71 protein-coding genes, 2 tRNA genes, 1 pseudogene and 1 riboswitch are annotated in these 83,723 nt (G+C 41.5%); of the genes and pseudogenes, 20 read left to right on the plus strand and 54 right to left on the minus strand.

Annotation, left to right across the window (positions count from 1 at the left end; genetic code table 11):
* Window positions 1-207: 207 nt before the first annotated feature.
* The 4 genes from cysS to C7384_RS04180 all read right to left on the minus strand — a co-directional run bounded on the left by cysS (window position 208) and on the right by C7384_RS04180 (window position 5,182).
* Window positions 208-1,623: a cysteine--tRNA ligase gene (cysS, locus tag C7384_RS04165; protein WP_089939032.1), complete on the minus strand. Its 1,416-nt coding sequence runs from the start codon at window positions 1,621-1,623 to the stop codon at window positions 208-210.
* A gap of 77 nt (window positions 1,624-1,700) precedes the next feature.
* Window positions 1,701-3,197 (minus strand): glutamate--tRNA ligase, encoded by a 1,497-nt coding sequence (gene gltX, locus C7384_RS04170; RefSeq protein ID WP_089939034.1) that lies wholly within the window; start codon window positions 3,195-3,197, stop codon window positions 1,701-1,703.
* Between the two features lie 72 nt (window positions 3,198-3,269).
* A complete protein-coding gene (gene radA, locus C7384_RS04175; protein WP_089939036.1) occupies window positions 3,270-4,637 on the minus strand; it encodes a DNA repair protein RadA in 1,368 nt (455 codons plus the stop codon).
* The gene (locus C7384_RS04180; RefSeq protein WP_089939038.1) at window positions 4,637-5,182 is read right to left on the minus strand and encodes a dCTP deaminase/dUTPase family protein; all 546 of its coding nucleotides are present in this window, start codon (window positions 5,180-5,182) and stop codon (window positions 4,637-4,639) included. Before C7384_RS04180 ends, radA begins: the two co-directional genes overlap by 1 nt.
* Before the next feature lie 103 nt (window positions 5,183-5,285).
* On the opposite strand from C7384_RS04180, the gene C7384_RS04185 reads away from it, so the two are divergent.
* On the plus strand, window positions 5,286-5,561 hold the full coding sequence (locus C7384_RS04185) for a GNAT family N-acetyltransferase (protein WP_089939040.1): 276 nt from the start codon (window positions 5,286-5,288) through the stop codon (window positions 5,559-5,561).
* Window positions 5,562-5,611: 50 nt separating this feature from the next.
* On the opposite strand, the gene C7384_RS04190 is transcribed toward C7384_RS04185, so the two are convergent.
* Entirely contained in the window at window positions 5,612-7,750 is a 2,139-nt protein-coding gene (locus C7384_RS04190; protein WP_089939043.1) for an ATP-dependent Clp protease ATP-binding subunit, read from the minus strand.
* Between the two features lie 54 nt (window positions 7,751-7,804).
* A complete protein-coding gene (locus C7384_RS04195) occupies window positions 7,805-8,056 on the minus strand; it encodes a transcriptional regulator (RefSeq protein WP_089939153.1) in 252 nt (83 codons plus the stop codon).
* Window positions 8,057-8,214: 158 nt separating this feature from the next.
* On the opposite strand from C7384_RS04195, the gene C7384_RS04200 reads away from it, so the two are divergent.
* Window positions 8,215-9,378, plus strand: a complete 1,164-nt coding sequence (locus tag C7384_RS04200) for an AbrB/MazE/SpoVT family DNA-binding domain-containing protein (RefSeq protein WP_089939045.1) — start codon at window positions 8,215-8,217, stop codon at window positions 9,376-9,378.
* A gap of 21 nt (window positions 9,379-9,399) precedes the next feature.
* Complete coding sequence (gene rlmD, locus C7384_RS04205) at window positions 9,400-10,827, plus strand: 23S rRNA (uracil(1939)-C(5))-methyltransferase RlmD (protein WP_089939047.1); 1,428 nt, start codon at window positions 9,400-9,402, stop codon at window positions 10,825-10,827.
* 47 nt (window positions 10,828-10,874) lie between these two features.
* On the opposite strand, the gene essC is transcribed toward rlmD, so the two are convergent.
* The 5 genes from essC to adhE form a co-directional block, all read right to left on the minus strand.
* Window positions 10,875-15,305, minus strand: a complete 4,431-nt coding sequence (essC, locus tag C7384_RS04210; protein ID WP_165806774.1) for a type VII secretion protein EssC — start codon at window positions 15,303-15,305, stop codon at window positions 10,875-10,877.
* Window positions 15,289-16,473: a type VII secretion protein EssB/YukC gene (locus C7384_RS04215; RefSeq protein ID WP_089939051.1), complete on the minus strand. Its 1,185-nt coding sequence runs from the start codon at window positions 16,471-16,473 to the stop codon at window positions 15,289-15,291. The genes essC and C7384_RS04215 overlap by 17 nt, the downstream gene beginning before the upstream one ends.
* A 1-nt stretch (window position 16,474) precedes the next feature.
* The gene (locus C7384_RS04220; RefSeq protein ID WP_089939053.1) at window positions 16,475-16,726 is read right to left on the minus strand and encodes a hypothetical protein; all 252 of its coding nucleotides are present in this window, start codon (window positions 16,724-16,726) and stop codon (window positions 16,475-16,477) included.
* Between the two features lie 244 nt (window positions 16,727-16,970).
* Window positions 16,971-17,267, minus strand: coding sequence for a WXG100 family type VII secretion target (locus C7384_RS04225; RefSeq protein WP_089939055.1), 297 nt, complete (start codon window positions 17,265-17,267; stop codon window positions 16,971-16,973).
* Window positions 17,268-17,542: 275 nt separating this feature from the next.
* Window positions 17,543-20,245 carry a bifunctional acetaldehyde-CoA/alcohol dehydrogenase gene (gene adhE, locus C7384_RS04230; RefSeq protein WP_089939057.1) on the minus strand — a complete coding sequence of 901 codons (2,703 nt, stop codon included), beginning with the start codon at window positions 20,243-20,245 and terminating at the stop codon, window positions 17,543-17,545.
* A 274-nt stretch (window positions 20,246-20,519) separates the two neighbouring features.
* Here adhE and C7384_RS04235 point away from each other — a divergent pair, with 274 nt between their 5' ends.
* Complete coding sequence (locus C7384_RS04235) at window positions 20,520-21,224, plus strand: YczE/YyaS/YitT family protein (protein WP_089939058.1); 705 nt, start codon at window positions 20,520-20,522, stop codon at window positions 21,222-21,224.
* Window positions 21,225-21,240: 16 nt separating this feature from the next.
* On the opposite strand, the gene thiD is transcribed toward C7384_RS04235, so the two are convergent.
* From thiD to C7384_RS04300, 13 genes are all read right to left on the minus strand, one after another.
* Window positions 21,241-22,053: a bifunctional hydroxymethylpyrimidine kinase/phosphomethylpyrimidine kinase gene (gene thiD / locus C7384_RS04240; protein ID WP_165806775.1), complete on the minus strand. Its 813-nt coding sequence runs from the start codon at window positions 22,051-22,053 to the stop codon at window positions 21,241-21,243.
* Complete coding sequence (locus C7384_RS04245) at window positions 22,043-22,630, minus strand: folate family ECF transporter S component (RefSeq protein WP_089939060.1); 588 nt, start codon at window positions 22,628-22,630, stop codon at window positions 22,043-22,045. Before C7384_RS04245 ends, thiD begins: the two co-directional genes overlap by 11 nt.
* Before the next feature lie 36 nt (window positions 22,631-22,666).
* Window positions 22,667-22,759: riboswitch (THF riboswitch) on the minus strand.
* Window positions 22,760-22,831: 72 nt separating this feature from the next.
* Window positions 22,832-24,343, minus strand: coding sequence for a peptide chain release factor 3 (prfC, locus tag C7384_RS04250; protein ID WP_089939062.1), 1,512 nt, complete (start codon window positions 24,341-24,343; stop codon window positions 22,832-22,834).
* Between the two features lie 56 nt (window positions 24,344-24,399).
* Window positions 24,400-25,335, minus strand: a complete 936-nt coding sequence (locus tag C7384_RS04255; protein WP_089939064.1) for an ABC transporter ATP-binding protein — start codon at window positions 25,333-25,335, stop codon at window positions 24,400-24,402.
* 2 nt (window positions 25,336-25,337) lie between these two features.
* Window positions 25,338-26,390, minus strand: coding sequence for an ABC transporter ATP-binding protein (locus C7384_RS04260; RefSeq protein ID WP_089939066.1), 1,053 nt, complete (start codon window positions 26,388-26,390; stop codon window positions 25,338-25,340).
* Window positions 26,391-26,397: 7 nt separating this feature from the next.
* Entirely contained in the window at window positions 26,398-27,423 is a 1,026-nt protein-coding gene (locus C7384_RS04265) for an ABC transporter permease (RefSeq protein WP_089939068.1), read from the minus strand.
* Between the two features lie 9 nt (window positions 27,424-27,432).
* Window positions 27,433-28,350: an ABC transporter permease gene (locus C7384_RS04270; RefSeq protein ID WP_089939070.1), complete on the minus strand. Its 918-nt coding sequence runs from the start codon at window positions 28,348-28,350 to the stop codon at window positions 27,433-27,435.
* A gap of 62 nt (window positions 28,351-28,412) precedes the next feature.
* Entirely contained in the window at window positions 28,413-30,059 is a 1,647-nt protein-coding gene (locus C7384_RS04275) for a peptide ABC transporter substrate-binding protein (RefSeq protein ID WP_089939072.1), read from the minus strand.
* Window positions 30,060-30,170: 111 nt separating this feature from the next.
* Entirely contained in the window at window positions 30,171-30,830 is a 660-nt protein-coding gene (locus C7384_RS04280; protein WP_089939074.1) for an amino acid ABC transporter permease, read from the minus strand.
* A 10-nt stretch (window positions 30,831-30,840) separates the two neighbouring features.
* Window positions 30,841-31,482 (minus strand): amino acid ABC transporter permease, encoded by a 642-nt coding sequence (locus C7384_RS04285; RefSeq protein WP_089939076.1) that lies wholly within the window; start codon window positions 31,480-31,482, stop codon window positions 30,841-30,843.
* Between the two features lie 2 nt (window positions 31,483-31,484).
* Entirely contained in the window at window positions 31,485-32,348 is an 864-nt protein-coding gene (locus C7384_RS04290) for a transporter substrate-binding domain-containing protein (RefSeq protein ID WP_089939078.1), read from the minus strand.
* Between the two features lie 48 nt (window positions 32,349-32,396).
* Window positions 32,397-33,134 (minus strand): amino acid ABC transporter ATP-binding protein, encoded by a 738-nt coding sequence (locus tag C7384_RS04295; RefSeq protein ID WP_089939080.1) that lies wholly within the window; start codon window positions 33,132-33,134, stop codon window positions 32,397-32,399.
* Between the two features lie 210 nt (window positions 33,135-33,344).
* Window positions 33,345-34,901 carry an ABC-F family ATP-binding cassette domain-containing protein gene (locus C7384_RS04300; protein WP_089939082.1) on the minus strand — a complete coding sequence of 519 codons (1,557 nt, stop codon included), beginning with the start codon at window positions 34,899-34,901 and terminating at the stop codon, window positions 33,345-33,347.
* 89 nt (window positions 34,902-34,990) lie between these two features.
* Between C7384_RS04300 and C7384_RS04305 the strand changes: the two genes are divergently transcribed.
* Window positions 34,991-35,320, plus strand: coding sequence for a VOC family protein (locus tag C7384_RS04305; protein WP_089939084.1), 330 nt, complete (start codon window positions 34,991-34,993; stop codon window positions 35,318-35,320).
* 67 nt (window positions 35,321-35,387) lie between these two features.
* Window positions 35,388-35,460, plus strand: a tRNA-Lys gene (locus C7384_RS04310).
* Window positions 35,461-35,545: 85 nt separating this feature from the next.
* Here C7384_RS04310 and C7384_RS04315 read toward each other — a convergent pair.
* Together C7384_RS04315 and rbsK are read right to left on the minus strand one after the other, a co-directional pair.
* Window positions 35,546-36,142: a helix-turn-helix domain-containing protein gene (locus C7384_RS04315; RefSeq protein ID WP_165806776.1), complete on the minus strand. Its 597-nt coding sequence runs from the start codon at window positions 36,140-36,142 to the stop codon at window positions 35,546-35,548.
* Window positions 36,143-36,282: 140 nt separating this feature from the next.
* Complete coding sequence (gene rbsK, locus C7384_RS04320) at window positions 36,283-37,221, minus strand: ribokinase (RefSeq protein ID WP_089939087.1); 939 nt, start codon at window positions 37,219-37,221, stop codon at window positions 36,283-36,285.
* A gap of 182 nt (window positions 37,222-37,403) precedes the next feature.
* On the opposite strand from rbsK, the gene rpiA reads away from it, so the two are divergent.
* Together rpiA and C7384_RS04330 are read left to right on the plus strand one after the other, a co-directional pair.
* Window positions 37,404-38,051, plus strand: a complete 648-nt coding sequence (gene rpiA, locus C7384_RS04325; RefSeq protein ID WP_089939089.1) for a ribose-5-phosphate isomerase RpiA — start codon at window positions 37,404-37,406, stop codon at window positions 38,049-38,051.
* A 60-nt stretch (window positions 38,052-38,111) separates the two neighbouring features.
* Window positions 38,112-38,597, plus strand: coding sequence for a DUF805 domain-containing protein (locus C7384_RS04330; RefSeq protein ID WP_207771556.1), 486 nt, complete (start codon window positions 38,112-38,114; stop codon window positions 38,595-38,597).
* A 73-nt stretch (window positions 38,598-38,670) separates the two neighbouring features.
* Here C7384_RS04330 and C7384_RS08120 read toward each other — a convergent pair whose 3' ends face one another.
* Entirely contained in the window at window positions 38,671-38,823 is a 153-nt protein-coding gene (locus tag C7384_RS08120) for a hypothetical protein (protein WP_165806773.1), read from the minus strand.
* A gap of 89 nt (window positions 38,824-38,912) precedes the next feature.
* Here C7384_RS08120 and C7384_RS04335 point away from each other — a divergent pair, with 89 nt between their 5' ends.
* Entirely contained in the window at window positions 38,913-40,463 is a 1,551-nt protein-coding gene (locus tag C7384_RS04335) for a multicopper oxidase family protein (protein ID WP_089939092.1), read from the plus strand.
* Window positions 40,464-40,530: 67 nt separating this feature from the next.
* Here the strand turns inward: C7384_RS04335 and C7384_RS08205 are convergent, their stop codons facing one another.
* The 4 genes and pseudogenes from C7384_RS08205 to C7384_RS04350 form a co-directional block, all read right to left on the minus strand.
* Window positions 40,531-40,887 (minus strand): DUF1304 domain-containing protein, encoded by a 357-nt coding sequence (locus C7384_RS08205; protein WP_207771557.1) that lies wholly within the window; start codon window positions 40,885-40,887, stop codon window positions 40,531-40,533.
* 135 nt (window positions 40,888-41,022) lie between these two features.
* Window positions 41,023-41,460 (minus strand): annotated as a pseudogene (locus tag C7384_RS08210) (restriction endonuclease subunit S); the annotation flags it as partial.
* A 171-nt stretch (window positions 41,461-41,631) separates the two neighbouring features.
* Window positions 41,632-42,819 carry a restriction endonuclease subunit S gene (locus C7384_RS04345; protein WP_089939095.1) on the minus strand — a complete coding sequence of 396 codons (1,188 nt, stop codon included), beginning with the start codon at window positions 42,817-42,819 and terminating at the stop codon, window positions 41,632-41,634.
* Window positions 42,816-44,429, minus strand: coding sequence for a type I restriction-modification system subunit M (locus C7384_RS04350; protein WP_089939097.1), 1,614 nt, complete (start codon window positions 44,427-44,429; stop codon window positions 42,816-42,818). The genes C7384_RS04345 and C7384_RS04350 overlap by 4 nt, the downstream gene beginning before the upstream one ends.
* A gap of 77 nt (window positions 44,430-44,506) precedes the next feature.
* Between C7384_RS04350 and C7384_RS04355 the strand changes: the two genes are divergently transcribed.
* From C7384_RS04355 to C7384_RS04365, 3 genes are all read left to right on the plus strand, one after another.
* A complete protein-coding gene (locus C7384_RS04355) occupies window positions 44,507-45,052 on the plus strand; it encodes a restriction endonuclease subunit S (RefSeq protein ID WP_276329406.1) in 546 nt (181 codons plus the stop codon).
* Window positions 45,053-45,129: 77 nt separating this feature from the next.
* The gene (locus C7384_RS04360) at window positions 45,130-48,117 is read left to right on the plus strand and encodes a type I restriction endonuclease subunit R (RefSeq protein WP_089939101.1); all 2,988 of its coding nucleotides are present in this window, start codon (window positions 45,130-45,132) and stop codon (window positions 48,115-48,117) included.
* A 66-nt stretch (window positions 48,118-48,183) separates the two neighbouring features.
* Entirely contained in the window at window positions 48,184-49,113 is a 930-nt protein-coding gene (locus tag C7384_RS04365; protein WP_089939103.1) for a site-specific integrase, read from the plus strand.
* A gap of 104 nt (window positions 49,114-49,217) precedes the next feature.
* Here the strand turns inward: C7384_RS04365 and C7384_RS04370 are convergent.
* Together C7384_RS04370 and C7384_RS04375 are read right to left on the minus strand one after the other, a co-directional pair.
* A tRNA-Ser gene (locus C7384_RS04370) sits at window positions 49,218-49,305 on the minus strand.
* A gap of 45 nt (window positions 49,306-49,350) precedes the next feature.
* A complete protein-coding gene (locus C7384_RS04375; RefSeq protein WP_089939105.1) occupies window positions 49,351-49,683 on the minus strand; it encodes a hypothetical protein in 333 nt (110 codons plus the stop codon).
* Between the two features lie 88 nt (window positions 49,684-49,771).
* Between C7384_RS04375 and C7384_RS04380 the strand changes: the two genes are divergently transcribed.
* Genes C7384_RS04380 through C7384_RS04395 form a run of 4 tightly spaced genes read left to right on the plus strand, consistent with a single transcriptional unit; the run spans window position 49,772 to window position 53,302 of the window.
* Window positions 49,772-50,416: an NAD(P)H-hydrate epimerase gene (locus tag C7384_RS04380; protein WP_089939107.1), complete on the plus strand. Its 645-nt coding sequence runs from the start codon at window positions 49,772-49,774 to the stop codon at window positions 50,414-50,416.
* A gap of 32 nt (window positions 50,417-50,448) precedes the next feature.
* Complete coding sequence (proC, locus tag C7384_RS04385) at window positions 50,449-51,228, plus strand: pyrroline-5-carboxylate reductase (protein ID WP_089939109.1); 780 nt, start codon at window positions 50,449-50,451, stop codon at window positions 51,226-51,228.
* The gene (gene proB, locus C7384_RS04390; RefSeq protein ID WP_089939111.1) at window positions 51,191-52,030 is read left to right on the plus strand and encodes a glutamate 5-kinase; all 840 of its coding nucleotides are present in this window, start codon (window positions 51,191-51,193) and stop codon (window positions 52,028-52,030) included. Before proC ends, proB begins: the two co-directional genes overlap by 38 nt.
* Window positions 52,031-53,302, plus strand: coding sequence for a glutamate-5-semialdehyde dehydrogenase (locus C7384_RS04395; protein ID WP_243400714.1), 1,272 nt, complete (start codon window positions 52,031-52,033; stop codon window positions 53,300-53,302). It begins immediately after the preceding gene.
* A gap of 42 nt (window positions 53,303-53,344) precedes the next feature.
* Here the strand turns inward: C7384_RS04395 and gtfA are convergent, their stop codons facing one another.
* From gtfA to C7384_RS04445, 10 genes are all read right to left on the minus strand, one after another.
* Window positions 53,345-54,799, minus strand: coding sequence for a sucrose phosphorylase (gene gtfA / locus C7384_RS04400; protein WP_089939112.1), 1,455 nt, complete (start codon window positions 54,797-54,799; stop codon window positions 53,345-53,347).
* Window positions 54,800-54,961: 162 nt separating this feature from the next.
* Complete coding sequence (gene rlmH, locus C7384_RS04405; RefSeq protein ID WP_089939114.1) at window positions 54,962-55,441, minus strand: 23S rRNA (pseudouridine(1915)-N(3))-methyltransferase RlmH; 480 nt, start codon at window positions 55,439-55,441, stop codon at window positions 54,962-54,964.
* 510 nt (window positions 55,442-55,951) lie between these two features.
* Window positions 55,952-57,085 (minus strand): S1C family serine protease, encoded by a 1,134-nt coding sequence (locus C7384_RS04410; RefSeq protein ID WP_089939115.1) that lies wholly within the window; start codon window positions 57,083-57,085, stop codon window positions 55,952-55,954.
* A 57-nt stretch (window positions 57,086-57,142) separates the two neighbouring features.
* Window positions 57,143-58,315 (minus strand): sensor histidine kinase, encoded by a 1,173-nt coding sequence (locus tag C7384_RS04415; protein ID WP_089939117.1) that lies wholly within the window; start codon window positions 58,313-58,315, stop codon window positions 57,143-57,145.
* Between the two features lie 30 nt (window positions 58,316-58,345).
* The gene (yycF, locus tag C7384_RS04420) at window positions 58,346-59,062 is read right to left on the minus strand and encodes a response regulator YycF (protein WP_089939119.1); all 717 of its coding nucleotides are present in this window, start codon (window positions 59,060-59,062) and stop codon (window positions 58,346-58,348) included.
* 123 nt (window positions 59,063-59,185) lie between these two features.
* A complete protein-coding gene (locus C7384_RS04425; protein ID WP_089939121.1) occupies window positions 59,186-60,166 on the minus strand; it encodes a ribose-phosphate diphosphokinase in 981 nt (326 codons plus the stop codon).
* A gap of 90 nt (window positions 60,167-60,256) precedes the next feature.
* Window positions 60,257-61,900: an ABC transporter ATP-binding protein gene (locus tag C7384_RS04430; protein ID WP_089939123.1), complete on the minus strand. Its 1,644-nt coding sequence runs from the start codon at window positions 61,898-61,900 to the stop codon at window positions 60,257-60,259.
* 701 nt (window positions 61,901-62,601) lie between these two features.
* Window positions 62,602-63,420, minus strand: a complete 819-nt coding sequence (locus tag C7384_RS04435) for a Cof-type HAD-IIB family hydrolase (protein WP_089939125.1) — start codon at window positions 63,418-63,420, stop codon at window positions 62,602-62,604.
* Between the two features lie 70 nt (window positions 63,421-63,490).
* On the minus strand, window positions 63,491-65,938 hold the full coding sequence (locus tag C7384_RS04440) for a phosphoketolase family protein (RefSeq protein WP_089939127.1): 2,448 nt from the start codon (window positions 65,936-65,938) through the stop codon (window positions 63,491-63,493).
* 175 nt (window positions 65,939-66,113) lie between these two features.
* Window positions 66,114-66,842 (minus strand): GntR family transcriptional regulator, encoded by a 729-nt coding sequence (locus tag C7384_RS04445; protein ID WP_089939159.1) that lies wholly within the window; start codon window positions 66,840-66,842, stop codon window positions 66,114-66,116.
* A 68-nt stretch (window positions 66,843-66,910) separates the two neighbouring features.
* Between C7384_RS04445 and C7384_RS04450 the strand changes: the two genes are divergently transcribed.
* Window positions 66,911-67,405 (plus strand): aminoacyl-tRNA deacylase, encoded by a 495-nt coding sequence (locus tag C7384_RS04450; RefSeq protein ID WP_089939128.1) that lies wholly within the window; start codon window positions 66,911-66,913, stop codon window positions 67,403-67,405.
* Between the two features lie 26 nt (window positions 67,406-67,431).
* Here the strand turns inward: C7384_RS04450 and dnaB are convergent, their stop codons facing one another.
* From dnaB to C7384_RS04485, 7 genes are all read right to left on the minus strand, one after another.
* Window positions 67,432-68,910 carry a replicative DNA helicase gene (gene dnaB / locus C7384_RS04455; protein ID WP_089939129.1) on the minus strand — a complete coding sequence of 493 codons (1,479 nt, stop codon included), beginning with the start codon at window positions 68,908-68,910 and terminating at the stop codon, window positions 67,432-67,434.
* Between the two features lie 5 nt (window positions 68,911-68,915).
* A complete protein-coding gene (gene rplI / locus C7384_RS04460; protein WP_089939130.1) occupies window positions 68,916-69,368 on the minus strand; it encodes a 50S ribosomal protein L9 in 453 nt (150 codons plus the stop codon).
* A gap of 15 nt (window positions 69,369-69,383) precedes the next feature.
* Window positions 69,384-71,417, minus strand: coding sequence for a DHH family phosphoesterase (locus tag C7384_RS04465; protein ID WP_089939132.1), 2,034 nt, complete (start codon window positions 71,415-71,417; stop codon window positions 69,384-69,386).
* A gap of 99 nt (window positions 71,418-71,516) precedes the next feature.
* On the minus strand, window positions 71,517-71,783 hold the full coding sequence (gene rpsR, locus C7384_RS04470) for a 30S ribosomal protein S18 (RefSeq protein ID WP_089939133.1): 267 nt from the start codon (window positions 71,781-71,783) through the stop codon (window positions 71,517-71,519).
* Between the two features lie 29 nt (window positions 71,784-71,812).
* Window positions 71,813-72,373, minus strand: coding sequence for a single-stranded DNA-binding protein (gene ssb / locus C7384_RS04475; protein WP_089939135.1), 561 nt, complete (start codon window positions 72,371-72,373; stop codon window positions 71,813-71,815).
* Between the two features lie 33 nt (window positions 72,374-72,406).
* The gene (gene rpsF, locus C7384_RS04480; protein ID WP_089939137.1) at window positions 72,407-72,703 is read right to left on the minus strand and encodes a 30S ribosomal protein S6; all 297 of its coding nucleotides are present in this window, start codon (window positions 72,701-72,703) and stop codon (window positions 72,407-72,409) included.
* 168 nt (window positions 72,704-72,871) lie between these two features.
* The gene (locus C7384_RS04485) at window positions 72,872-74,071 is read right to left on the minus strand and encodes an MDR family MFS transporter (RefSeq protein ID WP_089939139.1); all 1,200 of its coding nucleotides are present in this window, start codon (window positions 74,069-74,071) and stop codon (window positions 72,872-72,874) included.
* 191 nt (window positions 74,072-74,262) lie between these two features.
* On the opposite strand from C7384_RS04485, the gene zwf reads away from it, so the two are divergent.
* On the plus strand, window positions 74,263-75,714 hold the full coding sequence (gene zwf / locus C7384_RS04490; protein WP_089939142.1) for a glucose-6-phosphate dehydrogenase: 1,452 nt from the start codon (window positions 74,263-74,265) through the stop codon (window positions 75,712-75,714).
* Between the two features lie 45 nt (window positions 75,715-75,759).
* On the opposite strand, the gene C7384_RS04495 is transcribed toward zwf, so the two are convergent.
* Window positions 75,760-76,257: a DUF1440 domain-containing protein gene (locus C7384_RS04495; protein ID WP_089939143.1), complete on the minus strand. Its 498-nt coding sequence runs from the start codon at window positions 76,255-76,257 to the stop codon at window positions 75,760-75,762.
* Window positions 76,258-76,375: 118 nt separating this feature from the next.
* On the opposite strand from C7384_RS04495, the gene C7384_RS04500 reads away from it, so the two are divergent.
* Together C7384_RS04500 and C7384_RS04505 are read left to right on the plus strand one after the other, a co-directional pair.
* Window positions 76,376-76,897 carry a YbhB/YbcL family Raf kinase inhibitor-like protein gene (locus C7384_RS04500; protein ID WP_243400715.1) on the plus strand — a complete coding sequence of 174 codons (522 nt, stop codon included), beginning with the start codon at window positions 76,376-76,378 and terminating at the stop codon, window positions 76,895-76,897.
* A gap of 157 nt (window positions 76,898-77,054) precedes the next feature.
* The gene (locus tag C7384_RS04505) at window positions 77,055-77,576 is read left to right on the plus strand and encodes a hypothetical protein (protein ID WP_089939145.1); all 522 of its coding nucleotides are present in this window, start codon (window positions 77,055-77,057) and stop codon (window positions 77,574-77,576) included.
* A 41-nt stretch (window positions 77,577-77,617) separates the two neighbouring features.
* On the opposite strand, the gene lepB (C7384_RS04510) is transcribed toward C7384_RS04505, so the two are convergent.
* The 3 genes from lepB (C7384_RS04510) to C7384_RS08125 all read right to left on the minus strand — a co-directional run.
* On the minus strand, window positions 77,618-78,247 hold the full coding sequence (gene lepB, locus C7384_RS04510) for a signal peptidase I (protein WP_089939147.1): 630 nt from the start codon (window positions 78,245-78,247) through the stop codon (window positions 77,618-77,620).
* 81 nt (window positions 78,248-78,328) lie between these two features.
* Entirely contained in the window at window positions 78,329-78,952 is a 624-nt protein-coding gene (gene lepB, locus C7384_RS04515) for a signal peptidase I (RefSeq protein ID WP_089939149.1), read from the minus strand.
* A gap of 165 nt (window positions 78,953-79,117) precedes the next feature.
* Window positions 79,118-83,723: DUF1542 domain-containing protein (locus tag C7384_RS08125; protein ID WP_116585376.1), on the minus strand; the 4,606-nt coding region annotated here is incomplete at its 5' end.

An 83,723-nucleotide genomic window follows, 5' to 3' on the forward strand; every position in this document is an offset into this window, starting at 1 on the left:
TACAGATTTGTTTGTTCAAAGTTTTGTTCAGTTTTCAATGTGCTACTGCGTTGCTCCCTTACGAAACAACTTAATTAGTCTATCACGCTGCTTGCCGCTTGTCAACAACAATTTTTTCAAGTTGTTGTTGACAGCTGCTCGCCTCGCAACAGAACTTTATTACTATACCAAGTTATTTTATACTTAGCAAGCATTTTTTTGATTTTTTTATTTTTTCTCCCACTCTTGACCTTGCGCAGTATCCCGCACCACTACTCCTAGAGCCAGTAATTCATCCCGTAGTTGGTCCGAAGCAGCAAAATCTTTTACCAAACGTGCCTGAGCACGGGCATCCAATAGTTCTTGTTCTTCCTGATTTAAGGATTCTTTTTGCCCCAGGTTATCAATGCCAAAAATACTCATCAAAGTTTTGAGAGCATCTAATAGATGCTGAGCAGTTGCTAGTTGTAATGAGCCTTGATCAGCGTACTGATTAATTAACGTAACTAACTCAAAAACTACTGCTAACCCGTTCTCAGTATTGAAATCATCATCCATTGCGTTAATAAAATTAGCTTTAATTGATTTTAACTGTTCTTCAACAGTTGCATCAGCTTCATCTTTGACTGATTCTACGGCTACACGTTTAGCCAATCGGCGATAAGCCCGACGAATACGATCAAGTTCTATTTGAGCTTGGTCCAGCGTAGTGTCACTGTAATTAATTGGCCGACGGTAGTGCGTTTTGGTCAACAAAAAGCGTAATGCTTGAGCATCGGAATACTGAGCCAATAATTCGTGTACCGTCGTAAAATTTCCTAACGACTTAGACATTTTTTCTTGATTGACGTTTACAAACCCATTATGTAACCAATACCTTACAAACTCTTCACCACTATGGGTTTCTGATTGAGCAATTTCATTCGTGTGGTGTGGAAAAGCCAGGTCAATCCCACCTCCATGAATATCAATGGCTGAACCAAGATACTTATCAATCATGACCGAGCATTCAATGTGCCAGCCGGGCCGACCAGGTCCCCATGGTGAAGGCCAAGCTTGGACTCCTGGACGATGCTCCCCCTTCCATAGGGCAAAATCAATTGGGTCTTCTTTGCGCAGCGCCTCTTGATCATCTAAACGGCCAGCTGCGTTTTCTTCCATTTCGTTTAAATCCTGGTGGGATAAAATACCGTAATTAGGGAATTTTTGAGCGCGAAAATAAACATCCCCCTCAACCGCGTAAGCGTAACCTTTTTCCAACAAATCAGCTACAAAGCTAATGATTTCAGGCATTACCTCAGTTGCCTTGGAACGGACAGTGGCCGGCAAAATATTTAATTTCGCCGTATCTTGGTCAAAAGCAGCTTCATATTTATGTGCCAGTTGAGCTTCAGTCAACCCTTCTTTTTGAGCTTGCTGAATAACCTTATCACCCAAATCAGTGAAATTAGAAACGTAGTCCACCTGATAACCACGGTATATTAAGTAACGACGAATTGTATCAAAGGCAATCGCTGACCGGGCATTGCCCAAATGAATATAGTTATAGACCGTTGGCCCACAGACATACATTTTAATGTGACCTGAAGTTATTGGATTAAAGGTTTCTTTAGTTAGCGTATAAGTATTATAGACTTTTAACATGATTGCTCTCCGTAAGTAGTTCCCTTAATTATAACAAATAAAAAAAGATGCCTAAGCAGCTCGCATCTTTTCAATCATTAACTTAAATATTTCTTAGCCACGGCGTCCATGGTTGCCAAAACCTTATTTTTATCCAGCAACACTAACATCTCTGGTAAATTAGGCCCTTGAATCTGGTGCGTAGTAGCAATTCGGATTGGATTCCACAAATTACGGCCCTTAATCTCTAGCTCATTTTGAATTGAACGAATAGTAGCCATATATTGTTCAGCGTTAGCATCCACGGGCAAGGCCTGATAGGCTTTGTACCAAGCCTGGTAGACTTTACGGCCATCTTCAGAAGTGAGATATGATAACATTTCATCAGAAATTTCACCCAATTCAAAGAAAGGTTCCCGTACTAAGTCAACAATTTGACGGGTATATGAAATACCATCCACACCAGCTACTTCAATCACATTAGCTAGCCAATCTTTTTGTGTCTGGGCCTGTTCTGCTGTGATTAAGCCAGCATTAACTAGTTCTTGAATTAACTGTGGCATTACCTTTTCTTTATCACGGCGCATCCACTGGTTATTAATCCATTCTAACTTCTTTTGATCAAACTTAGCATTGGCCTTCGTCAAACGCTTTTCATCAAACATTTGTATGAATTGATCAAGACTGAAAATCTCATCTTCACCCTTTGGTGACCAACCCAATAAACCAATGAAATTATCCATAGCCTGGGGCTGATAACCCAATTCACGATATTGTTCGACAAATTGCAAAACATCGTTATCACGTTTGGATAGTTTTTTACCAGTAGCGGCATTAATAATCAAAGCCATGTGACCAAAGGCAGGTACGGACCAACCCAAAGCCTCGTAAATCATCATTTGCTTAGGTGTGTTAGAAACATGATCATCCCCACGCAAAACATGGGTAATTTTCATAAGATGGTCATCAACTACTACCGCAAAATTATAAGTTGGCATACCATCAGCTTTTTGGATGACCCAGTCACCACCAACTTCTTTGGCACCAATTTCAATATGCCCCTTAACGATATCATCCCAGGCGTAAACTTTATCTTCTGGCACACGGAAACGAACTACGGGTTTCAATCCTTGTGCCTCAAATTCAGCATATTTTGCTTCCCGTTGGCTATCAGACAAACCTTCATATTCATAAACATAATGAGGAGCCTGTTTTGCTGCTTGTTGGGCTTCTCGCTCTTGAGCCAACTCTTCCGATGTCTTATAAGACTTATAAGCCAACCCTTTTTTCAATAAATCATCGATATAGGCTTGATAAATACCATCAGCATTTCGCTCTGATTGGCGGTAGGGACCAAACTCACCACCCTTGTCAGGAGATTCATCCCAATCTAAGCCTAGCCAAGCCAAATTTTCGAGCTGAGATTGTTCTCCATTAGCAATATTACGATTAGCATCAGTATCTTCAATTCGAATAATAAAGGTACCGTTGTAATGACGGGCAAACAACCAGTTAAATAGGGCAGTTCGAGCATTTCCGATGTGTAAATATCCAGTGGGTGATGGTGCATAACGAACGCGAACGTCGTCAGTCATTGTATTTCTCCTATCTACTTCAATTTAATTAAAAAGTTCAAAAACTAGTATACAACAGATTCCGTCTAAAATTTACCCTAGTGCAATATGCAGCGCTTCTTTTAGGGTAGTCACACCAAGGACTTGCAAACCTTCTGGCAACTCAGCACCGGACAAATTATTTTTAGGGACAATCGCGCGTTGAAAGCCTAATTTTCGAGCTTCTTTTAGACGACTTTCAATATCAGCGACACTTCGAATTTCCCCAGTCAAGCCGATTTCGCCAATAAAAACATCACTGGGTCGTGACTCTTTATCACGGTATGAGCTAGCAATTGCGACCGCCACGGCTAAATCAATGGCTGGCTCGTCTAATTTAACACCACCAGCCGCCTTCAAATAGGCATCTTGATTTTGTAGTAGTAGTCCGGCTCTTTTTTCAAGGACAGCCATGATTAATGAAACTCGATTACGATCTAAGCCACTAGCCGTTCGTTGCGCATTCCCAAAAACCGAGGGCGTAACTAAAGCCTGTAATTCTACTAAAATCGGACGAGAACCTTCCAAAGCCACGACAATAGCCGACCCAGTAGCCCCGGCTAATCGTTCTTCTAAGAAAATTTCGGATGGATTGGCCACTTCTACTAAGCCACGATCGCGCATTTCAAAAATTCCCAACTCATTAGTCGCACCAAAACGATTTTTAACGGCACGTAAAATACGGTATTTATAGTGGCGATCCCCTTCAAAATAAAGAACCGTATCAACCATATGCTCTAAAATTTTTGGACCAGCAATGGCGCCATCTTTCGTAACATGCCCCACAATAAAAATCGATATATTGTTAGTTTTAGCCAATTGAAGTAGATCAGCAGTCACTTCCCGAATTTGAGAAACTGAACCAATAGCCGAACTCAGGTCTGGTTCTTGCATTGTTTGTACGGAATCAATCACCAAAAAATCCGGTTTTAGTTCTTCCACCTGCTTTTTAATCGCAGTCATATCAGTTTCTGGATAAAGGTAAAAATCTTCACCCCCAACGTGAAGCCGATCTGCCCGCAATTTAATCTGACTGGCACTTTCTTCACCGGTCACATACAAAACTTTGCCGGCATGAGCTAATTGACCAGATACTTGAAGCAACAAGGTGGATTTCCCAATTCCAGGATCCCCACCAATTAAAATCAAAGTCCCCGCGACAACGCCGCCTCCCAAAACACGATTTAACTCTTGCAGCTGAGTCGCCACCTTGGGCGTATTTTCTAAACTAATCTCATTGATTTTTTCAACTTTAGCAGCCCGGCCATCGAGACCAACTCGCGCTTTACGATTGGTATTTTCGGGTTGAATTTTTTCTTCAACAAAAGTACCCCACTGTCCACAATTAGGACAGCGTCCCAAATAACGAGCGGAATTGAATCCACACTGAGAACAAATAAATTGTGTTCTTGCTTTAGCCATTAATGTTCCCCGGTGGAGCCAAAGCCACCTTGACGTTGGGCTTTTTGGGTCGTTTGATCGTTATCAGCTAATAAATAAGGTAGGAAAATTCCCTGGCCTATCCGCTCCCCTTTTTTGATGTGCACGTCTTGCAAGCCAAAATTAATGTATTGAAAGAAAATTTCGCCTTCGTTGCTGGCATTATCATAATAATCAGCATCAACAACCCCCACACCATTAGGCATCATCATCCGCTTTTTAATCGGCGCACTGGAACGGGCTACTAATTGCAAATACTCACCGGCCCCCATGTAAGCCTTAATCCCCGTGGGAATTAATACTGGTTTAAGTACCTCTTGCCAACTAGGATCGGCTAATACCTTATCAAGGCGCGTCAAAGCTAATGGATTAAGTTTACGAAATGCTTCTTGATGAATAATGCTAGGAATTACGATATCTTGAGCCGCTTCAAAATCATATCCGGCTGCTTGAAAGGTACTGCGTTGCGGCAGTGTTAAATTCTCGTCTTGATATTTACTAACAATTTCAAAACCCCGTGTTGTCATGTGTACCACCTCTTAATTTTTATCCTTTCTATTATACGGCATTAAGTCATCTTCCTGACAGTCCGATTTATCGTATAATGAAACCATCTAGGAGGAAGAAACTATGGAATTCCAACATGAACAAGGCCGCTATTATTATCTAGCTGCCAATACTTTATTAGCAGAAATAACTTACCAGACCAACTCTGACAACACAATCTTAGCAATTGATCATACTTTTGTTGATCCAAGTTTACGTGGTCAGGGTGTCGCTCAGCAGTTAGTTCAAGCCGTAGTTAGCTTAGCCCGGGAAAATCATCAAAAAATCCAACCGCTTTGTTCCTACGCCATCGCTTTCTTTGAACGCTATCATGATGATTATCAAGATGTTTTAATTTAAAAAATCAGCACAAACAAAAAGAACCAAACCTAGGTTTGGTTCTTTTTCTATTACTTCTCATTTGTAATAACAGCTGAAATCACTACTTTACCATCAACCAAGTTAGCAGCTAATTGCTTTTCACCTGGATTATCAAGATAGAAATCCGTTACTTGATCACGAATTTGTTGTTCAATTACTCGACGAAGTGGACGAGCACCTAAGGCTTCATCATAACCTTCTTCAATCAAGTGATTCTTAACATCATCAGAAACCTCTAACGTTAAGTCCTTCTTGGCCAAGGTCTTATTAACATCATCTAACATCAAATCAACAATTTGCTTTAAGTCTTCTTTAGTTAAAGCACTAAACTCAACTACGCCATTGAACCGGTTTAAGAACTCTGGGCGGAAGTATGGTGCCAAACGATCCATTAACTTCTTGTCACTTTCTTCATTACCGTTACCAAAACCAGCGTTAGAAGTAGCGATAATAACCGTGTTTTTAAAGTTAACAACGTTTCCTTGACCATCTGTCAAACGACCATCGTCCATAACCTGCAAAAGCAAAGTCAATACTTGAGGGTTTGCCTTTTCAATTTCATCAAGAAGCACGATTGAATAAGGATTACGACGAACCTTTTCAGTCAAAGTATTACTGTTATCTTCGTAACCTACATAACCAGCAGTAGCACCAATCAACTTTGAAACAGCAGTCAAGTCAGAATACTCACTCATATCTAAACGAATGATATTTTCCTTGCTACCAAACATATCAAGGGCCAATTGCTTAGCTAACTCAGTTTTACCAACCCCGGTAGGACCAACGAAGAGGAAGGAACCGATTGGACGATTACCTTCATCAAAACCAGCACGGTTACGACGGATTGCCCGGGCAACCATTTGAACAGCTTCATCTTGACCAATTACCTTACCAGCCAAACGCTCATCAATCTTCTTTAAGCGTTCAATATCTGAAGCACCCATCTGAGCAACTGGAATACCAGTCAAACGCTCAACTGACTCAGCCACATCATTTGGTGTGGCAGTAACCTTCTGATCCTTTTCAGCTTCAGCAATTTTCTTTTGCACGTCAGCAATTTCATTTTTAACTTGCAAAGCCTTTTCGTAGTCTTCACCATTAACCGCATGATCACGTTGATTTTCTAACTCAGTCAAGCGATTTTCCAAGCTAACCTTACTAGTTACTGGGTTTTTAGCACTCAAGTGAGCGGCAGTCATATCAATTAAATCAATGGCCTTGTCTGGCAAACTACGTTGTGGGATATATTGTACTGAATAATCCACCGCAGCCTTAAGCACAGATTCTGGCAAAGAAACATTGTGGTGCTTCTCATAAAGTGGGGCAATTCCCTGCAAAATCTTCAAAGTGTCAGCTGGACTTGGCGCATTAACTGTTACTTCGTTGAAACGACGAGCCAAAGCAGCATTCTTCAAAATGGTATTGCGGTATTCATCTTGAGTTGTTGCACCAATCAAGGACAACTCCCCACGACTCAAGGCGGGCTTCAAAATATCAGCCAAACCTTTACCACCATCTTCACCACCGGTACTTCCCGCACCAAGAATTTGATGAATTTCATCAAAGAACAACACCACATTCCCAGCAGCCTTAACTTCTTCGACTAACTTTTGAACATTTTCTTCAAAAGCACCACGGAACTGAGTTCCGGCTTCAATTGAAGAAATATCAATGGAATAAATTTCTTTGCCCTTAATTGGCGCAGGAACATCCCCATTTACAATCGCCTGAGCTAATCCTTCGACAACCGCAGTCTTACCAACACCGGCATCACCGACTAAAACAGGATTGTTCTTAGTCCGCCGACTCAAAATTTCGGCAGTCTCTTGAATTTCGCGGTTACGACCAATGACAGGATCTAACAAACCGTCACGCGCTTCTTGAGTTAAGTTACGACCCAACTTAGCTAACATGCCCCCATCTTTAACCTGACCAGGCTGTTGTGCGGCTGGCCGACCGTTGCCGGCTACATTAGCACCAGCAGCTGGGCCTTGAGGTAATTTACCAGTTTGACGATATTGTGCGAACTCTTCTGGTGTTACTTCGCGACCATTAATCAGGTAGCGACGGTTTTCTGAGTTCATGCCGTTCATACCACCCATCATGCTATTAAAAATACTATTCATGTCGGATCCAAATGGATCGTACATTCCGTTGTTGTTTGCCATAGTATATATCTACCTTCCTTGTTAAATTCTTATACTAATATTTATCAAATCGAATTAATTATTCTGTTCGGATTCATCTTCGTCATTAAGATAATGATGTTCCAGCTCACGAAGCACCTGCCACATTTCCATGTGTTGCGCTCTTGCTAGGGCATCTAAATCACGAAGATTAAGACTTGTAGCAGTCGTTTGAACCTTATTAAAAGAACGATGAATCGTTGTGTAGCCATAACCCGAGACTTTAGAGACTCGGTAAATAGTTAACGCTCGATCATCTAAATACGCTTTGATGTTAAAGCGTACCATCATTTTCACCTTCTTTCATCTCTGCCCTTGCTCTCCTTACATTTATTATTATAGCACATATTTGGTATAACACAAGTGTGCTATATCTATTTTTCACTTTTTTTTATAAAATTAGGAAGCATTTAAACTTAAAGTACTGTATTTGGCCGGAGGCCTTCATGTCAAAAGACTATTATCAGATCAATGTCCCAAAATCACTCCTGGAGAAGCTAGGCATTACCCAGGGGGAAGAGGTTGAAATCACCCTTAAAAACAAAGCCGTTAGTATTACCCGTCCAAATCAAGAAAATCAATCAGAAGATATTTCAATTCGGTGGTTCTTGTTTCCTTCATTAATTAGTACGACAATTTTTCTCCTAGTAGCCTACTATCAACAGCGGAGTATCATCCCCTTGACGGGCAGTAATTCAATTGCCACTTCCGTGTTTTTACTGGGTGAAATCAGTGGAATGGTTGGTTTTATTTGGACCCATGTACAACAAACCCGCCAGCTATCTAGCCCCGAAGACCGACGTGTGGCCTGGCGCTTAACACCAACGCTCATCATCGCCTTTGCTACTATGCAGGCCTTTATTACCATTGGTACCTTCTGGGCCATCGGTTATCTTTTTCAAAATGCAAGTTTTGATTTAATTACTGCCACCATCTTATTTTTTATGTTCATTAGTATCAGTAACTTTTTAATGATTTATTCAGCGTTACTAGCCTCTACCACATACATAACAGCCTTGTTGGTGCTAACTATCGTTGGTGGTGTACTGGTTTCGATGGTGACCAATAGCCAGTTGTTATGGTGGCAGCACAACTTTAGTTTCTTAGGTACAAATCAAGCCCAATTTTCTTGGACATTTAATGCCACGCTCATGATCTCGGGATTAATTTGGATTACTTTAATTGACTATTTATTTGTCCCCATTCAACAGCACTTCCCTAAAAATTGGCGATTGATTACACTACGAGCCCTTTTAACTTTAGATGCGCTGAGCTTGGCCTGCATCGGCGCTATTCCAAACAATCAGGGGCTTTTTCATATCTTGCACGATTCGATTGCCAATTGTCTGATTCTTTTTACTGCCATTCCAATGATTGGTTTAAAAGTCCTGTTACCCAATGCCACTAAAGAATTTGTCACTTTTTCTTATTTAACTGCCGGTGGTATGGCAATTGCCATGACCTTGTTTTACATCATCCGCTACCTATCACTAACTGCTTTTGAAATTATTGCCCTTGCATTAGCCATTAGTTGGTTGTTATTGTTGATGCAACACATCCATAAACTATTTCAAACCGATATTCATTCTTACTTTGTTCGCATTGAATAATAGCCACCATAAAGGAAAAATATGTCTTCAAATTATAAGCAAGATACCCATACAAAGCGTGCCAACCGAAATCAAGTTATGGTTAAAGTTGGTCAAAAGTTCCCCCTCACCATTAAACGTTTAGGAATAAATGGGGAAGGAATCGGCTATTTCAAGCACAAGATTGTTTTTATTCCTGGAGCCTTACCCGGTGAAGTCGTAACCGCCAAAGTCACCGAAGTACAAGAAAAATATCTTCAGGCCCGCGTAGTAACAATTCGTACCGCCAGTCCAGATCGAGTAACCCCGGTCGATGAATTTGCTGATCAGGTCGGTGGTTTTGAACTTGAGCACCTAGCCTATCCAGCCCAACTCAAATATAAAGAAGATTTAATTCGCCAGGCGCTAGAAAAATTCCAACCCAAGGGCTGGCAAGACTATACTATTAAGCCAACCTTGGGCATGGAAGATCCCTACTATTATCGTAATAAAGTTCAGTTTCCAGTCCGGAAATATCATGGCGATATTATTGTCGGTATGTTCCAGCGTGGTAGTCATGATTTAGTTGACCTTCCCGAGGTACACACCCAAGATCGTTTAACGATGAAAATCGTTCGTCAAGTTGCTAAAATTTTAGCTGAATTATCAGTTTCAATTTATAACGAAGACAAGAATAAAGGGGTGGTTAAAACTATTGTGGTTCGTTCTTCAGCAACCACTAATCAGGCACAACTAACTTTCATTACTAATCAAGTTGATTTCCCCGGATTACCAGCGCTGTTAGAAAAAATTCAGAATAGTATGCCAGAAATTAATGGTATCTTTCAGAATGTTAACCCTGGCCGTCAAAGTTTAATTTGGGGTGAAGAGACCTTTAAACTCTGGGGAGCTGATTATTTAGAGGAAGAAATTCTAGGACAAAGTTTTGATTTGTCGCCACGAGCCTTCTTGCAACTAAATTACGAACAGATGTTAGTTGCCTATGAGGAAGCTTTAACTGCCTTGCATCCCCAGGCAACTGACCGATTAGTTGATGCTTATGCTGGGGTAGGAACCTTGGGACTGTCGATTGCACGACAGGTCAAAGAGGTGCGCGGTATGGAAATTATTCCTGAAGCGGTCGCAGATGCTAATCACAACGCTGAAATAAATGACATTCAAAATGCCAGCTATGAGGTCGGAACAGCTGAGCAAATTTTACCTAAATGGCAGGATGAGGGTTGGCTACCAACGGCTTTAATTGTTGATCCACCCCGTTTAGGCTTAGATAGTAAGTTAAAAAGAGCGATTTTAAAATCTCAGCCCAATAAAATGGTTTACCTGTCATGTAATCCTTCTACGCTAGCTCGTGATTTAGTTGATTTAAGTAAAATTTATCGAGTCGACTATATCCAACCCATTGATATGTTCCCACAAACACCACGCTGGGAAGGCGTCGTCAAGCTCAGCAAACGTTCAACATCAAAATAAAACAAAAGGCTCTTCTAATCGACATTAGAAGGGCCTTTTTCATATAGTTAAGTTGCTAATTTAATCCGTTGAACCTGGCGATGATTAATAGCATACATTTCATCGTCGGCCAGCTGAATTGGCTTTCCGCGAAATGGTACAGATAGATAATTCTGATTAGCCAGATTACCACCATATAAGCCGACTGTGAAATTACTTTTGACCAACCTGCTAATGGGGTCATAATTCGTATTTAGATAAGTACTATCCACCATTAAAAGGAAATGAATTCCGAATCTTTTACCTTGTTGAAAAAGTAATTCTAATTGTTTAGCTGAAATGCCCAACTGAATTAACCCTCGTAAATCTGTAATGTAAACAATTTTGTAACGGTCAAAATCATTTTCAACTAAACCTTGTTTTACGATTGCGACTAGGTCTTGCATTTTAGCTGCAATTGTTTGCCGAGCAATTCGTTGCTTTACATAGCAATCATGGAGCTCATCATTCACATCTAAAACAAGCCCTTGCCACTTCTTAGGAAGACTGGTTAATGTTCGTAAAATGATTTGATGTAAACCATCTCGCTGAACTAGGCCATCATAAATTAATGGATACACCCCGTGTTGAGTTAGGGAGAATGAGCAGATTTTAGCTTCCTCTACTTCTAAACCAAATGGTAACCGTCCCTTTTTTAACATTGATTGGACAGCTGATTGTGTCCAAAACTTTTTAAAATTAAGCTGTGGAGGCACCATGGGAATCGCTGCTGGAACAGGTCCAGGCCATGCATGAGCTAGCGATTTAACCATTGTCTGTAGCGTTGATAAGCGATTTTTTGTATTAGCTACTAGTCCCGTTTGAGCAGTTACTACCTGTCCTTTATGTTTAAATTGCAGGCGGCCTGGTATATTTTCAACTGGTAAGCGCTCTCCTCCCAGTAAATGATAGACACTATGCTCATCATTTAAATAATAAATTAATTTATGGGAAACTAGGCTACTCAGTGCGAGACGTAAGCTATTTTCACGCAAACCAGTTAACAGAAGATACATGCCTAATCGACTGCCAGCTTTTAATAATTGGATTAAACCTTGCTCAAATTCCTGTTCAAAATCAGCATCATGCAAATTATCATAACCATCAAGTACAATCACTTGAATTGCTTCGGGCTCTTTGACTTGCTGACAGTACTGTTGCCAATTAGTTACCTGATATTGCTGTAGTAACGTTTGACGGCTCTTTACTTCCTGACATAAATAGCGCATCAATTTCAAGCATTTTTCAGGATTTTCCAAAGAACAGACATCTCGTACATGCGGTAATGAATTAAAAAGATCTAGCCCATTGTGACTAAAATCAAATAAATTAAACTGCAGCTGCTGAGGATTATTTTGTTGCGCTAAAGTCATAATTAGGGTCTGTAAGAAGGTACTTTTACCGGTGCCAACGCTCCCCAAAATGATTGTATGTTCGGCTTGTTGTATATCAAAATACCAGATAATTTGCTCTTGTTGCGCTGGTAAATCAATCCAGCCCATCGGAACCTTTAAATTAAGATTTTTTTGCCAATTTTGCTCATAATCGATACTATCCAAGTTAATTTTTCGTGGCAAAGGTGGTAACCACGGTTTATCAGGTAGCTGGTACTGACTTTGGGCCTGTACTCGCTGAATTTCTCCTAAAATAGCATGCAATTGGGTACTGCTAGCTTCCTCCCGCAACTGAGTGGCATTTTCCAAAGGCTTAATTGCTTGAGTTTGACCAAAACAGTTAATCAACCAAATATCATCAGCTGTTGACATTGACTTCAATTTTTTTGGCCTGTATTGAGCGCCACTCCAAGCTGATTGGAACAATTCATAGCGCTCATTATTTCCGATTTGAAGATAAGCTCGACCAGTTTCTACAATATCGGCTGCATCCGGCGTTTTTAATATTTCATTAGAATCGGCTTGATTTTGGACCTTTAAAGCGAGTTTACAATTCATATTAGACCAAATTTGTTCGTCCACAATCCCACTAGGCTTTTGAGTCGCTAACACTAAATGAATGCCCAAAGAACGCCCGATACGAGCTACCGAAATTAATTTCTGCATAAATTCCGGTTTTTGAGCCTTCAATTCCGCAAATTCATCGGCCACTAAAAATAAATGCGGTAGTGGTTTTTTAGGCGCTTCTAAAAGCACTGAATTAGTCCCTCGCCGCCCGGATCGATAGGCCACCATGTAATCATTAATGTTATTCACATGGTACTTTTTAAACAACTGCTGACGTTTATGTAATTCAGCCTGAATACTTAATAAAGTCCGATTTAAAAGGGAACCATCTAAATTGGTAATACTGTCCAGTAAGTGGGGACACTCAGACAACAGATTAGCCAAACCGCCCCCTTTAAAATCAATCGTAATAAAACCAACATCCTCAGGACTAAAATTCACCGCCAACGATAGTAGATAACTTTGCAGTAACTCAGATTTACCCGACCCGGTCGTCCCAGCAACGAGGCTATGGGGTCCGTGTTGACTTTCATGCAAATCTAGTTCGAGAACTTGATTGGTCCGTCCCAATCCCAACGGGACTGCTAAGCTCTGACTTGGATCGGCTTTTTGCCAGCGTTGGGCAATTTTTAATTCTTTTACCCAATTTACCTGATACATATCCAAGAAAGAAATCATTAGCGGTAGATCCTGTTGCTCTAGTTGGGGATGGATTAGATTTGCCAAATTCCGAATAAATCGTCGTTGGCAAAAACTACTACTTAGTGGTAAAGCAGCAAAGGACTGCTGACAAGCATCCCCCTTTGTCAGCATTTCCCCTACAAGGGTATTGTTATAGGTTAAAAGGGTATCAAGTTCAGCCGGCAGCTGTTCCCGATTAGCTTGTACCCAAACAATGCTAACACCTAAGAATCTTAAATCTGACAATAACAAGGGATAAATTGGATGCTGTAATAGCCATTTATCTTCCAAAACCACCAATAAATAATGGATGGCAAACTCAACTTGACGACCTTTAGCGGCTTTAACCTGCGCTTGCCTTTGATTTAGTACTTGTTGAAAAGCATTTAAAATCAGCTGTTGGCTCCGCTCATCATAAACAAATCCACGTAAGTTGATTTCTGACAAGTCAAACTGTTTTAACCAGCGTAATGGCCACCAGAATTTTTGTTCTTTATAGGGTAGAAAAATTAAAAATTGGACATGTTGATAACTATGAAAAAAAGCTAGTTGTAATAACCAATTTTTAACAATGTAACGAGCAATTGGATACTCAGCGGCTAAACCGACATTGGTTTGCAGATTTAATGTAATTGGCGCATGGGCTAAATATTGATGAGGTTTCAACACCGCTTTACGTATCTTTACCCAAATACCGGTCGTTTTCAAGTCATCATCTTGATATTGAAAGTGACACTGGCTTACAACCCTTCCCGTCCCCACACGAATTGTTAAAAAATCTTCCCTATTCGGTAGCCGTTCATAAATACGACTATCGTAAGTATCCGCCATTATCATTAGTTGCCTAAATTCTGGATAACGATCAGCCAAACGATTCTTTTCCTGGTGCTGTAAATGACTTAAGCGAGCACACTGACGATACAGATATTGCCAGTAATTTTTGTCATCAGCTTGTCTTTGGCGTTTCTGTTGGCGCTTATTTTTAAAATATTCCGTCAAGCTCAAGCCAATCGTCACTACGGCCATGATAATCATGGTGATCATCATAATAGGATTTTGGTGGGATACGAGTACCAACACGCCACTCGCCAAAAGCATCCCCAGGGCTGGAATAATGGTTCGCCACAATCCAGTATTAGATCTAGTTGTCATTGGTTGGGGCGTCTTTAACTCAATATCATCACTGGGCGGAGCCAATAACAAACGAGGCCTGGGATAATGATACGGAAAGTTCTTTGGTGGCCATTGTCTTCTTTGTTGGGGGATTAAGCGCTTAGAATCATAACGACAACGACCACACACTATCGCAACCAACCATTGTGAGCCCTCATTGGTGATTAAAAGCTCATTACAAAAAAGCATATCCCCTGGTTCAAAATCGATTTTATCACGTCCAACTGATATGACTGACCCATTTAAATAAATCTGTTGATTCGCTGCTATTTCAGGAATTTGTAAGTGATAAGTACCCGCTTTGAGAGCTGGACTGACATAGATAATCTGATTAAAGTATTCATTAATGCCCACTAAATGGCCGAAAGCATCTTTCCCACTGATTAGTAATCGTTGATCAGACGGTTGAACAAAGGATAATATCATTTGCTCAGTAGCCACTAATACTACTAAATAACCAATCGACAAGGGAATAACTTGTCCAAATTTAATTGGCTCACCTTCATCTAGTCGGACTTGCCCCTGTTTCAGCCATACCCGCTGGCCAGTGGGTAATTTTCGTTCCGATTGTGCTACTGATAGCTCCCCTTGCCAAAAAACAGTATCCCAGTAGTAAATTTTAAAAAGGTTAACTGCTTTTTGCACGACCATCTTCTCCTAATTTTTTGTTATATAGATCAATTTCTCTTTGATAAATATTTAATTGTTTTTCCTTTTCCTCACCGTCTAATTCTTCATTGCGCTCCGTTGCCTTGATTAATTGCTGATAAGCCTTAACAATCAAAGCCGAATTTCCCAGCCCTTTGGCTATCGAAATAGCTCGCTGTGATTGAGACCGCCCTAAATAAACCCAATACAATAAATAATTACGTGGTGATTGCGGCACAATATTTAAGCTCATCGGCTGCCGCGGATTATCCTTGATATCTAATTTAGCGTATGCCAGGGCAGTCATATACAAAAGTTGTTGATCAAAGCGTTGCGGGTCATCCTGTTTTAAGGTGGTCACGGTCACTTGATAGTGCCCTTGTTGAAACTGGGCTTGAGCCTTAATCACTCGCTGGTGAAATAAGCTTTCTTGATAGCCATATCCTAAAACAGTCAGCAACGTAATGACTAAGACCAGCAATCCCCCAAGTCCCCATTGATAAAAGCGATGCTTAACTTTACTAATCCGTTGATATCGCTGGCTATTTTCTGAGATTTGCTCAGCCAAACTATGATTTAAGTATGTTGATAAGTCTTGTAAATTTTCAGCTTTTTCCAGTGCTGATATGAGCCCAGCCTTGGGCTCATATTCATACCGCAATAAGCCGGCATTAGCACTTAGGAGCTCATAATCTAACTGGGGCATCATCAAATAAGTGACCATCGCTTTTACCTGTTGAAACTGATTATCGCTGCGCCAATCGCGCCACTCAATTAGACCGGCAACCCCTCGATGAGCTACCTGTAAATAATTATCACCGGCCCACAACAAGTTATCTGGATGCCAAAAAACTTGGTTTTGTCCTTGTTGATTTAAAGCCAAAGTTACTATAGCAATAGCGATTTGTAGCCGTTGAGCTAGATTCTTTTGAAAAATAATTTGCGATAAAGTCGGCCAATGGTGGGGATTATCATAGGAAAGCTGGAGCTCAGTCGCTTTTAAACTAACTCGTCCCTTTAAAAATGTTGTAGAGTCATCCGTTAAAAGCGCCTCCAAAAGCGCCATATCAGTCACTGATAAGGTAACTAATGGTAAGTTAACCTGAAAACCAGTCTCCACTGGTTTAAATTGGATTTTGCTGTCCCCATTACTTATTTCAGTCATATTAGTTTGCCACCAATTCCACGATTAACCGTTCCCCATCGCCAATTGCTAAGTCTCCTATTGATCCTTCAAACTTTTGGCTCCTTTGCCAAAGTCGTAACTGAAAGGCCGTTTGAATCCCAAACTGCTGTCGTAACAATGGTTTTAGGCGTTGGTCCAACTGAGCTACCGTCATTTGGCGCCTAATTTTTAAATCCAGAGATTGCTTTTGATATATTAATTCTAATCTTATCCACCGTTCTTCAACTATCATCGCTCATAACCCAGCGATCCTAAAAATCCCCCTCCCCCTTTAGGCCATAGTCCCTTCAATACCAGCCATATCGGTCCCCAGGTCAGTGATTGACTGCTAGTGACTTGTTGATAAGTCAATAAAAAGTCCAGCATTATCCCAGCTATTACCCTTATCTTTACTCGCATAAATATGCTCCTCTTCCCTAGTTAACATAAAAAACGATAGCAATGTGCTATCGTTTGGCATTTAATGAGTGTGCTAATTATTGCAAGCCAAAACGTTGCGCATCTTCTTGATCACGCTGTTCTACCGTGGTTGCATATTGCTTCAATTGGTTATTAATTGAAACTAGCAACTCATTAAATTGATTTACTTGGCCCTTTAACTGGTTATATTGCTCCAAATAGGCCCGAAAGGCAGCACCATTCCACTCTTGTTCAATGGCGCCATTGGTTTGTTCTACCTGGTTAATCGCATCTTGTACCATATCACGGGCAGTGATATAAGTTTGCGCTTGGGCCTGTAATTCTTCGGGGGTAACGGAAATTCTTCCAGCCATATTCATGTTCTCCATTCTAATTGTCTGATTCAATTGACTACTACACTACTGCTGATGTTGAGTTGACCAGCTAGCTTTAAAAAGCTGAACTACCTTTCTCCATCAACAGCACAACAATTTATAAGAAGGCATCAATCTCTAGTTGACGTCCTCAAAATAATTGTACGAACTGGCCTTAAAATTTTTATATCAAATAAAAACACCAGCTAGTTTTACCTAACTGGTGCCTAAATTCTACTTATTATCTTTTGGTTATTTGAGTAACCATCACTTAATTAGAATTGTTCTTCTAACAAAGCTTCAATTTCAGCCAAGCTTGGTTGGCGTGGGTTACCAGGCGTGCACTGATCGTTATAAACCAAATCAACTAACTTAGACAAACTATCTTCAAAGTGCTTGCGATCAACACCGTTAGCCGACAAGCTAGGGACAACATCCAAATCCTTGAAGAGCTGATCAATCTTAGCCAACAAAGCCTTAACTAATTCAACATCATCCTTACCCTCCAAGCACAAGTGGCGTGCAATATTTGCGTAGTCGTGTTGAGCAGTGTAAGTCTCATAACGTGGGAATGGCGTCCGCTTTACGTTACCAGTAACAGCGTTAAAGGCAATCGTCTTTGGCATCGCAATCGCAATCGCCAAACCGTGTGGCAAACCAAATTCTCCACCAGTCTTATGGGCAAGTGAATGGTTCATACCTAAGAAGGCATTGGCAAAGGACATTCCAGCCAAAGTAGCCGCATAATGCATCTTAATTCGAGCTTCCCGACCAGCATTAGTTGGGTGCTGTGGGTCATAGTGATAGGATTCAACCAAGTTATTAAAGATTAACTTAATGGCTTGCAAAGCCCAAGGACGAGTCATTTCAGAAGACATAACTGAAACATAAGACTCCAAGGCGTGTGACAAAGTATCAATTCCAGACAAAGCCACTGTGTGCTTTGGCACTGTCATAACAAATTCTGGATCAACAATGGCAACTTCAGGAGTTAACTCATAGTCAGCTAAAGGATACTTAACATGGGTTTCATCATCAGTAATAACCGCAAATGGTGTTACTTCTGAACCAGTACCTGAGGTAGTTGGAATAGCTACCATTTGAGTGGCCTTAGCATGGTTGAACTTGACAATCCGCTTACGGATATCCATAAACTTCTGTGACAACTTTGCAAAGAGATTCTTAACTGCATCAGGATCTTCTAAGATGCCTGGGTTTGACAAAGAATACTCATACATGAAACGGGCAATCTTACCAGCATCAAGGGCTGATCCACCACCTAGCAAAATCACTGTATCAGGCTTAAATTCAGCCATCCGCTGTGCAATTTCAGTGGTTTGTGAGAGCGTTGGGTCAGGGCGTACAGTGCCATAAATGCTCGTTTGGATTTGGTCTTCGTGTAATTCTAACTGACTCAAAACCTTATCAACAAAGCCAAACTGCAACATACCAGGATCAGCGACGATAAAGACCCGCTTAACATCTGGCAAATCTTGCAAATAGCTAATTGAGTTAGATTCGTAGTAGATTTCCTTAGGCAAACGAATCCATTGTGGCCGGCTACGACGGCGAGCCACTGTTTTAACGTTAAGCAAATCGTATGTTGACAAGTTGTGAGACAATGAATTCTTCCCCCATGATCCAGTTCCAAGTGTCAATGATGGCCGCATGGCGTCGGTATAGATATCCCCAACACCACCAATTGAATCAGGTTGGTTGACTAAGATACGCGAAGCGCGGATTGCATCGGCATATTCCTTAACAAATGGATCATCTTGGGCACCAATTTGAATGGCGGCATTGTGTCCAGCCCCTTGATAGTCAAGCAAAGCACGAACAATATCGATTCCTTGCTGACGATCCTTAGCCTTATAAACTGAAAGCAAGGGTGACAACTTTTCAGAAGATAGGGCTTCGCCAATATTTTTAGGATCTAGCTCAAAAAGCAAAACATCTTTACCGGCTGGTAACTTTACGCCAGCCTGTTCAGCAATCCAACGGCCACTCATACCGGCAACTGGTCCAGCAACGCCATAGCCTTCCGCGTTCTTTTTGAACACAAAGTCCGCAATCTTTTGGGCGTCTTTCTTAGGTACAACGTAGCCACCATCAATTTGCATCCGCTCCATAAACTCGTCATAAATGCTAGCATCCACAACTGCTGAGTTTTCAGTGGCACAAATCATACCGTTATCAAAACGCTTTGAAAGCATCAAATCAGACACAGCCCGGTGAACGTTAGCAGTCTTATCAATATAAACCGCTCCGTTACCAGCCCCAACACCCATTGAAGGGTTACCAGAAGTCAAAGCCGCATGAACCATGGCTGGTCCACCAGTAGCTAAGATTGAAGCAATATGTGGATTTTGAATTAAAGCAGTGGTTCCTTCCAAAGAAGGCTTCTCCACCCATTGAATAAAGTTTTCAGGAGCCCCGGCCTTAACGGCTGCATCATAAACAATCTTAGCAGCATGGGCTGATGACTTTTGGGCCTGAGGGTGGAAGGCGAAAATAATTACGTTACGTGTCTTGGCTGCCAACATTGACTTGAAAATAGTCGTTGATGTTGGGTTAGTAGTAGGCACAATCCCAGCCAAAATACCAAGAGGCGCAGCTACTTCAACCTTACCCAAAATCTTATCTTCAGAAATAACACCCACGGTCTTATCGTGACGGATTGCGTTATAAACTGATTCTGAAGCAAAGCGATTCTTAGTATCCTTATCTTCCACGATACCTCGACCAGTCTCGTCGTGGGCTTCGTGAGCTAACTCCAAAGAATGTTCAGATCCAGCTAATGCCATCGCCGCCACAATATTATCAACTTGTTCTTGCGAATAGTTCAAAAATTCCTCAGCTGCCTTTTGAGCTTTGGTAATTAGTCCGGCCACCATGGTTTCAGCCGCTTGCTTACGGGCGGCTTTTTCTTCCGGTGTCAAAACTTTTTTAGCTGTCTTCTTTTCAGTATCTTTTGCCATTTATTAAAGTTCCTTTCGGTTAATACCTTTTCGATGGTCTAAGTGTACAACAGTCAATAATGAAAATCAAGAGATTTTGTGATTTATTTATCAAATAGAATCACCACCATTATTAAAATAATAAAGCCTTTTTATCGGGTTATAACATATAAAACGTAAAATTTAATTATAGTGTATTATCATTTATAATTTTACTATGTGATTTTAATAACATTAATTATCACCCTAAATATTTGGTATAATGGGAGGGTGAGTTTATCAATTGGAGGGTAATATGTATTATCGTGATGGAGAGTACTACGAACTAAAACCCTCCCAAACTTTTTTCTACTTTATCGTAGCCTTAATTCTTAATGCTTTTGGAAACGGCTTGAGTGTAGCTAGTAATATGGGTTCAGCCCCTTGGACAGCCGGAGCGGCTAATTTAGCTCATCTTACTGGCTGGCCAATCAGCCTTTTTCTAATGTTAATTAGTACTACCGTGGCTGTTGCTAATCTTTTCTTTGCCGATGATTTTGATTTACGACGGCTAATAGGTAACGTTTTCTTCGGAGTGGCTTTTTCCTTTTTAGTCGGATTTTTTACCAGCTTCTTTACCCATTTAGGAGTAACGACCTTACCACTAGCTTGGCGCATTCCAATTGATTTATTTGCCGTAATGAATGTTGGGATTGGTATTTCAATCTATCAACGAGTCAATCTGATTATGCATCCGATTGATGACCTAACCAATATTTTACGGTTTAAGTATTTTCGTGGAAATGCCAGCAAGGCTCAAATGAGTAACTTTGTAGTCGCCATTGCCATTTCATTAACTTGTTTTTTATTTAGCCATCAACTCGTGGCCCTCAACATCGGAACGGCCTTTTCCTTTTTCTTCCAGGGAAAAATTATTGCCATTGCCGATCGCCGAATGTTCCCCCACCTAGTTCATGGGGATCTTAATCGAATTCATCGTATTAGAAAAACCAACGCTTAAAACGTTGGTTTTTTACTTAAATATTTAAATCTTGACTAGCCCAATGATTAATCGGCCCAAATTTATGACCAACTTCAATTGGCTTAGAAATAGCAGCAACCGTAACATCATGGGCGGTCTTAATCGCCTGCTTTAAAGATTGTCCCTTAGCCAGTTCAGCAGCAATCGTGGCCGAGAAGGTATCCCCAGTTCCATTAATATGCTCCGTATCATAATAAGGATGGACTAACCATTCCTCACTCCCGTCAGCATAGACGACATAGTCATAGACTTGCTCTTGACCAGGACGATGCCAACCTTTCACTACCACATTATCCACCCCTAAGGCCTGAATCGCCAAGGCGGCCGCCTTTTGATCATCTCGATCCTTAATGGCTAGACCAGTTAACAATTGGGCTTCAAAGAAGTTCGGGGTTGCCACCGTAGCCAAAGGTAAAAGTTCTTGCTTTAAGCTGGTAAAAGCCTCATCTTCTAACAATTGCGCCCCGTGTTTGGTCGTAATAACTGGATCAACAACTAAGGGGCCAAAATCATAATTTTGATAGGCTGTCACCACGGTTTTAATTAAGTCAGCCGTTCCTAACATACCAGTTTTAGCGGCTCTAATTTTAAAATCAGCTGCTAAAACTTCAAACTGCTTAGCTACAAAATCCAAGGGTAAATTCTCAGCAGCCTGGATACCGTAGGAATTACCAGCCACTGCAGCAACTAAGACCGACATGCCATACGTCTGACGCATAAAAAAAGTATGTAAATCAGCCTGCATACCGGCCGAGCCATCACAGTCCGAACCAGCGATTGTTAATACCTGTGGAAAATCATTGATCATTGTTCCCTCTTTTCTCACTGAAAAACTGTTGCGTAACTCGTTTGACCAAGTCATTGTTCAGTAAATAATAGGTCATAGCTACTTGAACTGGCAAAAACAGGACATTTTTTACTAATCGTGGCGTGATAAAACTAACAAAAGTTTGCCAACTATGAATCCGACTGTACATCATGTTTAACCACAAAGAATTCAGCCCGACATTGACAATGAAAATGACCAAACTAACAGTAATAATCACTCTTAGCCAACTAACATGGTCCTGCTGATAGTAACCATTAGCGTATATCAGTGCCGCTAGAATGGCTGATACAGTGAATCCCAGGAAAAAGCCAGCCCCCGTGGGAAACAAAAAAAACTTTAAAACATCCATCACTGCGGCGATTAGCATTGACCATAGCGGGCCATACCATTTAGCAATTAAAGACGTTGCTATGAAGGTAAAACCAATTTGCAAGAGTGGCAAACTAAAGGATAGTCTCCCTAAGACAATGCTTAGGGCCATTAACAAGGCCAATACCACTAACTGCCGTGTGTTAAGCAGTGGTAACTTCCACTTACTTCGTGTTAAATGTTCCATATTCTGAACCTCCGATTGGAGTGTTCACCGTTATACTGGTGAATGCGATACCTGCATCGCACATAATTGTTTCGTCAGTGGCCCACATTCCGTTTCCACTGCACTTAACGCACAGGTATCTACCCCTCATTTTATTTTGTCCGAAGACAAATCCATTGTAACAAAAAAACCATCCATGATTGGATGGTTTGACAGTAAAACTTACATTTTTTCTTCTAAATCAATATCAGGGTACTTATCTTTAAACCAATTCAAGGCAAACTTATTTTCAAATAAGAAGACCGGTTGATCATAGCGATCACGAACCAACAAGTTACGGGAAGAAGCCATCTTTTCATCCAACTGGTCGGGATTAATCCAACGGGCAACTTTTGACCCAATCGGTTCAAAGGCAATTTCGACGTTATATTCATTTTCCATCCGGAACTTGAATACTTCAAACTGCAACTGTCCGACCGCACCAATGATGTATTCCGTGCCACTCCAAGATTGATACAGCTGAATCGTCCCCTCTTGAACCAGCTGAGCAATTCCTTTGTGATAGGATTTTTGCTTCATGACATCCTTGGCGATTACCTTGTTAAAGTATTCCGGCGTAAATGTTGGTAAGTCAGGGAATTCGACTGACTTTTTACCAGAATAAATCGTATCACCAATCTGGAAATTACCGGTATCATAGATACCAATAATATCTCCCGGTACCGCAGTTTGTACGTTTTCACGTTCCTCGGCCATAAACTGGGTCACATTGGATAAACGCATCTTTTTACCAGTCCGTTGCAAGGTCACGTCCATCCCGCGATCAAATTCACCGCTAACAATTCGTAAAAAGGCGATTCGATCACGATGACGGGGATCCATGTTGGCCTGAATTTTAAAGACAAAACCAGTAAATTGAGAATCACTTGGTTCAACTAAGCTACCATCAACCGTGGCTACTGGTACTGGCGCTGGTGCATACTTTAGGTACTCCCGCAAAAATTCAGTGACCCCAAAATTAGCTAAGGCTGAACCAAAGAAGACTGGGGTTAACTTCCCATGCGCAATTGCGTCCTCGTCAAATTCGTTTCCAGCATCCTTGACCAATTCAACTTCGTCTTCACCTTCAGCCACCACTTCGGGATGGTTGCTAGCGTTCTTAAAGGAAATTAGTTCATCTTTTTGTAAGTCATAAATCCCCTGCAAAATCTGACCAGAACCAATCGGCCAATTCATCGGATAAGCCTGAATACCCAAAACTGTCTCCAATTCATCGACCAAATCCAAAGGAGAACGAGCATCACGATCGATTTTGTTAAAGAAGGTAAAGACTGGAATCCCGCGTTGCGAGACAATCTCAAATAATTTTTTAGTCTGTGGCTCAATTCCCTTGGCCGCATCCACGACCATGACGACTGAATCCACGGCCATCAAAGTTCGATAGGTATCTTCTGAAAAATCCTCGTGCCCAGGGGTATCCAAAATGTTAATTCGCTTACCATCATAGTCAAATTGCAAAACTGATGAAGTAACCGAAATTCCACGCTGCTGTTCAATGGCCATCCAGTCCGATGAAGCTAATTTTTTAGCGCCACGTCCTTTAACAGTACCGGCCTCACGAATAACGCCCCCATGAAGCAATAACTGCTCCGTTAAGGTTGTTTTACCCGCATCGGGATGAGAAATAATGGCGAATGTTCGCCGATTTTTTAGTTGCTCTTGAAAATTATCCATAGTGCCTTTATTCTACCTGAAAAAAGCCTTAACTGCTAGCAGTTAAAGCTTTTTCTTTATTTTTGAGCTTTCCTATATTCTTCAGCTTCGGCCGGGGTGGCCAAAACAAAGTGACCATCGCCAACTTCAACCATGCCACGTTCCTGCCCATCGCTTTCACGACTAGGATCATAGGTGATAGCCCGACGCTGGCGCTCAGCTTCAGGATCAGGGACCGGAATGGCTGATAGCAAACTTTTGGTATAAGGATGCAAGGGATGATTATAAACAGCATCGGCTGGGCCAATTTCCAACAACTTTCCCCAGTGCATTACCCCAATCCGATCTGAAATATATTTCACCATCGAAAGATCATGGGCAATAAAAAGGTAAGTCAAGGAATGCTTCTTTTGCAAATCCTTCATCAAATTGACAACTTGGGCTTGCACTGATACGTCCAAAGCTGAGATAGGTTCGTCAGCAATAATAAATTTTGGATCAACGGCTAGTGCCCGGGCAATCCCGATTCTCTGCCGCTGTCCTCCAGAAAATTCGTGGGGATAACGACTAGCGTGATCTTTATTTAAGCCGACTAAATCTAATAAATGTAAAACCTGAGCATCTCGGTCGGCTTTAGACTTGGCCAAATGATGGATATCAATTCCCTCAGCAATGATATCTTCAACCTTCATCCGACTGTTTAAGCTAGCATGCGGGTCTTGGAAAATCATTTGACTATCCTTACGAAAATCAGACAAGGCCCGTCCTTTTAACTTAGTAACGTCTTGCCCATCAAAGAGAATCTGCCCGTCACTGGCTTGGTAAAGTTTAAGAATGGTACGTCCCAAGGTCGTTTTACCAGAACCAGATTCACCCACGAGGCCAAACACTTCACCCTCATAAATATCAAAGCTAATGTTTTCTAGCGCATGCACAGCGTTTGAACGCCCTTTATTAAAGGTTAAATCAAGATTTTTTATTTCAACTAGTTTAGAAGTTTTATCGGTTGTCATTATTAAACTCCTTGAGCCTGCATATCATGCCAATGTTGCCAACGTTGCACAATTGGTGCGGGTGGGGTCACCTTGGGTGCGCGTTCATCAAGTAACCAAGTGGCTGCATAATGAGTATCACTGACCTTAAAGAACGGTGGCTGCTCTTCATGGTCAATCGCTAAGGCAAATTGATTCCGGTTGGCAAAGGCATCCCCCTTAGGTGGATATAACAAATCCGGCGGAGTTCCTGGAATAGCTTCCAAACTCCCCTGCTTGGTATCAGTAGTCGGCATGGAATCTAACAAGCCCCAAGTATAGGGATGTTGTGGGTTAAAATAAATCTCATCCACAGTCCCATATTCAACAATTTTACCGGCATACATTACGGCCACACGATCGGCAATCCCCGCTACAACACCTAAGTCGTGGGTAATAAAAATAATTGAGGAATGGTACTTGGCCTGTTGGTCCTTCATCATTCGCAGAATTTGCGCCTGAATAGTAACATCCAAGGCCGTTGTCGGTTCATCAGCAATCAAAATATCTGGATTAGCTGCTAGAGCAATCGCAATCACAGCTCGCTGCCGCATCCCCCCTGACCATTGATGAGGATAATCATTGATATGCTCTTTGGGCTCAGGAATACCAACCCCGACCATCAGCTTTAAGGCCTGTTCCATGGCTTCAGCTTTACTAACCTTTTGGTGCTTTAAAATTGGTTCGGCAATTTGCTGGCCAATCTTCATGGTGGGATCCAAGCTAGTCATCGGGTCTTGGAAAACCATGGCAATTTCATTCCCACGAATTTTTTGCCAACCTTTAGCATCCAGCTTAGACAAATCATTGCCCTTAAAGATTAATTGACTATCTTCAGAGATACGAGCATTTTCAGCATTCAAACCCATTAAGGTTTTAGTAGTGACCGACTTACCCGAACCAGATTCACCAACGATTGCTAAGGTTTCACCCTTTTTTAAATCAAAGGAAATATCACGAATAGCTTGGACTTTCCCAGCGTAGGTGTTGAAATCAACTACTAAATCTTTTACTTGTAAAATTGTATCATTCATCATCGTCGCTTTACTCCTCACTCGATCGTGGATCAAATGCATCCCGCAACCCATCACCTAATAAGATAAAGGCTAATGAAACAATCACCAAAATTGCCGATGGAATCAAGATTTGGTAGGGATAGAATTGCAGCATATTTTGGGCATCCGAAATTAATGATCCCAATGAAGCGGTTGGTGGCTTAACGCCCAAACCAATGGCTGACAAAACTGCTTCAAAGATAATGGCACTGGGCACGGTCATCATAATTTGAACAATAATTGTTCCTGTCATATTAGGAATTAAGTGTTTCAAGGCAATTTTAACAGGACTTTCCCCTAAGTTTTGGGCGGCCAGGACAAAGTCTTGTTCCTTCAGGGATAGGGTCATACTCCGAACTAACCGAGCCATGTTCACCCAGTTCGTCAAAGCAATGGCAATAATAATAGAAGTAACCCCACTTCCCAAAACCAAGGCTAACATGGTCACAACAACCAAGTTGGGGATAGAAGAGATGATTTCAATGATTCGTTGCATGACCATATCAACCCAACCACCGCGCCAGGCCGAAAAGACACCATAGGAAACACCGATTAACAAATCAATAAAGGTGGCTGCAATCGCAACCAACAAGGAAATTCGTAAACCAACGATTACTCGTTTAGCAATCGAACGACCCAAAGTGTCAGTTCCAAAGAGATAGTGCTGACTCACGTCATTTTGCTCGTAAGGATTAGTGGTATCACTAGAGACCGGTTGCTTACTTTGACCGTTCCAACCCGGAATTGGCAATCCAATATTAGGAGGCAGATTCTTATAACGTGTGACTTCATTGGTATTAAAGGCATTAGCTTGATTTTGGCTCACAAAGAAGCTGGAAACCATGGCAAAGAGCAACATACCAATCAACAGCCACATCGAAACTACGGCAACTTTATTCTTTTTCAAACGCCGCCAAGCATCCTGCCAAAAGGAAAGGGTGGGCTTATTAATGTTTTCTCCGGCATGCTGGTTCAGGATACCAACAACGGCAAATGCTTCATTCATTTTTGTCATGTTGGCCTCCTATTGCAAACGAACGCGCGGATCAACAACCGCCGTCAAAACATCAGTAACTAAAATCATAAACATCAACATCGCCGCATAGACAATCGTAGTACCCATAATAACTGGGAAATCCTTGGTCGGAATCGAACTCACAAATTGCTGACCAATTCCCGGAATAGAAAAGATATTTTCAACCAAGACCGATCCGGTCAATAAGTTAGCTGCCATGGGCCCAATCAAAGTCAAAACTGGGATCAAAGAATTGCGATAAGCATGGTGATTGACTAATTCCTTATCGCTTAAACCTTTAGCTCGAGCGAGCTCAATATAATCAGAATGAAGTGCTTCAATCATTTCTGATCGTACAAATCGGGCCGTGACCGCTGCAGGTGCTGCCGCTAAAGCTAAAGTAGGCAAAACTGTTTCTGAAAAAGAATCTCCCCAACCAGAAACGGGGAACAACTGCCATTCGTAACCAAATAAGTATAGTAAAGCAATGGCAATAATAAAACTTGGCATTGCAATTCCTAAGGTTGAAAAAATACCTAAGGTGCCATCTAACTTACTATTTTGATGGCGGGCCGATACTGATCCTAGCCACAATCCTAGAACCAAACCAACAACCAAAGCCTGCAAGCCCAACTGGGCTGAGATTGGCAAACGCTGGCCAATCAACATACTAACGGATTGGTTTTGATATTGGAAAGAGGTCCCCAAATCACCATGAAGCGCATTGACCAAATAAGTTAGATACTGTTGCCATAAGGGCTTATCCAAACCATAGGTTTCATTCATCTGAGCAATTGCTTGGGCGGATAGATGCGGATTATTAAAGGGGGTTCCTGGCATAATCTGCATCAGGAAGAAGGTTAATGTGATAACAATCCACAAGGTAAATAGTAAGATTATTAATCGTTTTAAAATATATTTAGCCATTGATTAAGTCCCTAATTGAAATAAGAATTGACGGACGTCAATTCTTATTTCACTATTTATAATTACTTGTCACTACGGTAAGCATGCGTCAAATCAATTGGAAGACCAGTTGAATTCATAACCACATTCTTAACGTTTGGACGAACTAGATAATAAGCATTCCATGAACCCAACGGATTAATGTTGGCTTGATCCTTCAAAGCGGCTTCGGCAGTTTTGAAATCATTACTACGAGCTGCGGGATCATTGGCATCGCTACCATCCGCTTTGGTAATCGCATCAATGTAAGTTTGGTTCTTAAATTGACCATCATTGTTTCCAGCAGTAGGTGACTTAAAGAGATCATAGAAGGTTGAGCCATCAGGATAATCCCCGTTCCAATTGTTCAATACAATATCAAAGTTTTGATTCTGTTGATCTTGTATACGTTGCTTAAATGGAACGAACTTTTCGGTCACGCTAATACCCTTCAAGTTCGATTCCCAAGCCTGCTTTAGATAATCAACGTAATTCTTAGTGATTGGTGTATCGGCATCACCCAACAGCGTTACATCCATCTTAGTTTCGCCGACTTCCTTCAAACCTTCAGCAAAGAGTTGACTAGCCTTATCCTTATCATACTCGTAACCTGGATTCACAAAGGCAGCCAAATCTTGACCGTTAGCGGCCTTAGTCAAGTTATTTGATACTAATCCCGTGGCCGTGTCAAAGATTCCACCGGAAGCCTGCTTAGTAGCTTCTGCCCGATTAGTAGCCATATTCAAAGCCTGACGAATTTTGTCATTAGCCAAGAACTTATTTTTACCAGTTTGGTTGTATTCAAGGTAAGTACTGGCAGCTTGAGGCACCTTGGTTACATCCTTGTTATTTTTGTTGGCCTTATAAATTTCTGGCGAAGTATAAACACCAGCCCGGTCAATTTCACCCTTCTTATAAAGTTCAACCATCGTTTCCGGCTTCTTAACTACCTGCCAGTTAACTGTCTTAGTCTTAACATTTTTGGCATCCCAGTAGTTATCATTTTTAACCATCTTGAACTTATTGTTAGTACCATTCCAGCCTTCCAACTTATAGGGACCAGAATAAAGTTGCTTTTCAGCAGTGGTCCCATACTTAGAACCCTGCTTTTCCACAAAGCTTTGCTTTTGCGGCATAAAGTTAGCAAAAGTTAAGAGAGATTCAAACTGTGGCATAGGATTATCTAACTTAAAGGTAATCGTATCCCCATCGGCACTGACCCCCAAGTCACTGACTGGCTTTTTACCGGCCATAATGTCATCGGCATTTTGAACACCCGAAGCTAGATAAGCATATTGAGAGGCGGTCTTAGGATCGACAATCCGTTGCCAGGAATAAACAAAGTCCTTAGCCGTCAGACTGGAACCATCAGACCATTTTAGACCACTACGCAAATGGGCCGTGTAGGTTTTTCCGTCTTCAGAAACATCAATTGACTTAGCTAAATCCGGAGCCGGTTTCCCATTGGCATCCATACGTAACAGATTAGAGCCAGTATTTCCAGCAATTGTATTGGAATATTGATCTGTTCCTTTAGATAAATCCAAAGTTTGAATTTCCGATTGTAAACCATAATTCAAAGTGGTCTTATCTTTACTTTTATCAACGCCCCACCAGCCGGCGGCTCGCGTTCCCCCAGCCACAACTAATACTGCTGCTGCAGCCAAGGTCCATTTCTTCCATGTTTCCATTGCGAATCCCCCTCGCTTATCTTTTCATGCTTACAACTCTATCACATTATTTTACCATTTTCAAATTTTTCTATAATAAAAAAGCGATAGATGTTATTCTAACGCCCTTTCTTATGCTAATTTTTTATCGAACCACTTGGCAATTAAAGATAGACCATAATTCAACAAAAAGTAGACAACAGTCAACATAACCAAGACCGGTACGATATAAGTTGAATTTTGGGCATAAACGATTTGTCCTCGATAAGTCATTTCGGCTAAGACAATTCCAGATGCCAAACTCGTATCCTTAACCAAAGAAATTAACTGAGAAATAATCGGTGGAATCATTTTTTTATAGGCCTGGGGCAAAATGATATACCACATCGTTTCCATGTTATTTAAGCCATTAGCCCGAGCTCCTTCAAATTGCCCAATATCAATCGATGCTAAACCACCTCGGACAATTTCAGCCAGCATAGCCGACTCAAAAGTACTCATGGCAATCACCGTTGCCAAGAAGATTGGTAGGTGAACACCAATTCGTGGCAAGGCAAAGTAAACAAAGAAGATAATCAACAACAGTGGGAGGTTACGAATAATATTGTTAATCGTACCCACAAAACTCGAAAAGTATGGCATCTCTTCAAATTGAATAATCCCAATCACTGATCCGACAATTAAGCTAATAATGACCGAAATCACGGAAACACCAACAGTAATTGCTAATCCGCCCAGGAGATAATTAATGTTATCACCAGAAAAGGCACTTAAAATTCCTAATGTTACCATCATATCCTCCTTAAGCCTTCGCCTTTAGGCGTTTTTCCAGATACTGCATGTAATAACTTAATGGCAAGGTCAATATCAGGTAGAAAATTCCAACGATGATATAGGCAGTGAAGGTATCAAAAGAGTTAGCAGCAACCATATTTCCTTGATACATCAAATCCAAACCGCCCACAAAAGCCAAAATAGATGAGTTTTTAACTAAGTTAATAAACTGATTACCCAATGAAGGCAGCGCCACTCGAAAGGCTTGCGGCAAAACGATATAGCGCATGGCCTGGCCAAATTTAAGCCCATTAGCCCGTGCCCCCTCCATTTGTCCAGCCTCAATTGACAAAATTCCGGCTCGAACAGTTTCAGCAATAAAGGCTGAGGTATAAAGGGTTAAGGCGATTGTCCCAGCGGTAAAGCCATTCATCTTGACTACCTTGGCCACGGCCAAGTATAAGAAGAGCGTGATAATCAAAAGCGGAATATTCCGGAAAACCTGGACATAGATGTTGCCGACAATCTGCATCCAACGTTGCGGCATCACCTGCATAATGGCAAAAAGGGTTCCCAATACCATCGAGCCTATGAGGGCAAAAATACTTGATAACAGCGTATAGCCAAATCCCTGGCAAAAGGTTGAAAAATAATTTTGTAATAATGCCATGCTTAGACCTCCAAATCATGCCAGTCTAAACCGGGTACCTGGCTAAACCACTTCTCAATCAACTGGTTATAAATTCCATTTTGCTTAATCGTTGCTAAAGCACGGTTGGCTTGATCAACCATCGGCTTTTGATCCTTATCAAAGGCAATGCCGTAAGGGCCGTTGGTGAAGTTTCCACCAACAATTTGATAATCAGGATTTTCGTTCGCAAAACCATACAAAATGGCATTATCAGTTGACATTGCCTGTCCCTGTCCAGCCTTTAAGGCTTGCATAGCTGAGGCATAGTCTTGCAGGGCGACAATATTAGCCTTAGGTGCAAATTTCTTGGTTTCCTTAGCCGCTGTAGTACCAACAACAACCAAAATCGTGTACTTGGCATCATTCATATCAGCGATGCTGTGGATACCTGATCCTTTTTGAACCAAAATCGACTGACCAGCATTAAAGTAAGAATCCGTATAATCAACCACCTTAGCTCTTTCCGGCGTAATGGTCATGGTCGAAACCGTACCATCAATATTAGTATTCTTTAAAAGTTGAATTTTAGAGGCCGTTGAAACCGGTACATACTCAGCTGACATTGGTACGCCAGTTTGCTTAGACATTTGCACCGTTAATGCCTTAGCAATATCGACATCAAATCCAACCGGGGTAGCGGTTTTAGTATCCATCAAACCAAACAACTTCGTATCAGCCTTGACACCCCAAATGATTTTCCCTTGTTTTTCAACACGGGTTAAAGTGTCCTGGTGTTTTGCATTTTTTTCAGCGGTGGCAGTGGCCCACATGAGACCCAAAATCAAGGCCGCCGCTAAAATAATTGTGGCGATAATCCCAAATCGCCTTTTTTTAGCTTTTTCCATTTTACCTTCCCTCAGACACATCCATTACTGCAACGACAATTTCAGCAATTAGTGATTAGCCACTTGACTTAAGAACTTCTGGGCCCGTGGCTCACTTGGCTTTTCAAAGAACGAAGCCGTTGAACTGTCTTCTAGAATTTGACCATCGGCCATAAAAATCACGCGATCAGCAACGGCCTTAGCAAAGCTCATTTCGTGAGTCACAACCAACATGGTCATGGAAGAATCAGCCGCAATATCACGCATAACATCCAACACATCACCAATCATTTCTGGGTCAAGGGCTGAAGTTGGCTCATCAAACAACAGGGCCTTAGGCTTCATGGCTAGTGAACGAGCAATTGCAATTCGTTGTTTTTGTCCACCAGATAATTCGCTAGGCATATTAGTGGCCTTATCAGCCAAACCAACCTTTTCCAACAACTCCATGGCAATCTTTTTGTTTTCCGCTTCATCTCGCTTTAAGACTAAGCGCGGAGCCAGCATGATGTTTTCAATCGCCGATTTGTTGTTGTAAAGATTAAAGTGCTGGAAAACCATCCCCACGTTCTTACGAATTTTATTCATATCCGTTTTAGGATCATGTAAATCAAAACCATCGACCAAAAGCTGACCTTGTTGAATCTCTTCCAAACCGTTAACCGTTCGGATTAAGGTTGACTTTCCTGATCCAGAGGGGCCAATCAAAACAACCGTTTCACCGGCATCAATTTCCAAGTTGACGTTCTTTAAAGCGTGAAAATCACCGTAGTACTTTTCCACGTCCTTGAATTCAATCATTGACATATGTATTCTCCTCAATATTCCATTAATAACAGCAGAATCTTTTCGTACCATTCTACTGAAGCATGCCAAATCGCATAGATTATAGGTCATGTTTTATGACATGATACCACTAAAATGCCCATTAAAATTTAATCTAACCCTAATTTTATAATTCTAAAGAAAAAACCGCCAACAAGGATGGCGGTTAAAATCAAAGAAATATCACATTAATTAGTCATCTTCTTTTTGATGGCTGAGCGCAGCCACATCTAAGGTTTTATCAGCCAAATCAGCCGTAAAACTACTTTCGTGGGAAACAATAATTGCATTCCCAGGGAAAGCGGTAATCGCCCGGTGGAGGGCTTGTTTAGTGGTTTCATCCAAATGGTTAGTCGGCTCATCAAGAATCAAGAAATTACTAGGCTTCATTTCCATAATTGCTAACTTAACCTTGGTTTGTTCTCCTCCAGATAACTGGAACAGCGGTTTTTGAGCATTTTCAGCATTAATACCAGCACCAGCCAAGCGCGTCCGCAGTTCTTTGGGTTGAATGGTTGGAAAGAGATCTTGCATCACTTGCAAAGGCGTTTGCTGATCATTTTCCCATTCCAAATCCTGATCAAAATAGTTCACCACAGCCGAAGGTGAAAATTCAGCCCGACCATTCAAAGCCGGAATTAACCCTAAAATAGACTTAATCAAGGTTGACTTACCAGCCCCGTTAAAGCCACGGAAGACTAACTTTTCCTCAGTCGTAATGGAAAAAGTTACCGGCTCCAAAATTGGTTGTTCATACCCCACCGACAAATCCGTCACCGTCAAAGCATTGGCCGACTGTGTTTCAATATAAGGGAAGCTAAACTTAGCCACCGGATTCCCAGATGGTGGATCAACTCGGTCCATTCGGGCCAGCATCTTCTCACGCGACTTAGCCTGCTTCGAGGTTGAAGCACGGGCCTTATTTTTAGCAATAAATTTCTCGGCCTTTTCAATCTCAACCTGCTGCTTTTCATATTGACGCAGCTGTTGTTCCGCCCGCTCTTCCTTTTGGTGCATGGCCTTTTTAAAGGAACCACGATATTTAGTGATTTTACCAAAGGAAACGTCGATAATCGCATTGGTAACCCGGTCGAGGAAATCAAAATCATGCGAAATAATCATGGCAGCGCCAGGAAAATCTTGCAAAAAGTCCTGCAACCATTCAATATGAGCCACATCCAAATAGTTGGTTGGCTCATCTAAAATGATTACATCATCGTTTTCCAACAAAAGTTTAGCCAAGATAACTTTGGCACGCTGGCCACCCGACATTTGCTCAAGTTCACAGTCACGGCCGATTGCCTCTAGACCCAAACCAGTAATGACCCGTTCAATCTCGGTATCTAAGCCGTAAAAGTCAGCCGCATCCAATTCTTCTTGCATGCGTCCAGCTCTTTCCAGCAACTTATCATCCATGGTTTCAGCGTACTGCTCATATAACTGTGTCGCCCGCTTTTGCTTGTCATATAGGTCCTGATAGGCGGTATGCAAAAAATCAACCAGGGTCATACCCTCTGGAATTTCGGCATACTGGTCCAAATAACCAATCTTAAGCCCTTTCGCCCAATCAATCCGGCCAGCTAAGGGCAAGACCTGTTGGGTCAAAATCTTAATCAGAGTTGATTTACCGGCCCCGTTTTGGCCGACAATCCCCATATGCTCACCGACTTGGAGTTCAAAATCAGCGTCTTCGTATAAAGTTTTTTCTGCGTAGGCCATTGTGAGCCCACTTACCTCTAATAATGCCATAAGTACTAGTCTATCACAGTTTTTTGAAAGTCACATGCCAAGCCGGTACAATAGAAGTAATCGCATATTAAATATCAAAGGTATAATCCATGAAACCACGTAAATTAAATCATAAAACCATTCCAACCCAAGACCCTGATCGAGCTTATCGTTTTTGGCGCGATGTCTTTGATATTCCCCAAGCTGGGCCTAGCAATCAACGCCACTTACGCTTGGATCAGGAGGATTTAACTTTTGTAGTTGGTCCGGCTCAAAATCATTTTGAATTATTAGCCCGTGATCATCAAGCTAGTCTCCGTCAGCATTTGGCCAATAATTTTGTGCCAATTCTAAAAACCGAGGAGCGTTATGGTAACAAAATCGCCTTGGTAGTCAATGATTCAGAGGGCAATCAAATTACCATTGAAGTTAATCAATAAGAATTTTAATAAAAAGTTATTGCATGTAGGTGATTTGCATGGTACAATACTCTTTGTTGTAAAAGCTGGTCAGCTAGCTCAGTTGGTAGAGCAACGGACTCTTAATCCGTGGGTCCAGGGTTCGAGCCCCTGGCTGACCACTAATAAAAGGACATCGCAAGGATGTCCTTTTTTGCTGTCTTATTTTTGAATGCCAACTCCCTTAAATTCGGGAAGTTTTTTATTTTACCAAGGCAATAGCCAAACTAATAATAGTATCAGCGTGTACTGCAATAGGTATAAACCTAAACCACCAATATTACGCGGGTTCAAATTAACCCCAAAGCGCATGACACTGCCCTTATGACTTGGCACTCGCTGTAACCACAACGGTTCGGGATATTGGGGCCGAATTAATAGATAGTTATTAACCATCGGTACAAAAGCCATTAATAGGAACAAAAAGCTCAGTAGACAACGCATCCACAAGGGTCCTTGCCACTTGCATATGAAATCGGCAACTATGACGCCGATTAAGCTCGCCAGTATCACCAAGCTGATAGCCTGCATAACATTGCTAATGCGCTGTTTGCTAGCCTGCAAATCTTGTGCCTCCTGATTACATTCTTCCAAAATACGTGGCTCCTGTTTTAATAGGTTATCCAATGAAAGCTGATACATTTCACTTATTTTAATGATGCTCACTAAGTCCGGCATCCGCTGATTATTTTCCCAGTAGGATATAGCCTGGCGACTCAGATGTAATTGTTGCGCCAAATCTTCCTGGGTCATCCCCCGCTCTACTCGCTGGTTCTTAATAATTTCGCCAATTGATTGTGCCATATTGGTCACTCCTTTCATAAGTTCATTTTTATTATGATAATTAGCACCAAATTTTGCTGTCACAATCCGTTGCAACGGTGATATTCTACCCTTTTCCAATAAAAAAAGTCCGTAACCGGACTTAAATCAAATTCAGTAAATTAATCTTGATGTGCCTCTAAAACAACTCGGACTTCATCTTCAACTGGGATACTGTCCTGGGCACCCGGACGACTGACCGTTACTGAAGAGGCCGCAGCACCATAAGTCATGGCTTCAACCAAATTATCTAAGGTCGGATTGAGACGGGTTACCAAGGCCCCGATGAAGGTATCACCGGCTGCAGTTGTATCAACAGCATGGGTTTTAAAGGCAGGTACGATGTCACAGTGACCATCTTTATTCATATAGAAGGAACCCTGCGAGCCCAAAGTAATAATCACTGTTTTTAGACCAAGCTCGGCGTAATATTTAGCATTGGCTTCCATTGAGGCACGGTCACTAATTTCAATACCGGTCAATAGGTAACTTTCATGCTCGTTAGGGGCAATGATATCAGTTAGCGCCAGCAACTCTTCGGGCAAACCACCCTTTTCTGGCATTGGAGCAGGGTTCAAAACTGTCGTCACCCCATGCTGACGGGCAATCTTAAAGGCTTCGATTGTGGTGGCAATCGGTGTTTCCAACTGGGCAACCACAAAGGCTGATTCAGTAATCGCTGATACTTGGGCGTGGACATCTTCCACTGATAGTTCTGCATTAGCCCCAGCGTAAATATAAATAATATTATCACCAGTTTCTTCTGAAACCGTGATATAAGCTTGCCCGGTTTGACTTTCTTCAGAAATCACCACACAACTGGTGTCCAAATTAGAGCTTTTCATATTTTTTTCAATATCAAATTCAGGTCCGACCTTAGTAATCATGTGGGTCGTTGCACCGGAACGTGCTGCGGCCACCCCTTGATTTAATCCCTTACCACCCATCATGGTGACCACGTGTTGGTCAGTTGTTAAGGTTTCCCCGCTGGTCGCAAAACGCGGTACTTTTACAACTCGATCAATATTAGTTGATCCTAAAATGGTTACTATCTTAGGCATGAAATTGCCTCCTTGATTAATTTTTGCTTGTGAAAAATAATTTTAACAGCTTTATTATATCAAATTAGCGATTATCCAGCTATCAGCCAGCCGTGACTTGTACAGCTAGTATAGTCATGTTTTTGCTTAATTTCTGCTATACTGTCAAAGTAAACTAGCATTAATGGGGGGACTTTTTAAAAATGGATAATGGCAAATTAGCAGCGGCCAAACAAGCATTGGATTATATGCCAAATCAAGGTGTCATCGGACTCGGATCAGGATCAACTGCTTCAATATTTATTGAATTATTATCGCAAAAGGTTCAAGCCGAACAACTAGATATCATGTGTGTAGCAACTTCAACTCAATCACAAAAACTAGGGGCCCAATTAGGGCTCAACGTGGTTGATATTGATGAAGTTGATCGGATTGATATTACGGTTGACGGGGCCGATGAAGTTGATCCTGACTTAAACGGCATCAAGGGGGGCGGAGCTGCATTATTATTTGAAAAAATTGTGGCCTTAAACTCTAATCGAAACATTTGGGTCGTTGATCCCAGCAAAGAACACAAGCGCTTAGGTCAATTCAAACTCCCCATCGAAGTCATTAAGTTTGGTTCCCACCACCTCTATCGCCACTTTGAAAAGCTGGGTCTATCGCCAAGCTATCGCCAGACCAACGGAGAATACCTACTAACCGATTCCAACAACTACATCATCGATGTTGATGTTAGTGGAGTTGACGATTTAACAGCGCTAGCCACTCAATTAGACCAATTAACTGGCGTGGTTGAACACGGTCTCTTCTTAAACATTTGCGATGAACTAATCGTAGGTGGTCAATAAACCGTCTAACATTTTAGGCCTATATTTTAAAAAATAAGATTGGATTATCTCATGATTTCAATGACAAAAGCATTTAAAAACTATTGGAGAAACTACTTTAATTTCAGTGGGGATGCCACTCGGGCTGAATATTGGTGGATGGTGATTTGGAGTTTCCTCTTTACCATCTTATGGTCAGCAGCCGGCACCGCCGTGGCCTATTATCATACCAGTGCCGTTAAAAAATTGATTGCTGCCACCGACTATACCCGACTCAACTTACCCCCAGCTGTCATGGCTTGGATGGGCATCACCGTCTTTGTTGGCTTACTACTGGTCATTCCTTCCTTAAGCTTGGAAGTTCGGCGCTTACACAACACTGGCCTAGCTTCATTTTGGGTTTGGCTATTAGTTTTAGCTGATTTATCAACTAAAATTGCGACTGAATTTGTCAACAGCATGCCTTTAACCATTGCAACAACCATTTTGTCACTAATCATTTTCATTTTGATTTTGATACCATCTAATTTCTTTGAATACGCCCACATCATTGGCCGTGATCGATAATAAAAACCAAAAATGCTATGAACCCCGAGATTTAATTCCAACAAGCTTCGGCGTTCATAGCATTTTTAGTAACTTAATTTTTTGAAAATAGACAGTAGACCGATTCCACTAACATTCCAATGGACATCAGGTACATGGCATTCATTCCTTGATTATTTATCAACAAATATAAGGTATACACCCACAGCAAGGCCAAAATGGCATGTAAAATTTTATTAAATTTCATCATTTCCTCCTCTCACTAAGATAGATGATAGCACAAGCATTTATTCAACCCAAACTGTTGTATACTACAGGCGTAGAAGGAGGAGAATTATGTCAACAAAATCTACACCAATTTATGATAAGTACTTTTTCAATGAGAGTGCCTACGACTATCACGATGGTGGCTATGTACCCCTGGAAGTTTACGATTCACCGGCAGTGCCCCTGAATATTCCAGCGCTACTCAAGCCAGATAGAGAGACCGATACTGACGTCTGGATGACGGTCCACGCTCAACCGGGCGAGACCCAAATTTTGCCGGGTGAAAAGACCAAAACCTGGGGGTATAACCAGAGTTTATTGGGGCAAACTGTTGTCTTTCGTAGCGGAAAAACCTACCACGTTACGCTAAAGAACAGTCTACCTGAATTGACTACCTTCCATTGGCATGGTTTGGATGTCCCCGGTCCCTTTATTGATGGCGGCTGTCATGCCCCAATTTATCCTGGTCAACCCAAAGAAATCACTTTTAAAGTTGATCAACCAGCTGCAACAACCTGGTTGCACGCCCATCCTTGTCCTTTAACCGGCTGGGATGTTTGGCATGGTTTGGCTGCCATGGTTTATATCAAAGATGCCCATGAGGACAGTCTGCCATTACCTCGTAATTATGGTGTCGATGACATTCCCGTTGTTTTGCAGGATCGTCGTTTCCACGAGGATAACCAGTGGGATTATGACGCTGATTATGACCCTGATGGTACCGCTGGGCCAACCGCACTGATTAATGGAACTGTTAATCCAGTCTTTGATGTTACTACGCAAAAACTACGGTTACGTTTCTTAGACGGAGCCAACCGGCGTGAATGGCGCTTACACCTTTCAGATGATTTGGTCATGACCCAAATTGCTTCGGACGGTGGTTTATTACCTGAACCAGTTAAATTAACCAAATTAATGATTACCTGTGCTGAACGAGCTGAAGTTCTTTTAGACTTTAAAGATTATAAAGCCGGTGACCAAGTTATCCTTTACTCGGATGACACACCAATTCTAACCTTTAATATTAAGGACTTTGCTCCCGATAATACCGTTTTACCGGATCAATTAGCTGAAATTACCTATCCAGATGTTGAGCCAAATGCCAATATTCACCAAGTAGTTCTGGCTGGAACCGATGAAGAAATCACCATTAACGGTCGTAAATTTGGCATGATGCGGATTGATGACCGCCAGCAATTAGGCGTCACTGAGTACTGGGATATCACCAATACCAATGACTGTTGCGGTGGTATGTTGCACCCTTACCACATGCACGGTGGCTCCTTCCAGATTGTTTCTCGTAATGGTCAAGCGCCTTATCCCAACGAAATGGGTTATAAGGATACGGTCAGTGTCAATCCTGGTGAAACTGTCCGAATTAAAATGCGCTTCAATTACGCTGGGGTCTTTATGTATCACTGCCACATCATTGAACACGAAGATGGCGGTATGATGGCTCAAATGCAGGTTTGGACACCAGATGATCCCCATAAGAAGTATGATTTGATGGAGATGGATACTTTAATGAACGCCTTAGCCGAAGAACGAGGCTGCAAGGTAGATGAATTAGTGATTAAGAGCCTAGATTCCTACAAGAAGATGGGCATGGATATGTGTTAAAAAATTAATTAGTTTTTTTAATCTTACAAAAAAGCACCCCAGCTAAGCTGGTGGTGCCTTTTTATGTTCAATGTAATAGCAATAATAACGTCACGACCATGGCTAGTCCGGCTTGTTTAAATACAATGCTCTTATTACCACTTGAAAAGCTACCATACAATGCCACGGCAATAATATAAATCATGATGGGTAATAACATACTAGGTAAAAGAAACACACTATAAATAATCCCGATACCTAACAATCCATTGTAAATCCCTTGATTTTTGAATAACGTTTGAATATTCTTATCTGCCAATTTCTCAGATGACATGCCAAAAACGCGGCCAGTCGTTTTTGATTGAGTCGCAAAAGTTTCCAGATACATAATATAAAAAAATTCAATCGCAACTAATATACTCAAAATATTTATCAAATAGGTCATATTTAACATCCTTTTTAAATTAAAAAATTTAACACTAATTATACAAGTTCCCGGGTTCAATAATCTACGCAACATTTTTAGTTCACGCTGATTGACTGTGATGAGGTTGTCAGTTAATTCTAGAATGTTTGATATTTGTGTTTGTTCTTCTAATTTAGGAATATATATTTTTTGATTCTGTACTATGTCTGTATTTAAATTTATCTGACTACCCGGCTGTCCATAACGATTCCAGTAGGGCCGAAACAATTCCAACCATTGGAACATAAAATTGAGATCAAATTTTGGATCTAAGAAAATTAAAAATCCATCATGAACACCTATTTTCACATAATTTATAACTGGTTTTCCTACGGTTGCGGCAATGCTTAGGAGTAGATGTTTTGTCTTCAAAACTCTTGTTTTAGACTGACCTTCCTTTGATAATCGCTGTCTTAAAAAATAAATTTTTCCGTCCTGTTTGGTCACATCAGCAATTCTTAACCAACCAATATCAGACTTACTATCAAACCATTTGGGATCTTTTATGGGTCGTGGGCTGGATCCTCTTACTATGTTTGATAAATCACCCAACTTACGCTTTTGCCAAGCTGCTATATTTTTAGCTTTCTTTATGTTTTTCTTTTGATTTTAGAGAGAAAAACATAAAGAAAACGATAATCTTTATAAAAATAAAAAGAAAAAATAAGAAAAAGGATATATTTTTTAGAATATATCCTTAATTAAGTTGAAATATAGAATTTTTTATACGAACATTTGTTGTAAAAGTGCTTTTTTAAGTTCTTTGTACGTTTCAACCTTACGCTGATTGACTGTGATTAGATTGTCGAGGGATTGGAAGAGGGTGCCGATTTGGGTTTGTTCTGTAATAGAAGGAACGTGCAATGGCATTTTAGCCATTTGCTTTCCTGATACCTCAACAAATGTTGAACCCGCACCGTTTATCTCTCCATAGTGCTTTAATTTATATGTTTGTGAAAAAATAAAATAATTATTTAATTGATTGAGTGTCGGAATGATAGATTGAAAGCCCTGATTAGTTGTTCCTTCCCTCGATAATATAGCTGTTTTACCAATACCTGCACGGGAAGTGAATAAGACAGTGCCCTTTGGTAATAATTGGGCTGAACTTTTCTTTAATCCTAGTTCAGTAATTGTTTTTTGGCTTTTATTTACATAAATTTGTGTATTAATTTCTGCTGGAGAATACCAATCGATATCTCCGTTCCAAAATTCTTGATTTTTAGTGCTCGGTGTTCCACCGCCAACTATTCTTGCCACTTCACCCAATTTACGCTTTTGCCAAGCTTCACTATAGCCATTGAACCGAATCTGGGGGATATCACTACCACCTGACACGAACATTCTCTGTAAAAGTGCTTTTTTCAAAGTTTGATACTTTTCAACCTTACGCTGATTGACAGTGGTAAGTACCTCTAAATTCGATAACAACCTTGCTATTTTTTGTTGCTCACTTATTTCTGGAAGAGTTACGGGAAAATTACTTATCACAGGTAGTCGAAGCGAGTCTACCGTAGCTTTTACTGTAAACTTCAAAGCATGTCTCTTAAAGCCATATTTTAACTGAAAATAAATGAATTTTCCGCAAACTGCATAAGTTACAAAACCACTTATTTTATAGACTCTTTGATGGTAATCGAATTTCCCATTAACATAATGAAAAATCTCACCTAAACGTCCTTCACCAGGAATTAATATTGCTTCTCCATCAAATAAATATTTACTACTTCGTTGGATATTTTGAGAACGTACAAAAAAAGGATATTTTCCGTTTTCATCAGCATCCTGTAAATCACTGCTACCGGTCTTTATATCAGAAACATCACCCAGCTTACGCTTTTGCCAAGCATCGCTATACCCATTGAATCGAATTCGGGGATATGACCTATCTGAATCACGAACATTCGTCATTTTAGAACCCCCTTGAGGAATTCTAGGTACTTTTGGCTCTCTTCGTCGGTACCAGTTAGATCAGCCATCATGGTTTTCAGGTCATTTTCAAGTTTTTCTTCCTCAGCATTTAATTCCTGCATATCTTTGAAAAGCTGTTCGGCATCAACTGGTGCTTCCTCTTCAAAAGTATCGACATAGCGAGGAATGTTTAAATTAAAATCGTTTTCCTTAATTTCATCCATTGAGGCAACGTGGGCATACTTGTCCACGTCTCCCATGGTTGTAGCAGTGGCTACAGCTTCTTTATAGTTTTTAAAGGTTGATACAATTTTTTCAATATCTTCTGGTCGTAATTTGTTACTGTTTTTCTGCTTTTCAAAGCCCTTTGAAGCATCGATGAAGAGCACATCATCATTTTCACGATTTTTTTCTAGCACCATAATGATGGTTGGAATACCGGTGTTAGTAAAAATCTTCTCTGGTAAACCAATAACCGCCGTGATATTTCGATTGGTTAGTAAGTTTTTGCGAATTTTTCCTTCAGCTGCTCCGCGGAATAGCACGCCGTGAGGTAACACAATCGCCATTCGGCCGTCTTGTTTTAAGTGGTATAAGGAGTGGAGGAGGAAGGCATAATCTGCTTTTGAAGCTGGGGCAACACCATCACGGAAGCGAGGGTCATCTTCGCGATCCTTATTGTTCCATTTCAAAGAGTAGGGAGGGTTAGCCATAACGGCGTCAAACATTCGCGGATTATCACTACCATCTACAATTCCATCGGGCCAGTCAGCATTTAAAGTATCAGCGTTTCGGAGATTAATATCATTATATTCAACGCCATGCATCATTAAGTTCATTCGGGCCAAATTAAAGGTTGTTGTGATTAATTCTTGGCCATAATATTTAATAGCACCACGAATATGGTCATTTTTCATGTACGAAGCAGTGGTTAATAGCAAGGAACCGGACCCCATGGCTGGATCATAAAGGCTATAGTTCTTCATGTCCTCGCGACCATAGGTCAAAATTTGAGCCATGATATCGGAAACTTGGTGGGGCGTATAGAATTCACCGGCCTTGGCGCCTGAATTAGCTGCAAACATACCAATCAGGTACTCGTATAAGTCACCCAGTACATCAGCATCGTCTTTAAGTTCGATCTGTGACATGAGGCTAATCATATCAATCATCGTGGCAGTTCGCATCTGGTCGTTGTTGCCTAGTCGACTAGAAGTGAGATCCATGTCGTCAAAAATACCCTCAAACTCAATTTTGGCATCCGGACTAATTCGTTGCTTAAAGTGCGCCAACGAGTCTGAGATATTAGAAATATTAAAATTACCCGTATTAATATCGGATTCCCAGTCAGAGAACATTTCTCCGGGTTGGATAGTATAACCAATTTTTGACTGCATAAATTGAGAAGCTCTTTGAGGATTTTGTGCCCAAATGTCAGACCATTCCTGATTACCAGGAATACTGTTTAACCAGGCTTGTGCCTTTTCAGAAAGGAACTTGTAGAACATAATACCGAAAATATAGTTTTTGTATTCGGCCGGTTCAATTTTGCCACGTGTATCATTTAATGTCTTCCAGATCATTGCTTGTTCAGTTGCTTTTAACGCCATGATTAATCATCCCCTATTTTTAAATCCATTTAGATTTAATTATACAGAGATAGAGCGTAAAGAACCTAGAAAATCTGATAGCTTGGCAAAAGCGTAAGTTAGGGAACATCTCTCCTTTAAGAGGGGGATTTGCCTTTCAAAGTAGTCAATTTGTTCCTAATGGAATACCTGTTGTAAGAATTTCAAATATTTTATCAGAAGGTAAAGTGGGAGGTGATTATTTATTTTATTCTGAACATCAACGGGATGAAAAATATCGCTTACCTAATGGATCTTGGCTATTAGCCATGTCTGGTGCGACCACGGGAAAGGTTGCCAAATTAACATTTAAAGCATATGAAAAGTACTACCAAAATCAACGTGTTGGTTATTTTCAAATTCAAAAAGATACAAATTACAATTTTATTGGCGTGTTAGTTTCATCAAATCTATTCTTAAATCAGTTAAAAACAGTTTTAGTATCTGGAGCCCAGCCAAATATTTCTTCTAAAGACGTTGATAATTTTGAATTTAACATACCCTCTGAATTATCTGAACAAGCTAAAATCGGTATCCTTTTCCAATTCCTTGACAATCTCATCACAGTCAATCAGCGTAAAAACTTTTATCATCTTCTTTGTTAAAATAAAAATAATAAAAAGTATTGTTTTACATTCAAATCCTAAATAAAAAAATATATCAATCAACAAAGGATACTAAAATGGCTGAAGAAAAATTTGAACTAGCTGTAATCGAAAAATTAACTCAGGAAGGCTGGACTTACCGGGATGATTTATCCGGAAAAACCGAAGATGTACTTTATGACCACTGGCGAGAAATTCTAAATCGGAATAATCGCACCAAACTTGAAGGAAAAGAATTATCCGATAACGAGTTTCGGCGCTTAGTTGAACAAGTAAATCAGAATAAAAGCCCCTATGCTGCCCAATTGCTTTTAGCAGGTGCTGGTGGCAAAGGGACTTTACCATTAATCCGTGATGATGGTAGCCAGCTTTCTATCGAATTTTTTTACGGAGATGAGGTTGCCGGCGGGCATTCAGAATATGAGGTCGTCCGTCAAATTACCTTTAATCATTTAACCAATAGTTTAAGTAAAAACCGTCGCATTGATCTTTTACTACTAATTAACGGTCTTCCTGTCGCCCACGTTGAAGAAAAAGATGAACACTTACAAAATCAATGGGGAGCCTTTGAACAGCTTCGTAAATATAACGGTGATGGTATGTATACCGGACTAATGTCCTTTGTCCAAGTGCAATTCATCCTTTCCCAGCATTCAGCCCACTATCTCGCTCGGCCAAAAAATAGCGAGTCTTATAATCAAGACTTTATCTTTGGCTGGCGCGATGATAATGGCAGAGACGTCACTGATACCATGGAATTTATTCACCAAGTGATGGGCATCCCCGCTCTTCACCGTTTGGTGACCGTTAACATGATTCCCGATGCTTCCAATGATAATCTAATGGTGATGCGTTCCTACCAGATTCAAGCCACCCGGGCAATTATGGACCGGATGCGAGCCATGAAGAATAATCATTTAATAGAAAAAGAAGGCGGTTATATCTGGCATACGACTGGATCAGGTAAGACAGTCACCTCTTTTAAGGTTGCCCAACTGTTGGCTTCCATGGATGATGTTAAGCATGTGATTTTTATCGTTGATCGAGTGGATTTGGTTAATCAAACTGCTGAAAACTTTAAAAACTTTGCCTATGTCACCTTCAAAAATCGAATCAAAATCGTCAATGGTAACCAGTTAAAGCGGGAACTGAAGAAAAAACAAGCACCTAGTATCTTCTTAATTACTGTTCAAGGCCTAAGTGATGCCGTTAAGCGTGGTTGGACTGACGACCAACGCTTAGTTATCTTAATGGATGAAGCCCACCGCTCAGCCAGCGGCGATTCAGTAAAACGCATTAAACAGGCGCTTCCCAACACAACTTGGTTTGGTTTTACCGGCACCCCTAATTTTTATTCCGATGAAGTCAATGATGTGAAGACTACCCGCGAAGTTTCCACACATGATGTCTTCGGCCCACGCTTACACCGCTATACTATTAAAGATGCAATCGGCGATGGTAACGTGCTTGGTTTTGATGTTACTTACTATGAGACTGATATTGAACACGATGCTAGCGCTGACCTAGATGAAAAACAGTTAGAAAAAGAAGTCTATGCTTCCCATGCTTTCCGGCAATCAGTGGCCGCAGATATCGTCCAACACTGGCAGGATAATTCCGCCGGACCAATTGAAATGGGCCACCGGGCTCCTAATCAATTTCAGGGAATGTTGGCTGTCTCAGGTAAACAAGCCGTGGCTGATTACTACAATATTTTTAAAGAGATTGCGCCCGATTTACGCGTAGCCATGACCTACTCCCGTGATGAAAGTAATGGCGCCGGATCATCAGATTCTCAAGAAAATCTCAAAAAAGCCATGGCTGACTATGTCGAGCGCTATCAAACAGCCAACTTTATTGAGCATGACGACCCAGAGCGCGACTATTTGAACGATATTACCAAACGACTGGCTCGTAAAAAACCCTATAATCGTGGTAATGACGATGATCGTTTAGACTTAGTCATTGTCTCCGACCAACTCTTAACCGGCTTTGATTCTAAATATTTGAATATTATTTATTTGGATAAGTTACTCCAAGAAGGTCTCTTAATCCAGGCCATGTCCCGAACTAATCGAACCTTCGACAAAAATGCTAAACCCCACGGTAAAGTCCGTTTTTACCGGAAAGGTCAAGTAATGGAGGATCATGTTCGCGAAGCCTTAGTGATCTATACTAAGGGTGGTAATGATACCCAAGCCGATGCCGAAAAGCACCCTTCCTTGGATGACCAGCAAGAGCTATTTAATGATGATATTCTAGCGCCCAACCAGGCCAGTCAGATTCAAAATTTAGCACCCAAGATTAAGGAATTAAAGGAAATGGCTGGCGATGATTTTTCCAAAATGCCTATGGGTTCCAAAGCTCAGATAAAATTCGCTCACTTAGCCGCTGAAGTCAATCAAAAAGTGCAACGCTTAGTCCAACAAGGCTATGCCTTTGGCGAAGCGGTACCTGTTTTTGATGGTGCTGGCCGTACCACCGATGAAAAGGTTACCCTTAGTATTGCTTCTGATAATGATTTTTCAGCCCTTCAAGCTCGATTAAATGATGTTAATCAAGTATTACCTGATGATAAGAAGTTGGACTTAACCAACATTAAAATCGCTCTGGATAAATATGCCAGTGAAATCATCGATTATGACTTATTAGTTGACCTGCTGAACCAATATATGGACGATGTAATACCCAAGAAGCGTAAGGCTGTTGAAGAGCACATCACACCGATGGATCAGGATGGTCAGGACGAAATTAGTGAGATTTTGGATGGCATTGAGCGTGGAGATTATCAGAAGCATTTTGATGTAGAAAGCTTAAAAGTTGAACGTACCAAAATCCGTTCAAAAAATACCGAACTAGCCTTGTACAAGTGGGCTGCTGATCACAACTTCAATGGTAACCAAATTATTGAAGCATATGACTTATATCAGCCCGGCTTTAAGTTAAACGATACGCCCGAACTTAATGCTAAATTACAAGAAATCGAAATACAGAACGATATTGGTTTCTTTGAAATCGCTGATTTCGAAGAAGCAATTATAAAATTCTTTGCCAGTCTCCAATAAAATTTCACAGATACTAAGATAGTATCCACCGTTTGGTGGGTGCTATTTTTTATGGAGGTGACTAAGATGTCACAGGAAGAATCAATGTTGTTACACGTGTACTACCGCCGCTGGCTGGATTTATATAAGAAAGGCGCCGTACGACCAATTACTTATGAAAAGTATGAACGGACCCTCAAACATATCCGCCTACTAGTTCCAGAATTGAGGTTAATTGATTTAAACCGTCAAAGTTATCAAGCGCTGATGAATCAATTTGCTAAAAATCACGAGAAACAAACCGTTTTAGATTTTCATCATCAATTAAAATCAGCCATTATTGATGCAGTCGAAGAAGGCTGGGTTCGCATTGACCCAACCCGTAAGATTGTCATTAAAGGGGTCGTTACCCAACGCCACAAGACCAAATTCTTAAACCAGCAACAACTAACTAAGCTCTTGGCTCAGTTGACTTTAGGGGATGAATTAAGCTGGGATTACATGATTTTATTAATTGCCAAAACTGGTTTACGTTACAGTGAGGCGCTGGGTGTAACACCCAATGATTTTGACCTGTCGCGGTTGTCACTATCAGTCAATAAAACCTGGAATTATAAGGCCGAGCAGGAAGATTTTGACGCAACTAAAAATACTGCTTCCGTACGCAAAATTCCTTTAGATTGGCAAGTAGCAATGCAATTTGGCCAAATGATTAAAGATCTCCCAGGTGATCGGCCAATTTTTGTTCGTGAAGGTAAGAAAACCTATAATGCTGTCCTCAATGAACGCTTAGAGCGCTATTGTAAGAAAGCCGGTATTCCAGCAATTTCGGTGCACGGTTTAAGACATACCCATGCCTCATTATTGCTATATGCTGGCGTTTCGATTGGCTCAGTTGCCCGACGATTGGGACATTCTAATATGAATACGACGCAAAAAACTTATCTGCACGTCATTCAAGAATTAGAGAATTCTGATACTGATAAAATCATGCGATATCTAACGACTTTGATGTAATAAAGCGAGGATGACCAGTGGTCATCTTTTTTAATAGTCATTAAAAACAAAAAAAGACGTCCATCAAGATTTAACAATCTCAATGAACGTCTTATATTTGTGAGTGGAGAAGAAGGGATTCGAACCCTCGCACGCTTTAACACGTCTACACCCTTAGCAAGGGCGCCTCTTCAGCCGCTTGAGTACTTCTCCATAACAGATAATACTATAACAGATTTTTGGATTTTCTGCAATATTTTATCGACTAATTAATTGACGTAGCGCAATGTCAAAGCGATTCCAGACTAACTGGTCACTGTTATGAAAGTCTTGAACCAAGCTATCACTTTCCGGCTCTACCTGACCAATTCGGTCCCGGTAAATATCAAAGACTTCTAATCGCTTACCATTCGCCGACCACTTAACCGTGTAGTAAGAACCGTCGGTGCGGTGGTCAATCATTTCCTGCAAACCGCGCTTCAACGTACTGGCAATCGCTTCGTCAAGGGTCACATCGTATCCCCGTGCCCCTAAAATCGCAACCTGATCTTTAACCTGCTGTAAATCTTCAGCAATATCTAACTGATCCATCATTCCTCCTACTACCGACTGAGTGGCAATTTAACCCATCACTATATATAATAAACTAGGAATATTATACTCAATAATGAGGGACAAGATGACACAATTTGTAACGACAACTGAAATGCTAACTCTAGAAGATTACACGATGAATGACTTTGAGATTCCCCAAGAAGTACTAATTGAACGGGCCGCCATCGCTGTTCAAGAAGTTATTGGTGCTGGAAGCTTTAACCTCAGTCACATCTTAGTCCTCGTTGGCCTGGGAAATAATGGTGCTGATGGGATTGCGCTTGGTCGTTTATTACACCAGCAGGGTCTTTCAGTGGCTTTACAATTTGTCGGGAACCTAAACCGCGCCAAAGCTTCCGTACATAAACAACTAGAAATTGCCAAACACTGTGGCCTCCATCCTTCTGAAAAAAGTGATTTTAAAGAAGCCACATTAATTGTCGATGCTATTTTTGGTACTGGACTAAACAATCCGCTACCCGAGGGACTGCAAAAAATGATGAAGGCCGCCAACCACATCGACAATGACGTCATCGCCATTGATACCCCAACCGGGATTAATCCCAATACCGGTGAAGTCATGGGCGCTGCCCTCAAGGCCCACACTACGGTCGCTTTAGGCTATCCCAAGATTGGTCTCCGTAAAAATCAAGGCCGTAAATACTGTGGCGACTTAGTGGTTAAAGATATCGGCGTTTTAACCCCCGATACTTTTGCCTTTAGTCTCTAATTGTTCAATCATACCCAATAAAGGAGTTATTCATGACACGTTATGGCTTTTTAGGTGCCGGTAACATGGCCCAAGCAATGATCAAAGGCTTACTAAATGCCGGTATTTCTGCGCAAGATATTTTAGTAGCATCCCCTCATTCAGCCGCTAAATTAGCCAAAGAACTAGGCATTCAAGCCTTAGATGCTACTGAGCTATTACAAACCGCTGATTTAGTGACCCTGGCTTTTCTACCTAAGCAATTAACGGCCATTAGTCAAAGTCTCCCGGCTAATCTTTATCAAAATAAATTATTAGTTTCAGTCATCGGCGACGTTAATCTAAATTCCTTAGAGAACGCCTTTCCTGGTGCTCAAATCGTGCGGACCTTACCCAACGTAAACGTTAGTATTAATCGGGGGATGACCTCTTATGCTTTGGCCACTAATCTGACGACCGCAAGCCAAACCGCTGCCCTAGCCTTTTTAGATCTATTAGGTAGTCGGATTGAATTAGCAGAATCAAATTTTGCGGTATTTTCAGCCTTGGCTGGTTCCAGTCCAGCCTATGTATTCGCCTTTATTCAATCCCTTGCACAAGCGGGACAGCAAAATGGCTTGTCGACTCAAGATGCCCTCACTATTGCTGCTCAAACAGTGCTAGGATCAGCACAAACCCTCTTAGCTAGTGATAGTGATCCCACCAGTTTAATTGCTTCAGTCGCTTCCCCTGGTGGTTCAACCGAAGCTGGTTTAAAGGCTTTATCAGCGGATAAATTTAACGAGGTAGTAATCCATGGCATCCAAGCAACAATCGACCACCAACACGAATAAAAAAATTAATCCGGCTTGGCAACGATTAGTCATTAAGGTCGGTACTTCCACGATTGTTGATAGTGATGGTCGGGTAAAATATCCAGTAATTAATCAGCTTAGCCAAGTGATTGCCACCTTGTCTCGTGATGGTTATCAAGTTATTCTGGTAACTTCAGGAGCGATTGGAGTGGCCTTAGACCAGCTAGGCCTAACTAAACGCCCTCCCGACATCCCCAGCCAACAAGCCCTAGCCGCCTTAGGACAGGGTTATTTAATGACCATCTACAATCAGTCGATGGCGCTTTATCGCCAAAAAACCGGTCAGGTACTATTAACCTACGATGTCTTCAATAATCCCCAGATGCTCGGTCATATGCAAGCGGCTCTGGAGGTTATGTTGGACAATCACATCGTCCCCATTGTTAATGAAAACGACGTCATTGCTGTTGATGAGATGGACCATCAGCATTCATTTGGCGACAATGATAAATTAGCCGCCATGCTGGCACTGGCCGTTAAGGCCCAAGGTTTAATTATTCTTTCTGATGTCGATGGCTTATATACCGCCAATCCTAATCTTGATCCCAAGGCCCAACAAATCTCTCGGGTCACCAAAATTGATCAAGCTATTCGGCAGTTGGCCGGTGGCTCTGAATCCGGCCTGGGTACTGGTGGCATGATTACTAAATTAAATGCCGCTGAACTCATGGTTAATCACCAAGCTAAAATGGTCTTAATTGATGGACAGTTCCCTGAACGCATCATGCAAATAATCGCTGATGAACCAATTGGGACCCGTTTCCAAGCCGAGGAAAAATAAATGACAGATACCCAAGCACTGCATGAACAAATGCTCAAATTAGGTCAACAGGCCCAGGCAGCTACTAATCAAGTAGCTAGTCTAACCTTAAATCAAAGAAACCAAATCTTAACGAACATTGCTCAAGCACTAATCAAGCAAACCGATGATATTCTAGCTGCAAATCAATTAGATTTAGACCAATATGGTTCAACTTTAAGTGGCCCAATGGTGAAACGGCTTACGCTAACAAAAGCAGTTCTAGCCGAAATGGCTGATTCCTTACATAGCCTAGTCCAACTGGCCGACCCACTAGCCGGTCCTTATGAAAACTGGACTAACCAGGCCGGATTAAAAATCAATGTTGTTACTGTCCCTCTGGGCGTCGTCGCTATGATTTATGAAGCCCGGCCCAACGTTACCGTTGATGCGGCTAGTTTAGCCATTAAATCCGGTAATACCGTAATTTTACGTGGTGGTAAAGAGGCCATTCATACTAACCGCTATTTGGTGCAATTAATGCGCCAAATTCTCAGTGACTTAGGTTACAATCCAGATATTATCCAACTTGTAACTGACACAAGCCACGCTTCCGTTGATGAATTATTACACCTACGTTCTTACATTGACGTGTTAATCCCGCGTGGATCAGCGGCTTTCATTGACCATGTTGTCACCAACGCCACGGTACCAGTCATTGAAACCGGTGCTGGTAATACCCATATTTTCGTGGATGAATCAGCTGATTTTGACCAAGCACTAAACATCATTGAAAATGCTAAAACGCAAAAACCCGCCGTGTGCAATGCCGCTGAGAAATTACTCATCCACCAAAATATCGCTGCCGAATTTTTACCCCTGGTCATTGACCGTTTACAAACACAAGATCAGGTTGAACTTCGAGGCGATGTGGCTAGTTGTGCGTTAGCACCTAACCAACTAACAGCAGCTACAGCAGCCGATTGGGACACTGAGTATAACGACTTAATCATGGGCGTTAAAATCGTCGACGATGTCCAGGACGCTATTAAATGGATTAATCAACATACAACGCACCATTCTGAAACTATCCTAACTGAAAATGCCGATCACGCCCAACTGTTCATGCGTGAGATTGATGCCGCCGTTGTCTATCAAAATGCTTCTAGCCGATTTACCGACGGTTTCCAATTCGGTTTTGGCGCCGAAATTGGGATTTCCACTCAGAAATTACATGCTCGGGGTCCCATGGGTCTTAAAGCTTTAACCACAATTAAATACGAGATTTTTGGTCAAGGACAAATCCGACCATAAAAAAACCACTTTCAATGAAAGTGGCTTTTTTAATAATTTGAATTACTTAGACATAATCACGTTACCATCAGCAGTAACAGTAAAGGTCTTATTAGCTGCATCAGCTTCTAAGACAGCTACATGATCACCAGCCTTGTTTTGGCGAGTAATCTTAATAGTCGTTGCTGAAGGTGTTTCAACTTCGATGCTACCATCCAAATCAAAGGCAGCAAAGTCATTACGCCATGCCAATAAGGCCAACAAATCCTTAACAACTGGACGTTGTACTTCTTGAGCAACTTCTTCCTTAGTGTAGTAATGACGGTTGATATTACGACCTTCCTTAGAAGACTCCAAAAGGGCAATATCATTTTCACCAGCCAACAAACCAACATAATAAATTTGTGGAATACCAGGGGCAAAAATTTGGAAGGCACGACTCAGTAGGTAAGCCGCATCATCATTTCCAAGGGCAGAGTAGTAAGTTGAGTTAATTTGGTAAATATCAAGGTTGTTATAGGCTGCTGAAGAATAAGTCTTCTTAACATTGGCCCCAACCTTATATAACTGATCCGAAGCGTAATCAATTTCATCATCAGTCAAAACGTCACGGGCATCAACAACCCCAATACCATCGTGCGTATCCAAAGTTGTAAACTGTTTCATTGGTGACTTCTTCAACCAGTCAGCCAAACGTTCTGTCTTACCAGAGTACAAAGTGTACAAAGTAGTCATTGGCAAAGCAAAGTCATAAGTAAAGTAACCGTGCTCATTAATCTTAGCTGGAATTGTGTAATGCTCATGAATTTCAGGCAAAATTTCAGCTTGAAGTGGTGTCAAAATGTCACGAACTGATTCTAATAATTCCCAAATATCAGGTTCGATAAAGAAATCATTGGTATCAACCTTCTTAATCGCATAAGCAAAGGCATCCAAACGAATTAGGTCAGCGCCATGCTTAACCATTGATTCCAAAGTATCCTTGAAGAACTTCTTAGCTACTTCAGACTTAACGCTGATATCGATTTGTTCATCACCAAAGGTATTCCAAAGGTTTTCCTTGCTACCGTCAGCAAAATCGATTTCTTGAATTGGCGCCTTATCTTTACGCTTATAGATCAAGTCAACATCGGCTTGCGTTGGACGGTTTGGTCCAGCTGCTTGCCAGAACTTTTCCCAACGGATAAAGAAGTCTTGATATTCAGAATCATCATGCTTAGCTTTGAAGTCTTGGTACATTACTGATTCACGAGAGATATGATTAATCATGAAATCAAACATTAGGTAGTAATCTTCACCCAATGCTTCCACATCATTCCAATCACCAAAGGCACTGTCAACCTTCGTGTAATCAGAAGGCGCAAAACCACGGTCCCCAGTTGATGGGAAGAATGGTAGCAAGTGAACACCACCAATGGCATCCCCAACATGATCCTTCAGAACTTGATGAACCTCTTTGATGTTCTTACCAAAGGAGTCCGAGTAGGTAATCAACATCGCTTTGTTTTGTACTGGCATTGTCTATTAGACCTTTCATATTGTGTATTAGACTAGTCAAAAAAGAAAGTAAGCAACCTTAATTGTGATAGGTTGCACTCACTAACTCTTTCAGGATACTATCATTCTATAGCTGTTGTCAACGTATTTACCCCAATTAAATGAGAGAAATTGAAACCGGTTCTACTTGTGGTAGGGCGAACCTGCTTGGATCATAAAGGCCCGATAAATTTGCTCAATTAAAACCAATCGCATCAGTTGATGGGGCAAAGTTAATTTTCCAAAACTCAAGAGCAAATCCGCTCTTTTTTTAATAGCCGGCGTTAAACCTAAGGATCCACCAATCACAAAAGTTAAGGTGCCATGACCGGCCAACATCGCTTGGGCTAATTGTTTAGAAAACTGCTCAGAGGGTAACTGTTGACCCTCAATTGCTAAGATGACCAAATAGTCCCGTGGCCCAATCTTAGCCTCAATTCGTTCCCCCTCAATGGCCATAATCTGCTGATTTTCAGCTAAACTGGCATTTTCAGGAGTTTTTTCATCTTTAACCTCAATTAACTCCAACTTAGCAAAGCGACTCAAGCGTTTTTGGTACTCGGCCATGCCTTCCTTTAAATATTTTTCTTTTAATTTACCAACCGTTATAATTTTAATCTTCATTTCCTAACCATTTTCTTTTTTTATTCATTTTTTAAAACAGATATAATTGATTTTTTCAACTGTTTATCCACAGTTATCCACAAATATAACTCACCAAATCAAACCTTATAAACGCTGTTATATAGGCGTTTTATAAAACAAAATAGAATTAGTTGTTAATTTTGTGGATAAAATCAAGTAATTGTGGATAACTTTTTCCACGGCCAAAATCCTTGGTTTAATCAATTTTATGTTAATACTGATCAAGCTTTCCACAGTTATCCACAATTTTATTAACATCTGTTGAAAAAGCGTTTATTCGATTCTATTTATTCTACCTTATTCGGATTTCTGATTTATGAAAATTACTTAATCAGGCTTTATACGCAAAAATAAATTTTTTTATCGTTAATATTTCAAAAAAATATGGGTAAAAGACGAACAAAAAATTAAAGTAGCTAATTTATCAATTATGAGCAATTTATCAGACTAATTTAAAATAAAACTATACCAAAAAAGCTAACCAACCGGTTAGCTTGCTAATTGCTGCGTTAATTTAATGGTAACGCTCTTTTTTGTATCCCCGTGATAATAGTCCAACTTAATCTTGTCCCCGACGCTATGCTTATATAAAGCTTCGCGTAGGTCGGCTAAGGTACTTACCTTCTGCCCATCCAAACCAACAACTACATCATATTGTTTCAAACCAGCCTTGCTAGCACTACCACCATTATTAACCTTCATGATAACCACTCCACCAGCTAAACTAGTTGGGATTTTTAAGGTCTTTTGCTGTTCATCGGCTGGTATTTGAGACAAGTTAACCATTTCAATTCCCAATGCCGGACGAGCTACCTTACCGTCTTTAGCCAATTTATTAACGATATCTACCACTTGATCGGCCGGAATGGCAAAGCCCATCCCCTCAACGGAGGTACCATTGGTCGCCGTAGAAAGCTTCATCGAATTAATCCCGATTACCTGGCCAGCTAAGTTAATCAAAGGACCGCCCGAATTACCGGGGTTAATTGCTGCATCAGTTTGAATAACCGTGGAACCGCCATTGCCTTGACCTTTTTCATTGCTGGCTTCTACTAGGCGTTTTGTTGCTGAAATAATGCCCTCCGTGACAGAGGAAGCATACTGTGAGCCCAAGGGTGAACCGATAGCTAGCACCTGTTGCCCAACTGAGATCTTATTTGAATCACCAAATTCAGCAGTAGCACTAATGGCACTAGCATCAACTTTTAAGACGGCTAAATCTGTCAGAGCATCCTTACCAACCAAAGTTGCCATAACTTTGTTCCCACTATTGGTAATGACCTGAATTTTAGCAGCGCCATCAATTACGTGATTATTGGTCACAATAAAAGCAGAACCATCAGCCTTTTTATAGGCCACGCCCGATCCTTCCGACGCTTCCTGATATTGGCCATTAGCTTGCTTAAAATTCAACACCGAAACCACGGCATTAGCCACCTTATTATAGGCCGATGTCGCTGTGTCATTACTTGATAGTTTGGTTGTATTTTCGGCTTTAATCCGGGCTGGGCTATTACTATTTTGGACATTTTGATAAACTTCCTGACCAACCAGGACGCCACCTCCACCAACTAATCCAGCCACTGCGCCGATAACAATCACATTCGTTAGGTTTTTTTGCATGCTACAAACTCCAATGAGATATTATCGTAATTTTACTAATCTATTCTTAATTATATATTAAAGCTTGACACTCTTCTCAGCTATCCGGGCATTCTTTGATACCTGAGGAAGTTTAACTGAAAAAATTGTCCCTGCTCCCAAAGTTGAGGTCACACTAATCTGCCCGTGCATTTGTTCCACTAAATTTTTCACCAAAGATAAGCCAAGACCACTGCCCGGTTGCTTTTGCACGGCTGGTTCTGACACTCGAAAATGGCGATCAAAAATATGAGGCAAATTCTGAGCAGCAATACCCAGTCCGTGATCTTGAATGACTAGCCAGCCCTGCCCTTGCTTAGCAAATACTTTTACTATAATGACGCCCCCGGCTGGTGAATATTTAAGCGCGTTTTGAAGGAGATTATCTACTACCTGGATTAACTGCGGGGCATTGGCTTGAACCCATAAATCTGTTTGATCCAGCTGGCGAATTAATTGATGAGGTAAATCGTGCTGGCTAATAATAGTTTGAAAACGATCCAAGATAGAATTAACTAAACTCGTCAGATTAATCGCAGCTAATTGAACGGGTTCATCCTCAGCCTTAGATAGCTCAGTTAACATATCAGCCATTCGTTGGCTTTCTTGATAGGCCACCTCTACAAAATGCTGTTTCGTTTGGACATCATCAACTTGATTACTTTGAAGAGCTTCCAGATAAGCCTGCACACCCGTCAAAGGGTTTCTTAACTCATGTACGGCCGTTTTAATTTTTTCTGGTGTCTTTAGACTATCTAGGATAAAAATTACCTGGTGCTTATTTAAAGCATAACTATAGCCCTGTACTACTTGCTGATTAGCCAATTGCCAAGTTAAGGCTATCGGCTTAGTTGCAATGGCTGACCAATTTACTGCCAACGCTGCTGGTAATGCTTGCCCAATTTCCAGCGGATACCAATCTTGCAGGGCCGGATTAGCATACAATACAACCCCAGTGTTATCAGTAATCACAACACCCTCTGCTACTAAATCAAAAGTGGGTTCTATTTCAAGACTTGCGGATTGTTTAGCAACCATAGTTAGCATCAAGCCCAAGCTAAATAAGAGCACACTAACAGCAATTAGGAGAAAACTTAGTAAATAATTTGGTCCATTAAGGCAAAAAAATCCGAGTACAGCTAAGAAAACTCCCGCCACTAACTCGGATCCTAAGACCAAACGGTCCCAATTTAATTGAAAAAATTTAATCATTTTTTGCTCTTTCCAGACAAGCAGGCGCAATTATTGTGGAGATTCGCCACTAGCCCTAAGATAATAACCAACCCCACGACGGGTTGCCAGCCATGCCGGATGACTAGGATTATCTTCGATTTTTTCCCGTAAACGACGAACAGTCACATCCACCGTGCGTACGTCACCAAAATAATCATAGCCCCACACCTGTTGTAATAAGTGTTCACGGGTCATCACTTGCCCAGGATGTTGTGCTAAATAGGATAGCAGTTCAAATTCTCGATGAGTTAATTCAATATCAGTCCCTTTTTTAGAAACCATATAGGCCTGGGAATGAATCGTTAAATCACCTAGAATAATGTCTTCAACACCCATATTGGGCTCTTCGGCATTTTGAACAGCTACCTTACGGCTCCGAAGGTTAGCTTTGACGCGAGCCACTAATTCTCGATTCGAAAACGGCTTGGTAACATAGTCATCCGCCCCCATCTCAAGACCCAAAACCTTATCGATTTCGCTGTCCTTAGCAGTCACCATAATGATGGGAATATCACTTTTAGAGCGAATTTGCCGTAAAACTTCGATACCATCAACTTCTGGTAACATTTGATCTAACAGCACTAAGTCGGGATTTTCTTCCTCATATAGGTCCAAAGCCTGCTGCCCATCGGCGGCAGTAATCACTTCATAACCTTCTTTAGTCAAATTAAATTTAATTATGTCTGAAATCGGTTTTTCGTCGTCGACAACCAAAATTGTATGCATTCTTGGCCCCCATCTCCCTAATCATTCAATGGCAATTATAACATATCTTACTAGTTATCCACTGCTACAAAAAAAGCTCCTGCACAGGAGCTTCATGATATTTTAAATTTATCAGGTGTGAAATTATTGATTGCGGCGGCGGAAACGACGTTTAAACATTGGGCTAATCGCTTCATTGCGACTAACACGCCGAATAGCTTCACCAATCAACTCACCAACCGAAACAATTTCAAGTTTATCAAAGGTCTTATCCTTTGGTAGGTTAATGGAGTCAGTCACAATGACCTTAGTAAACACTGAATTTTGTAGCTTTTCAACTGCTTCACCAGAAAAGACCGCATGCGAAGCAACTACATAAACATCCTTAGCCCCATGATCCATTACTAGCTGGGCCCCTTGTGTGATTGTACCAGCAGTATCAATAATATCATCAATCATGATTGCTGTTTTACCAGCAACATCACCAACAATGCTACCAACTTCAGCAACATTAGGCTTAGGTCGCCGCTTATCAATAACTGCTACTGGTGCATCCAAGCCTAACATATTGTTTAGATTACGAGCCCTAACCATCCCACCGTGGTCCGGTGAAACTACAACTGCGTTTTCTTTATCGGCAATACCAGCTTCAATGAGGTAATCAGCCAAAAGTGGAGCCCCCTGCAAGTGATCCATTGGTAAGTCAAAGAATCCTTGAATTTGAGCAGCGTGCAAGTCAAGTGCCATCACACGTGTAGCACCAGCACGTTCAATCATATTGGCAACCAGCTTAGCTGTAATCGGTTCGCGGGAACGCGCTTTACGGTCCTGACGAGCATAACCGTAATATGGTAATACTACATTAATTTGGTCAGCACTTGCTCGACGTAAGGCATCCACCATAATTAACAGTTCCATCAAATTATCATTGACCGGTGCAGCAGTGGATTGAATGACGAAAACGTCAGCCCCTCGCACGCTTTCCTCAATGTTAATCTGCACTTCTCCGTCCGCAAAACGATTCACCGAAATTTCACTCAGTGGCACCCCAACTTCTTCAGCAATTTTATCAGCTAAAGGCTGGTTGGAACTAAGCGAAAATAACTTCAAATTTGATTTGGACATACATAACCCCGTCGTATTATTTTAACCGTTGCATTTACACTAGACATTATAACAATAATTGCTTTTGATTAGCCACTCAATCAGGCGGTATTAATCAACGGTTACCATCAAGGTCCGTTCCCCGGCAATTCGAATATTATCGTGATCAATATAGACGACTGTTTTACCTAATTCTTGATGCAAGTACCGCATTAAACTAACTATAATTTCTTTGGTTTCGGTATCCAAGTCAGACGTAATTTCATCGAAGAAATAAAAATCACAATCACTAATGAGAGCGCGGGCAATCGCAATTCGCTGACGTTGTCCACCAGAAAAATTATCACCATTCTCGGCGACAGCGCTATCCAACCCTTCTGGTAGTTGTAGCACAAAGTCATCCATTTTAACCTTGCGCAGCGCTGACCAAATTTGATCATCCCTAACCGTGTCCGGATTATCAAATCCTAACAAAAGATTTTCACGAATACTTCCTGGCAGCAAGGAACTATTTTGATCCACATAAGCTAAATGTTTTCGGAAAGTAAAAATATTAACATCTTTTCGATTAAGCCCATTGATGTAAAAATCACCTTCATCAAGATCATACATACCCGATAAAATCTTTAAAATGGTTGATTTTCCACTGCCATTCTTTCCCTTTAAGCGGATTAATTCATTTTGCCCAATGGCTAAATGGGGAATGTAGATTGAATGACCACCAGGATAACGGAAGCTACCTTCCTTGATGGCCACCTCTTCAATTTGTTCAATTTTACGTTGACTAGGGGTGGCTTTTTCAACCGGCATATTAAACAGCCGCTCTAGATTTTTTACCACGCCGGTAACCTTGGCAATATTCGTGTACTGTCCAGCAATACTAGTAATTGGGGCAATCAATTGGAAAGTAAACATGACATATGACACCAGTGCGCCCACCGTCATGACTTTTTGAGTAACGGCTAAGCCACCTAAACCGATGATTCCCAGTAGAGACACCATCATAATCACATTGATCAACGGATTTAACACGGCAATCAATTTTAGTTGTTTTTGAACCACTCGATAGATTTTACGAAAGACCTGATTACCTAATTCGGTCACCTTTTCTTCAGCACCGTAGGACTTCACAACCAAATCAGACTGCAAAATGCTGATTGCTAGTTGATTAGCATCAGCGGTTAATTGCTGCGTTTCCGTAAAGTATTTAGAAATTTTTCTAGATATCAAAGCAATCAAGAATCCCAGAAGTGGAATAGTTACCATCAAGGTCAAGGTTAATTTAAAGTTTAAAACCAGTAACATGACAAAGGACCCGATAATGGTAATGGTCCCTGTTAATAATTGAGGTAGTGAACTAGAAAGCACTTCGGAGATCAAATTCGTATCATTAACTAGGCGGCTGGCCAAAACCCCCGACGACTGTTCATTTAACTTCAAATACGAGAAATAGTTATAGCGACTCCACAATCCTTGGCGAATATGCATGACCGCTGAGGCAGCTAAGTCTCCTAAGGTGTAGTAGGAAATAACGCCAGAAACTAAATCAAAAAGCAGTAAAGCAATTGGAAAGATAATGGCCTGCGCCTGCATGCCCTTACCAAAAAAGCCATTTACTAGTGATTGGAGACTGTAACTAAAAAGCAGTGCATTCACTGCTGAGAAAATCGTTAAAAAAAGAGCGAAATACAACCGTTTAAAATTTAAATCGGCATATTTCTTTATAAAAGTATATAATCCAGTTTCTGTTTTCATAAATATTCACGTTATCCACATTAATTAGGTCTTAGATTGAGCTTCGATGCTCAAAAAGAGCATCGAACCTGCTGATACACCTGTTAAGTTTAACATAAAGACATTCCTCAAATAAGAACAAAAAATCGAACTGATAGATACAGTTTACCAATCATTCCGCCTGCAGTGACAACAAAAAAGAGAGTCCACCAAGGTGTCTCTCTTTCTCATTTATGTGGTTTATTACAAACCTACACTTATCTTACTTACCGAACAAACGCAAGAAGAAAGCAAAAACGTTAGCCAATGGGCTGTTGTTTGAGTTGCTTGTGTGTGTAGTGTTTGATGAACCAGGCAAGATGTGCCAGAAATCCATTGAGAACATGTGCAGTAGCTCCTTCCTCTAAAATATGTACAAATTATACCATTTTTATTTGAAATTCCAAACAAAAAAAGAATATCTTTCGATATTCTTCTAGAATAATTAGTAATTAAACTAATTATTTTATTTTTTTTACTTACCAAACAAACGCAAGATGAAAGCAAAAACGTTAGCCAATGGGCTGTTGTTTGAGTTGCTTGTGTGTGTAGTGTTTGATGAACCAGGCAAGATGTGCCAGAAATCCAATGAGAACATGTGTATAGCTCCTTTCCTTATAAGATACATTAATTCTATATAAAATTATAAAACATGTCAAGTATAGGAATGTTATAAGTTTATTTTATTTTGCTAAAACATATTCTTGAATGGCATGGGCCACACCGTCATGGTTATTATCCAAACCTTGAACTTGCGCAATTTTTTTAACTGGATCAATGGCATTACCCATGGCCACCCCGATACCAGCGGCTTTAATCATCGATAAATCGTTTTCCTGATCACCAATTGCCATTGTTTCTTGGGGGTCAACATTAAGATATTTGGCCAAAGCTAACAAAGCATTTCCTTTAGAAGCCGTTTGATTCATAAACTCTAAATTGTGAGCAGTCGAACGAACTACTTCCATTTTATCCTGAATATCCGCTGGAACCTTGGCCTGCAAGTCATTTAATTTATCGGCTTCAGCCATGGCAATTAACTTAATAAAATCAATGCCGGCGAGTTCATCTGCATGGTCATGAACATGCAGTGGTAAATGGACTAAATCATTTTCGTAACTGGCCCAATAATCAATCAAATGATTGGTGGTATAGGCTTGGTCCATCGCTTCGACTTGTAAGTAAGCCCCTTCTTGTACCATAAAATCGTTAACTTCTTTGAAATCATCCAAAGTTAAGGTGTTACGATGGATAATTTGCTGACCATCAGCAGTTGCCATTAGACCCCCATTATGGGTAATTACAAACTGACTAGCCTGATCTAATTTTAAGCTCTTTAAAATGTCTTTTACGCCACTAATAGGCCGTCCTGTGGTGATAACCACTTTAACTCCTTGGGCTACCGCATCATCAACTGCCTGAGCAACTGCCGGTGTAATTTCTCTTTGGTCATTTAATAAAGTACCATCAATATCAATTGCAACAATTTTGATATCAGCCATTTTATTTCTCCTATTAATTTTTGGGACAAAAAAAGGATTGGCAGAACCAATCCTTTTTGACCCATTAATATTACTTAAGGGCAGTCCACTTCCAGTCAGTGAACTCTTCGATATCACGACCTTCTTCACGAGTAACCTTGAAGTGCTTTGCCAAAATATCATCCATCTTAGCGATGAAAGTATCAGCAGCAGCTTGGTCAATAACACCACGACCAGAAAGGATGCTTACAGCTTCCTTAGCTTGGTGGAAACGATCCAAGTGTGAGTAAACACGCATGTCGTAAGTAGTAGTGATGTCACCATCTTCACGGTAACCATGAACAAAGACATCGCCACGGAACTTACGCTCGAAGAAGAATGATTCAATCAAGTCTTCATAACCGTGGTAACCAAAGACAACTGGTGTATCAGCTTGGAAGAACTTATCGAATTCTTCAGCAGGCAATTCACGTTCGTCGTTACCTTCAGCTTCAGACTTCTTTTGCAAACGAAGCAATTCAACAACGTTTACGTAGCGGAACTTAACATCAGGGAATTCCTGGTTAACCAACCACAAAGCGGCCAAAGTTTCGATAGTTGGCTCAGTACCAGCAGAAGCAAAGGTAATGTCAACCTTGCCATTTGGTGATGTTGAAGCCCAATCAATCGTCTTCAAACCAGTAGTTGCCAATTCTTCAGCTTCATCAGCAGTGAACCACTGTTGACGAGGTTGCTTAGAGATAACCAAATGGTTAACCTTATGACGCTCAGTAAAGGCACGGTCTTGAACGGCCAAAGCTGAGTTACCATCGGCTGGCAAGTATTCACGGATGAAGTTAGACTTCTTTTCAGCCAAGTGAGTCAATAGACCTGGATCTTGGTGAGTATAACCGTTGTGATCTTGCTGGAAGGCAGTTGAAGTTGAAATCAAGTTCAATGATGGGTAATCATTACGCCATGCTTGTTCAGAAGCATGACGCAACCACTTGAAGTGCTGAGTAATCATTGAATCAACAACACGCAAGAATGATTCGTATGAAGCAAAGATACCAACACGGCCAGTCAAAGTATAACCTTCAAGCCAACCTTCAGCTTGGTGCTCAGACAACTGGGCATCCAAGATACGTCCTTCAGGAGCTTCGTATTGATCGTTTGGATCAATAACTTCTTCCATCCATTGACGGTTAGTAGTGTCAAACAATGACCATAGACGGTTTGACATAGTTTCATCAGGTCCAAAGACACGGAATGAATGTGGGTTCATTTGCATTACCTTTTCAAGGTAAGTTGACAAAGTGAACATATCCATGTTGCGGTTACTGTCTTTCAACAAAGTTCCGCGAGTCTCAGGAGTGATCTTGTTAGCGAAGTCACGCCAGTTAGGCAAGTCCAAAGTTTCTGGTTCAACACCACGTGGGCGTCCACCGTTAGCCATTGGGTTAGCTGACATGCGCTTAGCAGGAATAATTGCCTTTAATTCATCCTTCAATGAACCATCAGTGTTGAACAATTCTTCAGGCTTGTATGAGTTCATCCATTCTTCGAACTGTGGCAAAGTGTCTAAGTTGCCTTGTTCTAGAGGCAATGGCACTTGGTGAGCACGGAATGAATTTTCAATAGGCATACCCTTTTGGTCAAAGCGTGGTCCACCCCAACCCTTTGGCAAACGGGCGATGATTACAGGCCAAGCTGGTACAGTTCCATCTTGGTACTTACCGTTTTCACGGGCATCCTTTTGGATTGCTTGAATATCTTCGATTGCTTGGTCAAGAACCTTAGCAGCCTTTTCGTGATATGTCATGTAATCATGGATATCATCGTTTTCGATAAAGCGTGGTGAGTAGCCCAAACCTTCGAAGAACTTTGTAATTTCTTCATCACTCATACGTGAGAAGACAGTTGGGTTAGAAATCTTGAATCCGTTCAAATCCAAGATAGGCAAAACAGCACCATCGTTCTTGGCGTTCAAGAACTTGATTGAATGCCATGAAGTCATTGATGGACCAGTTTCTGATTCCCCATCACCAACTACGGCAAAGGCGATTTCGTCAGGGGCATCAAGCACAGCACCAAAGGCGTGTGACAATGAGTAACCAAGTTCTCCACCTTCGTGCAATGAACCAGGAGTCTGGGCTGTCATGTGCGAACCAATTCCACCTGGGAATGAGAAGCGCTTGAATAAAGTAGACATACCCTTCAAGTCCTGGGTAACTTCTGGATAGTCTTCAGTATATTCACCATCCAAGTAAGCGTTAGTGACCATAACTTGACCACCGTGTCCAGGACCACCAATGTAGAACATGTTTAAGTTATACTTGTTGATCAAACGGTTAGCATGGGCGTACAAGAAAGTCTGTCCTGAAATAGTGCCCCAGTGTCCGATGGGCTTAACCTTAACATCTTCCGCTTGGATAGGTGTCTTGGTAACCGAGAACAAAGGGTTGCTCTTCAAGAAGATCATCCCAGCTGACAAATAGTTGGTGGCACGCCACCACTTGTCAACAAGTTCCAAGTACTCTTTTGAATTGTAATCAACCATAAAATTCAGTACTCCTTTTATTTATAATCCATGAGAATTCGTAAATCACGAATCTTCTCCGCTATTTACAGCTCTAAGTATAACGGATTGACGGGGTTTGTTCAAGATAAAAAGCCGATTGGTTGGCAATCTGCTTAGTTTTGGTTGGATTTTAAAAATAATTGGGCCGGTCCAATTATTCAGAATCTAAACTGATGAAAGCGTTATAGTGCAAATAGCGATAATGCAGGCGCATCGTCGAGAATTCTAATGGTGTGCCATCATCCATGAAAAAGATTCCTTCCATGATACCAACCGGTTCATTAACCTTTAACTTAAGCAGTTGTTGATCTTCTTTAGTGCTTGGTTCGGCCATAATCGTCATAAAAGACTTGGTCACAGTGCGTGCCTTTTCTTGTTCCACATATTCATAGATGGATTTCGACACAATTTCGCGATTTAAACCAGGTAACAAGCTGATTGGTACATAACCATTTTCAATCATGAAGGGCACGTTTCCTAAACTGCGTAACCGTTTAATTTCATAAACAAAGTCACCTTCATTTAAAAACAACGCCTGTTGCTGTTCTGGGGTCGCTGGGAGCACCCGGAAATCAATCAATTGAATGCTTGGAATTTGCCCGTGGCTCCGAAAGAAATCAGAAACACCTAAGTTAGATCCCTCTTGTTGAAAAATCGCCTGATTTTTTAAATAAAGCGGGTTCACGAAGGTACCACTACCACGCTTTTTAAAAATAATTCCCTGCTGGACTAAAACGTTCAGGGCGCGCTTAATGGACGATCGGGATACCTGATATTGTTCCGCTAAGTCTCGCTCATTGGGAAGCTTGAGATCTGGATAACTTCCTTGATATATTTTTTGTTTGATATCTGCTTGCACAGTGACATAAATTGTATCTGACATAATATCTATTTTAGCACAAGTGGTCGGACCACAATCTTTGGCAGCTAATCCTGTGCTAAAATACACTTATGGCAAAGAAAAAGACAAAAAAGACCCTTCCAGAACAAGTATTAGAACATCATGATGTTGCTTATGAAGATTTGGCATTAAATGTATTAGACCAAACAGCTGAACAACGCCAAGCGACCTTGGCTGAATTTGAACTGATCGAAGATGACATCTATAAGACCCTGGCAGCAATGGGCGACAAAACGGGACCCGTAGTGGCTGTACTACCCATTACGGAACATTTATCCCTTAAAAAATTAGCCCAAGTTTCTGATAACAAAAAAGTTCATATGATTCCGCTTAAAGACCTCCAAAAGACAACAGGTTATATTCACGGAGCCAATAATCCAGTTGGTATTTGGCAAAATAAGCACTTCCCCATTTTTATCGATCAATCAGCTGAAAATCGTGATTATTTTCTCGTCAGCGCTGGTGAATTAGGACGATCGGATAAAATCAATCCCCAAAACCTTGCCGATTTAATTCAGGCCCCCTTTGTAGATTTACGCCAATAAAAAAAGTGTGAATATATCACACTTTTTTACCAACCGGCGCCCGAACTAACGTCGGCATGACCTCCAGCGGGCGCATCATCTTGACGATAGCCAGGAACCATGGGACTAAACTTAAAGGTTGGTTTATTAAACATTAGTCGAGCAGTGCCCCGCGCACCTGCTCGATTTTTTTCTAAAATAACTTCAATTGGAACGGCAGTTTCTTCATCATTACCATTACCTTGGTCATCTTCGCCTTCATCGCGATAGTAATCTTCACGGTAAAGAAAGGCAACAATATCAGCATCTTGTTCAATCGAACCCGATTCACGTAAGTCAGAAAGAATCGGCCGCTTGTCCTGCCGCTGCTCCACACCACGACTTAACTGGGCTAAGGCTAAGATGGGTGTATGTAGCTCTTTAGCTAATTTTTTAATCGAACGTGAGATTTCTGAAACGGCCTGTTGCCGGCTTTCAGTATTCGTCGATTCAATCAAACCTAAATAATCAATAATCACCATACCCAAAGGATGGGGATTAGCATCGCGCTGCTCTTCAGTCATATCACTGAGTAAATCTTTTTCTAATTTACGCAGTTTGGCTGAGATTTGATTAATACGAATACCCGGCGTGTCATCTAAATAAATTTTCATGTTGGCTAGTGATTGCATGGCCAAGGTCAACGACTGCCAATCATTAGAAGTCATTTGTCCAGTTGTCAGGTGGTTAGCGTCAATAGCCCCTTCAGCAGCAACCAAACGGGTAACCAAATCAACTGCACCCATTTCCAAACTAAAGACCACGACTGGTACTTTTTCACTTTTAGCCGCATTTTTAGCAACATTTAAGACAAAGGCGGTTTTACCAACAGCTGGCCGAGCACCGATAACAATCATCTGATCTTCACGAAAACCATGCGTCAAGTGATCTAAATCGGGATACCCCGTGGCTAAACCAACCACGTCATTATCATTTTCAGCCGCATTATCAAGATTGGACTGAAACTCACGCAAAACTTCTTTAATCTGACGGAGGCTGTCATCACCACGATTTTCAGCTAGATTATCCAACTGGCGACCCAGTTCTTCTAACAGATTTTCACTATCTTCACTACCGTTATAGGCAATCGTCATCGTATGCGTTAAGGTTTCAATCATCCGTCTAAGCACGGATTTTTCATGGACAATATCAGCATAATGACGCAAATTAGCAGCCGAGGCAGTACTCTCTGACAGCTCCGACAAATAAGCCATTCCACCAACATTTTCCAGCTGCTGCATGCTATTTAACTTATCTTGTAAGGTCAACATGTCAATCGGCCGTTGTTCATCAACTAATTGACTCATAGCCTTAAAAATAGTTTGGTGAGCCTGACGATAAAAATCATTTGGCTCTAAAATTGCCTGAGCAGCAGCCATGGCACTAGCCGAATTAACATCAAAAAAGATTGCCCCTAAAACAGCTTGTTCAGCGGCAATATCTTGTGGTGACTGTCGATACTCATTCGGCCCTAAGGCATTATCCATTAGCTTTATCCTTCAGTAACATGAACTCGCAAATTAGCGGTTACATCTCGATGTAACTTAACTGGTACATCAACGTAACCCAAAGAATGGATTGGTTGTTCTAACAACATCTTGCGCTTATCCATCTTAATTTGGTACTGGTCAGCTAACGCTGCAACGATTTGCTTAGATGAAACTGCACCAAACAAACGGCCGTCAGTTCCTGACTTTCCCTTTAACTCAACAACAGTTTTTTCATCTTCAAAAAAGGCAGCTAACTTTTTAGCTTGGGCTAGTTCTTCAGCTGCAAGCTTATCTTCGGCCCGTTGGCGCCCCTTAACGGCTCCCAAATTCTTACCAGTAGCCGGCTCAGCCTTCTTATTTTTAATCAAAAAGTTATTTGCGTAACCATCAGGCACCTCTTTGATTTCGCCCTTTTTACCGCGACCCTTAACATCTTCTAAAAATACAACTTTCATCTGTTTACTCCTTTACTATTCTGCTTTTTCAGCCTGACTAGCAATGGCATCCATTAGTTGCCGGTAAGCATCGTCAGTGTTAATTCCTTTAATTTGAGTAGCAGCATTGGATAAATGTCCACCACCACCCATGGCTTCCATAACGGTTTGAACATTGTAATTACCCGTCGAGCGCGCCGAAATTCCGACGCGACCATCACGGCGTTTTGTAATCACAAAAGAGGCATCAACTCCGCTAATTTGCAACAATTCATCGGCAGCTTGGGCGGTAATCACCCCAGGATAAATTTGATCATTTTCACCAACAACAATAGCCGCCTGGTCTTCAATCTTGGTCATATTAATCAAGTGCGTGCGCGCCTGGAAGTCAGAGAACTTTTCTTTCATGAAGGCTTGGATTAAGTTACTATCCGCTCCGTTAGCCCGTAAATAACTAGCCGCATCAAAAGTTCGTGATCCGGTCCGTAGGGTGAAGTTTTTGGTGTCAATTTGAATACCACCCAACATAGCGGTGGCTTCGATTTTAGTAATCGGCGCATCACTTTGATTTTGGTACTGCAATAATTCAGCGACTAATTCCGAAGTTGACGAAGCATACGGCTCAATGTATGAAAGAAGTGGTTTTTGATTCAAACCACGCTCCGCTAAACGATGATGATCAATCACAACTAAATGACTACCCAATTTTTCCAGTAACTCAGGTGCTCCGGTTAAATCGGCTTTGGCATGATCAACTAGAATTAGTAGCGTCCGTTCAGTAGCCTGAGGAACTGCGCTTTCTTCATCAATAATGGAAGATCCGATGGCATAACCAGGTCGGTCATCGTCAGCAGAACTTTTACGTAATTCAGTTAAAAGCAACTGAATATCGCTATAAATATTTCCTTCATCAACAACTACATAAGCTGGTTTATTACGAGTTTGGGCAAAACGCCACAAGCCCAAGGCCGCCCCAATCGAATCTAAATCAGGCATATTATGCCCAACCATCATAACTTGATCAGCCTGATCCATTAATTCGGCAATCGTTTGCGAAACTACCCGAGCTCGAACCCGGGTCCGCTTTTCCATTGGGTTAGTCGTGCCGCCATAAAAACGCGCGGGCGCGTCTTCAGATTTAACCACAACTTGATCGCCACCACGTCCCAAAGCCAAATCCAAATTAGTTTGCGCTAATTTAATGAGCTTATTAATATCTTCTTGCCCGTAGGCAATCCCCATTGATAAGGTTAGCGGCGAATTTTGCTGGGCGGTTGCTTCTCGAATTGATTTTACCACACCAAATTTATCATCTTCGGCCGCTCGTAGTCCAGTTTGATAACCAAACAAGAGGTACGACACAGGACTTAAACGACGTAAATACAAGCCGTGCGTAACGGCCCAATCCGAAAGCTCACTGGTTACGTACGTCCGCAACTTGGAGCTTTCCGAATCGCTCAACCCATCGGTTACTTCTTCATAGTTATCAACTGAAATCAATCCACCAATCAAACGATGATTTTGAAATTGCTGTTGAATTTCGACCGATGGTGTTACATCCATCAAGTACACAACATGCAAATTTTCTTGAACAGCGACCTTAAATACTCGATTTAACCAGTCAATCTGGTGCGCTTGGTTATCCGCCGTATAATTTTTAACGGCTAAGGACAGACCAGCATCAACATCCTTTAACAGTAAACCAATGATATCCTGCTGTCCTAAATAACTTTGCACATAAGGATTAACCCAATCAATATGGCCACTTTTATCCAAAAGAATGATACCGATTGGCATTTCAATTAAAGCCTCTTGTTCAGTACGTGAAACCCGATAGGTTAAGTCATTCAAATATTCTTCAGTATCTTGGCTAGCAGCTTGAGTAGTATTAATACCATAGCGCAGCGCAATGAGCACTACGCCAAGCCAAATCAATCCCAATCCCCAGTTAATAATGAAAGCATAAATCACACTAAATAGGCTAATACCCAATATTAGCCAATAAAGGACTGCTAAATCCATCCGTTTACTAAGCTTAGGTAAGTTGGTAAAGTTTAACCATTTTTTCATAGTTACCTCTCATCATGAATCCCAATACTTAATTTTACCACAGCCATTAACTACAAAGAAAAACCCGAGACCAAAGTCTCGGGTTAAAACTTATTTATATTAGTCTTCAGCTACGAATGGTAGCAAAGCCATAATACGAGCACGCTTGATAGCAGCTGTTACCTTGCGTTGGTTCTTAGCAGAAGTACCAGTTACGCGGCGAGGCAAAATCTTACCTCGTTCTGAAATAAAGCGCTCCAAGAGTTCAGTGTTCTTGTAATCAACATATTCGATGTGATTAGCAGCAATGTAATCCACCTTACGACGGCGACGTGGTCCACCTTGCGGACGACGTCGTTGTTGTGGACGTGAAGTTTGCTCTGGCATAGTAATAATCTCCTTTCTAGAAATTTACTTTAAAATGGTAGGTCATCATCGGAAATATCGATACCACTACCCGATCCAGTTGCAAAAGGATTAGTAGCATCAGCTTTTCCAGTTGATGGCTTGGAATTTGTATTTTGTTGGTTAGCAGCAGGTTGGTTGCTAGCAAAAGGATCAACGGCGTCCAGTGACTGATTATTATCAAAACCAGCACTAGCACCAAAGTCGTTTCCTTGTCCAGCACCATTTTGGGCACGACGACGTTCGCTTTCGCTACGTGACTCAAGAAGGGAGAAGTTATCTACCACAACTTCAGTTACATAGACACGCTGACCAGAATTATTTTCATAATTACGAGTCTGCAAGCGACCTTCGACGGCTACCAAAGCTCCCTTGCCAGTAAAATTGGCAAAATTCTCAGCAGCTTTACGCCAAATGACAGCATTGATAAAATCCGCTTCGCGGTCACCATTGCTATTTGTAAATTGACGATTTACTGCCAAGGTAAAGGAACCAACTGCTACACCTGATTGTGTATAGCGTAATTCCACATCACGGGTCAATCGCCCAATTAAAACAACTCGATTAATCATCTCTTAGGTCCTCTTTCCCGGTGGAATGCTAAATTACTTAGCGTCGCGCTTAACAATCATGTGACGCAAGATATCGTTTGAGATCTTAGCCAAACGGTCAAATTCGTTAAGGGCATCATCACTGTCGGCAGTAAAGTCAACAATGTGATAAGTACCTTCACGATAGCCAGCGATTTCATAAGCAAAACGACGTGTTGCCCAATCGGCTGACTTAGCAATGTTCGCACCGTTTTCAGCCAAAATACCGTCAAAACGCTCAACAAGCGCTTTTTTAGCATCTGCATCCAAGTCAGGGCGAACAATATAAGTTAGTTCGTATGATGTAGCCATAGTTTCCTCCTTCTGGTCTCTGGCAGCTTATGCTGCAAGGAGTGCTTGCACTTTGTGCACTCACATTCGTCTACTATACTACAACTACTAAAGCAGTTTCAAGGGGTTAGTTAACATTTCCACCATTACCTGTATAGTACGTACTTCGACTTAATTTTTCTTCAGACATTAATTGGACGGTTCTACCCCACGAATACTAATCCAATATAGACCAGCTAAGACCACTAGCATCACCCCAAAAACTGACAGGAATAATTGGTTCATCAGCCCATTATCCATCATCAAACCAGCATAAATCGGTCCAACTACTCGGCCCGAACTAATCATCATGGAAACAAAACCTTGTGCTTGACCAGCCACTGCTGGAGAGGTTACCTGGGCCACCCAAGCCGGCACCTGAGGGCTTTCTAGCATTTCACCAATTGTTAACAACTCAAAAACTAAGACCAATTGCCAAAAATCCTTGGCAAAAATCATGAAAAAGAAACTAGAAGCAAAAATTACGCCACCTAAAATCACAGAAATCCGGTAAGGATGTCGATTGGCCCAGTTTGAAATGAATTTCTGAAAGACAATGATGGTTACACCATTAATAACCCACAAATCAGCATAATTACGGGTCGGCAAACCCAAACTGCGCATATGCGGAGCCATAATGGTTTCCCAAAGAATATAGGACAAATAGGTAATAAATAATAGCGCACCAATCCAGGCCAATAGAGGCGTGATTTTAAATTTAGTGGCACTAAGGTCTGACTTTTCGGCCATTTTCGGCTGATCATCACTGGTTACTGCCACTATTTGATTAGGATCGTTAAATACCAAGATACTAATAAGTAGCAATAAGCAATATAAGGCACTAGCAATCACCATTAACAAGGTAAAGCCGTAGTCAAAAATATAACCGACCGATAAGGTACCAAATACCACCCCAACATTTAAAACAATGTATATGTTATTGAAGACTACGCGTGTTTTTTTACCATTGACGGTCGTAGCATAGGCATTTACTAAGGTTGAAATCAATCCTCCACCAAAATTTAGCAACCAAATCATAATCGCAAATTCTGGCCACCCGTTCCAGACAATCAAGCCCACAGCAGCCACTGTGGCAATGCTACAAGCAATTATTAACGCTTTGTGAGCATCCCATCGATCAAATAGGCGACCCCCTACAAAAGAACCCAAGATACTAATCAACGCGCCGACCATCAGTACCAAACCAGCAGAGGTATAACTTTGATGCAAGGATCCAGTCATATACAGAGTGGTTACCGGCCAAATCATCGCACTGGCGGTATTAGAGAGTAATACCGCCAACAACAGCCATTTTTCACTGAGTTCTTTTTTTACTGATGATGTTTTCATAGGCCCTCCTGGTAGTGTATAGAACAGTATAGCACGGGCATTCTAACTGGCTAGCTCCCTACTAATTTGATCAGTTGCAAACATTCACCATCGCAGTTAATCACAACACTCATAATAGAAGGTACTGATTTTTAAGCCTCAATTCGTTATAATTAGCATTGTATTGAACAAAGAAATTAAAGGGGAATATCATGGTCTCAGAAATTAAGACATTGGTAACTTTTTTTGGTGCCACTGGTGATTTGGCTAAGCGGATGCTATATCCATCTGTTTTTAACCTGTACAAAAAGGGATACTTACAAAACAACTTCGCAATTGTTGGTACCTCTCGTCAAGAGTTATCCACTGAAGAGTACCAAGAAATGGTACGTCAATCGATTCAAGCTGGTATTACTGATCAAGATCAGGCCGAGGCCTTTATTGAGCATTTTTCATACAATGCTAGTGATGTGACTGAAGCGGCTGGTTATGCTGGCTTACGCGAAACCATTGAAGCTGCAGCTAAAAAGTTTGGCGTTGAAGGTAATCGGATTTTTTACATGTCCGTTGCCCCACGTTTCTTTGGCACAATTGCCCAGTATTTGAAGTCAGAAGGCTTGTTGGCTGATAAAGGCTTTAATCGTTTGATGATTGAGAAGCCTTTTGGTTCATCATATGCTACGGCTGAAAAGCTACAAAACGAATTAGAAAATGCCTTTGAAGATGATCAGCTTTACCGTATCGATCACTTCCTTGGTAAGGAAATGGTCTTAAACATTGCCCCACTACGTTTTGGTAATCCTTTAATTGCCAACGCTTGGAACAAAGATTACATCAAAAATATCCAAGTTACCTTGGCTGAAACTTTGGGTGTTGAAGAACGAGCTGGCTACTACGATACTGCCGGTGCTTTGTTAGACATGATTCAAAACCACGCCATGCAAATCGTTGGTTGGTTAGCTATGGAAGAACCAGCTAGCTTCAGCGACAAAGACATTCGGGCCGCTAAAAATGCTGCCTTCTCAGCTCTTAAGATTTATGATGAAGCTGAAGTAAATCGTTACTTTGTTCGTGGTCAATATGGGGCAAATGGTGAATACGCCGCTTATAACAAGGAACCAGATGTACCGGCTGACTCTAAGAACAACACCTATATTGCTGGTGAATTGCAGTTTGATATGCCCCGTTGGCAGGGTGTGCCTTTCTATGTCCGTTCAGGAAAGCGCATGACCACTAAGACGACCCGAATTGATGTTGTCTTCAAGGCCGGCACTTTTGCTATGGGTGCCCAACAAGAACCACAAGAAACAGTTCTTTCAATTATTGTTTCACCAGAAGCCGGTATTCAAATGAGCTTGAATGCTAAAGATGTTACCGATACTTTCAGCACTCATCTCATTAATTTGGACTGGAAGCCAACTGCTCAAGAAGCAGCTGAGACACCTGCTCCTTACGAGCGGATGATTCACGATGCCATGGATGGTGATGGTTCAAACTTTGCCGATTGGCATGGTGTTGCTACTGCATGGAAATTTACCGATGCAATTTCCGATGTCTATGCTGCTGATAAAGCACCATTAGAAATCTATCCAGCCGGCTCAATGGGGCCTGAGGCTGCCGATGAATTGTTAGCTAAAAACGGTGACAATTGGATTCTTAAGTAATAGAAAAAAGCAAGCCATAGCTTGCTTTTTTATTTGTCCTAAATTTTAGAAATAAACACCACTGACGGGCAGACCAATCGCCACAATATAAATCACCCAACCCCAAACCATGTGGCCCAAGAATTCGGATAAATTTTCATACCAAGGTTGCTTCCAAGCTGCTGGAATCGTCTTGAAAAGTGGTAAAATCACCCAATGAAAAGCAATCCAAATAACGATGCCAAATACAGTTCCTTGACCATAAGTAATCGGTGCATAGAAATTAGCAACTAGGACAAATAAAATTGAAAAGGCAATTGAAAAACCAAAATGCATTAACAAACTAACATAAGGAACATCTTGATCATCTGCAATCCGGACGGTTGCATGTGTGACTTGGCTGGACACGCCTAACTGCTCTAATAATTTTTGAGGTGGGTTAGTAGCATTACGGGCCTGATTCCGAGGCGGAAAAATTGCTTCCCAGCCTATTTTAACCATGCCCGATACCATACCAGCGACAAAACCGACCCACAAACTATTAATAATTATATTGGATAACATATTATCTACATCCTTTATCTGTTAATTAGCTTAATTTTAATACTACCATAATTAGGCGCAAACGACCGCCAAAGCCCTATGCTATAATGCAGACAAAGATTCTGGAGGTTATCTAATCATGATGAAAATTAACGTTCCCCTTGAAAAGGGATATTTAGCAGATCAGTATGCCAAGTACGCCCCGGCTACTCAAAAAATTGACGGCTATCCTAGTCAATCATTTCCGATTGAAATCACTAATTTACCCGTTGATACACGTTTTCTAGCCTGGACCTTAGTTGATTTTGACTCAATTCCAGTGATGGGCTTTACCTATATTCATTGGATTGCAGCCAATTATCCAGTATTGGGTAGTGAAGCCTTAATTCCAGCTAATTTAGCTCAAGAGGGCGAGAATTTTACGCGTGGTCAAAATAGTCTTTATTCTCAATATGTTGATGTTGATAATCCACAAATTATTAACAACTATATCGGTCCAATGCCACCAGACAAAGACCACAACTACACCCTAACGGTTTACGCCTTAAAACAGGCCTTACCCCTGCCGGATGGTTTCTTCTTAAATGAATTACGCCAAGCTACGCATAATCAGCCGGTTGTCCTAGAAAAAATGAGCATTGACATTTTAGCTCGTTCTTAAAATCTTCCTTGCGCTTCCTCCCGATAAATTAAGTCCACAATAGTAATTTTTCATAAAGAAGGTTAAGAAAATCAAAAGATTAGCACTTTCAATTAGAGCTTTTCCCCATTTGTGAGGCTTTTTCGTTATAATGAATTTGATTACGGAGGGAACCACTGTGAAAATTAAACGAGAAAATTTAAAGGATATCTATACTTTTTCATCAGTGACCGAGCTTAGTTTGTTTTTGGGGATTGACCGTGAAACCCTCCATGAACGTGCTAAAGCCCGGGGGATTGAGTTAAACGGCACTTATAGCGAAGAAGATCTTAGTGCCCTACGCCCTGAAAAAAATAGTGCCTTAAGCCAACTTAATACGGAAGTTGACCCTAAAACTGAAATTGAATTACTTAAAATGAAATTAGAAATGTTGGAAAGTGAGCTTGGTTTTAAAGACCAACAGCTTGACGATCGTAAACAACATATCGAAACTTTGAAAAGTACTTTATCCAAAGCTGAGGAAAACTTTGAAAAAGCTCAAGTTTCCGTTGATCAGCAACAGCATTTACAATTAGCAACTTTGCAGCAGTTAGATAAGGCCACCAGCCGTGTCCAACGAATTGAAATGCAGGCTGAACAAAAAAAGCATTGGTGGAATTTCGGACGTAAGTCCAAGGGTAAAGAAACCGAAGAAGATTAAAAAATCAGTTAGGATAAATCCTAACTGATTTTTGATTGCCTTTAAGCAAAGAAGTGTTGGTCCTGATGATCGACACTATTTTTAATTTGTTGGCTATACCAGAATGGTACGACCACCTTGCCCATAATATGATTACGATCCACAAAGCCAAAGTAACGGCCATCATTGGATACCGAACGGTGATCCCCCATCACAAAGTACTCACCACTAGGAACAGTGCTCTTATTTTGGTCTTTTGCCTGCCATAGTCCAGTTGTAGAAAGGGTTTTTAAGTTCCAAGTGGCACCAAAATCTCCTTCGGTTCCTTGGGTCTTTTCATCATTAGAAATGTAATCTTGATTAACCTTTTTATTATTGACGTAAAGGTTTCCGGAACGATATTCAACCGTATCACCAGGAATCCCAATTATACGCTTAACGTAGTATGGGCTATTCCCAGTCTTAAAACGAGGATCCTCCTGGCGAGCATCAAAGACAACTGCATCCCCACGTTTCAAAGTGGCCAAGTGATTGACCCCGACACGCTGCTGATTAAGCAAATTAGGTTCCATTGAAGTACCACTAATTGAAACAGTACTAAACACAAAGGCATTCAATAGCCAGATGGCACTAACGGCAATCACCATCCATAGGATTGTGCCACCCCACCCCTTTAAGAAATTTTTTACCATGTTAAGGCTCCATTCTATTTGTCCATATAACCCTATTATACTCAATTTATCTAGTAGGCGCTCTGGCTCTTCAAACATAAACTAGCCAAAGAAATGTTGGCTTTGATGATTAATATTGTCTTTCACAGTGGCATCATACCAAAACGGTACGACTACTTTTCCAAAAATGTGGTTACGATCCACAAAACCAAAGTAACGGCCATCATTGGATACCGAACGATGGTCTCCTAACACAAAGTAGGCATCGGCCGGCACGACGCTTTTATCTTGATCTTTTTCTTGCCACATACCGGTGGCTGATAAACTAGCCAGTGACCAACTGGTGCCAAATTCACCAGCGGTCCCTTGGGTACGTTCATCGACTGAGAGATAAGATTGATTGACCATTTTCCCGTTAACGTACAAATTGCCATTTTGGTAGGTAACGGTATCGCCGGGCACCCCAATAATTCTTTTGACGTAGTCTTTATTCCCCGGCCTGATTTGTGGATCTTCCTGAGTCGCATCAAAAACCACGACATCCCCACGATGCAGATTACCCAGGCGATTCACGCCGACATACTGGCGGTTAAGTAAATTAGGTTCCATGGAACTACCATTTACGATTGCCCCCGTAAAGACAAACTGCGTAAAACACCAGCCTAGCAGTGCTACCAAGGCTAGGGGAATCACCCATTCCTTCATTAAATTTTTAAATACGTTCATAACTCACCATTTTTCTCTGATTTTACACAATACATTTATTATAACGAATGTTGGGGATTTATTTGGGGGACAAAAATTACAACTCTGAAAATAACGAAAAAATGCGCTCCCAGATGACATTGGGAACGCATTTTTATGATTGAAAATTAGTTAAAGACTTAGAATTTATTCTTCATCTTCACGTTTCTTAGGCTTAGCTCCTAAGAACAAACCAGCAGTCATCAATACAGAAGCTAGAACAGCGGCTTCCTTACCGGTATTATCACTAGTTAGCTTTGCTGTTTGTGGTAACGCAGCCGGTTTAGTGCTTGTTGGTTTGATTACTGGTGTTACTGGTTCTGGCACCTTAGCACTTGGCTTACCAGGCACGTGTTGGGCATCAATCGCTTGAATACCAGCTACCTGCGCATTTGCTACACCTTGCTTATCAATAGCAGCGTTGATAGCAGATTTTGCCTTAACAGCTTCTTGATCAACATTGTTGGTCTGAATTTGCTTAGTAGCATCGTCTAGGGTTGAATCATTAGCAATTTCTTGCTTAACTTTGGCTGCTTCATTGTCAATTGCAGTATTGGCATCATGCTTTAGATTGTCAACTGACTTTGTACCAGACACATGTTGGGCATTGATTGCTTTAACACCGTCAGCCGTGGCATTTTTAACGCCTTGAGCATCAGTAGTGGTATTAATGTTAGCAGTCGCTTGCTGAACTTCCCGGTCGACGTTGGCTTTTTGAACTGCCTTTTCAGCATCATCCAGCGTTGGATCACGATCAATTTCACCCTTAACACGAGCGCCTTCGTTAGCAATTAGCTGTACGGCTGCCTTTTGCTGGTCAGCAAGAGTAGTCGTACCAGGTACATATTGGGCATCGATGGCCTTAATACCTGCTTCGGTAGCTACCTTAACGCCTTGAGCATTAGTAGCAGCCTTAATGCTATCGTGAGCCTTCTTGGCCTCACGATCTACATTAGCTCGTTGGATTTCCTTAGCGGCATTATCCAAAGTTTTATCTTGGCTAATTACGGCCTTAATAGCGGCTGCCTCGTCCTCAATCCGCTGTAAGGCTGCCTTTTGCTGGTCAACAAGAGCAGTCGTACCAGGTACATATTGGGCATCGATGGCCTTGATACCAGCCGACGTTGCATTAACGATTGTTTGAGCATCGGTTGCACTGTTAATCGCATCAGCTGCCTGCTTAACCTCTTTGTCTACATTCGCTTTTTGAAGATTCTTAGCCGCATCATCTAAGGTAACATCGGCATCAATTTGGCCCTTAATTTTGGCGGCTTCACGCTCAATTGCATGAAGAGCACTGGTCTGTTGAGCACTCAAAGCGGTGCCTGGTTGATATTGGCTATCAATCGCTGCAATGCCTTGAGTGGTAGCATTCTTCACATCTTGAGCATTACTTGCACTGTCAATCGTCTGCTTAGCATGAAGCGTGGCATCATCAACCGCTTTGGTTTGATCAGCCTTTTGACTATCCGTCAAAGTTGGATCCTTGGCAATCTGATTCTTGACCTTCTGGGCTTCTTGATCAATGACTGATTTAGCAATGTTTTGCTGTTCGACTAGTGAACCACCTGGCTGATACTGATTATGAATATCCTTTTTAGCCTGATCAGTAGCATCTTTAACACCTTGAGCGTTCGTTGCTTGGTCAACTAACTTTTTAGCATTGATTACAACCTCATCAATTGCCTTAGTTTGATCAGCTTTTTGACCATCTGTCAAAGTTGGGTCCTTGGCAATAAGGTCCTTAACCAACTGAGCTTCTTGATCAATAGCCGTCTTAGCTTGGTCTTGCTGTTTTTGCAAAGGTTGACCAGGTACATACTGAGCATCAATGGCTTTAATGCCAGCAGCTGTCGCATCCTGAATTCCCTGCGCATCGTTAGCTGCCTTAATAGCCGTAACAGCTTGTTGAGCCTCGACGTCAACGTTGTGCTTTTGAGTGGCCTTAGCAACGTTATCTAAGGTAACATCTTGATCAATCGTAGCCTTAACCGCAGCTGCTTCATCAGCGATAGCTTGGAGCGCTTCGTCCTTCAAAACAGCAATCGTCTTAGTGCCAGGAACATGTTGAGCATCGATAGCTTGGATACCGGCAGCAGTCATATCGGCAACCGTTTGCTTATCAGTGGCTGATTTCACATTTTCAGTAGCTTGAGCGGCTGCCTTAGCCACGTTGTCCTTTTGAACAGCCTTAGTAGCGTTGTCCAAAGTCGCGTCGGCATCGATGGCTTTGCTTACCTTAGCAGCTTCGTCGGCGATAGCCTTTAAGGCGTCGTCCTTCAAAACGTCGACAGTCTTTGAGCCAGAAATGTGTTGCGCATCAATAGCTTCAACACCGGCCTTAGTAGCGTCATCCACGGCCTGTTTATCAGTCGCAGCCTTGATATTGTCAGTTGCCTTGGTGGCTTCCTTGGCAACATTATTTTTCTGTGTTGCCTTCGTGGCATTGTCCAAAGTTACGTCGGCGTCGATAGCTTCGCTTACCTTAGCGGCTTCATCGGCGATGGCCTGCAAGGCGTCGTCCTTCAAAACTGGCACCGTCTTTGCGCCAGAAACGTGTTGGGCATCAATAGCTGTGATGCCGGCCTTGGTGGCATCGTCAACCGCCTGCTTATCCGTCGCAGCCTTAATGCTTTCGGTCGCCTTAGTGACCTCTTTGGCAACATTGTCCTTTTGAACAGCCTTCGTGGCGTTATCCAAAGTGGCGTCGGCATCGATGTCCTTAGACACCTTGGCCGCTTCATCAGCGATAGCCTTTAAGGCGTCGTCCTTCAAGACATCCACGGTCTTTGAACTAGCAACGTGTTGCGCATCAATGGCTTCAATACCGGCCTTGGTGGCATCATCGACAGCTTGCTTGTCAGTGGCAGCCTTGATGTTTTCAGTCGCCTTAGTGGCTTCTTTGGCAACATTATCTTTCTGTGTTGCCTTCGTGGCGTTATCCAAAGTTGTGTCAGCGTCAATATCCTTAGACACCTTGGCCGCTTCATCAGCGATAGCCTTTAAGGCGTCGTCCTTCAAAACGTCGACAGTCTTTGAGCCAGAAATGTGTTGCGCGTCAATGGCTTCAATACCGGCCTTGGTGGCATCATCGACAGCTTGCTTGTCAGTAGCTGCCTTGATGTTTTCGGTCACCTTAACAGCTTCCTTGGCAACGTTGTCTTTCTGTGTTGCCTTCGTAGCATTGTCCAAAGTTACATCGGCATCAATAGCTTTGCCTACCTTAGCAGCTTCGTCAGCGATGGCTTTCAAAGCATCATCTTTCAAAACATCAACAGTTTTAGAACCAGAGATATGTTGGGCATCGATGGCCTTGATACCAGCAGCTGTCGCATCGTCAACTGCCTGCTTATCACTGGCAGCCTTGATGTTTTCAGTTGCTTGCTTAGCTTCCTTAGCAACGTTGTCCTTTTGGATAGTCTTAGTGGCATTATCCAAAGTTGTGTCAGCGTCAATATCCTTCGACACCTTGGCAGCTTCATCAGCGATGGCCTTTAAGGCGTCGTCCTTCAAGACATCCACGGTCTTTGAACCAGCAACGTGTTGCGCATCAATGGCTTCAATACCGGCCTTGGTGGCATCGTCCACGCCTTGCTTATCAGTTGCAGCCTTGATGTTTTCGGTTGCCTTAGTGGCTTCCTTGGTAACGCTGTTCTTTTGAATTGCCTTGGTAGTGTTGTCTAAAGTAGCATCGTTGTCAATTGCCTTCGATACCTTGGCCGCTTCGTCGGCGATAGCCTTTAGGGCTTCATCCTTCAAAACATCCACCGTCTTTGAACCAGAAACGTGTTGGGCGTCGATAGCCTGGATGCCCGCCTTCGTCGCGTCATCGACTGCTTGCTTATCAGTCGCAGCCTTGATGCTTTCGGTCGCCTTAGCAGCTTCCTTAATCACGTTGTCCTTTTGAATTGCCTTAGTGGCATTATCCAAAGTAGCATCAACATCGATATCTTTGCTTATCTTGGCGGCTTCGTCAGCGATCGCCTTAAGAGCGTCATCCTTCAAAACCGGAACAGCCTTGGAACCAGAAACATGTTGCGCATCAATGGCTTCAACACCGGCCTTGGTGGCGTCATTCACGCCTTGCTTATCAGTCGCAGAATTAATCTGTTCCTTGGCCTTAGTGGCTTCTTTGGCAACGTTGTCCTTCTGAACAGTCTTAGTGGCGTTGTCCAAGGTAGCGTCAGCATCGATGTCCTTAGACACCTTAGCAGCTTCGTCGGCGATAGCCTTTAGGGCTTCATCCTTCAAAACATCCACTGTCTTTGAACCAGCAATGTGTTGCGCATCGATAGCTTCAATACCGGCCTTAGTGGCATCATCGACTGCTTGCTTGTCAGTTGCTGCCTTGATGTTTTCGGTTGCCTTTGTGGCTTCCTTGATAACGTTGTCCTTTTGAACGGCCTTAGTGGCGTTATCCAAAGTAGCATCGTTATCAATTGACTTCGATACCTTATCGGCCTCGTCGGCGATGGCTTTCAGAGCATCGTCTTTCAGAACGTCCACTGTCTTTGAGCCAGCAATATGTTGCGCATCGATAGCTTCAATACCGGCCGTTGTGGCATCGTCCACGCCTTGCTTATCAGTTGCTGCCTTGATGTTTTCGGTTGCCTTTGTGGCTTCCTTGATAACGTTGTCCTTTTGAACGGCCTTAGTGGCGTTGTCCAAGGTAGCGTCAGCATCGATGTCCTTAGACACCTTAGCAGCTTCGTCGGCGATAGCCTTTAGGGCTTCATCCTTCAAAACATCCACC

The sequence above is a fragment of the Convivina intestini genome, from assembly GCF_003096575.1.
In the GTDB taxonomy this organism is placed as follows: Bacteria; Bacillota; Bacilli; order Lactobacillales; family Lactobacillaceae; genus Convivina; species Convivina intestini.

Coding starts and splice junctions, on each gene's coding strand:
- cysS (WP_089939032.1), bottom strand. CDS start 1,623: ATGTTAAAAGTCTATAATACTTATACGCTAACTAAAGAAACCTTTAAT.
- gltX (WP_089939034.1), bottom strand. CDS start 3,197: ATGACTGACGACGTTCGCGTTCGTTATGCACCATCACCCACTGGATAT.
- radA (WP_089939036.1), bottom strand. CDS start 4,637: ATGGCTAAAGCAAGAACACAATTTATTTGTTCTCAGTGTGGATTCAAT.
- C7384_RS04180 (WP_089939038.1), bottom strand. CDS start 5,182: ATGACAACACGGGGTTTTGAAATTGTTAGTAAATATCAAGACGAGAAT.
- C7384_RS04185 (WP_089939040.1), top strand. CDS start 5,286: ATGGAATTCCAACATGAACAAGGCCGCTATTATTATCTAGCTGCCAAT.
- C7384_RS04190 (WP_089939043.1), bottom strand. CDS start 7,750: ATGGCAAACAACAACGGAATGTACGATCCATTTGGATCCGACATGAAT.
- C7384_RS04195 (WP_089939153.1), bottom strand. CDS start 8,056: ATGGTACGCTTTAACATCAAAGCGTATTTAGATGATCGAGCGTTAACT.
- C7384_RS04200 (WP_089939045.1), top strand. CDS start 8,215: ATGTCAAAAGACTATTATCAGATCAATGTCCCAAAATCACTCCTGGAG.
- rlmD (WP_089939047.1), top strand. CDS start 9,400: ATGTCTTCAAATTATAAGCAAGATACCCATACAAAGCGTGCCAACCGA.
- C7384_RS04215 (WP_089939051.1), bottom strand. CDS start 16,473: ATGACTGAAATAAGTAATGGGGACAGCAAAATCCAATTTAAACCAGTG.
- C7384_RS04220 (WP_089939053.1), bottom strand. CDS start 16,726: ATGATAGTTGAAGAACGGTGGATAAGATTAGAATTAATATATCAAAAG.
- C7384_RS04225 (WP_089939055.1), bottom strand. CDS start 17,267: ATGGCTGGAAGAATTTCCGTTACCCCCGAAGAATTACAGGCCCAAGCG.
- adhE (WP_089939057.1), bottom strand. CDS start 20,245: ATGGCAAAAGATACTGAAAAGAAGACAGCTAAAAAAGTTTTGACACCG.
- C7384_RS04235 (WP_089939058.1), top strand. CDS start 20,520: ATGTATTATCGTGATGGAGAGTACTACGAACTAAAACCCTCCCAAACT.
- thiD (WP_165806775.1), bottom strand. CDS start 22,053: ATGATCAATGATTTTCCACAGGTATTAACAATCGCTGGTTCGGACTGT.
- C7384_RS04245 (WP_089939060.1), bottom strand. CDS start 22,630: ATGGAACATTTAACACGAAGTAAGTGGAAGTTACCACTGCTTAACACA.
- prfC (WP_089939062.1), bottom strand. CDS start 24,343: ATGGATAATTTTCAAGAGCAACTAAAAAATCGGCGAACATTCGCCATT.
- C7384_RS04255 (WP_089939064.1), bottom strand. CDS start 25,335: ATGACAACCGATAAAACTTCTAAACTAGTTGAAATAAAAAATCTTGAT.
- C7384_RS04260 (WP_089939066.1), bottom strand. CDS start 26,390: ATGATGAATGATACAATTTTACAAGTAAAAGATTTAGTAGTTGATTTC.
- C7384_RS04265 (WP_089939068.1), bottom strand. CDS start 27,423: ATGACAAAAATGAATGAAGCATTTGCCGTTGTTGGTATCCTGAACCAG.
- C7384_RS04270 (WP_089939070.1), bottom strand. CDS start 28,350: ATGGCTAAATATATTTTAAAACGATTAATAATCTTACTATTTACCTTG.
- C7384_RS04275 (WP_089939072.1), bottom strand. CDS start 30,059: ATGGAAACATGGAAGAAATGGACCTTGGCTGCAGCAGCAGTATTAGTT.
- C7384_RS04280 (WP_089939074.1), bottom strand. CDS start 30,830: ATGGTAACATTAGGAATTTTAAGTGCCTTTTCTGGTGATAACATTAAT.
- C7384_RS04285 (WP_089939076.1), bottom strand. CDS start 31,482: ATGGCATTATTACAAAATTATTTTTCAACCTTTTGCCAGGGATTTGGC.
- C7384_RS04290 (WP_089939078.1), bottom strand. CDS start 32,348: ATGGAAAAAGCTAAAAAAAGGCGATTTGGGATTATCGCCACAATTATT.
- C7384_RS04295 (WP_089939080.1), bottom strand. CDS start 33,134: ATGTCAATGATTGAATTCAAGGACGTGGAAAAGTACTACGGTGATTTT.
- C7384_RS04300 (WP_089939082.1), bottom strand. CDS start 34,901: ATGGCATTATTAGAGGTAAGTGGGCTCACAATGGCCTACGCAGAAAAA.
- C7384_RS04305 (WP_089939084.1), top strand. CDS start 34,991: ATGAAACCACGTAAATTAAATCATAAAACCATTCCAACCCAAGACCCT.
- C7384_RS04315 (WP_165806776.1), bottom strand. CDS start 36,142: ATGGCACAATCAATTGGCGAAATTATTAAGAACCAGCGAGTAGAGCGG.
- rbsK (WP_089939087.1), bottom strand. CDS start 37,221: ATGCCTAAGATAGTAACCATTTTAGGATCAACTAATATTGATCGAGTT.
- rpiA (WP_089939089.1), top strand. CDS start 37,404: ATGGATAATGGCAAATTAGCAGCGGCCAAACAAGCATTGGATTATATG.
- C7384_RS04330 (WP_207771556.1), top strand. CDS start 38,112: ATGACAAAAGCATTTAAAAACTATTGGAGAAACTACTTTAATTTCAGT.
- C7384_RS08120 (WP_165806773.1), bottom strand. CDS start 38,823: ATGAAATTTAATAAAATTTTACATGCCATTTTGGCCTTGCTGTGGGTG.
- C7384_RS04335 (WP_089939092.1), top strand. CDS start 38,913: ATGTCAACAAAATCTACACCAATTTATGATAAGTACTTTTTCAATGAG.
- C7384_RS08205 (WP_207771557.1), bottom strand. CDS start 40,887: ATGACCTATTTGATAAATATTTTGAGTATATTAGTTGCGATTGAATTT.
- C7384_RS04345 (WP_089939095.1), bottom strand. CDS start 42,819: ATGACGAATGTTCGTGATTCAGATAGGTCATATCCCCGAATTCGATTC.
- C7384_RS04350 (WP_089939097.1), bottom strand. CDS start 44,429: ATGGCGTTAAAAGCAACTGAACAAGCAATGATCTGGAAGACATTAAAT.
- C7384_RS04360 (WP_089939101.1), top strand. CDS start 45,130: ATGGCTGAAGAAAAATTTGAACTAGCTGTAATCGAAAAATTAACTCAG.
- C7384_RS04365 (WP_089939103.1), top strand. CDS start 48,184: ATGTCACAGGAAGAATCAATGTTGTTACACGTGTACTACCGCCGCTGG.
- C7384_RS04375 (WP_089939105.1), bottom strand. CDS start 49,683: ATGGATCAGTTAGATATTGCTGAAGATTTACAGCAGGTTAAAGATCAG.
- C7384_RS04380 (WP_089939107.1), top strand. CDS start 49,772: ATGACACAATTTGTAACGACAACTGAAATGCTAACTCTAGAAGATTAC.
- proC (WP_089939109.1), top strand. CDS start 50,449: ATGACACGTTATGGCTTTTTAGGTGCCGGTAACATGGCCCAAGCAATG.
- proB (WP_089939111.1), top strand. CDS start 51,191: ATGGCATCCAAGCAACAATCGACCACCAACACGAATAAAAAAATTAAT.
- C7384_RS04395 (WP_243400714.1), top strand. CDS start 52,031: ATGACAGATACCCAAGCACTGCATGAACAAATGCTCAAATTAGGTCAA.
- gtfA (WP_089939112.1), bottom strand. CDS start 54,799: ATGCCAGTACAAAACAAAGCGATGTTGATTACCTACTCGGACTCCTTT.
- rlmH (WP_089939114.1), bottom strand. CDS start 55,441: ATGAAGATTAAAATTATAACGGTTGGTAAATTAAAAGAAAAATATTTA.
- C7384_RS04410 (WP_089939115.1), bottom strand. CDS start 57,085: ATGCAAAAAAACCTAACGAATGTGATTGTTATCGGCGCAGTGGCTGGA.
- C7384_RS04415 (WP_089939117.1), bottom strand. CDS start 58,315: ATGATTAAATTTTTTCAATTAAATTGGGACCGTTTGGTCTTAGGATCC.
- yycF (WP_089939119.1), bottom strand. CDS start 59,062: ATGCATACAATTTTGGTTGTCGACGACGAAAAACCGATTTCAGACATA.
- C7384_RS04425 (WP_089939121.1), bottom strand. CDS start 60,166: ATGTCCAAATCAAATTTGAAGTTATTTTCGCTTAGTTCCAACCAGCCT.
- C7384_RS04430 (WP_089939123.1), bottom strand. CDS start 61,900: ATGAAAACAGAAACTGGATTATATACTTTTATAAAGAAATATGCCGAT.
- C7384_RS04435 (WP_089939125.1), bottom strand. CDS start 63,420: ATGGCTGATATCAAAATTGTTGCAATTGATATTGATGGTACTTTATTA.
- C7384_RS04440 (WP_089939127.1), bottom strand. CDS start 65,938: ATGGTTGATTACAATTCAAAAGAGTACTTGGAACTTGTTGACAAGTGG.
- C7384_RS04445 (WP_089939159.1), bottom strand. CDS start 66,842: ATGTCAGATACAATTTATGTCACTGTGCAAGCAGATATCAAACAAAAA.
- C7384_RS04450 (WP_089939128.1), top strand. CDS start 66,911: ATGGCAAAGAAAAAGACAAAAAAGACCCTTCCAGAACAAGTATTAGAA.
- dnaB (WP_089939129.1), bottom strand. CDS start 68,910: ATGGATAATGCCTTAGGGCCGAATGAGTATCGACAGTCACCACAAGAT.
- rplI (WP_089939130.1), bottom strand. CDS start 69,368: ATGAAAGTTGTATTTTTAGAAGATGTTAAGGGTCGCGGTAAAAAGGGC.
- C7384_RS04465 (WP_089939132.1), bottom strand. CDS start 71,417: ATGAAAAAATGGTTAAACTTTACCAACTTACCTAAGCTTAGTAAACGG.
- rpsR (WP_089939133.1), bottom strand. CDS start 71,783: ATGCCAGAGCAAACTTCACGTCCACAACAACGACGTCGTCCGCAAGGT.
- ssb (WP_089939135.1), bottom strand. CDS start 72,373: ATGATTAATCGAGTTGTTTTAATTGGGCGATTGACCCGTGATGTGGAA.
- rpsF (WP_089939137.1), bottom strand. CDS start 72,703: ATGGCTACATCATACGAACTAACTTATATTGTTCGCCCTGACTTGGAT.
- C7384_RS04485 (WP_089939139.1), bottom strand. CDS start 74,071: ATGAAAACATCATCAGTAAAAAAAGAACTCAGTGAAAAATGGCTGTTG.
- zwf (WP_089939142.1), top strand. CDS start 74,263: ATGGTCTCAGAAATTAAGACATTGGTAACTTTTTTTGGTGCCACTGGT.
- C7384_RS04495 (WP_089939143.1), bottom strand. CDS start 76,257: ATGTTATCCAATATAATTATTAATAGTTTGTGGGTCGGTTTTGTCGCT.
- C7384_RS04500 (WP_243400715.1), top strand. CDS start 76,376: ATGATGAAAATTAACGTTCCCCTTGAAAAGGGATATTTAGCAGATCAG.
- lepB (WP_089939147.1), bottom strand. CDS start 78,247: ATGGTAAAAAATTTCTTAAAGGGGTGGGGTGGCACAATCCTATGGATG.
- lepB (WP_089939149.1), bottom strand. CDS start 78,952: ATGAACGTATTTAAAAATTTAATGAAGGAATGGGTGATTCCCCTAGCC.